We start from the raw sequence: 115,343 nt of genomic DNA, 5'->3' as shown, positions 1-115,343 counted from the left end.
ATACAGGTTTGTCCGTTATTTTGTAATCTACCCAAAGTAGCAAGATCAGTCGCTTCCTCTAAATTGGCATCTTCTAAAACAATATAAGCATCACTCCCACCTAATTCCATTACGGTCTTTTTTAAATTTTGACCTGCAATCGATGCAACGGAGCGCCCTGCAGGATCACTTCCTGTTAAAGTCACAGCAACGATATCCTTGTTCTCGATTACTTCCTTGACTTGTTTCGAGTCGATATTTAGGTTGCTAAAAGCCCCTTTTGGGAAACCTGCTTTTAAAAAGGCTTCTTCAAGAGCCAGTGCGCAACCTTGCACATTAGAGGCATGTTTTAGAACACCAGTATTACCGGCCATAAGGGCTGGAACGGCAAACCGAATCACTTGGTAAAACGGAAAATTCCATGGCATAACAGCTAATACCACACCAATTGGCTGGAAAGTAACATAACTTTTAGTGGCCTCCGTAGGAATGATTTCATCGGCGAGTAAAGCAGCGGTATTATCGGCATAATACCTACAAATCCAAGCACATTTCTCTATTTCTTTGCGAGACTGCCCAATTACTTTACCCATTTCGCGAGTGGCAAGCTGTGCATATTCTTCTTTATTTTGTTCCAAAACAGCAGCGAGTTGGTGCATTAAAACGGCTCTTTCTTGATACGTTTTTTGTTTCCATTGCAAATAAGCTTCTTTCGAAATCGTTATTTTTTCTTCAACTTCAGCTGCTGTCAATCTTTTGTATTTTGCTACTTCTTCGCCCGTAGCGGGGTTAATTATGATCGAATAATCCATTTTTTTCTTTTTTAATACGAGGTTTAAAGTTAAATAATTATCAACCAACTCAAGAAAATGCAATACTAATTAATTGCTAATTTTTTGAAGTTTTACTTTCTTTAAAAAACGACTTTTAAAAAAGAAATTGAGCACTGATTTGTTTCTTTTTTCGAAGCAATCGACTCGTTTTGCAGCTGAACTCCTCTCCTGCTGTTCGTTCTATCTTTGCTATCCGCTACGGCGGACCGCAAAGGATGCCACTGCCATCAGGGCTAAAATAGAAAAGTATTTTTTAAATCACTAATTCCAATTTGGATCATAAAAAAAGCGATTTAGAAATTAATCTTAATCGCTTTTTGAAAACTTATTTCTTTATCTCGCATAAGCACCTGAAGAGTACGTTAATTCGTAACTGTGTGTATAAATTTCGAATACAATTCCAAAAGGATCTTGTACATAACACATCTTATAAGGCTTATCATTTGGATAATATTCTCTGATAGGCATTCTTTGCTTTCCTCCGTAGGCTACTATTTTTTCAATTAGTTCTTCGATATTGGGATCTAGCACACAAAAATGGAACAAACCCGTATTGAATGGATTAAATTCTGGTGCTTCTTTCACTCCATTTGGAAAAGAGAATAATTCAATTCCTACACCGTCCGAGGTAGATAAGTGAGCAATTTCGAATTCTTCCCAATCCTCTCCAAATACGTCAATACACATTTGTCCTATTGCAGTTTCGCTTTCTTTTTTCACTTTCGAAGGCTCCATAATCACGTACCAACCCATCACTTCTGAATAGAATCGAACGGCGTCATGGATTTTAGGAACTGTGATGCCAATATGTGAAAATGATTTTGGGTAATTTGTAGTTGTTGTCATGTTTTTATTTTTTGTTACGCAAAGATATTTTATATTTGCCTAAACAGCAATAACTTACCTAAAAGTAGCATAGTTACTAAAAAGGGTATTATGCACATTATAAGCTATTTAAAAATAAAAATGACTAAAGAAAATTTTTGTCCACTGCAATACACTATGAATTTAATTGGAACTAAGTGGAAACCATTAGTATTATTCCATTTATTAGACGGACCGCTACGCTCTGGAATTCTGCAAAAACACATTGCTGATATTTCTAATAAAATGTTTACACAAACAGTGCGCGAATTAGAGCAAGACGGACTCATTTTGAGAAAAATTTATCCCGTTGTTCCTCCAAAGGTAGAATATGAACTAACCGCTAAAGGAATGTCACTTGAAAACATTTTGAGAAGTTTAGATCAATGGGGAACAGTGGTTTCGAATGAAGAAAATCGATTGTAAATTCTTTTCTGTATGGCATTGTAGTAAAGCTTTAAGTTAAGTGTATGAAACTACACTGTTAAAAAGCAATTACTTAGATACTAAACCAAATAAAAAAGCAGCATCTCAAATTCATTAGATGCTGCTTTAATTCTACTTACTATAATTTACTATTTAAGCGATTTCATATCAATTACAAAACGGTATTTTACATCATTACTTGTAACACGATCATATGCTTTGTTAATATCTTGCATATCAATCAATTCAATATCACTAGTGATGTTATGTTTTCCGCAGAAGTCTAACATCTCTTGCGTTTCTTTGATTCCACCAATAAGCGATCCTGCAATACGCTTACGTCCCATGATTAAGTTTCCTCCATGGAAAGGTGCTAAAGGCTCCACCGCTCCAACTAAAACCATTGTTGCATCGATTTTAAGTAATCCTAAATAAGGATCCATTTCGTGACCAACTGGAATAGTGTTCAATATAAAGTCAAAACTATTTTGGTGCTTTTTCATTTCCTCTGCATCCTTAGAAACAAGAACTTCGTGTGCTCCTAAACGTTTTGCATCTTTCCCTTTCTCTGGCGAAGTCGTAATCATCACAACATGTGCTCCTAAAGCATTTGCAAATTTCACTCCCATATGACCTAAACCTCCTAGACCAACAACTCCAACTTTATCTCCTGCTTTTACTTTCCAGTGACTCAAAGGTGACCAAGTTGTAACTCCTGCACATAATAAAGGTGCTGCACCTGCTTGATCTAAATTTTCAGGAATACGCAATACAAATTTCTCATCAACTACTACTGAAGTTGAGTATCCTCCATAAGTTTCTTTACCTTCGATGTGTTTATCAGGGCTATTGTAAGTAAAAGTTGCTCCTTCTTCACAAAATTGCTCTAAATCTGCTTGACAAGAAGAACAAGTTTGACAAGAATCTACTAAACAACCTACACCTACTACATCACCAACTTTATAAGAACTAACGCCTTCTCCAACTTCTACTACACGACCAACGATTTCATGCCCTGGAACCACTGGATAAGTTGATCCATGCCATTCGTTTCTTGCTGTGTGGATATCGCTGTGACATACACCGCAGTAAGTGATATCTATTTTTACATCGTCTTTTCCTACTGCTCTTCTCTCAATGTTTAAGGGTTTTAAATCTTCGGTTGGAGCTGTTGAACCATACGCTTTTACTGTTGTTGTAGCCATTGTATCTATTTTAAATATTAATTATTTTTTACGTTTTACTTTTTTATCCTTATGTGATTGAATACCAAAGTATTCGTTCCTAAATATAAGATAAAAAAGTGTTGTTTTAGTATTTTCGGAGAGTTAATTAAATCGAAGCTGGTTCATAATCAGTGTATCCTTTAGCACCTGGTACATAAAAGGTATCTTGATCCCAAGCCGCAAGCTCTAAATTATTTTCAAAACGCTCTACTAAATCAGGATTAGAAATATAAGGCTTACCGTAAGCAACTAGGTCAGCGTAACCATCAGCTATTACTTTGTTTCCTTTTTCTTGATCAAAATTGGAGTTAATCATTAATGTTCCATTGTACAATGGTCGGAAATGTTTAGCAATTTCTTGAACAGCAAAAGGAACATTTGATACATCAGTAAAAGGCTCTGATAAGTGAACGTAAGCTAAATTATAGTCATTTAACTTTTTAATTATGTATTCAAACGTAGGGATTGTCTCTTGATCCATTTTCATACCAAAGGCACCATGTAATGATGGGTTAAAACGAGCACCTACTTTTTCTTGTGGCATCACTTCTAAAATAGCGTCTAACACTTCAAAGAAAAAACGACTTCTGTTTTCTATGCTTCCACCATACTCATCCGTTCTGAGATTTGACGTAGCATTAAAGAATTGATGAAACAAATAACCGTTAGAAGAATGAATTTCAACTCCATCAAATCCAGCTTTCATTGCATTAGCAGCAGCATTTTTAAAATCTTGTACTGTAGTTTTAATTTCCTCAATAGTCATTGCTTTTGGACTAACTGTATCTTTAAATCCTTGTGGAGTATATGATTTTTCATTAGGATTCACAGCTGATGCGGATAATGGCAAAGCTCCATTGTGAAAATCAGGATGTGACATAGCGCCTACATGCCATAACTGAATAAAAATCTTTCCGTCCTTATCATGTACTCTTTGAGTTACTTTTTTCCATCCTTCAGTTTGTGCCTCTGTGTAAATACCTGGCGTATTGATGTAACCTACGGCTGCAGGTGATACTTGAGAACCTTCGGTAATAAGTAATCCAGCCGAAGCGCGTTGTTCATAATACAAACCATGTAATTCATCAGTTGGTACATTGCCCTCGTTATCCGCTCTACTGCGTGTCATGGGAGCCATTACCACTCTGTTTTTTAAGTCTAGATTCTTGCTATATGGTGTTAAAAGTTCTTGCTTTTTCATTTTTTTTGGTTGCTTTTAATTATTAAGCACAAAATTACGCTACCTCTTTAACAATGTTATTGACATAGATCAATTAGGACTATTTTAACTACAATTATTTTTTAGGAATGAATATAAAAAAAGACAATAAATTGGTTTTGTTTTACCGCTACGTTACATTAACTGACATATTTTCAGTTATAAACAAAAGGAAGCTTTATTACTGTACAGATACCTACAGAGCCATAATGCTATTCATTTGGGATAAATAATCCTTTTTTTAAATGCATTTTAGGTGTGTAACCATTCAAAGTCACTTTTGGAATAGTTATGGCAGTGTTGTTATTAAATAATTTCAAACAGAAACTTTCACATTATATAAAGGAAGGTTTTAAAATTAAAAAATATGACTCAAGTTAAAGAGAATGCCACGGTAAAAGTACATTACACAGGTAAATTAGCAGATGGACAAATTTTTGATTCTTCAGAAGGACAGGAGCCAATTGCTTTTACACTAGGACAAGGTAGCCTAATTCCGGGGTTTGAGAAAGGCCTTATTGATATGAAGCTTAATGAAAAAAAAACAATTAATATTGGTAAAGATGATGCTTATGGTGATCCTCGTCCCGATTTAATTATCGAAGTACCAAAATCAGAGCTGCCTCAAGAGATGGAGCCAGAGGTTGGAATGGGATTAGTATCCCGCACACCAGATGGTCAAGAAATAAATTTAATGGTGGTTGAAGTAAAAGAAGAAACTGTAATTTTAGATGGTAACCATCCTCTTGCAGGTAAAGATCTAATTTTTGATCTTGAGGTGGTAGAAATTTCGTAATCACACTTACTTGTTTATAAAAACTAATCGGAATGTTTTATGGTAATCCAATAGAACGTTCCGGTTTTTTTGTTTTTGGATGAAGATAACTATTTATCAAGATGCACTTTGACCTAGTCCTGATAAAAGTGAAAAGCCTTGACGGGATGAAAACTACATTTTAACAAGGTAGTTGAGCGACCAGCGGAAGCTCCTGCTAGCTTGTATAAAATGAGTTTGAAACCGTAAAGCTTGCAGCGATTAGCAGGAAAAAGCTCCTCGCTATACTAATCAAACTGTAAGTTTAAAACAATTATAAGGTTTGTAAATGCTTACATTTGCAAAAAAAACAAAGTTTTTCATGACTAAAAGCCACTATTTAAAATTAATTTTGATCCTTGGGTCACTTACGGCTCTCGGTCCGTTTTCTATTGATATGTATTTGCCCGGTTTTGCACAAATTGCAACTGACTTAAACACAACGGTGGCTAATGTGGCGATGACTTTGTCTAGTTATTTTATAGGTATCTCAGCAGGGCAATTATTATACGGTCCATTATTAGACCGCTACGGAAGAAAGAAGCCGCTGTTTATAGGTATGTTAGTTTATATTGCGGCCTCATTAGGATGTGTATTTGTTAAAGATATTGATACTTTTATTGGGTTGCGTTTTATACAAGCCGTTGGTAGCTGCGCTGCTACAGTAGCATCAGTATCCATGGTTCGCGACCTGTTTCCGGTCAAAGATATTCCAAAAGTTTTCTCGCTTTTGATGTTAGTGGTTGGCTTATCTCCTATGCTGGCTCCTACTGTTGGTGGGTATGTAACCGACTGGTACGGTTGGCATATGGTCTTTTTAATTTTGATGTGTATTGGGATAGTAATTTTAATTGCTGCACAGTTTGGGCTTCCAGATACCTACAAACCAGATCCATCAATCTCACTTAAACCAAAACCAATAATTAGCAATTTTGTTAAGGTAGCTAAGGAACCACAATTTTATACGTATGCCTTTACGGGAGCAATTGCTTTTTCGGGACTGTTTACCTATGTCGCAGCTTCGCCTATTATTTTCATGGATATCTATAAAGTAGATCCTAAAATGTATGGTTGGATTTTCGCCTTTATGTCTTTGAGTTTTATTTTAGCAAGTCAACTAAATTCGGTCTTACTAAAATGGTACTCAAGCGAACAATTGATCTTTGGAGCACTTTTAACGCAAACGGTTATAGTTATTTTGTTCTTGATTTTAGCCCTATATAACGTTTTAGAGTTGTATACGACCATTGCTATGTTATTTGTTTTTTTAGCGTGCTTGGGGATTTCAAATCCAAATACGGCAGGATTAACACTAGCTCCATTTAGTAAAAATGCAGGAAGTGCATCGTCATTGATGGGTGCCATTCAGCTAGGACTTGGTGCTCTTGCCTCCTTTGCAGTTGGGTTATTTGTAAAAGACTCCTTGTTGCCTATGGTAATCATCATGGCAGCCTCAACCAGTGTAGCTTTGGTTGTATTAGTGATAGGAAAACGAACGATTGTTACCAAATTTTAGAAAGAAACATCGTTATTCACTTGCAGTTTTTACTGGTTTCACCTTTTTGTCGGGTCTAATAATCATTCGCAAAGACTGATCTTTGGCAAAGTAAGCAATCATCCAATTGAAAAAAGTTTTAACACGGTTCCTGTACGTTAGTAGTGATACTAAGTGAATAAATAACCAAATTGCCCAAGCAAAAAAACCTTTAAAATGCATTTTAGGTTTTGGTAAATCAACAACCGCTTTATTTTTACCAATAATTGCCATTGACCCTTTGTCATTGTATATAAAAGGAGTCAAGGGTTTGTTGCGGAGCATCGATTTGAAGTTGGCTGCTAAATTGATACCGTGTTGTATTGCCACTTGAGCGACCTGTGGATGCCCATCAGGAAAGGCGGGATCTGAATTTTGAATAGCAGTATCTCCTATTGCATAGATATTTTTTGTTCCCTGTACTTTATTATAAGCATCTGTAATCATTCTTTTTCCGCGTCCATAACTTTCAGATGTAATCCCTTTAAAAGTCATTGCTGAAACTCCAGCAGCCCAAATTAGGTTTTCCGATTGAATGGTTTCGCCATTAGAAAGGTATACAATACCCTCTTTATAATCAACGACTTGAATATTTAGTTTAACGATTACACCAAGATCTGTTAATGCTTTATGAGTGTCTTCTTGTGACGCTTTGCTCATGGGTGCTAATAACGCAGGACCTCCATCTATCAAATAAATGTTACTCGCTGCAGTTGCAAGCTCCGGATATTCCTTTAAAAATATATTGTTTTTCAGCTCGGCAAACATACCAGAAACTTCAACACCGGTTGGTCCTCCTCCAGCGACAACAATGGTTAGAAGTGCTCTTCTTTCTCGAGTGTCTTTACAAATAGCTGCTTTTTCTAGATTTTTCAAAATAGTATTACGCATGTCAATAGCATCGTTCAATGTTTTCATTGGGATGGCATTTTTCTTGACATTTTCTAAACCAAAATAGCTTGTTTCAGCACCAGTGGCAAAAACCAAATGGTCGTACCGTATTTCACCATTATGAAGAATTACTTTATTTTCATCAGGTACTACTTCTTGTAGTTTACCTAATCTAAACTGTAAGTTTTTCTTGCCTGCAAAAAACTTACGGAACGGATAACTAATACTCGATGGCTCAAGAAAAGCTGTTGCAACCTGATAAATAAGGGGCGGAAAGAAATTATAATTATTCTTATCGACTAATGTGACATGAGCATCTTTTTGATTTAGTAGTTCTTTCGCAAGATTTAAACCTGCAAATCCTCCTCCAATGATAACAATTTCCATAGATAAACTAATTTTATATTCTATAAGTCTAAAGATACGGTTTTTAAAATACAACTTGCCACAACAACAAGAAAAAATGTAGGAATTAAGTTTAATAAATAAATGGATCAGCGAAAGTTAAAATAGGAAGTTGCACTAGTACGGTGCAGCATATCGTATTAGATGTTTAGCCTTAAATCAACATATAGCAATTAGCGAGAACTGAACCTATTTTCAAACGTGTTTTAGGTCTTTAAAAAATTAATGGAAGAAAAATAAAAATTGATAAAATTCTCTATATTTTTTGTAAATTAACCGCTATAAATATTTCATAATGTTTGCATTAAAATGGAAAAGCTTAATTGGAACTGAAGATGAATTTTCGTTAGAACAACGAATATTTCATGGATTTTGTTTGATTACAGCTTTAGTGCTCTTGATTTGTTTTCCTTCAAATTTTTTTCTAGGACTTGATATTCTTGGTTATTTGTTAGTAGTGGTTTTATGTTTTTTATTAACGCTCTACTACTTTTCCCGTTTCAAAAGAAAATCTAAGCTGCTACTACCTATTTATATTTGTTTTACCTATATTATCCTCGTGATTGGTTACTCCTTGAATTGTGGAATAGATGGGCCAATGATTTTAGTTTTTGGAATTACATTTTTAATTTTAGCAGCAATAATTGAAGAAAAAAACTTAGTCTTTTGGATGTTATTTCATCTTTTTGTTGCTTTTACTTTACTTTATTTAGAATATAATTATCCCGACTTAATTTATGTAATCTACGATAAAAAGTCTTTCCGCTTTTTTGATATCGCTTTGACTTTAAGTATTTTATTGTTGACCATCTTATTTACTATCAAATACTTGAAGAGTAATTATAATAAACAACTACTAGTATCCAATAAAAAAAATGAAGAGTTGCTTCAAGCTAATGCAACTAAAGACAAATTGTTTTCGATTATTTCGCATGATTTAAGATCCCCTTTTAATGCTTTAATTGGATTGAGTCAACTGCTAAAAGAAAGTAGCGCCGATTTAACAGATTCAGAAAAAGAAAAATTTGTGGATGGTATTTACGAGACTTCCAAAAAAACCTATTCGTTGCTTCAAAATTTACTAGAATGGTCATTATCACAAACAAATGAAATACAATTTTTACCTGAAAGCATCAATTTAAAAACCTTTTTAACTGACGCTTTGTTAATGTCGTTTCAAGTTGCTAAAAGCAAAGAGATCAGCATTCAAATTGCTATTCCAGATGATCAGTACATTACTGCTGATAAAAATATGTTTGAAACTGTTTTGCGAAATATTATCGCTAATGCCACAAAGTTTACTGCTGCTAAAGGTGAAATTTCTATTTCCTCTAGCTCTGACGATGCTGGTGTTACGCTAGCCATTGCTGATAATGGAATTGGAATGAGTGAAGCTACTGTAGCATCCTTGTTTTCACAAAGCAACTTAACAACCCAACAAGAGCTAGTTCATGAGAGAGGATTGGGTTTAGGCCTACTATTATGTAAAGACTTTATAGAACGTCATGATGGGAAAATATGGGCGGAAAGTCGTAAAGGAATTGGTTCTACCTTTTTTATATTTATTAAAAAATAAGAGTAGTATTATTTTTTAACTATTTAGCCAACTTGTAAATAACACCTCCTATTTACTAAAAATGACTTGAAGTTCTTCCTTATGAATTGGTTTATGAACAAAGCCCTTCAAGAAATTATATTTTTTAGCTTTAATTAAATCACTTTCATCAGTTGATGAAGAGACTATGTAAATCGAAAGAGCATTAATATTATAAAATTTATTTTGGATTATTAGCTCTAGAAAATCCCAACCGTTTACTAAAGGCATATTAATATCCAAAAGAACGATTATTGGCTTATCAGTAGTACTTAGTTCTTTTAGAACGTCCAAGCCACATTGTCCATTTTCACAATGTTCAATTTGCATTTCAATGTCGATCCGTTCTATAGTCTTTGAAACGATCATTCTATATATTGGATCGTCATCAATAATTAAAATTTGCTTACTCATTTTCTAATTGATTCGATTCGCTCACGATTTTTTTGACAATATCATCCATTTCCATGGTTGATATTTTTAATTGTTTCATCCAAAAAACAATTTCTTCTTCGTTGTATACCTGACCTTCCATTAAGTTGATAATTCCTAAAATTCTAGAAATGGGAGCGCGCACCATATGCGATTGTGTCCAGGCTATGTTTTTTAACTTTGTGTTTTGTATTTCAATGGTATTGATATGATTTAAAGTTTCTGTTACATCATTCGATTGCACAATAATAGAGTTATTGGCATCATTTGATATTTTTTTAAAATATACATCGGCTTTAATGGTACTTCCATCTTTTATGATGTGGGTAAAATGCTCTTTAATAGCTTCTTCTTGGTCGGATATTAAATTATTCCTAATCATTTGTTGCTCTTCTACAGGATGAAGTTGAGCAAAAGTCATTTGTCTAAATTCATTTAAGGAATAACCATATTTAAACTGTGCAGCAATATTGGCATTTATTATTTCTAGAGAGTTTGCATCTAGCAACCAAGTAGGTTGTGGATTGAAGTTAAATAAGTTCTCGTAATTTTGTTTCTCCGTTTCAATCTCTTTGATAAAGCTGCTTCTATTAATGGCAAACGTTATTGTCTTGCGCAGAATTACAGGATTTATTTCGTCTTTAACTAGATAGTCATAAATACCTATTTGCAGACTTTTTTTTGCCATATCTAAATCAGAGTACCCTGTCAATATAATGACTGGTATTTCATAATTACATTTTAAGATTCTGTTTATTAACTCCATACCGCGAATTTCGGGTAGGTTTAAATCTAATAATATTACTGAAACTTCATCTTTAGTCGTATTTAAATAAGTAGTAGCACTTTCGTAATCAGGATAATGATTAATGTCTATATTGCTAAATTTTTCTAATAAATAGTCTTCTACCAACACATAATCGCCAAGATTATCCTCAATAACCAGAACTGTCAATTTATCAGTGTAACTATTAGTTTTTGTTTTCATTATAATCCGCCAAGGTCGTTAATTGGAGCCAAAACTGCTCTATTTTTAAAATTGCACTTAAAAACTCATTAATGTTTAACGGTTTTTCAACATAACTATTACAATAGTTCTCATAAGCTTTATTAATATCCTTATTATTGGACGATGTTGTCAACATGATAACCGGAATTGTTTTCAAATTAGGATCATTTTTTATCTTTTCTAGCACTTCGTGACCACTATAAATAGGAATATTAATATCCAGTAATATTAAATCAGGTTTCTGAACTTCGGTAAATATCCCTTTTTTATAAAGAAAATCCAAAGCTTGCTGACCATTTTTAGCAACACTTATCTTTGTCTTAACTTGACATTCTTCAAATGCCTCTTTTGTAAGTACAATATCGCCTTCGTTATCCTCTACTAGTAAAATATGTACTGGTTTTGTATGATAGTTTTTCATTTTATTTAGTTTTTGGAATTTTAAAATAAAAAGTAGAACCTTTCCCTATGTTTGATACCACCCAAATTTGACCACCTAAAAATTCAATATGCCTTTTAGCTATAGAGAGGCCAATACCGGTTCCACTGTATTGATTGTTATTATGTAAACGCTGAAAAATCACAAAAATCTTTTCATAAAATTGAGGCTCAATTCCAATTCCGTTATCCGTAATCGAAAATAACCATTCGCTTGCGTCTTTTGTAATAGCAATATTTATCTCTGGTGGCCTGTTTTCGTACGAATATTTAATTGCATTGTCTAAGATACAATGAAATATCTGACTTATCGCAGCTTTATATGTTTTTATTACAGGTAAATCATTAGCTATTATAATTGCATTGGCATCTTTTATTAGCTTGTGGCGCAATTTTTTATATTCAAAAATTACCAGATTCATATCTACTTGTTCACTATCCTCAGTGGTTTTATTTGCTTTTGAATAATCTAGTAAGTCTAGAATGATTTGTTTCATTCTTTTGGCTCCATCAGTAGCAAAATAAATGTATTGCAAGCCTTTTTCATCTAATAGTGCACTGTATTTGCGTTCAAGCAAATCCATAAAACTAGTGATCATTCGCAATGGCTCTTGCAAATCATGCGAGGCTACAAATGCAAATTGTTCTAATTCTTCATTTGTTCGCTTTAACTCTATCATTCTTTCACGCAACTCTCTGTTTAAATCAGTAAGTTGAACTGTCAATTCCTTGAGCTCTGTGATATCAGTCATTGCTCCTACCATTCTGGTCGCTTTTCCGTTCTTATCTCTTATGATAAGTCCTTTATCCAGAACGTAAATTATTTTAGAATCTTCATTATAAATTTTATACTCCATTTCCCATCGCATACAAGTAGGATCTTCAATTGCTACGGAAATACTTTGCTTAATATTTTCGAGATCGTCCGCATGAAATCGATCAGTCCAAAATTTTTTGGTATGAAGCGTTTTAACTGTATTGTTACCAAAAAAACGTTCTACAGCTTTAGATCGGTAAAAAGTGTCATTAGCAATATCCCAATCCCAAATAGCATCTTTAGTTGCTTCAGTAACCTTTTCAAATCGTTCATTAGCCAATTCTAACTTCTTATCAGCAATTTTTCGACTTGTAATATTTTTAAAATAAACCGATAATCCTTTATCAGTGGGATAGGCTGAAACCTCTAACCAAAGTTCTACTTTTTTATAATAGATTTCAAAGTAAGATGGTTTCTTTAAGGCTACAACTTTGTTAAATTGCTTGTATATTTTAGTGTTTACTAAATCAGGAAACTCTTCCCACAGCTGCTTCCCAATAATTAACTCTTTGTTTTTATCAAATATTTTGGTGGCCTGCTCATTCCAATACTTTACTTGCCAATCTTTATCGATTGAAATAAATGCATCGTCAATACTTTCTAAAATATTATTTTTTTCTTTGTAAAGTTTTTTTAGTTCTTTCTCAGCTATTTTTGATTCGTTGACATCTTGTAAACTACCATAAATCTTGGTACGGATGTTATTTACGACTTCGCATTTCCCTATACATCTAACCCATTTTTTTTTTCCTTTGGCAGAAATTGTTTTTAAATTCACATCAAAATCAATTCCTTCTGTAATTAACTTGTCGAAAGCATTTTCTATTTTTTGCTTACTTTTAGGAGTGCAAAAAAGGATTCCATTTGCGATTGATTGGTAATAATCAGTATCGATGTCAAGAATTTTTCTAACCATGGGTGACCAATACATTTCTTGCTCTTCTTGGTTCAGCAAGCTCATTTCCCAACTTCCAATTTGCGCTAATTCACTTGCATGATTAAGCAGTTCTTCTATTTTAGTCTCTTCTGTTACATCTAGTATTATGGAATTATATAAAATAGTTCCATCGGCAAGGTAAGTAGGTGTGCCTGTACCAAAATGTGTTCGTAATTCACCATTAAGCATCACGTATCGATACCTACAGTTCCATCTGGTTTTATTTCTTATTGATTCATCTATAGATGATCTTACTAGTGCATAATCACCTGCTTTATTTATTTGCTCCCAAACAATGTTCAAGTTCTCCGATACTCTATTGGGTTTTACTCCCCACAACTGTTGTATACCTCCTAAAACGTTTCCAACTGTTTCTATGCCGTCCGGACTAATCCTATATTGATAGACCACACCAGGTAAATTATTAGATAATGAAAAAATTCTATCCTCAGTATCTTTCAGCTTATTGATATCTTGAAAACTACCATATACACGTTTACAAACACCATTAGTATATTCGCCCTTACCTATTACTCGTACCCAAATTTCTCTCTTATTGGTGGTAACTAATACTGCTTCAAAATCAAAAGGTTTCCCTTCAATAATACATCGGTTAATGGTTTGTTCTACTAATTCTCTAAAATCCTCTCTATAAAAAGAAATTCCTTTAGCAAACGTTGGGTTATACGATAGCTCGTGGGCTTCATGTAATTGAAATACTTCATCAGACCAGTAAACTGATTGATTTATTACATCTATTTCCCAACTTCCTATTTTTGCCAATTGATTGGCTTGTTCATTCAGTTCTCCTAGTTTTTTTTGCTCAGATATATTAATAGCAGTAGCATAAATAAGTTGTTCTTCAATAACGGGGTTGCAATACCAACTTAACCAAACAATATCACCTTTTTTAGTAAGGTATCGATTTTCAAATTGATAGCTTTTACCTCCTTTTTCTACTTTCTTAGCTTCGTAGATTGAGGACTCTTTATCGTCAGGATGGAGGAAGTCTTCAAAGTTGTGAAACAAAAGTTCCGACTCTTCGTATCCTAAAAGTGTACACCCTGCCGTATTAATTTGAAGAAACTTGCCTTCTAAGTCGGTAACTGCTAATAAATGAGGAATCGCATCTAACAAATATCCTTTAGTATCGTACTTACTTTCGACAGTAGTTACATTACTGCTAGGGAACTTTTTCTCAGTATGCTTGATAAGCGGACTTGCATTATTTATATTGGTTTCCTTTACTACATTTGCATCAATGACTTTAAAATCATTGCATTGTATTAAAACACAATCTTTGTCATTAACAGAAACCGAGAATCCATATAATACAGTAGAAAAAGTGTTATCGCTGCTGCCAATGCAAATTTTGAAGAGGCCAAAATCTACGAGGTCTTGATTTAGTTTTAGATTCTGATGAGCTACTTTGTAATTGTTTGCTTGATCTTTACTTATTATTGAAGTAGCTAAGGTGTTCAAAAACAAATTTTTATCAATACCAAAAGATGCTAAAGCAGCCTTATTTACATCCACAACTACGTAAGTATTTCTTTCATATATCCACGAAGGCTGCGGATTATTATAAAATAGACTGCTTAGATTAGTAGTAGATGTTTCCATATTAAATAAATTTCTCAATTGAGTGCCACTTTTGGGTCGTTTAACTCCAAAATTAATCGCAAGCTTTACCTAAAAAAGCAAAAACTAAGAACGACGTCAAAGCGCTCGCTTCTATTATTTAGATACAAAGAATCATAGTCCAAGCTAAAATAGTAAAATTCTTTAAGAAATTAAATTTTTATAACACTATCCTTTGGTAAATGTTATAATTATATACAAAAAAACCATCAAAAACACAGTGTGATTATTTGATGGTTAATTCGAAAAAGAGTAACTACTCTTATTTTTTCATTTTTTGCCTTTTTACTGGCTTTTCAATTGGCTCATTTTTATTTTGTAGTAAATAATTGGCCAATAGTTTTTCTATTAATTCGTCTTTGGTAAGATGATGAAAAACGGTTTTTATTTTTGTTTTTAATTCGGAATCCACATCGTGATTCGGTTTAGTTTTAAAGATTTGCTTTGCCCAAAGTAACGTATTGTTTTGCTCGATACTTAAAGTAGAAGGCTTACTGAATTTGCTAAATTTAATTCCGAGTTCCTTTTCGAAATCTGCAATTTCTTTTTCTTCTTCTGGTTGTAAAACAGTTAAGGATAACCCCTTTGCTCCTGCTCTAGCGGTACGACCAGATCGGTGTACGTAAGCTTCATATGCATCAGGTAAATGATAGTTCACTACATAGGAAATCTCTTTTACATCGATTCCTCTTGCAGCCAAATCAGTTGCCACTAAAATATTGATATGTCCTTCACGAAATTGTTCCATGATACGATCTCTAATTCCTTGCGACAAACTTCCATGTAAAGCACCTGAAGAAAAGCGATTGATTGCCAAATTTTTAGCGAGCTTATTTACAGCGGCTTTGGTTTTACAAAAAATAATTCCGCGTTCTCCTTCTTTAGAACTTAAAAAGTGCATCAAAACATCTAGTTTCTCGATAGGATCCACCACAATGTATTCGTGATCGATACCTTGATTACCCACGGTTTCCATATTAGCACTTACTTGAACTACATTTTTGTTCAAGTAATTTTGAACCAGTTGCTTGATTGTACCGGGTAAAGTTGCTGAGAACAAAATGGTTTTATGCTCTTTAGGTAATTCAGCTACTATTTCGTCTAAACTTTCTTTTAAGATACTCACCATTTCATCGGCTTCATCTAAAACTAAAAAGTTGGCTTCCTTTAGGTTAATCGCTTTCCGCTGAATCAAATCGATTAAACGCCCTGGTGTCGCAACGACAATATGAGTTGGACTTGTTAATCGCTCAATTTGAGGTTTGATTGGGATTCCACCGCAGGTTGCTGCAATTGAAACAGCAGGTAAAAACTGCGCAAAAGCCTCTAAATTAGTAAAAATTTGATGTCCTAATTCTCTCGTTGGAACAAGGATAACTGCCTGAACATTGGTTTTGGTAGTATCAATTAATTGTAAAAGTGGCAATCCAAAAGCAGCCGTTTTTCCCGTTCCTGTTTTTGCCAATCCTACTAGATCTGTTTTGTTAGCTAGTAATAATGGAATTGCTTTTTGCTGAATTTCGGTTGGCGTTACAATTTTCAATTCGGCTAGCGCTTTGCAAATTGGTGCCGAAATTCCAAGGTCTGAGAATTGTTTTGACATGTTTGTGGATGTGTTATTTTAAAAAAAATGTGATTGGTATGCAACTTTCTAGCCCTGATGGAAACGATATCCTGTTGTGGTGGTGTTCACCACAACAGATAAAGTGTACAGCAGGAAAAAGCTCCTTATATTATTCCTCGTCATCAGGCTCGTTCATGATTTTTTCACGATACTTTTTACCCAATAACAACGTTAATTTCAATTTGTAATCATCGACTAGCCATTCACGGTAGTTTTTGCTGCACTGGCTCAAACACTTAGAATAGCGCTTGATGCGGCAGTCGATATCGTCATCTAGCTCCTTCGCTAATGCTTTGGCTTCCTGCAACGTCTCCGTATTGTAAACGCACATAGTGCTGTGTTGCTCTAATGATTTTTCTAGTACAACCTTTGAACGCAAATTTTGCTTGATGGCCAGCTTGTGCTCTTCATCAACATCAAAAGTAACGTCTTCTGTCTTACTGAATTTAGCACGTAATTCTGGTGGCATCGAGTACTTAAAGTACAATTCTATTTCAGTATCATCCCGTAAATTCTCTAAATAAAACTCCGGTGATTTAAATATATGTTGCCAGTTAACCGGCTCGCTCCATAGACCAAAACGGGCGGCATTATTACCTAAGTCGATTACTGTAAACTCATCTTTGTTAGGTAATTTACGAGATCCACGACCAATCATCTGGTAGTATAAGGTTAGCGACTTGGTAGCTCTATTTAATATAATGGTCTCCACCGTAGGTTCATCAAAACCTGTGGTAAGAATTCCTACCGAGGTTAAAATAGCATCTGGTGTGTGTTTGAACCAATGTAGTATATCCTTTCGTTCCTCAGTACTACTTGTGTTGTCTAAGTGGCGAATAGGATAACCGGCTTCTCTAAAAGTTTCATAAACATAGAGAGATGTATTGATTCCGTTATTGAAAATCAAGGTCTTTTTACCTAGCGATTTTTCAGCGTACGCATGCAATAATTTTTCTTGCATGTGCATATTCGTATACAAATCATCTGATGATTTAACGGTATAATCCCCATTGATTCCTACTTTTAACGAAGTTAGGCCCACATCATAACTGTATGTTGTTGCTCTTGCTAAGAATCCGTTACTAATCAGTGAACTAATAGTGTCTCCAACGATTAACTCATCGTAGCTTTCGTGCATGGGTAACTTAATATTCGAGCTCAACGGCGTTGCTGTTACTCCTAATATAAATGCATTCGTGAAGGAGCTTAATAATTTTCGAAAAGAGTTGTAATGTGCCTCATCAATAATTACTAATCCTACGTTGTCAAGGTGCAATTTTTCGTCGTAAATACGGTTTTTAAGCGTTTCCACCATGGCAACAAAGCATGAAAAATCGTTTTGATCCGGTAGTTCTTTTACTTTACTGTTAATGATTTTGTTTTTTACTCCAAAGCCTTTTAACATCTTGGATGTTTGCTTACAAAGCTCGATACGGTGTGTTAAAACAACGACTTTTAAATCGTGCTTAGAGAGGTAACGACGAACAATTTCAGAGAAAATAACTGTTTTACCTCCACCGGTTGGGAGCTGATAAAGCAGGTGATGTTGTTTAGGTCCGTTATCGATGCGTTCAAATATGGCATCGATATCGCCTTGTTGGTATGCGTAAAGTTCTTTTTTGTCTTCTTTTTCTATTTCTATAGTATTTTCAAACATTGTTTTTTCTTGGGTTTTTGCAAAAATACGTCTAAAAAACAGTTTATCGGTTATATTTAATTTAAAATATCCCGATGACCTTAAATAATTTTGAATTATGGTAGGCGCTTAATCCTCTATTTTTTCTAGGATTATACTGAATTCTTGCTTGTTTTGCCAGCGTTGCTTCATTGCTTCTTGACTTATCGTAAGTAATCGCTGTTTAAAATCAAATGTTATGCCATTAGCAATAACAAATCGAACCAATTGCTCAAACGAGCTGAGCATACTTTTAAAAAACAGTTCTTGTTTTACAAAATGATCAGCGGAGTAGGCTTGTGCTATTTCGATATGGTAACACATGGCGTCAGCAATGATATAGGGATCTACGCCAAGTACTGTGAAATGCTTTATCATTTTTTGAGCAACGGAACGACGCATTTTAGCGCGCCGTTTTGTTTTTCCTTTTTGTACAGGAAAATATTCGTGAGAAACTTTAATCTTAAAGTCGTGCAGCAGCGCATTTTCGTTAGGATTGAAAACAAAATTATAGTACACTTTTACAGGAATGAATTTCTCGTACAGTGCAACCATTTGTTCTTCGAGTTGCTCTTTGGTCAACTCTTTTAAGTACTTTTTTAATTCTCGCTTGCTCATTATCAAAGTTTAGGACTACAAAAGTAAATTAGTTTCGGTTGCCATGCCCAAAAAATGAATGATAATACTTAATTTTGGCATAAATCAATTAAAAAAGTACCATGTTAAAGGTTTTCAAGATCACAGCTATTCTCGAAGGAATCTCTTATTTAGTTTTAATTGCCAATATGCTTATACTAAAAAACATGAACCCTGATTTGTATCATGTAATTCTTAGACCTTTTGGTATGGCCCATGGTTTTCTTTTTATTGCCTACATCATTTTAGCAATCTTGTTGAAAAAACCACAAAATTGGAGTTGGAACACGCTTGCCATTATATTGGCTGCCTCACTAATACCATTTGGCACCTTTTATATAGAAAAAAAATACTGTAAACATGTTTAAAGCGGCCACCAAGATATTTACTTACCTCTATCCTTTTTTTAGAAAAATAGGGATGAGTTATACTGTGGCGTCCTATGTAAGTTTGTTTTTTAATATTATCATGCTGTGCTTTTTAGCCTACTCAATCTATATTATCTTTAGATTGCTGCTGGTAACGGTAATGGTTTTTATAGCTAAAAAAACAAAAACACGTTTTGACGATTTATTAGTAACCAACAAAACAGCCAAATACATTGCGCATTTAATTCCGTTATTGTTCATCTACAAATCGGTTCCAGTAATTTTAGAAAAATACGAATATTGGGAAGGTGTTTTTGGAAAGCTCGTTGGGATTTATATTGTAATTCTAGTATTGTGGATCATCAGAACCATTTTTAACGCTTTACGAGACTATTTAAAATTGAAGCCTCGCTACAGTGATAAACCTATCGATAGTTTCATACAGGTTATTATGATTGTCCTATGGATAGTAGGTATTACTATTATTATTTCCCGTTTATTTGACATAGGGCATACGGAGCTGTTGACTACTTTTGGAGCTGTTTCTGCTTTGATTATCTTAATTTTCAGAGACATTATATTAGGTTTTGTGGCTAGTGTACAAGTATCGGTTAATGATATGATTCGGATTGGAGATTGGATCACCATGGAAAAATTTGGCGCTGATGGAGATGTAATCGAAATTAACCTTACCACGGTTAAGGTGCGCAATTTTGATAACACTACTACTACGATTCCTACCTACAGCTTGAGTTCAGATTCTTTTCAAAACTGGAGAGGTATGCTTAACTCTGATGGTCGCCGAATCAAAAGGCATATCTTGATTAAGACCAGTAGTATTCGGTTTTTGAATGAATCCGAATTGGAGAACCTGAAAAAAATTGAGCTTGTAACCGCTTACATTGATAGCCGTACAGCCGAAATAAATAAATTTAATACAGATCGTGGTATCGATAAATCAATTGCAATCAATGGTAGAAATATGACTAATATGGGATTGTTTCGAAAATACATCATGCAATATTTATCAACGCATCCTGCAATTAACCAAGAAATGCTACTCATGTGTCGCCAACTACAGTCGACTGTAAACGGTGTTCCGTTAGAGATCTATGCTTTTACGAGTGATAAACGATGGGAAAGCTATGAATATGTAATGTCCGATGTTTTTGATCATATCATTGCTTCCGTTCCTTACTTCGGATTAGAGGTATTTGAACTGCCTTCTAAGGTCGCAATAACCAATACATAAAGAAGTATGCCAATACTCAATTTAGTTGCAAACCGAATTCAGCTGCGTCTTGCGGTTTCATCAGATATGGAAGCGATACACGATTTACTTGCTAAGCCTGAAACGGATAGGTTCAACGCATTAGGAATTCCTGAAAATTTGGAAGCTACCCAAACGATTATGTCGGCTCAGATTGAGGAAAATCAACAAGAAAATCCGGCAAATTATACCTTTGTAATCGAAGCGGTACATACGAATACTTTTATTGGTTTACTAGGATTTAAGTTAGGATCACCAAAATACAAAACTGCCGAAATTTGGTATAAACTGAATCAAGAATATTGGAACAAAGGCTTTGAGACTGAAGCTGTAGTTCGAATACTAGAATTTGGTTTCCACAACCTAAAATTACACCGCATTAGTGCTGGTTGCGCTACGGCAAATGTGGGATCCTATAAAGTTTTAGAAAAAGCTGGAATGCTCCGCGAAGGACTTTCGAGGCAACTTATTCCTTTAAAAACAGGATGGTCTGACTGCTACGAATATGCAATTTTAGCGGATGATTTTCAGCTTAAAAAGTCTATTTAAATGAACACAACAGATTGGATTGGCTTTATTGGAGTAACTATTTTATTAATTGCTTACCTTTTAAATCTTGGTAAAATAATTAAGCAGGATAGCGCCATTTATCTTTTTTTGAATGTTTTGGGTGCTGGAATTGCTTGCTTTGCTTCCATCCTACTGGATTATTTGCCTTTTATTATTTTAGAAGGCTGTTGGACCGTAGTTTCTGCTTTTGGACTTGTATCCTTTTGGATAAAGAAAAAGTAAGTGATTTACTGATTCACTCTATTTTTGATAAATTCAATTTCTGTTTTGCCATGCGCCTTCGGTTTCCCATCTTCTCCTAAACTTACCATCGTGGTGCTGTCAATGGAGATAATCGTTTCTCTAGTCATCATGTTTCTTGCTTCGCATTTTAAATTGATAGAAGTGGTACCAAACTTTACTACATCAATCCCAATTTCGATAATATCCCCTTGCTTTGCTGAGCTTCTAAAATTGATTTCCGACATGTATTTGGTTACAATTCTGGGATTCTCAAGTTGTACAATTGTGTACAAAGCCAGCTCTTCGTCAAGCCATGCTAATAATTTACCACCAAATAAAGTACCATTAGGATTTAAATCTTCGGGCTTAACCCATTTTCTTGTATGAAAGCGCATATCTTCTATTTAATAACGCTAAAGTAACACATCTAAAGAAAATTTTCTGTAATTTTAAGAAAAAAACATGATCGACAGAGATTCATTTTTACAAGATTTTCGTGGAGAGACCATTGGCTCCATAGGTACAAATTCCTCTTCAGAAGAAACTTTTCAAAACAAGGTGCTCCGCCCTATTTTAAAACTTCAAAACGACTTATTATTGGCCGCTTTTGCAAATTATATTTCCAAATACAAAGGAGATTTTTACAATCTAAAACTCGACAAACGGCTAGCAGTCATTGAAAATGCGGTTCAAAAAGATGTAAAATTTAGAAATACACTTAAAGGTATGGTCGTAGGATTATTCACAAAGGAGGAATACCTTTTGTATGCCGCCAATTCATCGAACTTGAATAAACGAATGATGACTATGCTCCTCGAACGCCTTAAAAGTCAAATACAGCTGTTTGACCAGCCAACTACACTTTAGTTTATATTGTAGCTCAGTGCCAATTTTATCGAATTCGCAAAAATACTTCTTAACCTAAATACATTATTAACGATTTATAATATATTGATGTTCTGCAAGCTAAGATATGTAAAAAGTAATTTTACTTTAAGTCTAGCTCCCAGATACTGACATTTTTTCCTTATTATTGTTTAAAACAAAATTATGAAAGAGGAATATTTCAAATGGTATTCTCCAAACCTAAATAGAGAGATTGAAATGTTAGTTTTTGGACATTCAGGCTATCCTGTGATTTTGTTTCCAACTTCAATGGGGAGTTATCATGAAAACAAGGACATGGGTCTGATCGAATCAGCAAGATGGTATATCGAGCAAGGATTAATTCAAATTTATTGCCCTAATAGCATCGATAAAGATAGTTTTTACAATAAAAACATCCACCCTATTCATCGCATAGAAAATCATGTGTGCTACGATAAAATGCTGTGCCATGAAATTGTAGAAAAAGTAAAAAACAATACGCCCTCGGGCAAGGTTGCAATGGCGGGATGTAGTTTTGGAGGATTTCATGCTGCTAATTTTGCCTTTAGGCATCCAGGCTACGTCAGTCATTTATTTTCAATGGGCGGTGCCTTCGATATTAAAAATTTTATGGATGGATTCCATAACGACGATGTGTTTTATAATAGTCCGCTTGATTTTTTATATGGATTGGAGGACCATGAGTTATGGAATATGGATATTGTTTTAGGAACTTCTAACTGGGATATTTGCTATGATGCGAATTTAAAGTTGCATAAAGTGCTCAATGATCGTACTGTGCCGCATTGGTTTGATGTTAGGCCTGACCGCAAGCATGATTGGCCGGTTTGGAAGGAAATGTTTCCTCACTATTTATCCCGAATCAAGTTTTTATAAAAATCAAACACTATTAAATTAAAAAATAGAATAATGAAAAAAATTGGAATATTATTTGGGATGGAAGATACCTTCCCGCAGGCATTTATCGATAGAGTCAATTCAAAAAACGAGAAAGATATAGTAGCGGAAGCGGTTAGCATCGATATGGTCGTCCAAAACAAAGGAGGCGATTATGCCGTTATTATCGATCGTATATCACAAGATGTACCCTTTTATAGAGCTTATCTAAAAAATGCCGCACTTACAGGAACGAATGTGATCAATAATCCGTTTTGGTGGAGTGCTGATGATAAATTTTTTAATAATGCCTTGGCGGATACTTTAGGCGTTCCTTTGCCTAATACGGTTATACTGCCATCAGCAGAGCATCCTACTGACACGACTGGAAAATCTTTTCGCAACTTAAAATACCCAATGAATTGGGATGCCATTTTTGACTATATCAAATTTCCTGCTTACATGAAGCCTTATTCAGGTGGAGGATGGAAAAATGTATACCGATTAGAAAACAAAGAAGAGTTCTGGCAAAAACATCAAGAGACAGGGCAATTGGTAATGCTATTACAGGAAGAAATTGTCTTTACTGAATACTTTAGAGTGTATTGCTTGGGTTGTAAAGCGGTAAAAATAATGCAGTACGAACCCCGCAACGAGCCACACCTACGCTATGTTTTAGATGGACCGCCGGTAGATAAAAAGTTGCTAGCAACTATTAAAGACTATACTTTACGCCTGTGCAAAGGGTTAGGCTACGATTTTAATACAGTAGAATTTGCTGTCCGTGATGGTATTCCTTATGCTATTGATTTTGGAAATCCAGCACCTGACGCGGATGTAAACTCAGTAGGAGCTGAAAACTTCGAATGGGTAGTTGAAGAATCCGCTAAAATGGCTATTGCTGCCGCAAAAAAACAAAAACCAGGAAAAGTCAACTTGACTTGGGGAACTTTTATGAAAGATGCTGTAGGATCTAAATAGTTTTTTGTAAACCTAATGCCTAGCCCTGATAGAAGAGAAAATCCTAGTACGCCTCCCGGTATTTATCGGGAAGGCGAACTAGATTGCAACGGATAGCAGGAAACAGCTTCAAAAAAAATAAAGATGAAAAAATTACCCGTTTTTACTCTTGGTGTAGAGGAAGAGTATCAAATTATTGATCCCGAAACTAGAGATTTGCGCTCGCATTTATCCAAAATAGTCGATGGAGCTAAAATCATTTTGAATGAGCAAGTAAAATCCGAAATGCACCAATCGGTGGTAGAAGTGGGAACGAATATTTGCAAAAATGTTCATGAAGCCGAAAAAGAAATTAAGTTTTTGCGTTCTAAAATAGTGGAACTAGCTGACAAGCAAGATTTAATTGTGGGTGGCGCAGGAACACATCCTTTTTCGAAATGGCAAGACCAACCTATTACGGATGATCCTCGGTATCACATGATTGTGAATGAAATGCAAGATGCCGCACGTTCTAATTTAATTTTTGGAATGCACTGTCATGTTGGAATTGAAAATCGAGAAATTGGTTTGCAATTAATGAATCAGGCGTGCTACTTTTTACCCCATATTTTTGCACTATCAACCAATTCTCCTTTTTGGGAAGGGCGACAAACAGGTTATAAATCATTTCGAACAAAAGTTTTTGATAAATTTCCACGAACCGGCTTACCTGAATATTTTGATTCGGTTTCCTCCTACGATAATTTCTTAGAAACATTGGTTAAAACCAAATGTATCGATAATCCAAAAAAAATATGGTGGGACTTACGATTGCATCCATTTTATGACACCATTGAATTTCGTATTTGTGATATGAGTTTAACGGTTAAAGAGACGATGTGTATTGTATCTGTAATTCAGGCCGTTGTTGCCAAGTTATACAAACTCAATATGCACAACATGAGTTTTAATGTATATCGACCTGCCTTAATCAAGGAAAATAAATTTAGAGCGGCGCGCTACGGAATCGAAGGTTCCATGATTGATTTTGGTCTTCAAAAAGAAGTGGAAACACGAATTTTACTGATCGAATTACTCGAGTTTGTTGATGATGTTGTTGATGAATTGGGCAGTAGAGATCACATTAATTATGTGCATCAAATATTAAAAAACGGAACAGGTGCTGCCAAACAATTAGCCGTTTTTGAACAAACGAATGACTTGACAAAAGTCGTTGACTTTATAACAGGGGAATTTACAAAGGGTTTATAAATATATAGGTTATCTTTGCGCTTTGAAAATTAAGCATGAAAAATGAATACTAAAAAAATTACTATTGCTCTTTTAGACATGTACAATGGCGTTCCTAACCAAGGAATGCGTTGTATAATTGATATTATAAGCAGATTCGAACCAATTGTAGATTTCAAAATATTTGACGTTCGAGGAAAATGTGAATTACCAGATATAAAAAAATACGATATTTATATTTCGACTGGTGGACCTGGAAATCCGCTTGAAGGTGATGGAACTTGGGATGTTAACTACTATGCATTTATTGATAGTTTGACTAAATGGAATACGGAGAACGAGGTTAAAAAACACGTTTTATTCATTTGTCATTCTTTTCAAATGGCCTGTAAACATTTTGGCTTAGCCGAAATAACTAAAAGAAATGATACCTCTTTTGGTGTAATGACCATGCATAAAACCAAAGACGGAATGAACGATCCTTTATTTCAAGGATTAGCAGATCCATTTTATGCAATTGATTCGAGAGATTATCAAGTGGTTCAGCCTAATTTGAATGTGTTCAAGAAAAAAGGCGCTACGATTATTTCCTTAGAAAAAATTAGAGACCATGTGCAGTATGAACGCGCTATCATGGCTGTGCGTTTTACCGATTATTTCGTGGGAACGCAATTCCACCCTGAAGCAGATCCAATTAGTTTTATCGCACACCTTCGAAACAAAGAAGCCAAAGATAAAATTAGAGCCATGAAAGGAAAACGAAAGTTCCGAAACATGCTGGAAGAACTTCTAGACGATGATAAAATTTACAAAACAAATGAAACGTTGATTCCAAATTTTTTACGAACGGCAATCAATGACTTGATCAAAACAAAGAAAACAATGTCTAATTAACCGCTGTACCATACATGATTAGTAGCTATCGAAATCTTTTCAATTCACAATTCACTGCTGAAAAATATCAAGAATTCAAAAATGATATTGCATCAGATTTCGATTATTTGCCTACTTTTCGAATAGCTGAAACGCCTTTCTTTATCTCTAAAGAACTGAAAAAGCAACTTGTAGAAGGTTCAGAACAAGTTATAGCTTTTATTCAGTCAGAGCGATTTAAAGAGCTTACAAACAAATCATTAGAATTAAATCACAGCGTTCCTAATGAAGATGAGCACACTACTTTTCTAGCTATTGATTTTGGAATTTGTGAAGAAGACGGAGCAATACTCCCTAAATTAATTGAAGTGCAAGGGTTTCCTTCACTTTACAACTATCAGCAAAATTTATATACTAAATTTAAAAAGCAGTATTCGTTTCTTGAAGCATTTACTCCCTTTTTTAATGACAGAACTGAAACCGAATATTTACATCATCTGGAAGAAGTTATTTGCAATAAACATCCAAAAGAAAACGTAATTCTTCTTGAAATTGAGCCTGAAAAACAAAATACCAAAATTGATTTTTATTACTGCAAACGAGATATCGGTATCCCCGTTGTATGTGTAACTGAAATTATTAAAAAAGGAAAACAACTTTTTTACACTAATGAAGACGGAAAGGAAGTCTTGGTGAAACGAATATACAATCGGGTTATTTTTGATGAATTGGATTTACGAACCGATCTAAAACTGAATTTTCATTTCACAGATGAGTTAGAGGTAGAATGGGCCGGTCATCCGAATTGGTTTTTCAGAATTAGTAAGTTTATATTACCCTTTTTAAAAGGGAACTATTTTATCGAATCTACTTTGTTAAGTGAACTCGAGTCTATTCCTGAAGATTTAGAAAATTATGTTTTAAAGCCACTATTTTCATTCTCAGGTTCCGGTGTTATTTTCCATGTTAAAAAAGAAGATATTGAAGCTGTGGTAGAGAAAGAGCTTTATATTTTACAGAAAAAAGTACACTACAGCCCGATTGTTCAATCACCTGAAGGAAAAGTTAAAGCCGAGGTTCGGGTTTTATGTACTTGGAAAAAAGGAGATGCAGCGCCTACGCTACTGTGCAATCTTGTGCGACTAAGCCGCGGCGAAATGATAGGGGTAAAATTCAACAAGGACAAAGACTGGGTTGGAGGAACTATTGGTCTATTCGAAAGAGAATAACGCTATTTCCACAATTTATCATACAATTGCGGACATACTTTTTTCATACTTTGTGGTTCGTCTACGTTCCAAGTAAAATTAAGTAGCGGATAGTTTTCGTCATTAGTTACAAAAGCATCATAATCGATATAAGAGTACAACTCTTTATCAGTAGCATTTTTAAAAGCGTTTACAGCAACATACCAAAAACCTTCAAACTCATAGATTCCTTGCTCCTCTTTTACTAAATCAATTAAGGAATCAGGATTTGCTTTAGCTTTATAAAAAGTATCTTTCCCTCGGGAAATTAGCCAACACCTAAAGTATTCAAAACCGTCATCGCTACAACCACCGTCCATAATATAAGCGGCGCACCACAAATCAGAGGTATAGGAATCAAATAGCAATTTATCCGTTCGCAATCTAAAGCCAATCATTTCTTTAGGTGACAGTTTCTCGATTTCATTAACAAGGTAAATTTCTTGATCTTCGGGATTGGTACTTTCTTTAAGTGAATGCTCTATAATTCCCCAATAGACTTCTTCGTCAAGCATTTCGCTTGAGACTGCAATCGAAAGTGAGTCTTTGATCGTGCTTTCAGGCTCAACCTTTTGAGAACTGCTGTTTTGCGCAAAAGTAAGTGTAGTTATTAATAAAAAAGAACACAATAAAGAGGTTGTATTTTTCATAATCGTTTTGCTTCTTACCAGTTGGACATTAATTTTCCGAGGTTAAAATTAGTATATTTTATTCGGTAATATCAAAGCTTGCTACATAAAAATTTTTATTAACGTTTAATTTTAACTCGTCTTGGTCAATCGCTATTGATTTCCATTCTGTTGTAGGAGCTAACCATTGTTCTTGCCCGTTAACTTGAACTTTTACTCGCATAGTAAACCCCGCGACACAATTGGTCCATCGATAGCCTACTGTTTTATCTTTTAGAAAATATTCAAGTGTCGGAATCCTAGTATCTCTCAAGTACTGATTAAAGAAGGTTGATAAATCAATGCCTGCTTCTGCAGATAAATAATCCTCAATTTGTTTCGTTGTGACTGTTTGATGATAAAAAGTACTATTTAAACCTCTTAAAATGGTACGCCACTTGGCATCATCATTCACAATTTGACGTAAGGTATGCAGCATATTTGCTCCCTTGTAATACATATCGCTGGATCCTTCATTATTGACATTATACTGACCAATAATGGGTTTGTCATTTTGAATGTTTTTTCTAATCCCTCTTACGTACGTATAACCAGCCTCTTTTCCGTAAAAATATTCCAAAAATAAACTTTCAGAATAGTTAGTGAAACTCTCATGAATCCACATATCAGCAATATCCTTGTAAGTAATATTATTGGCAAACCACTCATGCCCTGATTCATGAATGATAATAAAATCAAATTTTAGTCCCCAGCCAGTACCGCTTAAATCTCTTCCGCGATAACCATTTTTAAAGCCATTACCGTAAGTAACTGAACTTTGGTGTTCCATGCCTAAATAAGGAGCTTCTACTAATTTATAGCTATCTTCATAAAAAGGGTAAGGTCCAAACCAATGTTCAAAAGCTTGCAACATGCGAGGTACATCTTTAAATTGCACTTTGGCTTTAGCCAAATTATCCCTTAAAACATAATAAGTACAGTCTAAAGCTCCTTTTTCTCCTTTGTATTTTTCTGAAAACGAAACATAATCACCAATATTGATATTTACGCCATAATTATTGATAGGATTAGCCACGTACCAATTGTACGTTTTCGTTCCATCTTTTAATTTTTGTACGCTTTGCAAACGGCCATTAGAAACATCAATCAAATCCCCAGGAACGTTCACACTAATGAGCATATTTTCAACTTCGTCATACATATGGTCTTTATTGGGCCACCAAACACTTGCTCCCAAACCTTGGCACGAAGAAGCAATAAATAATTTACCGTTAGTATCTTTTTTCCAAGTAATTCCGCCATCCCAAGGTGGATTGACAGCTACCTTAGGTTTTCCACCGTAAAACACAACAACTTCATTCGTCGCACCTACTTTTTGCGGATATACCATCGAAATAAAATAGGCATTACCTTCTCGACTGAATTTTAAATCAACTCCATTTTGAACCACTCTACTAATAGCCATTGGTTGTTGCAAGTCAATTTGCATCGTTTGATAAGACTCTAAAACCGTATATTTGATTGTGTTAGACCCTGTAATTGTACTGTCCTTAGGATTGACTTTTACATCCAAATGATAGTACTTTAAATCCCACCAAGCCCGTTCCTTAGTAATACATCCTCTTAGTGAGTCTTGCCTACTGAAGTGAATTTCTGATTTAGACAGAAGTCCCTGCGCTTTGGTGCTTTGTGTTAAACAAAAGAGAACAACAAGCGATATAATATATTTTTTCATGAACTATTTAATAGAATATAATTTTTAAAAAGTGCCGACTACTAATGTAATTTTGTTACTTTTTCTTGTGCCACCACTGCTGAGAAATCACGAGTTAATCGATCCGTATAAGAGTTTAATAGCTCTAAAACGCGACCGCTGTCTTTAGATTGGACAATCAAGCCTGCATGATAGTCAAGTGGAACAGTAAAGCAAACTTCCGGATCAGAGAAAGACGATAAATCTGGTTTTTGATCTTTAGATAGAGTCAAGACAATTCCCGCGTATTCTTTTTTGATTTTTGGCAATTTGTATTTTTTTTCTTTGACCAAAGCATCTTCGATTGCAGCCCATTCCTTCCATAAATTGATATTGGATGCCGCATCGACCATTTCGGCTAGATGCGCACCACCTACTCTTGAGGAAGTTTCTAAAAAGTAGATTTTGCCATCTTCATCGCACTTTATAAACTCCGTATGAGCCGTACCATGTTTTAAGCCAAATCCCTTTAAAACTTCTTCATTTATTTTTTTAATTGCTTTGTCATCCTCCGATCCATAAGGAATGTTGGAACTTCTAAAAACACCTCCACCCTGCGATATTTCCATTGGAGTCGCTAAATATTTTGAGCTCAGACTAAAAATTACTTTTTTATCTAAAATCAAACTGTCACAGTGGTATACGGCACCTGGTTTAAATTGCTCTAACAAGTATTTGAATCGGTTATTGCCCATCTCGTTAATAGTAATCCATAGGGTTTCCTTGTCCTGTATTTTGATAATTCCTGAAGCAGAAGCTTCCGATCTTGGTTTTAAAACCCAAGGAGCGGGTACCGTATCTGCAAACGTATTAATATCATGATCGTTGAACAAAGAGCAAAAAGCGGGATTAGAAATGCCATAACTTTTAGCTCGCATTCGCATCGCTAATTTATCTCTAAAATAACGACCAGTAGTCTGCCCCATTCCATCGATACGTAAATTTTCTCTTAGATAAGTAGCTTTTTCAACATCATAATCATCTAATGCTATGATTGCGTCAATTTTGTTTGCTGTCATAAGATTGCCAACACCTAGTAATAAATGCTCTAAATTCCAGTCAATATCTTGACCTTGCATATAAAATATTTCCTCAATGGCGTCATGTGGCCACGGTTTATCCTTTAACTTTTCGCTAGTTATGAGGTATACCTTGTTTCCTAAACTTTTTAGGTGCGTCAAAAAATCGGCTCCTTTGAAATAATTTGAAATACAGATGAAGGTTTTAGCGTTTTCCATAAGGTCTATAAATTTTCAATGAATTTAGTTAATAAATGAACGCCATACGCAGTAGCATGCTTACTTTTTGCAAATTCATCATCGCCAAAAGCGACTCCTGCAATATCTAAATGTGCCCAAGCAGTATGTTTCTCGGTAAAAAATTCTAAAAACTTAGCTGCACTAATTGCACCAGCTACTGGTTTTCCGCTGTAATTTTTTACATCGGCAATATCGCTTTCTATATCTTGGGTGTAGCTATCCCATAATGGTAATGGCCATAATCGTTCGCCAATTGCATCTCCAGCTTCTTGTAATTGTTTTGAAACGGTTTCATTATTGGTAAACAGGGCACCACATTCGTAACCAAAAGTTCCGACACTACTACCGGTCAGCGTAGCAATATCCACCATATAATCGGGCTTGTAATTCTTTAGCATATATGCTATTCCGTCTGCCAATATTAATCTCCCTTCGGCATCAGTATCAATGATTTCAATCGAATGACCACTGTAACTTTTAATTACATCACTTGGCAAAAAAGCTTTAGCACTTACTGAATTTTCCGTACAAGGAACAATTGCTGTCACTTTAATAGGTAATTGTAAATCAGCGATTAACTGCATAGCTCCAAAAACAGCCGCACCTCCCGCCATATCACACTTCATGTGCAACATACCAGCAGTTTTAATATTAAGTCCTCCTGTATCAAAAGTAACACCTTTACCTACCAATCCTACATGTTTAACCACTGCAGTACTGTCTTTAGGACTGTAATTCATGATGACAAACTGGGGTTCATTTTCACTACCTTGACCAACAGCTAAAAAAGCACCCAATCCCTCAATTTTTGCTGCTTCTCGACCAAGAATTTGAACCTCAAAACCATGTTGATCTCCTTTTTCTTTTGCCCAAATTCCAAGGTACTTGGGTGTTACCGTATTAGGTGGAAGATCCACGAGCGAAAGGACCTCTAACTGTGCATTAGCTATTTTTATCGCCTTTGCTACAACCAAATCATAATTGGTAGTTGACAATATTTTTAAATCAAATTCTGCATTCAAAAACGGGTGTCCTTCCTTTTTCTTAAAATGTCCTAAGCTATAGGTTCCTAAAAACAAACCTGAAACTACTGCCTCTACTTGATCATCAATGAAATCGTCAGGAAAGTGAAGCACCACCTGATGCGTCAAAAGCTCTTGCAGTTTTTGAGATATGCTACGAAAAGTAGTTTTTAAGGATTTATAAGTGTTTTTTTTACCTAACCCGACAAACAAATAAACCACATTATTTTTTTCTATTAGGTAATGGCTGTTTGATTTACCAAAAAATACCTTCGAAGAAATTTCTATTCCCTCAAATGAGATAGGAACGATATTTTTAGAACTGGTTTCAAAAACGGGAACGATGACCGTTCCTGTAAAATTTTCTAAATTCTCAATTGCTTTTATTTTCATTTAATTTTCTTTAGTGCTAAAAAAAAGCCACTCGATTGCTTTTGGAAACTCATCGCTCCAATAGGTCTCAGAATGCTTTCCTTCAGAATTAATACTCAAATTAATTTTCATTTTATCTTTAACAAACTGACTTGCCACAATGCGGTTTTTAAACTCTTTTACATGTGAAATCATTGTTTCGCTCTCGTCTCCACCAGCATACAAATAGATTTTGGTATCGGTATTTCTATCATCTTCTACTTTGATTTTCATATCGGGTTTTACCCATAAAGAAGGTGAAAAAATCATCAAACGTCCAAAAATTTCAGGATAGCGCAAGCCACTAAAAATACTTATTAATCCTCCCATAGAGCTGCCGCCGATTCCGGTATGGTCTCTGTCTTTTTTTGTTCGGAAGGTAACATCCACAAATGGCTTTAGTGTTTCAGTTAAGAACTTAATATATTTTTTCCCTTGACCCTTACCTAAAATAGTTGTACCAACATTGTATTCTTTTATGCGATCTTCTTCTGCATGTTCAATAGCTATAATGATAATTTTACCGATTTTATATTCACTCATTACAGCGAGTTTCTTATCGATCTCCCAGTTGCCATACTCTGCCTCTTCATTAAATAAGTTTTGTGCATCTTGCAAGTACATTACAGGATAGCTCTCCGTTGAACTATCGTAGTCGTGCGGTAATAGCGCCCATATTTTTCTAGTTTTACTTAATTGCGGAATTTCAAATTCATCAGATATCAATACTATTTTTGGTAAAAAATTGGGTTTAAACGGTAACCAATTTCTTCTCCATTTACTTACATGTTCTTTTTGCAGTCCAACATGCTTCGTTGTGGCTCTATTACCTGTAATATTTTCATTCTCATCAATTTCGACCTCACTCCAATCTCCTTTTGTAAATTTATACAACAAGGTTTCGGGATATTCAAAATTCTCAGGAAATGCAAAGTGATACGTCCCACTTCCTATTTTTTCCATCAAAAAAGCGCTGTCCTGTGTATGCCAACTATTAAAATTACCCGCAAGATAAACGGGACGATCATCATCTTGATCAGTGGTTAGAACAATATGTAAGCTCGTTTCGATAGTAGAATTGTTATAATTGGTACTAATTGTTAATTGATCAGTAGTCATAATAAAAAATGTGGTATTTTAAATATTGTATGAGTAAATATAGTGGATTGAAACCTTAAATGAAAGAAAAAACAAAACCCATTAACGAATTACTTCATTAATGGGTAGTGACTTTATTTATAGTCTATTCAATAATTTATTTTTGACGGCTTTTTAAAACTTTAACCACATCTTCTAATTCAAATCCTTTTGCTTGAAGCAAAATTAAATAGTGAAATAACAAGTCGGCACTTTCGCTCAAGAATAGATCATCTTTGTTATCAAGTGCTTCTATTACTACTTCTACCGCTTCCTCTCCTACTTTTTGAGCAATTTTATTCATTCCTAACTTAAACAAGGAAGCCACATAACTTTTCTCAGAGTCTGCATTTTCTCTTCTTGTTTTAATGGTTTCCTCAAGAGTAGAAATAAATCCATAATCCCCTTTGTTGGCTGTTTGCCAGCACGTATCGGCTCCTGTATGACAGGTAGGACCTACGGGTTTTGCTTGGATCAATAACGTATCGCCATCACAATCGTTTTTAATATCTACTAAGTTCAAAAAGTTACCACTTTCCTCGCCTTTGGTCCAAAGTCTTTGCTTGGAGCGACTAAAAAAAGTTACTTTTTGAGTATCAATTGTTTTTTGGTACGCCTCTGCATTCATGTAACCCAACATTAAAACTGCTTTAGTTTCACTGTCTTGTATAATTACCGGAATTAAGCCGTCTGTATTTTTTGAAAAATCTATGTTCATTTTTACGAGTCTAAAGTTATAAAGTCAAATGTCTAAATTAAAGTTTAGAGTCTAACTGCTATTTTATTGTTTTTAAGTTCTTCTTTCAACGTTTTAATTTCAATCTCTTTAAAGTGAAATACACTTGCGGCTAAAGCGGCATCTGCTTTTCCTTCGGTGAAACTATCTACAAAATGTTGCATGTTTCCAGCACCACCTGAAGCGATTATCGGAATATTAATCAAAGTTGATAATTTAGCCAAAGCTTCATTAGCAAAACCATTTTTTGTTCCGTCGTTATCCATCGAGGTAAACAAGATTTCACCTGCTCCTCTCGCGGCTACTTCAACTGCCCAGTCAAATAAATTCAGTTCTGTGGGTACTTTTCCACCCATTAAATGCACGATCCATTGTCCGTCGATTTGTTTCGCATCAATGGCAACAACCACGCATTGGCTTCCAAATTTACTAGCCAAATCATTAATCAACTGCGGATTTTTTATTGCTGATGAGTTAATCGAAACTTTATCTGCTCCGTTTTGCAACAACACTTCCACATCGGCTACAGAGGAGATTCCACCACCCACAGTAAACGGAATATTAATTGTAGCTGCCACTTCACGAACCAAATTCACTAAGGTTTTTCGGCGTTCTTCCGTTGCTGATATGTCCAAAAAAACCAATTCATCAGCTCCTTCATTCGAATAGATCTTCGCTAATTCTACCGGATCACCAGCATCACGCAAATCTACAAAATTTACGCCTTTAACGGTACGTCCATTCTTTATATCTAAACAGGGTATTATTCTTTTCGTAAGCATTTCGTTCTTTGTTACACAGAGATTCGCAGAGTTTACACAGAGTCCCACAAAATTCTTAGCGAATCTTGGTGTTACCTTTGCGTGTCTTTGCGCAATAATCTATTTATTTAATATGTAGTTTTCTAGTTGTTTCATCGAAATCCTTCCTTCGTAAATCGCTTTACCAATAATGGTTCCCTCACAACCTAATTCCGCTAACTTAGGTAATTCATCAAAGGTCGAAATTCCACCTGAAGCGATTAATTTAATCTCGCCTCTCGACTCCGCTCGAGCTGACAAGCTCGAAGTGACATTACAAGACTTCAATATTTTAGCATATAAATCAAAACTAGGTCCTTCGAGCATTCCGTCTTTGGCAATATCAGTACAAATAACATACTGAATTCCTTTTTCTTGATACCCTTGAATAAAAGGAACCAACTCCTGATCTGATTCTTCTAACCATCCTGAAACAGCTACTTTTTCGTTATTCGCATCTGCTCCAAGGATAATTTTATCAGCACCATATTCAGCGATCCATTTTTCGAAAATCGCTCTATTTTTTACAGCAATACTTCCACCTGTGATTTGGTTCGCACCACTTTCAAAAGCAATTTTTAAATCGGCATCCGACTTTAAGCCACCACCAAAATCGATTTTCAAACTCGTTTGACTCGCAATTTGCTCCAGAATTTTATAGTTGACGATTTTGCTCGATTTCGCTCCGTCAAGATCTACTAAGTGCAAATATTCAATTCCGTGCGCTTCAAATTCCTTGGCTACTTCTAGCGGGTTTTCATTGTATATAATTTTGGTGTTGTAATCGCCTTTTGATAAGCGAACACATTTTCCGTCGATGATATCTATTGCTGGTATAATACGCATGATTTCTTTTTAGTTTCAGGTTTAAAGTTTAAAGTTGCAGAAAATTCCCAAGAATTTTCTCCCCTACATCACCACTTTTTTCTGGGTGAAATTGGGTTCCGTAGAAATTGTTTTTTTGCAGGGCCGAAGCATATTCTAGTTCGTAATTGGTCGTGGCAATCGATTCAGCGCAATTAGGAGCATAGAAACTGTGTACTAGATACATGTACTCGTTTTCTGAAATGTCTTTAAACAAATCTGATTTCAAATTGTAAATCGTATTCCAACCCATTTGCGGCACTTTTACTTTCGATGAAAATTTAAGCACATCAACGTCAAAAATTCCCAATCCTTTCGTATTTCCTTCTTCGGTTTTGTTACACATCAACTGCATTCCAAGGCAAATTCCTAATACAGGCTGCGTCAATGTTGGAATCAACGCATCCAAACCACTCGCCAATAGCATTTTCATCGCTGAACTCGCTTCACCCACACCCGGAAAAATTACTTTATCCGCTGCCTTAATCTCGGCTGGATCATTACTCAAAACCGCTTTGTATCCCAATCTTTCAATGGCAAACATAATGCTTTGAATATTTCCTGCTCCGTAATTTATAATTACTAATTTCATTTATTTAGGCTTTCAGCTTTGAGCTTTCGGCTTTGAGCAGATTGCCCATGGCCGATAGCCCATAGCTATTACAACATCCCTTTCGTACTAGGTAAAATCATTTTCTCAGTATCGCGTTTTACGGCAACTTTTATCGCTTTAGCGAAAGCCTTAAAAATCGCCTCAATTTTGTGGTGCTCGTTGTCTCCTTCGGCTTTGATATTGATGTTTGCTTTTGCTCCATCAGAGAATGATTTAAAGAAATGCAAGAACATCTCTGTTGGCATTTTCCCTACCATCTCACGTTTGAATTCCGTTTCCCAAACCAACCAGTTTCTACCTCCAAAGTCAATCGCCACTTGCGCTAAGCAGTCGTCCATTGGTAAACAAAAACCATAACGCTCAATCCCTAGCTTGTTTCCTAAAGCTTTTGCAAAAACTTCTCCTAAGGCAATTGCTGTGTCTTCAATCGTGTGATGCTCGTCTACTTCTAGGTCTCCTTTTACATTGATTTCTAAGTCCATTTGCCCGTGACGTGCGATTTGGTCTAGCATGTGATCAAAAAAAGCAATTCCGGTTTCGATTTTGCTTTTCCCAGTCCCATCAAGGTTCAAGTTAATGTAGATATCCGTCTCGTTTGTTTTTCTCGAAATCGTAGCCGATCGTGCTTCTAGTTTCAAAAACTCGTAAATCACTTTCCAATCTGTAGATTGTAAACTAATCACATCATCTAATTCCTCACGTTTAGAAGCGATTTCAGAGCTTCCTGCACCTTCAGATTCATTCATAAAAATTGCTTTGGCTCCAAGATTTTTAGCCAATTCCACATCTGTCAATCGGTCTCCTAACACAAACGAGTTAGCCAAATCATAAGCAGGATTATCGATGTATTTAGTCAACATCCCCGTTCTCGGCTTGCGTGTAGGTGCATTATCTTCAGGAAACGAACGGTCTACAAAAATATCATCAAATAAAACGCCTTCATTTTCGAAAGCTCTCAAAATGAAATTCTGCGTTGGCCAAAACGTATCTTCCGGAAAACTGTCTGTTCCCAGACCGTCTTGGTTGGTCACCATCACCAATTCGTATTCTAATTCGGTTGCAATTTTAGCCAAATACTGAAATGCTTTTGGATAAAATTCTAATTTATTTAAACTATCTAATTGGTATCCTTCTGGTTCCAAAACGATCGTTCCATCACGATCGATAAAAAGTACTTTTTTCATTTATATGAATGCTTTTAGCTACTAGCTTTTACCCTTTAGCCTAGTTATTTTTTATAATATGTATTCTTTTTTGGGCGTATCCCTACGGGTCGGGCTATTCGTTCCCGCTTTTTTAGGCCTTCGTTCCTCCGTCCTAAAAAGAGCTCCACTACTATCCCTCACGCAAAACGTTTTGCGATAAAATTGTGAATTTAATTCTATTCCTAATTAGCCAATTGCTTTTAAGGCTTCCATTAAAATCTTATTTTCATCCGCAGTACCTATCGTTAAACGCAAGGTGTTTTCGCATAACGGTTGCGTTGTTCGGTTCCGAATCACGATACCTTTTTGAATTAATTCATTGTATCTTTTATTAGCATCATCCACTTTTATTAAAACAAAATTTGCTTCAGTAGGATAAATTTTCGATACAAATTTTACTTCACTTAAAACTTTAAGTAAATCGTCTCTTTGTATTACAATAGAGTCGATTTCTAATTGTATTTTTTCTTTATCAGCCAGTCTTTCTAATGCTCTTTGTTGTGTCAACTCATTCACATTGTAAGGTGGCTTTATTTTGTTTAAAACCGTAATAATCGCTGCAGAAGCGTAACAAATTCCCAAACGAATTCCAGCCAAACCATACGCTTTTGACAACGTTTGTGTAATCACTAAATTTGGATATTCATCTAATTCGTTCAACCAACTTGGCTTTTTTGAGAAATCAATATACGCTTCATCAATAACGACTAATCCTTTGAAATTCTTTAGCAAGGTTACTATGCTTTCATCATCAAATGAATTTCCTGTTGGGTTATTTGGTGAACATAAAAATAGCATTTTTGTATTTGCATCAACCGCAGCCAGGATCTTATCGATCTCAGGCTGAAAATCTTGAGATAGTAAAACTTCTCTATTTTCTACGGCATTAATGTTAGCCAAAACACCATACATTCCGTATGTTGGCGGTAAAGTAATTACGTTATCAACTTTAGGTTCGCAAAAAGCTCTAAATAGTAAATCCAATACTTCATCGCTTCCGTTTCCTAACAAAACTTGATTCGCTTTAAGATTTCTTTGCTTCGCTAAAACAGCTTTAACACTGCTTTGCTGCGGATCAGGATAACGGTTTACGCCATTTTCGTATGGATTTTCATTGGCATCCAAAAAAATCATTTGAGCCACATCAAAATCCTTAAACTCATCACGAGCTGATGAATACGGTTTCATAGTCTTGACGTTCTCGCGAACTATATCATTTATATCGAAATTTTCCATTTTCTTATGTTTTTAGAGGTGAAAATCAGATTCAAGAGTCAAGAGAAAAGACTTTTATATTGTGTCTACTTCTCTAATATCTTGTTTCTCGCATCTTGTTTCTTGCTTCTTGCCTCTTATTTCTTGCCTCTTGTTTCTTGTTTCTTGTCTCTTGCCTCTTTTCTCTTCTGACTTATTCTAAACTCTTTAATCTTAATGTTACTGCATTTTTGTGTGCTTGCAAGCCTTCTGCTTCAGCCATAACTTCAATCGCTTTTCCAATATTTTGAATTCCTTTTTCAGAAATTTTTTGGAATGTCATTGATTTAGTGAAACTATCTAGATTGACACCGCTATAGTTCTTCGCATAACCATTTGTTGGTAACGTATGATTAGTCCCAGAGGCATAATCACCTGCGCTCTCAGGAGTATAATTCCCAATAAAAACCGAACCTGCATTTTCTATTCCGTTGATGTAAAATTCATCGTTAGCGGTACAAACAATAAAGTGTTCTGGTCCGTATTCATTGATTAAATCTAAGGCGATTGTATCGTTTTCGACAAAAATCAATTTAGAGTTGGCTATCGCTTTCTCTGCAATTGCTTTACGAGGCAATTGCTCTAATTGAACTTGAATTTCCTCTTCAACGGCATCGATTAATTTTTTAGAGGTAGAAACCAAAATCACTTGGCTATCTGCTCCATGTTCTGCTTGCGACAATAAATCTGAAGCTACAAATGCAGGAACAGCAGCATCATCAGCAACAACTAACAATTCTGAAGGTCCAGCTGGCATGTCAATTGCTACACCAAACTGTGTTGCCAATTGTTTTGCGACAGTCACAAATTGATTTCCTGGTCCAAAAATCTTGTATACTTTAGGAATTGTTTCTGTACCAAAAGTCATTGCTGCAATTGCTTGTATCCCTCCTACTTTCAATATTTTAGTAACGCCACATAAATTGGCAGCATATAAAATTGCTGGATTTATATTTCCGTTTTTGTCTGGTGGCGAACACAACACTATTTCTTTGCAACCTGCAATATTTGCAGGAACAGCCAACATTAAAACGGTTGAAAACAAAGGAGCTGTTCCGCCAGGAATATATAAACCCACTTTTTGAATCGGTCTTTTTTCTTGCCAGCAAGCAACACCTTCTACTGTTTCAACAGCTACTTTAGCTGTCTTCTGAGCCAAGTGAAACTTATCAATATTACCTTTCGCTAACTGAATAGCTTCCTTTAACTCAGTTGGAATAGTAGCAATCGCTTCCTCGATTTCAATTGCCGAAACCGCAATTTCCTTTGGAGCACCACCATCGAACAAGGCAGTATATTTTGAGACAGCAGCATCTCCTTTCTTTTGAACTTCCTTAAAAATCTCTTTTACAGTTTGTTCTATATCGTCAACCGTTTTTGTAGGTCGCTCTAAAATAGCGGACCAAGTTTCTGGTTTTGGGTTGTATATTTTGTTCATGATTTTTAGTTTAAAGTTTCAGGTTTAAAGTTTAGCACTGTTTGACGAACTGCAATTAACTTAAAACTTATGAATTACTACTTACTACTTAACTACAGTACCATTTTCTCAATTGGGCAAATTAAAATCCCTTCGGCACCAGCATCTTTTAACTGATCTATCACATCCCAGAAAGTATCTTTATCGATAACAGAGTGTACGCTGCTCCATCCTTCTTGCGCTAATGGCAATACGGTTAAACTACGTAATACAGGAAGAATTTTACCCACTTCTTCAATTTTGTCATTAGGTACGTTCATCAAGATGTATTTTGATCTACGTGCTCTTAAAACAGATTCGATTCTGAATTTTAAAGTGTCAATTAATTTTTGAACATCTGGAGTTACTTTTGGCGAAACCGCAAGTACTGCTTCACTTTTGTAGATAATCTCAACTTCTTTTAGATTGTTTTTAAACAACGTACTTCCGCTAGAAACGATATCTACAATTGCATCGGCAAGACCAATATTTGGAGCGATTTCTACCGAACCTGAAATTTGGTGAATGTCAACATTTACTCCAAATGAGTTGAAATATTCGATAACTGTGTTTGGGTAAGAAGTAGCGATACGCATTCCTTCTAGGTCTTGGATTGAATTGTATTCGAATGTTTTAGGAACAGCAACCGATACTTTGCATTTAGAAAAACCTAGTTTTTGAACTACTTGGATTCCTTTTCCTTTTTCGACTAGTAAATTATCACCAACTATAGCGATATCTACTACTCCATCGATTAAGTATTGCGGTATATCTGAATTTCTAAGGTATAAAACTTCAAGAGGAAAGTTAGACGCTTCGGCTTTTAATTGATCGATACCGTTGTTGATAGAGATTCCGCAGTCTTTTAGTATTTGGATACTATCTTCGTTTAAACGTCCTGATTTTTGAATTGCAATTTTTAATGTACTCATTGTAATAATTTTTAGAATAGTTAGGTCTGAGTACAGGTAGGTTCAATAAAAAACCCGTTTGATGTACTCAAACGGGTTTTTAAATATGATGATTTACATGCATACCATTAACACATCGCTTGAGAGCAATCATGAAAATGATGATGATGTAATTTGTTTGTAAACATGACTTATTTTATTTATCGATTGCAAATATAGATACTTTTTTTATTATAAAACAATTTTTACTTTAACTTAAAGTTAGATTTTTGTTAAATAAAGTCAATCTGCTTTTAAGATTTACTTTTCTTCCTTTTTGAAATCGCTATCAGCTGTAGTTTGCAAGATATTTGCTCGTATTTCAGTATGACGTATTTCACCCCCTGAAGTCCCTACGAAAGATCCTAAAACAGCTGCTCCTATTGCTAAAATTAAAGTGATATAGGATACTAGTTTTGCAAACTTATGATTTTTTAAAGCCGTGTAAAATGAGACTACACTAAAAAACGCCAACGCATATAATGCTATTGCTAGTTTCTCAGCAAGCTCTTCGTGTTCATGAATTACATGATGTCCTATATTTGGCATATCCTCAACCATTTCTTCTGCGCCTTCTCCCGTGTACATGCTCGCAAACGCAAAAGCAGCTGCCACTATAAACAAGACATATGCCGTATTTTTAATTGCATTATTTTTTAAAACCAAGCCTGCAATTAAAATTCCTACTCCAAAAATTGTCCCTATAATAGGGAAATGGTTAACTACTAAGTGCCAATGCGCGTCGTTCATAATTACTATTTTAAAATTGTTTGTTTATACTTTTACACCAAATAAATAACCTACCCATGCTGAAAGCCCCATGGCAATTGTGCCCCAAATTGTAATTCTCAAAATTGCTTTGGAGATGCTTGATCCGCCTGTTTTTGCCGACATAGCACCTAACAAAATAAGAAACAAAATCGTTGATCCATACAGCCAATATTCCATACCTTTTACTGGTGCAAAAAGCACTACCAATAGCGGTAAAACACCACCAATAGTAAAGGATGCTCCTGAGGCTAATGCTGCTTGAATTGGATTTGCTTGACTGATTTCATTAATACCTAACTCGTCTCTTATATGTGCGGCTAATGCATCTTTTTCTGTAAGTTCAATCGCCACTTGCATTGCCGTTTCTTTTGTAAGTCCTCTTCTCTCATAGATCTGAGCTAATATGCTTAACTCTTCCTCAGGCATTTCTCTAAGTTCTACTTTTTCTCGATCAATGTCTGCCTTTTCCGTATCGGTTTGTGAACTGACTGACACATACTCCCCAGCGGCCATGGATAAAGCGCCGGCTACAAGTCCAGCAACGGTTGCCAACATGATTGGCTCTCTGCTAGCACTTGCGGCAGCTACCCCAATAGCCAAACTCGAAATAGAAATGATACCGTCATTTGCTCCAAGTACTGCTGCTCTAAGCCAATTGCTACGATGAATGTAATGACTGTCTAAATAATTATCAATTGTTAGCGTTGGTTTGCTTTTGTCGTCTGTCATATCATTCGATTTACTTTAGGGTCTTTTTGAAATCTTTTTTTAAATCTGGATTTCGGTTTCTGCCTTTTAAATTTAGCTAAATTACATTCTAATTAATTTGCTACATCAAAAACACCTTTAACGAGTATCTTAGACTTACTATTAATTTGATCGTTTGCTGTAATTGCTACATACTTCTCTGATTGTTCGCCAGTGCTCACTGCTACTTTTTTGAAGTAGTACGTATTGTCTTTGTTTTCTTTTAATAAAAGTACGTACTTTTTAGCATTTTCAGTAATTAAAGCTTCAATTGGTACAGCCAGACTTTTTTGGGAATCAACTATAATATTGGCTTCAACAAACATTCCAGTGATTAATTTTTGAGTCATTTTTTCTTCTAAATGAGCATGTACATTAATTGTTCTATCATTTCCTTCAATTGATTTTCCAACCAAATGCACTTCGGCATCAAAAGTTTCTTTTGATGCTTCAGGAACGATAAATTTAACTACTTGTCCTTCTTTCACTTTCAAAATATCTTTTTCAAAGACATTTAATTCCAAGTGTAAATGAGAGGTTTGAATGATATCCAAGATCACATCCGATGGAGCAACATGCATACCTACATTAGCATTCATAACCACAATATCTCCCGATATTGGTGCATAAATAGTAATAACCGAGGTTAATTTTCCTTTTTCAACGTTGGAAGGACTAATATTAAGCATAACCAACTTTGCACGTAAACTTTGATACATTCCTTTGGCTCTGCGGTAATCACTCTCTGCTTTTAAATAATTTTTTTGTGAAGTTATTTTTTCATCAAATAACGTTTTCTGACGCTCATATTCGGACTTTAGATACTTAATTTGTTCTGCAACATCCAAATATTCTTTTTGAATATCTAAAAATTCTGTGTTTTCTAAAGTTAACAAAGCTTGCCCTTTAGTTACTTTGTCACCAACCAATAGCGATGTTGATTTCACATAGCCGCCAATAAAAGAGGTGATTTGCGCTCTGTTTTGAGGTGGAACATCTACTTTTCCAGAAGTTTTAACCGAATCATCAAAATCTTGTTCCATAGGCTCGGCGATTGCCATTGCACCAGATTTAAATTGTGCTGCTGTAACCGTTATAAAATCGGTGTTTTTAGTTGACACTTCTTCCTTTTTTTCTTCTTTGCAAGAAATAAAAAGCATGGAAAGAGTGAATATGTATAGTATTTTTTTCATTTTTGACGTTTTAGTAATTTAAGTATTGAATGTCTAATTGTGTTTTATTGAATTGTAGCACATTATCTAAATAGTCTACGTGTATGATGGTTGCGTTTTCTAAACTTTGGATGTATTGAAAAAAGTCTATCTCGCCCTGCTTATAACTCATGCTTCCAACTTTAATTATTTCGTCAGACAGCTTTTTGCCATATTGATTATAGTAGTTTATCGCTTCCTGATATTTGGCTAACTCTTCCTTTTTCTGATTCAAGTAACTTTCTATTTTTTGATTTTCGTTCTGCTTCTGATGCTCCCAACTTTGCAATTCAAGTTGCGCCACTTTAGCTTTAGAAACCGTAGCGGTATACAAAATAGGAACTGCTATACCCACTTGAAAACCATTTAAAGATTGTGAAATTCCTTTATTCGAACCTCTAAAAACATCAAAGTGTAAATCAGGTAACCAATTTTGTTTTTGTAATTTAATTTGGCTTTCGTAAGTTTTACTAATCGTTTCTAAATAAGTAGTATAGACTTTTCTACTTGCATCATTACTTAAAAATTGTAATGGTACAACTTTGTTACTACTGATTACTATTTTATCATCTGTTTGAACTAAATTCTGCAGCGCGCTGTATTCCAATTGCTTCTCATTCCCTATTTGCGTCAGCTTCGTTTTTATTTGCCTGAATTTAGATTCTGCTGTGATTTTTTCTAGGTAATTGGTCTCCCCTAATTCAAAACGTCTGTCACTTGCTTTAGAGAAAGTATAGTACAAACTATCCAAGTACGTGTATAATTTTTCCTGATGTTGCAGGTACACTATTTGGTGGTATCCTTTTGCAATAGCTAATGAAAGTTTGTTTTTCTGAATCTCAAAACTAGCTTTTTCCTTTTCGAATTCGGTTGTATTTACTTTCTTTCGAGCACCATAAACCGTAGGGAATTCAAAGCGTTGTTGTACACCAAATACCTTTAAGGGTTCGTTATTGTACGCTACATTATTTTGATCATAATTGTAATAAATATTTGTTTTATCGAAAGAAAATGCACTGTTAATATTGGCATTGGACTTCTCCACTTGCAATTGATGAGCCTTTAATCCTTTGTTATTGCTAATCCCCTTTACAATGAGACTATCAAGTTCTGACTGATTGTTTTGTGCGAAAGCAAAAGAAGTTGACAAAAACAACAAAATAATATAAGTGGCGCTAGTGCGTTTTTTAAATTTCGGTTTCTTAAATTCCTTTTGATCAAATAACTTGAATAAAATAGGCAATACAATCATCGTTAAAATAGTAGCAGTAAACAAACCTCCAATTACCACAGTCGCTAGCGGACGTTGCACCTCTGCCCCTGCCGATGACGAAATAGCCATAGGTAGAAAACCTAATGCTGCAGCTGCCGCGGTTAATAATACCGGACGCAATCTATCAGTGGTTCCTTTTAAAATTAGTTCGTCAATATTTTTCATTCCTTGGTGTTTCAATTCTTTAAAATGTTCAATTAATACAATTCCGTTTAGCACCGCGATTCCAAAAAGGGCAATAAAACCAACTCCTGCAGAAATACTAAAAGGCAATCCTCTAATCCATAAAAACAGTACTCCACCAACTGCAGATAATGGAATGGCGGAATACACCATCAAAGCTTCTTTTACGGAACCAAACGCAAAATACAATAAGATAAATATTAAAAATAATGCAATAGGTACGGCAACCATCAATCTGGCTTTTGCGCTTTGTAAGTTTTCAAACTGACCACCATATTGCACATAATAGCCCGTAGGCAATTTGATTTGAGTAGCTACAATTTCCTGAATATCAGTAACTACGCTTTGTAAATCACGATTCCGAACATTAATACCTACCACAATTCTGCGATTAGTATTGTCTCTAGAAATTTTAGCAGGACCTTCAGTATAATCAATATTTGCTAATTCTTGCAAGGGTATTTGCTCTCCTGATAGTGCTGTGATATAAAGGTCTTTTAAGTCATTGATACTTTTCCTGTTGGCTTGATCTAAACGAATCACCATATCAAAACGTTTCTCGCCTTCAAAGACATTCCCGACTGTTTTACCAGCAAAACCGAGCGCTATCATGTCATTAAGATCTGAAATATTTAAGCCATACCTCGCTATTTTAGAACGATCATATCTCACAGTCATTTGCGGTAAGCCTTCGGTTTTTTCAATTATAATATCCGAAGCTCCTTCTACTTTGGCAATCGCTACCTTGATTTCGTTGGCTTTTCGAGCCAAAATATTTAGATCTTCACCAAAAATCTTCACTGCTACATCAGAGCGCGTACCAGATATTAATTCGTTAAAACGCATCTCAATCGGTTGTGTAAATTCAATTTCCATGTTCGGAATTTGCTTTTCTATTGCTGCTTTAATTTTGTCGGCTAGTTCATCCTTTGTAGCTGCAGAAACCCATTCTGATTTTGGTTTTAGTTTAACAATGACGTCACTTTCCTCCATACTCATAGGATCTGTAGGTACTTCGGCAGCACCAATACGGCTTACTACTTGTTGCACTTCTGGAAAATTCTTAAGTACTATTTTCTCAATTTTTGTTGTTGTAGCAATTGTTTTTGTCAAAGTTGTTCCTGTTTTAAGAACGGGTTGAATAACAAAATCGCCTTCGTCAAGTGTGGGGATAAACTCTCCTCCCATGGTTATAAATAGGGTAATTGCTATTAGAAGTAAAGCACCCGCACCGTACAACACTTTTTTAGTATTGATTAACGCCCAAGTAATAATAGGCAAATACCATGAATTTAACTTGCGGATCAATCGGCTAGAGATAGATTTTGGGTTTTCGATTGTTGGTTTCAAAAATAATGAAGAAACGACCGGGACATAGGTAAAGCAAAAAATCATTGCTCCTACTAAAGCAAAACTAAAAGTCATTGCCATAGGTTTAAACATTTTGCCTTCGATACCAGTCAATGAAAGAATCGGGATAAAAACAATGAGTATAATCAATTGTCCAAAAATAGCGGAGTTCATCATTTTTGAAGCACTCTTGTATGTAATTTGGTCGATCTCGAGTTGTCTATCTTCTTTCGAAAGTGGTCCTAATTGTGCTGATTTACTGGCTATTTGGAAAGCGATAAATTCGACTATAATCACCGCACCGTCAATTATAATTCCGAAATCAATCGCGCCTAAACTCATCAAATTGGCATCAATTCCAAAAATATTCATCAAGGAAATAGCAAATAGTAAACACAAGGGAATTACAGAAGCAACTACCAATCCAGAGCGCCAATTTCCTAACAATAAAACCACTACAAAAATCACAATCAAGCAACCTAAAATTAGATTTTCGGCAACAGTTGCAGTTGTTTTTCCAACCAATTCACTACGTTCTAGGAATCCATTGATGTACACACCTTCTGGCAATGTTTTCTCAATTAAAGCGATTCTAGCTTTCACATCGTTGATTACTTGTTTAGAATTGGCTCCTTTCAGCATCATTACTTGCCCCAATACCTTTTCGCCTTCTCCATTACCGGTGATGGCACCAAAGCGATTAGCACTTCCAAAACGGACTTCGGCAACATCTTTTATGTAAATAGGAAAACCATTATTACTTGCAACAACTATTTTCTCGATGTCTTCTAAGTTGTTCACTTTACCCTCGGCACGAATAAAATAACTTTGATTTACTTTTTCGATATACGCACCACCAGCGATACTGTTGTTTTTTTCTAAGGCAGTAAAAACATCTGTTGTAGCAATATTCATGGCCTTTAATTGAGACGGATTGATGGCTATTTCGTATTGCTTTAAATAACCACCCCAGGTATTGATCTCAACCACCCCTTTGATTCCTGATAACTGTCTCTTTACCACCCAATCTTGGATAGTTCTTAAATCGGTAACCGAATAATTGTTTTTAAATTCGGGTTTTACTTCTAAAGTATATTGGTAAATCTCTCCAAGTCCAGTAGTAATAGGTCCCATGGTAGGAGTACCAAAACCAGCAGGAATTTTCTCGGAAGCCGATTTGATTTTTTCGGCAATTAATTGTCTTGGTAAATAGGTTCCCAAATCATCCTCAAAAACAATCGTAACAACAGACAATCCAAATTTTGAAATAGAACGAATTTCTTTCACTCCAGGCAAATTGGCCATTTCAATTTCGACAGGATAAGTAATGTATTGTTCGATATCTTGAGTAGAAAGGTTCCCAGAAGTCGTAATTACCTGTACTTGATTATTTGTAACGTCAGGTACTGCGCCAATGGAAATTTGAAAAATAGAGTAAACTCCGAAACCAAATATTCCTAAGGTAAACAGCAATACGATGAGTTTGTTTTTAAGGCTAAAAGCAATAATTTTTTCTAACATAAACGTTGTTTTTTGATATTCAAAAGTAAATCATTTGCATGCCTGTTATCTTAAGAACGCCTTAAGGTATGATTAAAGAAAGCTTAGGATAACCTTTGTCCCTGCTCCTTCTTGGCTTTCTATGTTTACTTTAATCTGAAGAATTTCAGACAATCTATTAACGATAGACAATCCTAAACCTGTTCCTTTAATTTCAGGATGTTCTGATGATTTGGAACGATAAAATTGATTGAATATCAGTTTTAGATCTTCTGCAGGAATTCCAATACCGGTATCCGAAATATGACACTCTACCACTGATTCCTTTTCGATTAATGAAATAGTTATAGCGGAGTTTGGATTAGAATATTTGATTGCATTTGACAAGATATTAGAGAGAATAATCGAAAGTAAATAATGATCGCTCTTGCAATAATATTCTTTTTCGAATGAAGTGATTACAGAGATGTGCTTTGAATCAATTGCATTTGAAAACCGACTTAGCCCCTCAGCAATAACCGAGTTCAAGCTTATATTTTCGATCACTACTGACTGATTTTGGTTTTCAAATCGTGCTAAAAGTAACAATTGATCTACGAGTTGATTCAATCGATCCACTTCGGTAACGCAATAGTGAATCTTTTCTTGGTACTCATCGGTCGTGCGTGGCTTTCTCAAGAGCACTTCTAAAGTTCCTTTTATAACGGTTAATGGAGTTCGCAACTCGTGTGAGGCATCAGAAGTGAATTTTTTTTCTCTTTCAACAGCCGTTTCTATTCGGTCTAATAAACTATTTATTGTTTGTGAAAGCACATACAGTTCATCTCTTTTTTGTGGCAACGGAATTCGAGAGCTAAGATTGTCCTTAGTAATTCTGTTTGAAGTTGCAATAATAGTACTTATGGGAATTATACTTCTACCAGCGATAAAACGCGCAATTAAAAATAGAATTAATAATATCAAAGGATAGGCGACAATTAATACCTCTAATAAATTTTGCAAAACCATGGTCTCATCCTCTAAAGACATAGCAATCATTAAATAACCGATCGTATGCTTATTGGAAATAATAGGAACTTGAATTTGTCTAATTTTATTGAAAGACAAGCTGGTATCAAATAAACTATTGTTTTCGACCTCAGGATGGAATGCCAACACTTCATTTTTTAGATTAGGCGATTTTTCCAATAATCGGTTCTTATCCCCTAAAAACTGGACAAATACTGGGTTTACATCAACGGTATTGTGTTCTCGCTCCTTCCACTCTTCCATATGAATCAAAAAAAAGGCATCTCCTTTAATTTCAATTTCATTTAAGTGATTTTTTACTTCTTTACCAATATCGTTATTTACATGATTGTAAACACTAAAACGGACAATAGAATAAATAGCAAAAAAGACCACAAAGATCAACAATGCCGTGGTGACGATGTAATGAAACGCTATTCTGTTTTTAAATGAAAATTGTTGCATCTTTATTTTTAATCATTAGCAATATAGCCTACTCCTCTAATTGTCTTAATATAATCTTGATCAATTTTGAGGTTTAATTTTTTCCGAATGGCATTGATAAAAACATCAATTACCCCCGTATCGTATTCAAAATGAATATCCCAAACCTGTTCGATAATCATGTTTCGGGTACATACTTTCCCTTTGTTTTTTACTAAATAAGTTAAAAGTTCCAATTCGCGATGCGTAAGCGAAACGGGATTTTCATTTGCTAAAACAAGATGTTGATCTAAATCAATTACAATATGACCTAAAGAAAGTACTTGAGAACCAGTTGTTTTTCTAAAATGTATTTTTATACGTTCCAGCAATTCCTCAAAACTGAAAGGCTTTTTAATGTAATCATTAGCGCCTGCTTTTAATCCTTCAACGGTTTCCTGTACTGTATCTTTGGCAGTTAAAAACAATATTGGGGTATTGGTATCACTATTTCTAATTGCCTTGCACAATTCTAAACCTGTCATCTTGGGTAGCATCCAATCTAATAAAATCAAATCATAGGTATTGCTTTTAAACAATTCAAAACCTTGTAGTCCATCAACTGCAGTGCTCACCCGATAGCCTTCTTCCTCCAGACCTTGTTTTAGGAATTGGATAATTCCAAGTTCGTCTTCTACGATTAAAATATGCATAGTATTCTAAATTTTGTGTGCTTCTTATGTAAAACCAAAAGGATGCAATTGAGCAATAATCCAGTTCACTAACGGCTCTGATTCCAATATCAACTTAATGATATTAATTCATAGCCAAAAGTTCTTAAAAAAGACTAAAATTGGTTCTACCGTCAAGCCTCAAAAATTATTGATTAGCTTTAAACAGTTCGTATCCTTTCAAAAAATAAAACACTTCCAATACTTTTTTTTTAGCAACCGCAAGTACAATCGATCTGACTTAATTAATCGTATTGTAAGCCATTTTCTTCCAAAGATAACATCTTTATAAAACTCACAGCAGTACCAAATTTACATTTTAAGTAAAACTTAAGAAAGCAATATTCACACCTTTCGGCTGATGCTGTACTATTTTGAGTACTTTTGCCGAAAAAATAAATAAATGTCGTTTCTTAAAAAATTTGCTCCTTTTTACAATCTTGCTGCATTTTATATCGCGGTTAGTGTAGTACTCCGAATTGTTTTGCTTTATCATCCTATAACTCAGTCCACATTTACTGCCGTAGATACTTTAAAAATATTCGTTTTAGGACTAGCATCTGACTTCTTTGTTTTTGCTTTAGCGAGTGGTTTTTTATGGTTATACCTTATTTTTATTTCCAATAAAAAATATCATAAACCCTACGGATACATCATTTTAGGGTTAATGATTAGTCTTTTTATCTATATTGCTTCGGGGCAATCGATACTGTCGGAATATGGAGGAGCATTACCTGAAATTGGTTTGGCTTTTGTTGGTCTAAAAACAATTCTGTTTGGCTTATTGCTTTTTTTACCCAAACAACGTGCTAAAATCCGATTTTGGCTATTCAGCTTTGTACTGTTCTTATATGTTGTTTTAATATTGCAAAATGCCATCAGTGAATACTTTTTCTGGAATGAATTTGGAGTAAAATATAATTTTATTGCTGTTAATTATTTGGTTTATACTAACGAAGTTATTGGCAATATTATGGAGTCCTATCCCGTAATTCCATTATTTAGCGGCCTGTTTTTTATTGCAGGTTGCGTCACCCTACTGCTTTTAAAAATCTCGAAAGACTATATCGTTTCTATTCCCACAGTATCAGAAAAAATCAAACTCACATTGATTTATTTTGCTCTGCTTGCTATTTCCTTTTTTGCTATTCCATCTTTAGCTCGCGCAGAGAACTCTCAAAATAAATTTACAAATGAGCTACAAGCAAACGGTATGTATCGCTTTTACCTAGCCTTTGTAAATAGTGAGTTGGACTACTTTAAATTTTACAAAACACTTCCTACCAATGAAGCGTACGCTATATTAGCGACTCAAATTCCAGGTATACAAGATCACTCTAGCTCAAGACTTATTGAAGATCTAGCTGCTGAAAATCATAAGAATGTTGTGCTCATAACTATTGAGAGTTACAGTGCTGATTTTATGAAAGCCTATGGAAATGACCAAAACATAACTCCGTTTTTAGATCAATTAGCAAAAGAAAGTTTACTGTTTACTAATTGTTACGCATCAGGAAACAGAACCGTTCGAGGGCTTGAAGCGGTAACTTTATCCTTACCTCCTACTGCTGGAGAGAGCGTGGTGAAAAGAAAAGACAACAAAAACAAATTCTCAACAGGAAGCGTTTTTGCTCAAAAAGGATATGCTGTTAATTATTTATACGGTGGTGATTCCTTCTTCGACAACATGGAAGATTTTTTTACCGGAAATGGATATAACATTATCGATAAGAAATCTTTTAAACCTAATGAAATCACTTTTTCGAATGTATGGGGTGTTTGCGATGAAGACATGGCTGACAAAGCCATAAAGGTTATGAATGAGCAAGCCTTAGCAGCTAAACCTTTTTTCAATCATTGGATGACTGTTAGTAACCACAGACCTTTTACATATCCTAATGACAAAATTGATATTTCTGGGGATGCCAAGTCAAGAGAAGGTGGAGTAAAATATACCGATTATGCCTTAAATAAGTTTTTTACAATGGCCAAAAAACAGCCATGGTTTAAAAATACTGTTTTTGTAATTATTGCTGACCATTGCGCTTCAAGTGCGGGAAAAACTGACTTACCAATCGATAAATACCGAATTCCTGCTATGATCTATAGTCCGGGTTATGTGACGGCAGGTCGATATACAAATTTAGTCTCTCAAATTGATATTATGCCAACCCTTTTTGGACTGCTTCACTTCCAGTACCAATCGAAATTTTTTGGTCAAGATGTAATGAAGGAGGATTACAAACCAAGAGCCTTTATTGCCACTTATCAAGATCTTGGTATGATTAAGGACAATGTTTTAACGATCCTATCACCAAAACAGCAAGTAAAACAATTTGAACTAACCTTAAAACCAAAAGAAGGAATCGAGGCTGATTTTCAAGCGTATTACGATCAAAAACAATTGCAATCACCAAGACCTGATTTGATTAAAGAAACAATAGCTTATTATCAAACAGCCTCGGATGTGTTGAAGCAAAAAAAATACCAAAAGAAGTAAAAACAAAAAGCCTGTGAAATCAATCACAGGCTTGTTTATTTTAAATGAAAAACTAGAACTTATTCAGCGTCTTTATCATCAGCTACTCCAAAAATATCACCTTTTTGAAATAATCTAGCATCCTTTTTCAACAGTTTAGCATTACGTACTGTAAGCGCTTTTGCATCCAAACTACTTAGGTCTGGTTTTCCCGCATTTACCCAAGCTGTATACCAAAAACTAGCGGTAGCCGTCACTGCCTTTTTCATTTGGCTTTCTACCATTCCGTCAAGTGCGGTGTGTAATTTGGTGGCGTACTCGTCATTGTATCGTGCACTGTTGTATTTATTTTTAATTACATTTCCTTCTGCATCAGTAACATAAATTTGTGCAGGTTGTAAACTAGTTCTTAAACCTTTGTCCGCTGCTAATAAAGTAGGTACTAGACTGTGTGTATCATGAATCATATCCCATATTGCTTGATCCACATCTTTGTAATAAGTAGCGGGAGCAACATTAAACTTATAATTCTTTACAAACAATTCTGGCAATCTACTTTCCCATAAACTGTGGATACCTTTTTGATCTGATAATTGTCCGTCGTGATTGTCAGATGTATGCAATGGCATGTGCGCATCTGCAATATAATGTCCTAAATCAGCTGCAATAAATAAAATTTCGTTTTTGCGTTTTTCCTTGAATGCAGTAGTTAACTTCTCCATCATTTCTTGGATGTACCATGGTAAAGTCCCGCTTTTCGACAAGAACTTTTCATCGTATTTCTTTTTAGCTTCTGTCATGTTTTTAGGAAAACTAGCAACATCACCAAAGTTTTCCATATCGAAATAATGCCTTGGAGCTTCGTTTTTATCTGCTATCACGTATTTACGTAAATCAGGCACCGTTGATTCTTGTGTGATAAAATCAATATGGTTGTAAAAAAATACTAACAAAGGCTTAGGTAATGCCATCACAGCCGCTTTGTTGATGCGTTCATGACCAACAATACCCCATGATAATGTTAGGAATCCTATTGCCATAGCAACAGTCATGATTCCTAGAGATTTAATTTTTTTGGTTTTCATTCGTTTCTGTTTTTTGAGATACAAATGTATTTTTTTTAAATACATTTCAAAGAAAATAAATTTAAGATTGTGTTAATTTAACAATTATCAATCTAAGTCAACAGTAAGCTACTTTAAAAGAACCTACAACAAGCCATTGTATTTACGAACAAACCATTCCGTTGCTAAAAAAATAGATATTAATACTAATAACCAATACCAATCTATAATCGGAGATCGTGTTGTGTTACTTTTTTGAACCGCTTTGTAATTTTGATCTTGTACCAAGGATTCAATCAGTTGATCTATTTGATTCGGAAAATATAGTTTCCCCTTCGTAAACGTAGCTAATTGGTTGAGCTTGTCCTTATCTGGATTCACGAACTGTTGTTCAATATCAAAGTCTAAAATTTCAAACGAACTAGCGTAAGTAGTCTTGCTATTTAATTCAGTCACTTTAAAACTATAATTTCCTGCTTCTAAACCATCTAAATTAACCTTGTAACTGTTACTCCCTTTTAGTAAATCATAGGTGGTAACTTTCTTTGTTTTTGAATTGACAACTGCAATTGTTAAACGTGCTTTTTCATCAAATTCATAATTCTTATTAAAGTACTGCGCCGTAATCTCGATCGCTTCGCCACTATTGTAAAAACTTTCATGGTTGACTACTAGCGACTTTTTGGATCCGTTGGAAGCTAAATATTGAATGATCTTGTCTATAAAAATATCGTATTTATCATATGACTGTTCATCTATGTGACTCTGCAAACGCCATTTCCAACTATTTTCACCAAACAAGTAAGCTGTCCGTTTTCCTTGAACATCGCTAAAACTCAATAAGGGAGCTCCGGTATCCAAATTCCTGATTTTAGAAGAAAGTAAGACACTCACCGTATTGTTAGCCTTAATTTTACCATAGGCATTTTGCAACGGCGGAAAATTTTCGAAACCTATATTCTCTGCAGCAAATAAATTAAACTGATCCTCAAATTTGGGCAAATAATCTTCTTTTTGAGAACTCATTTTTAAAACAAAACTAGCTTGAATCTGATTTAAAAAATCAAAATCAGTATGCGTTCCTGTTATGATAAAAGTATTTAATCCTGCTCCTTTATTTAAATCTAAAACCGACTTGAAGGCTACGGTGGGTTGATATAAAATCAAGATTCCGTAATCTTGTAATGACCTTACCTCTTGTGGCTTAAGTATACTTACTTTACGCTGCGCATTAGACTCAATTGAACGTTTGATTGCACCAATATCAGGATGATTAATAGCGGATACAATGGCCACATTCGTCTTTTGGTCGATGACTTCAACGGCAAAGTTTTTAGAGTTATTGTAGGTGTTTTTTTCTTTTACCGTCGAGCTTATGCTCGCCTTGTAAACTAGTGAACCTATTTTATCAGCAGGTAAAAGAAGCTTTAATACTGCTGTATTTTTAGCTTTCGAAAAAGAAACATTTTCTTTTGCAACAACCGTTTTACCTTGGTTAATTTGAAAATTAGCCTCTATACTCTTCCCGCCGGAATATTGCAAAAACACTTCTACAGGAAACTTATTCTTGAAAAAAGCATATTTGTTCACATTCAATTGATTGATTTTTAAATCCAAAACCTGCGTGGTATCTCCCATGATAACGGGAAACACAGCATTGTTAGGATCAAAACTATAAACATAATCAGAGCCTGTGGTTTGGTTTCCATCAGTAATTAAAATGGTAGGAAAAATGACGTTTTTATTGATAACCTTTAAATCCTTTGCTATCGCATCTAAGTTGGTTTGCTTTCCTTTAAAACTCAATGTATCAAGTGGCTTCGCTTCACTATCAAACTGATAGGTTTGCACCGCATACTTTTCTTGGATGGCTGGATTCTCTTGTAGTTTTTTAAGCAGTAAGCTTGCGGTAGTGTCTGACTTTAGGTTTGCGATAGAACTTGAGTTGTCTACTGCTATCGCTAGCGGAGGCTTTATAATTTCTAAGGTAGAGCTTGAAATTATTGGATTAATTAATAAAAGTAGCACTCCAAAAATGGATAAAAAACGCAAAAAAGCCAAAAACAAGTTTACTTTGGACTTGTTTTTGGCTTTATATAAGTATTGAAAATAGGATAAACCAGCAGCTATTAATATTGAAACAAATAGTAATAGCAAGGTAGGTGTTGTCATAATTCAATAGTATTCAGTGTTCAGTAGTAGTCATCAGTAAATCCGATGACTTTCCCGAATTTTATTTCTTAAGTAAGCATTCCTCCGTCAACATTCATCACTTGACCTGTTACATACGCACTCATATCTGAGGCAAAAAACAAACAAGCATTTGCTACATCTTCAGTCGTTCCGCCACGTTTCAACGGAATTCCGTCTCTCCATCCTTGAACAACATCATCGTTCAATTTAGCAGTCATTTCCGTTTCAATAAAACCAGGAGCAATCGCATTACAACGAATGTTACGAGATCCTAATTCTAGTGCAACCGACTTAGTAAAACCAATTACTCCTGCTTTTGAGGCAGCATAATTCGTTTGTCCCGCGTTTCCTTTCACTCCCACCACACTACTCATGTTGATGATAGATCCTGAGCGTTGTTTCAAGAAAGTGCGCTGAATCGCTTTAGTCATGTTAAAAACCGACTTTAAATTCACATCAATCACTTTGTCAAAATCTTCTTCTGACATACGCATCAACAAGTTGTCCTTAGTAATACCAGCGTTATTAATTAAAATATCAACAGTACCAAACTCAGCAATTACGGCATCCACCATCGCTTGTGCTTCGTTAAAATCCGCTGCGTTAGATTGGTATCCTTTTGCTTTAATCCCTAAAGCATTCAATTCATTTTCTAAAGCAAGCGCTGATTCCACAGATGAACTGTAGGTAAAAGCCACATTTGCGCCGTGTTTTGCAAAAACTTCAGCAATTCCTTTTCCTATTCCACGACTTGCGCCCGTTATAATGGCAACCTTTCCTTCTAGTAATTTCATATTCAAAAATTAGTTTATTTTTTATTTGAAGCTATTCCTGCTATCCGTTGCAATCTTTTTAATCCGCTACCGCGTATAAAAAAGGATTTCCACTTCTATCAGGGCTAAAAACGACTCGTCAAATATATACTATTTCCTTTTTTAAAAAAAATTTCAATCTGAATTACCTTCAAAAAACAGGAAGTTTATAGTTTAAAATAACGATGCACTAACTTATCCCAAAAACCAGCATAAATAGCCACCACAGTAAACAACAATAAAAACAAATGATAAAAAGCATTCCCAATTAAATCAAAAAAATCTAATTTGCCATCGGCAAAGCTCAAAATCAAAAGAACTTGCGCTCCATACGGTAAAATCCCCTGAATTACGCACGAAAATATATCCAATATCGCTGCGGTTTTCTTAGGATTCAAATCGTATTCGTCATTAATTTCCTTGGCAATTGTCCCTGTTATTACAATCGAAACCGTATTATTAGCAATAGCAAGATTGGTTAATCCAACCAAAGTTCCAATTCCCATTTGTGCTGATTTCTTGCTTTTGATTCGTCTTTTTATTTGATGCAGAATATAATCAATTCCACCTGCTTTATCCACCATCGCCGCTAAACCACCTGACAACATCGACAATAAAAAAATCTCAGTCATACTCGTAAATCCTTCATAGATTTTTTGAGTAAATTCCATTACCGTAAAATGATTTCCATACAAACCTATTAATCCCGCTGCTATAGTACCAATTACCAAAGTCGTAAAAACATTTACCCCAACTAGAGCAAGCACAATCACTAAAACATAAGGAACAATGGCAATCCATTCAAAGTCGGTTTTAGCAATAGGCACTGCGGTAATATCTGAATTCAGTCCTAAATAAAAGAAAAGCAATATGGTAATAATAGCGGCCGGAAAAGCAATAAATAAATTGATTTTAAATTTATCTTTCAAGTCGGTGCCTAATGATTGTGTGGCAGCAATAGTCGTATCTGATATCATTGATAAATTATCACCTAGCATCGAGCCACCTAATAAAGCTCCTGCAATTAGTGGTAACGAAGCTCCACTAGAAGTTGCTAAACTCACTGCAATAGGACCAATCGCTACAATCGCACCTACTGATGTTCCCGTTGCAGTTGACAAAAAAGCAGCAATTAAAAATATCCCTAACGGAAAATAAGCCACATCAATATTATTGATTCCAAGACTTACTACTGCATCAACACCGCCCATTGCTTTACTGACCACTGCAAAGGCACCGGCTAGCAAATAAATCAAACACATGGTCATGATTTTGCTTTCGCCACAGCCCGCAATAAGCGTTTCTACTTTAGTATCGGTACTGGATTTGTAAAGTAGAAAGGCAGCTATAATTCCAAGAACCACGGCTACTGGCGACGGAAAAGCGTAAAAATCGTTAAGCCAAATTCCGGCTCCTAAAAAAGTAAAAATAAAAATGAATAACGGAATTAATGCCCAGGCATTTCCTTTTGTTCTAGAATGATTTGTCATAAAAATGTGTACTAAATGAAACAATTAGAACGACAAGTAAAATCCGATAGTGTTTGTGTGAAAACAACATTTTTTCCAAAGGATTTGGCTTATCGTTTTAGCACCTTGCTCGTTGTTGCAGGTTGCTATCTCATAATGAGATTCGTGATAACGGCTGCAAAAGTAGCCATTAATCTTTGAATAATAAAAAATTCAAACTAGTAAAAAATCAAGCCAATAACAAAAAGACGAACAATTGGAAAAAAGGATATTTTAAAAAGAAATAAAATTTGTTAAAAAATAAAATGTTTAGCAGCATTAAACCTTTTACAGCAAAAATAGTCAAAACATTAAGGCTACATTTCCCAATAATTAGCAAAACAGTCACTCCTTAAATTATTTTATGAAAAACTACTTAATTGTAATTACGTTAAGCATTCTTTTAACCGCTTGTGGTAATTCTACTGATTCTTCTGATTACGCTAGTGTTAATTCCTATCCCAATGTGACCGCGACCTTTTCTGGCAAGATCGATTTAAACAATTTACTTAATTATGCCAGTCAATCCATTCCTTCCTATATTAGACTTGATAATACCGCAGGAAATACTATTACTAACAAAGGAGCTACTTTAGGTCGCATTTTATTTTATGACAAAAATCTTTCTTCTAATAACACCATTTCTTGTTCTTCGTGTCATATTCAATCTAATGCGTTCGGAGATGGCGCTGTAGCTAGTAAAGGGGTGAATGGCACTACAACAAGGCATTCGATGCGTTTAATAAATACACGCTTTTCAGCAGAAAGTAAATTCTTTTGGGATGAGCGCGCGGTAAATCTAGAAAACCAAACAACACAGCCCATTCAAAATCACATCGAGATGGGATTCAGTGGTACCTTAGGTGATGGAAATTTAAACAGTTTAATAGCAAAACTTCAAAACATAGGATACTATAAAGAATTATTTAAATACACTTATGGCTCAGAAGACATAACAGAAAACAAAATTCAGCTTGCCTTATCACAGTTCGTTAGAAGTATACAGTCCTTCGATTCAAAATATGATTTAGGGAGAGCGTTAGTAGCAAACGATACTCAAAATTTCCCAAACTTTTCGGCACAAGAAAATCAGGGTAAAACACTCTTTCTATCTGCCGCTATTTTCGATGCTGATGGTAACAGGACAAGCGGTGGATTAGGTTGCGCATCTTGTCATGTAGCGCCAGAGTTTACTATTGATCCCAACAGCAAGAATAATGGAATAATCGGCATATTAAATAGTCCCGGAATTGATATTACGAATACCAAAGCACCTTCTTTACGAGATATTTTAAAACCGGATGGTACTACTAATGGTCCGTTTATGCATACCGGAAATCTAGAGACCATCCAAACCGTTATTGGCCATTATGGAACGATAACCTTAGCAGCTGGCAATACTAACTTAGATCCTAGATTAAGACCAAACGGCTTCGGTCAAAAATTACACTTAACCGCGACCGAGGTAAATTCAGTTATTGCTTTCTTAAAAACACTTACTGGAACTGCTGTCTATACTGATCCAAAATGGTCTTCGCCTTTTAATTAAAAAAAAAGACCCCAAGTCTACTAGTAGAATTGGGGTCTTTCTTATTTATTAGTTGCTATTAAAATGCAACATTCCATCTTGGTAATCTACCATTTTCATCTAAGAAGTTCTGTAGTACCTGTCCTTCTACTGCTGTAGGGATTGCTTTTGATTTATCATTAAAAGTTTCGTACCAAACCACTTCAATAAGACTAATTTCTTCTTTAATCATTTGTGCTGGCCAAGAGTATTTTCTTCCTGTTTTTGCAAATTGGTGTCCTTCAACAATCTTGTCATTTAAACCACCATTTTTTATTTTCAAGCTACCATCATTTTGGACCGTTCCAGTAGAACCTACCATGATTAGTTCTTTTTCTTCCGCTACAGCGTACACTAAAAACACACCACTTCCTTCAGATGCGTTGCAAACTTCTTCTAAGCTGTCCGTTGTTGAAAATGAAAATTGATTAGTTACCTTGAATTTTTTTAATTCCTTATACATATTTTATTATTTATTTTATTTGGCTTTCACAAAAAAACACCCCACAAGAAGTGAGGATTACTACAACCATATGTTTCATTTATTAAAATAACAGACGAATAGTCCCCTATTTTTAATAAAGTGCAAAGGTATTCCTTTAATTCAATTTATAACAAGAAAGCCCCACAAAAATGTGAGGCTTACTTTATTTATTGGTCAGATAGTGACTATCCTAAAACTTCTTTTACTTTTTTACCAATCTCAGCTGGAGAATCCACTACGTGAATTCCACATTCTCTCATGATTTGTTTTTTAGCCTCAGCTGTATCATCTGATCCACCTACGATTGCACCTGCATGTCCCATTGTACGTCCTGCTGGAGCTGTAACTCCTGCAATGAAACCTACAACTGGCTTACGGTTACCATCTGCTTTGATCCAGTGTGCTGCATCTGCTTCTAGTTGACCACCAATTTCACCAATCATTACGATACATTCTGTTTCTGGATCGTTCATCAACAATTCAACTGCTTCTTTAGTAGTAGTTCCAATAATTGGATCTCCACCAATACCAATCGCTGTAGTAATTCCTAAACCTTGTTTTACAACTTGGTCAGCCGCTTCATAAGTTAATGTACCTGATTTAGATACAATACCTACAGTTCCTTTTTTGAATACAAAACCTGGCATGATACCTACTTTAGCTTCACCTGGAGTAATAATACCAGGACAGTTAGGTCCAATTAATCTAGCGTTTCTTTCTTTAACGTAAGCGTTCGCTTTGATCATATCAGCAACAGGAATTCCTTCCGTAATAGCAATAATAACTTTAATCCCTGCATCAGCAGCTTCCATAATAGCATCAGCTGCGAAAGCTGGTGGTACGAAAATGATAGTTGTATCTGCTCCAGCGATTTCAACTGCATCTTTAACAGTATTAAATACTGGAAGGTCTAAATGAGTAGATCCTCCTTTTCCTGGAGTTACACCACCAACAACGTTAGTACCGTACTCAATCATTTGAGAAGCATGGAAAGTTCCTTCGCTTCCTGTAAATCCTTGAACAATTATTTTGGAATCTTTATTAACTAAAACACTCATGATATCTATTTTATGTGATTTTTATATTTGTCTTGCAAAAGTAAGGTTTTGAAAATTATTTTGAGCCTTTTTACTACCAAAATAAATTAAGATAATTGACTCATTTGGTACCCACGATATAATTTATCGTCTTTTATTTCCCAAATGGTCATAAAATGCGCTAGTAACATCTCTTCTCTTGGGTTTTCAACGGTCTTAACAAAATGAGCATAGCGAACGCTAATTAAATTATCTTCGGCAACAATGTGGCTAATTCTAATTTTAGAACGAACATAGGCTTGACCCAATTCATCAGCCAATTTCAATAAAGAGGAAGCATCGTGCTGAATAAATCCGGTACTGCTATTCCAGTCCAGCTTGACATCGCCATGCAAAAAATCCTTCATAACGGTGCTATCAATCAAAGCATCTGATTTATAAAATTTTTGAACAAACTCTTTTGCTGTCATAATTATTTTAATTTACTTATAATTTCTGGTATTTTCTTGATATTAGCTAATTGCTTCAATTTCTCTCTTGATTCTTCAATTGGAGTTCCAAAATAGGTTTTTCCGCCTTCAACTGATTTTGTAACGCCAGTTTGACCCAAAATAACCGCTTTCTCACCAATAGTTACTCCACTAGTGGTACCAACTTGTCCCCAAATAGTAACTTCATCTTTGATTATTACACAACCAGCAATCCCTGTTTGTGAAGCAATTAAACATTTTTTTCCAATAACAGTATCATGACCTACATGAACTTGGTTGTCTAATTTCGTTCCTTCTCCAATAATCGTATCTCCAGTAACTCCTTTATCTATAGTACAAAGCGCTCCAATTCCAACATTATTTTGAATAACGACTCTACCTCCTGATATTAATTGGTCAAATCCATCTTCTCTCTTTTTGTAATAAAAAGCATCGGCACCAAGAATAGAGCCGGAGTGAATGATTACATTGTCTCCAATTACGGTGTGATCGTATAAAACCACATTAGGATGAATCAAGCAATTTTTACCTATAACAACCTGGTTCCCTATAAATACATTAGGTTGAATTATGGTACCTTCCCCAATACTAGCCGAAGAAGCGATTGCTGCCGTAGCTACAGTAAAAGGTTTGAAATGCTTTGTAAGGGTATTGAAATCTCTAAAAGGATCATCAGAAATCAGTAAGGCTTTCCCCGCTGGACAATCCACTTTTTTATTGATTAAAACAATGGTTGCTGCTGAGTTTAATGCTTTATCATAGTATTTAGGATGATCTACAAAAACGATATCACCTTCTTCTACAACGTGAATTTCATTCATACCTGAAACCGGAAAACTAGCTTCACCCACGAATTCGCATTTGATAAGTGTCGCAATTTCATCTAAAGAATACTTTCTAGAAAATTTCATAAATTATTTTAAAAAAGGATAAAAATCAGAAAATGTGACCTAGTACCTAGTATCACATTTTCTAAAAAAGGTATAAATTATTCTTTAACGCGTTCCATGTAAGAACCCGAAGCAGTATCAATCTTGATTTTATCACCTTCATTAATGAATAAAGGCACATTTACTGTAGCACCCGTTTCAACAGTTGCTGATTTAGTTGCATTAGTAGCTGTGTTTCCTTTAATTCCAGGCTCTGCGTAAGTAACTTCTAGTATAACTGAAGCTGGCATATCTACTGAAAGTGGTAAATCTGTTTCTGTATTAATACTTACCATTACACTCTCCCCTTCTTTCAATAAATCAGGTGAGTCTAAAATATTTTTGTTCAAAGAAATTTGCTCAAAAGATTCTGTATTCATAAAATGAAATTCATCTCCTTCAGGATATAAAAACTGAAATTTATGATTTTCAACTCGTACTTCTTCAATTTTATGTCCAGCCGAAAAAGTATTATCCAATACTTTACCGTTGCTTAAGCTTCTTAATTTAGTTCTAACGAATGCAGGTCCTTTTCCTGGTTTAACATGAAGGAATTCAATGATTTTGTAAATATCATTGTTGTACTTAATACACAATCCGTTTTTAATATCTGATGTAGATGCCATTTTATTTGCGTTAAGCCACTAGCAATTAGCCGGTAGCGATTTATATTTAATTTTGAAAACTAATAATTACCCGTGTACCCTTTCATAACACCTCTTGAAGAGTTTCTGATGAAATCAATAATTTCATCTCGTTCCGGAGTTGCTTCCATCTCGGCTTCAATTATTCCTAAAGCTTGGGTCGTATTATAGTTTTTTTGATATAAGATGCGATAAATATCTTGAATCTCTCTTATTTTTTCTGGTGAAAATCCTCTGCGTCTTAAACCAACTGAGTTAATTCCGACATAGGATAAAGGCTCTTTTGCTGCCTTTGTAAAAGGGGGAACATCTTTTCTTAACAAAGAACCTCCTGATATCATGGCATGATCACCTATATTAATAAATTGATGAACAGCTGATAATCCGCCAATAATGGCGTATTTTCCCACTGTAACGTGACCTCCAAGCAATACACCATTTACGATGATTGCATTGTTACCTACATGACAATCGTGAGCGATGTGCGCACTCGCCATAATAAGGCAATTGTCTCCAATAACCGTTTGACCTGATGCGATTGTTCCTCTGTTGATAGTCACACATTCTCTTATAGTACAGTTATCACCAATGATTGCTAATGACTCTTCACCTCCAAATTTTAAATCCTGTGGTACGGCAGAGATTACTGCTCCTGGAAATATATTACAATTTTTTCCAATTCTTGCGCCTTCCATAATCGTTACATTGGACCCAATCCAAGTACCATCACCAATAACAACATTATTGTGAATGGTAGTGAAAGGCTCGATGACAACATTTTTGGCGATTTTTGCGCCAGGATGAACATATGCTAAAGGTTGATTCATAATCTTTATTTAATCGTTTAACTGTTTACTGGATTAACCGACTGAACGATCAACCAAATCAACAAAAAAATTACTGTTTTTTGGCAATTTGAGCCATTAATTCGGCCTCAGCAACTAATTTCCCATTAGCATACGCATTCGCTTGCATGTGACAAATTCCGCGTCGGATTGGAGTAATTAAATCGCATTTAAAAATTAATGTGTCTCCAGGTAACACCTTATGTTTGAACTTAACATTATCAATTTTCATGAAATAAGTTAAATAGTTCTCTGGATCAGGAACGGTACTTAAAACTAAAATACCACCCGTTTGTGCCATCGCTTCAACAATTAAAACTCCTGGCATCACTGGTGCTTCTGGAAAGTGACCTACGAAAAAGTTCTCGTTCATCGTCACATTTTTCATCCCTACCACATGACTTTCTGACATCTCAATAATACGATCAATCAATAAAAATGGTGGTCTGTGAGGCAATACAGACATGATTTTATGGATATCCATTAACGGCTCCAAATTCAAATCGTAAACAGGAACATAGTTGCGTTGTTCGATTTTGATAATTTTTGCCATTTTTTTAGCAAACTGTGTGTTTACAAAGTGACCTGGTTTATTGGCAATTATTTTACCTTGAATTTTGGTTCCAATTAAAGCTAAATCACCTACTACATCAAGTAATTTATGGCGTGCAGCTTCATTAGGATAATGCAGGGTAAGGTTGTCTAAAATACCGTTTGGTTTTACATTGATCGTTTCTTTACCAAAAGCTTTTTTCAGATTCTCCATTGTAGCATCCGAAATTTCTTTGTCTACATAAACAATTGCATTGTTCAAATCTCCACCTTTAATTAAACCATTGTCTAATAAAGTTTCTAATTCGTGCAAAAAGCTAAAAGTTCTTGAAGAAGCAATCTCTGTTTTAAAATCGTTGATACTTTTAAGATTGGCATTTTGAGTACCTAATATTTTAGTGCCAAAATCTACCATTGTAGTAATCGAATAATGATCACTTGGCATTACTAATATTTCGCTTCCTGTAGCCTCATCTGTAAAAGAAATTACTTCTTTTACAACATAAACGTTACGCTTTGCATTTTGCTCTTCAATTCCTGCTTTTTCAAGTGCTTCTACAAAATATTTAGAAGAACCATCCATTATTGGGAGTTCAGAAGCATTTAATTCGATAATCACATTGTCTAAGTCACAACCTACTAAAGCAGCTAAAACGTGCTCAGGTGTTTGAATTTTAACTCCTAATTTCTCTAAATTAGTTCCTCTTTGTGTGTTAACAACGTAGTTTGCATCTGCTTCCACTACGGGTTGCCCTTCTAGATCTACTCGTACAAAAGTGAAACCATTGTTTACTGGAGCAGGCTTGAAAGTCATCTTCACTTCTTTACCTGTGTGTAACCCCACCCCTGTTAAGGAGACTTCTGTATTGATGGTCTTCTGTTTAACCATTATTTCCATTTTTTTGGTTTAATATTTGTTTCTTTAATTCTTCTATTTCAGCAACCAACTTTGGGAGGTTTTTAAAATGAACATAGGATTTACTGTAATCACTATATCCAAAGGAAGGACTTCCTTGCAAAATTTCATTATCCTTAATATTTCTTCCTACTCCTGCTTGAGCTTGTATGCGCACATTATCACCTATCGTAAGATGTCCTGCTATACCTACTTGCCCACCAATCATACAGTTTTTACCAATTTTACTTGAACCTGCAATTCCGGTTTGTGCCGCAATAACGGTGTTTTCTCCAATTTCAACATTGTGTGCCACTTGAATTTGATTATCCAATTTGACTCCCTTTCTAATAATTGTTGAACCCATTGTAGCACGATCTATGGTTGTACAAGATCCTACATCTACATTATCTTCTATGATTACATTTCCGATTTGTGGAATTTTCTTGAACGTCCCATCCGCACTTGGAGCAAAACCAAATCCATCCGCACCAATGATAGCGCCAGAATGAATTACACTGTTGTGTCCAATTACTGTATCCGAATAAATTTTCGTACCCGCAAAAATAGTGACATTATCTTTAATGACAACGTTATCACCTATAAAACAGTTGGGATATATTTTTACGTTATCGCCAATGCTAGTATTGGCACCAATATAACTAAAGCTTCCTAAATATAAGTTAGCACCATAACGCACCGTTTCTGAAATGACAGAGGGTTGCTCGATACCGCTTTTATTGCCCTTAGCTTGATCGTAAAATTCTAATAATTTAGAGAAAGCCAAATAAGCATCTTCTACTTTAATTAAAGTAGTTGCTATTTCGGCCTCGGCAACAAAGCTTTTATTTACAATCGTAATTGTTGCTTTAGTGGTATAAATGTAATTTTGGTATTTTGGGTTGGATAAAAAGGTTAAAGAGCCTTCTTTACCTTCTTCTATTTTAGATAACTCGTGTACTTCAGACTTAGGGTTACCTACTACCTCTCCCTCTAAGATGCCTGCTATTTGTTCTGCTGTAAATTTCATCTTAGTTGGTTATGATTTGTATTGGCACAAGAATAAAGGTCCCCGAAAATTGGATACCCGTATTCACAAAAAATGTTCTGTTTTTTTTCATTGCCACAAAAATATAAAAAAATAGATGTTAAATGTTTATTTAAATCAGTTGTTTTGGGAAACAAACATAATATTTCGTAACCGCTTTAGATAATGATTTTAAATTTAGCTGGTCAGATGACTCGATAACATCCTCAACTGTACGGTCTTTTTTCAAAATCCGAATCGGTTCTGCTTCCTTACTATAGGCTTGATTTTTTATTTTTCCTTTAAAAATAAAATAATTAGTATCGGCTATGCTGATATGGTTTTCGGCTGCAAATCGTTCTCTCATCTCACTTAAATCATCGACAGCTACTTTTTCACTGGTTAATTTAATTTTAAGTAAATCTCTATTGATAATCATTCCGCTTAAAGTAGAAAGTATAAAATCATCGTTTCGCTGCCACCCTTTCAACGCACTTATGATATCAAAATCATCGAGCTGCGAAAACAAATCAAGTATGTTAGCATCAAACGCTTCCAAAGTTATTTTATTTTGAAGAAAAAACTGCAAAGGTAAACTGCACGGTAAAACAACTCCTTTTAAAGTCAACTCTTTGGCTCTCTTTAGTATTTTGGTCAAAATCAATTCAGCTACTAAACTCGTCTTGTGTAAATAGGCTTGCCAGTACATCAACCTGCGTGACATTAAGAATTTTTCAACAGAATAAATTCCTTTTTCTTCAATAACCAAAACATCGTCAACGACATTCATCATTTGGATTAAACGCTCCGAGTTCACATTTCCCTCGGCCACACCGGAGTAAAAACTATCTCGTTTTAAATAATCCATTCGGTCCATATCCAGCTGACTAGAAATCAACTGTAACATGAATTTCCGATGGTAATCGCCTTCAAACACTTGAATCGCTAAATCCAATTGTCCGCCAAATTCTTTGTTGAGTTGGTGCATGAACAACAAGGATATTTCCTCATGATGCACATCCTCAACTATACTGCGCTCCATAGCGTGCGAAAACGGACCATGACCTATATCGTGTAATAAAATAGCAATATAAAGTGCATTCTCCTCTTCGGGGCTTACCACTACTCCTTTAAAACGCAATACATCGACCGCTTTTTGCATCAGATGCATACAGCCTAAGGCATGATGAAAACGAGTGTGATTTGCACCTGGATAAACCAAATAAGACAAGCCCATTTGAGAAATGCGACGCAAGCGCTGAAAATAAGGATGCTGAATTAAATCGTAAATTAAAGCATTGGGTATGGTAATAAATCCGTAGATAGGATCATTGAAGATTTTAAGTTTGTTGCTTGTGCTCACACGAAGTTGATTTATTGAGGAACAAATATAAGGAAATTAGATTTCATAATGCAGGAATCTGATAAGCCTATCTTTTGTACTACTACACTTGTAAACACAAATTATTTTATTGTTAAAGATTGCTATAAAAACCTTCAACAAAATTAACAAAAAATTAAGTTCGATTAGTTCAGTGTTTTACGAACCTAGCTTAACTTTGCAAAAAAAATATAACGATGGATGTTCAAAAGGAAAAAAATGAACTGAGAGAATTATTTGGTGTTCATTTTGAAAAGTTATACAATATACCACCATTAGCAGCGCGGATAATGGGGCTTTTAATCATCGATGGATGCAAATCAGGCTTAACCTTTGACACTTTAGTAGAAACAATTGGTGCTAGTAAAAGTTCTATTTCCACTAATTTGAATTTACTTCTTAAAATGGAAAAGGTCACTTATTTTACCATTTGCGGTGATCGTAAAAAGTATTTTAAAGCTGCGGATCTTAGTAAAAGATTAGAAAATTATATGCAAATCATAGACTCTGAGATGACGATTTTAAATAAAATGATCACCTACAGAGAACACACTGCCTCTTGCCAAGAAGAACAACGCAATCTCGAAAACGTAAGGGCCTATAAAGTTCACGTCAACGAAGTGCAAAAGCTGTTCTCTACTACGATCAAGAAATTTCAAGAAATAGAAGCAAACAATAAAATTAAATAATAAATTCTTTACCAATAATAAGTCTACAATGAAAAATAGATACCTACTAAGTGCACTAGCTTTATCCATAAGCTTTATATCCTGTAAAAAAGAAGCTACAGCTACAGCACCTCCAGTTATGCCGTATAAGGTGGTCACAATCGAACAATCAAATACTACATTATTAGCAGAATATCCTGCTAGTCTTGAAGGAATAACTGATATTGACATTCGCGCCAAGGTAGATGGATATATTGAGAAAATATATGTTCAAGAAGGTCAAGAAGTCAAAAAAGGGCAATTACTTTTTAAATTAGAAACACAAACAGCTACTCAAGAAGCGGCTGCAGCCAAAGCAAAAATCACCGCAGCTCAAGTTGAAGTAGACCGATTGCGTCCGCTTGTAGAACGCAATATTATAAGCGACGTACAACTTGCGACGGCCAAAGCAAATTTAGCTGGCGTAAAAAGCACGTACCAAAGTATCGTAGCTCGTATCAACTATGCTACAATTAAAAGCCCTGTAAACGGGATTGTTGGCACTTTACCGCTACGAATAGGAAGTTATGTCAGCAGCCAAACGGTCGAACCGTTAACGAGAATTTCAGATGTGAGTACGATCTACGCTTATTTCTCAGTAAATGAGAAGCAGCAATTGGATATTATGATGAACTCTGAAGGAAAGACGTTTCAGGATAAAGTAAATAATATGCCTCCCGTAAATTTAGTTTTAAGTAATGGTAGCGTATTTGAACAAAAAGGAAAAATTCAAACTTTTAGTGGTCAAGCCAATGAGCAAACGGGCTCTTTTAATGTAAGATCTAGTTTTCCTAACGCAAACAGATTATTACGCTCTGGTGAAAGCGGGATTGTCCAAATTCCAACCCAACTTAAGGATGTGATTATTATTCCGCAAAATGCAACTTTAGAAATGCAAGACAAGCGAATTGTACTTATTGTAGATAAAGAAAATAAGGTAAAGGCAGTGCCTATTACCGTTCGCCCCGTTCCAGGTGGTCGCTTTTTTGTTGTTGACAGCGGACTTTCTGTTAATGATAAAATGCTAATTGAAGGCGTGGGTATCATTACGGAAGGAACTCCTATTAAGCCAGAAGTAGTTCCTTACAAGACCATTCTTAATCCCGATTTTGCAAAAAAATAATAGATCCAATTAATTGAATAAATAGCAACTTATGTTTTCAAAATTCATAGACAGACCAGTATTGTCGACGGTAATATCTATTATTATCTTAATACTTGGGGCGATTGGGCTTGTATCTCTTCCCGTCTCACAATACCCCGAAATAGCTCCACCAACTGTAACCGTTACCGCTAACTACCAAGGAGCAAGTGCTGATGTAGTAATGAGTTCAGTAGTAATTCCGTTAGAAGAACAAATCAATGGTGTTGAGGACATGACTTACATGACATCGACCTCTAACAACGACGGTTCAGCTTCGATTAGTATCTATTTTAAATTAGGTACCAATCCTGACTTAGCTGCGGTAAATGTTCAAAACAGAGTTTCGCGTGCTACACCTTTACTACCGCAAGAGGTTACTAAAGCGGGAGTTACCACCTCTAAAAGACAAAGTGACAACATATTGATTTTCTCTCTTTACAGCGAGAATCCCGATTATGATATGACCTTTTTACAAAACTATGCCAATATAAACATCTTGCCCAAAATTAAAAGGGTAGCTGGTGTGGGAGAAGCAGTTATTTTTGGTCAGAAAGATTATTCAATGCGTATTTGGCTTAAGCCGGATGTGATGGGCGCTTACGGTTTAATTCCGTCAGACATTACAGCTTTATTGGCTGAACAAAATATTGAAGCAGCACCAGGACAATTGGGAGAAAACAGCAATCAATCGTTTCAGTACACTTTAAAATACAAAGGTCGTTTACAGAATACTAAAGATTTTGAGAACATCGTAGTTCGTGCGACCAGCAACGGCGAAGTCTTAAAATTAGGAGATGTTGCCAGAGTTCAGCTAGGAGCGGTAAATTATGCAAGTAATACACTTACCAACGGAAATCAATCGGTGGCGATTGCGATCGCACAAACTGCAGGATCTAACGCACAAGAAGTTATTGAAGGTGCCTTGAAGGTTTTGGATGAATCCAAAGTAAATTTCCCAAAAGGAGTTGATTATACCACTTTGATTAACGCCAATGATTTTCTTGAGGAATCGATTACAAAAGTAATCCACACCTTAATTGAAGCCTTTATATTGGTTTTTATTGTTGTTTTCATCTTTCTACAAGACTGGAGATCTACTTTAATACCAGCAATATCAGTACCCGTAGCTATTTTAGGAACTTTCTTTTTCTTGAGCGTCTTTGGGTTTACAATCAACTTATTAACTCTTTTCGCCTTAGTTCTTGCAGTAGGAATTGTGGTCGATGATGCCATTGTCGTCGTCGAGGCAGTCCATGCAAAAATGGAAGCCGGAGAACACGACCCTAAAAAAGCAGCGCATAGTGCCATGGGTGATATTAGTAGCGCAATTATTTCGATTACGTTAGTTATGTCAGCTGTATTTATTCCCGTTGCCTTTATTAGCGGATCAGCAGGAGTATTTTACAAGCAATTTGGTTTAACCTTAGCTGTTTCAATTGTTTTATCTGCTATTAACGCTTTGACTTTGTCGCCGGCGTTGTGTGCTCTATTTTTGAAACCGCATGATGGAGCTAAAAAAACAGGTTTCTTAGAGCGTTTTTATACTGCCTTTAATGTCGGTTTTGATGCAACAACCAAGAAATACAAGAGATCCGTTGAGTTTTTCATCAAACGTAAATGGTTAGCATTTGGTGGTATCGCCCTTTTTGCAGCGCTATTTGTATTATTGTTGAATATTACTCCAAAGGCTTTTGTGCCTGGTGAAGATACCGGTGCTATCATTTCAGATGTATCATTACCGCCTGGAACTTCGTTAGAAAACACGGAGAAAGTTTTACTAGAAATTGAAAACAAGGTTAAGGATATCCCTGAAATCAAAGCAATTTTACGTATTTCCGGTCGAAGCTTAATCAGTGGAACAGGTAGTAATTACGGAATGGTTATCGTTAAACTAAAAACTTGGGCGGAAAGAAAAGATGCCAACCAAGAAATTTCGATGATTGTCGCCGAATTATTTAAAAGATCATCAGCGGTAAAAGATGCTAAGGTGCTTTTTTTTGCAAGACCTACCTTGGTTGGTTTTGGTTTCACCAATGGTTTTGAGTTACAGTTACAAGATCAAAAAGGGGGAACTATTCAAGAACTAAGTGATGTGAACAACAAATTTTTGGCTGCCTTAAATAGTCGTCCAGAAATCAAGTATGCTGCAACCTCATTTTCTCCTAACTATCCGCAATACCGTATTGATTTAAATGTGGCTGCGATTAAAAAATCAGGCTTAACCGTTACTGATGTTTTAGGAACGATGCAAGGGTATTATGGTGGGGTTTATGCTTCTAACTTTAATAAATTTGGGAAACAATATCGTGTTGTCTACCAATCAGAACCGCAATTTAGAAGTGATCCTGAGTCATTAAATAAAGTTTTAGTTCGAAATAATAATGGCCAAATGGCTCCTATTTCACAATTTGTGACCTTGGTAAAAGTTTTTGGACCACAAGCTATCGATCGTTTTAACTTATTCACCTCTGTAAAAATTACTGGAGCACCTAATGAAGGATTCAGCTCTGGAGATGCCATTAAAGCAGTTGAGGAAGTAGCTAGTCAAAGTCTGCCTATTGGGTATGGCTACGAGTACTCCGGTATGACGCGTGAGGAAATTAGTGCAGGAGGACAAACCTTGTATATTTTTATGCTGTGTCTGGTATTTGTTTACTTTTTACTTGCGGCTCAATACGAGAGTTATATGCTTCCATTTGCAGTATTAATTTCATTACCAATAGGTTTAGCTGGTGCGTATATATTCGCTTTCTTATTTAATGTAAGTAACAATATTTACCTGCAAATTACCTTGATTATGCTTATTGGGTTGCTGGCCAAAAATGCCATTTTGATCGTCGAATTCTCAGTCGATTCTCGTAAAAAGGGGCTTAGTATCACCCAAGCAGCAGTGCAAGGAGCTGTCGCCCGTTTACGACCTATTTTGATGACCTCTTTTGCTTTTATCTTTGGTTTATTGCCATTGATGTTAGCGCAAGGTGCTGGTGCGGTTGGAAATAAATCTATTGGAACAGGAGCGATTGGCGGGATGTTAATAGGTACTTTACTGGGAGTTTTCGTTATTCCTGTACTTTTTATCGTTTTCCAAACCTTACAAGAAAAAATTAGTAGCAAGCCAATTCCGGTAACGATTCAAGATTCAGATGTTCCACTTTTAGAAGAAGAAAATGAAAAATAAAATATATAAAATTGCCTTATTAGTAGTAACAGCAACACTAATACAGTCTTGTTTTGTTGCCAAAGAGTACGGGCGATCAGAACTTAAAACAGCGAACTTGTACCGTAATGCAGTAGTAACATCTGATACTGCTTCTTTGGCCACTATTTCTTGGGACAAGGTGTTTACGGATCCGCTTTTGCAAAAGTACATCAGCAAAGGTTTGGAGAATAATTTGGATATCCGCATTGCCATGCAAAATCTAGTTGCAGCTGAAGCGACTATGAAGCAAGGAAAAGCAGGCTACTTCCCTACTCTAACCGCGACTTCGGATTGGACACACCAAACCATTTCTAAAAACAGCCAATCAGGTACTTTTTTAAGAAATTTAAATGTGGACCAATACCAATTATCAGGAAATTTATCTTGGGAGGCCGACATATGGGGGAAAATTCGATCGAATAAAAGAGCGGCTAATGCAGCCTTCTTGCAAACTACAGCTGCTAATCAAGCTATAAAAACTGAATTGATTGCTAGTATCGCGACGATATATTACCAATTACTATCGGTTGATGCTCAAATTAAGATAGCCGAGGAAACATTAATTAATCGAAACAAAAGTGTCGAAACCATTCTTGCTCTTAAAAAAGCGGGAAATGTAACGGAAGTAGGTGTGAAACAAACGGAAGCACAAAAATACGCTACGGAACTAATTATTGCTGATCTCAAAAACAGCACTATTATTCTCGAAAACACCTTAAGCACCTTACTAAATGACCCCACAGCTGTAATCGAACGCGCTACATTTGAATCTCAAAAATTACAGCCAGAAATTACCTTAGGAGTACCTGCTAGTTTATTGCGAAACAGACCGGATGTAATCGCTGCCGAATACAATTTAATCACCAACTTTGAAATGACCAATGTAGCCAAAAGTGGTTTTTACCCTAGCTTTAGAGTTACGGCCTCAGGCGGATTTCAAAGTATTGATTTGAAGGAATGGTTTAGTGCCAACTCTCTTTTTGCAAGTGTGATTACCGGTTTAACGCAACCCATATTTAACCAAAGACAACTGAAAACTAAATATGAAATAGCGCAAGCCAATCAAGAAAAAGCGTATTTGCAATTTGAAAAATCCTTGATTGTTGCGGGTAAAGAAGTATCCGATGCTTTGGCACAATACAATAATGAGACGTATAAAATTACGGTAAGACAAAAACAAGCCGAAGCTTTAAGTAAAGCTAGTCAATTCTCTGATGAATTACTGAACTACGGTTTAGCCAACTACTTAGAGGTTTTAACGGCAAAAGATGCCGCTTTGAATGCCGAACTAAGTTTAGCAGATAACAAATTTCAACAATACAAAGCCATTGTACAATTGTACAAAGCCCTTGGTGGCGGATGGCAATAGCTTAATTTTGTACCCAGAATTATTTAGTTAATTGTAAGTGAAAGAAGCCATTAAACAGCAATGTTTAGTGGCTTTTTTTGATAGTATCAAGCACAAAGACTTTTGGACAGAGTACCAAAAGATAATTGATAGTCACTAGATCAAACTGAGCAAATAGCCAAGACCTACTCCTCCCAAAACGATGAAAGCCGAATTCAATTTTTTAAAGTAAAAAACCACTAGCATACTGATTACAGCAATCAAAATAGTGCGCCAATCCGTTATCGTACTTGCACCCATTTGGATACAAACCGATACAATTATCGCAACCGAAGCCACATTTACCGCATCTAAAAAAGTGCTGAACGTAACCGAATTACGTATTTTTTTAACCAAAGGATTCAATAAAGCCACAAAAAAGAAAGATGGTAAAAAGATCGCTAAAGTGGACACAAGTGCGCCCGAAAGTCCGTTTATTTGATACCCAATAAAAGTAACCGATGAAAAAACAGGTCCAGGAGTAAACTGTCCCACCGCTATCGCATCGATCAGTTGTGTTCTCGTAAGTAAGCCTCGGGTGACTAATTCTGCATCTAGGAAAGCAAATAATACATAACCACTTCCATATAAAATGGCGCCTATTTTGATGAAAATCAAAAATAAATTAAAGTTGGTGATACTAACCGCTGTGGTTTTAGAAACTGAAAAAAGGGATAGTGAAAGCCAATTATTTTTTAGAAACGATTGGTCTTTATTTTGAATCGAATACAACAGCAACGCTACTAAACCTGCGCCAAAAAGCAAAATAATTTCGTTTACATTCAAAAGCGACAATAACAAAACAACTCCCGCTATAATTCCTAACAGTACAGATTTTAATGATTTTTTGGCCAAAGGATAAATTGCACCAATAATCACTGCAATAATAGCAGGCTTAATCCCATATAAAAAAGGTTGTAAACTGGGTAATTGACCGTATTCCTTATAACCGTAGGCAAAAATACCAGTAAGCAAAACCGCAGGAACAATAAAGCAAAGTCCAGCAACGATTAATCCTTTCCAACCCGCTCGCTCCTGTCCAATGTGAATTGCCATTTCGGTGCTGTTGGGTCCCGGAATCAAGTTGGTAGCGCCTAATAAATCTAGGAATTGTTGCTCATCGAGCCACTTTTTCTTAACCACCACTTCTTCTTGCATCATAGCAATATGAGCGGCTGGTCCTCCAAAACCTATTACACCCAACTTTAAAAAAAGTAAAGCCAATTCCTTTAAACGCTCTTTTTCAGTCATGCTGCTATTTCTGTTTCGAGACGCTAAAATACCTATTTTTTTAATTTAATCGGAATCCAAACCGTTTCTTCAGATGTGGGATCAGATCGCTTGTACTTCTCCCCTAGAATCTCAAAATGCGGTCGATCATCTAAGTCGTAAATAGAATTCGGTAGCCAATGTGCGTAGATTTGCTCAAAAAAAGCAGGTGCCTTACTTTCATCACCTATGAAAGTAAAAACGGCAAACAGTCCAGCGGGTATGAGCAAGGTTTCCATGTCATGCGGAATCACATCGGTATTCGCTACTGCAACTCCAACCCATTTATCAAAAGAAACCGTAGGGTCGAATTGCTCCCAATAGTCCGCACCAAATACCTGGATGGAAAACAAATCGTTTCCAATACTGTTATTGATCTCTTTGCGTCTCGGCATAAATCGTTGCCATACCGCAGCTGCATTGTACGTAGCATAGGACATTTGGGATCGCATTCCTAGGATTTGAATCGCTGGGTGAGTAACTATTTCTGGTGTCAAATTATTATATTTTTGAGGGTTGTATATTGCTTTGGTTGTATCAAAATGCAGCAACTTAATTTTACTTAGCTACAGCTTCGCGACTGGTTGCCACTAGCTGAACCTGAAAATCTAATAAATCCTTTTTCACGACAAAATAACCTCTTGAAAGCATATAACGATAGTTTGTGATAGCTTCATAAAAGATTTCCAACTCTGAATCGATGTATTTATCCGTGCTAAAATACAAATAATCTTCTTTTAGATACCCTTCAAAACTAGCTCTTATCTCCGCTGTCAGAACTTTAGCGTACGATCTACTTTCCAGCATCTCCTTTATTTCTTTTTTAACGGCTTTCTCCAGTTCATACATTTTCAAAAGCTTGGGTTTGATTTGCTCAATTGGCGTCACCACCTGCATGAATTGTGTTGCGTCCATCAGCTTATTGTGATGCTCAAAACTAATATCGAAAGATTGGTCAAAAGCAAAAAAGTTCCGGTATTTTCCAATCAAAATGGCTTCTTGATGATCCTGCTTGGCCAATAGCCTGAAATAATTAAAGATGGTAAAATCATTTTTGGCAATGCGCTCCTCTAAGGCTTCTTTTTCCTTTTTTAGCTTAGGCAAAAGAGTACTCGCTTCACTGGATTTGAATTTATGACCGTCATAATCAAAGGATTTTAGCTTAAGTAGACCGTCTGCAATGTTCTGAATAGTTTGTTCGTCATTTGAAATCGCGATGCAATCGTATACTAAATCTACTTTTTCTTTGTCAAATAACGATTCTAAAAGCGGCAGTGTATCGGTTGTTGTCACCTTTTCGGTATCAAAATAAGTGCTGTTTTTGTTATCATAATAGCCGTTATACATCGCATGAAACGATTGTTCTTGCTGCTTCTGTACAAACTCTTGTTTAAAATCAGTAATCGCAAAAGATTCAAAAGTTTGGTCATTGTCTACATGGCTAAACAATTGATTGGTAATTTTTTCTTGTATTTTTTCAAAATCTTGAAAAATGTACTTGGCTAAAGCATTATTTTCAACCTCCTTATGTATCCCCACACGATCGAGATTGGCACAACGATCCTCGACAGAAGGATGCGATGCCCACTGGTTTTCGATAACCAACTTCGATTTATTGAATTTACTCATATCTAAATAAGTCACCAGCGGTAAGTTGTTTTTGAATTGCAACTGCCCCTCTTTGGCTAAATAATCCAATACAAAAACCTGTTCCTCATAGATATTTTTACTTTTGAAGTTGTTTCCAATCTTCTCTCCATAAAACTGCAACACTTTGTTGTAAGAGGCATCAACCAAGTCCATACGCAACAGCGATTCCTGCAAGGGCGTTATTCCCGCCACATTGGCCGCTACTTCATCAGCGTGGAATTCCATTTCACGGGAAAGCGCTAAATACGCCACGTTGATGAACTCGTACATTTTTTTCAAAATCCATTGAATGCCGCTAATAATCTTAACCGAAATCATCAGAAAAATCGAAAAATAATTGCTGATGTTCGCCCATTTTTGAATCATTTTATCGAACGAATCGTTGTCGTACAACATATTGAATATGACCTGATTCACATAATACACATAACTCCCTACTTTCATGCTGCGTTGTGAGAAATGACCAAATTCATGCGCCAAAATCGCTTTGAATTCCTGCTCACTGATTCCGTTTACCAATCCCAACCCTATTTGCAGGTTTTTTTTGACTGGAAAAAACATACTCCAAAAACTAGAATCATAAAAAACACTGGCATTCACATCAGCCGATACGTATATCTTTTTCGGAAAATCAGTACCTACCTCTTGTACGATGGTTTCGATGAATCGGAATAGTTTAGGTTCGGTTTCAGCTGTAATTTCAGTTAAATGCGAGCGGTCAATTTTGTGTTTTTTAAACAAAAACTTAAAAAGAAAAGCCAATATAAAAAAGCCTAAACTTCCCAAACCTACGCCCAATGCAAGAGTAATAAAGGATGGCCGAATAGTAATCACGTAAAAAGCACCTATCAAACAAAGAATAGTAATTCCTACTGACAGCAGCAGTAACAGCACATAAACGACTAGGAAAAGGACAATTGAAAAAATGGCTTTGGTAGTCATTTTTTTAAAACTAGCAGAAACTTCGATATTCATATGCTAATGGTATAATAGGTTTTGGTTTACTTACGTATTTCTAAATCTTATCTAGTACATAAGTGAGGTTTTTAATGGGTAAAGCATTGCAAATTAATGCTTATTGCTGGATTCTCTTTTCCTTATTTCTCGCGTTTAAATACCCATAGAAAAACAGACCTACGAAAAGGAGTTTTACGAACCGATAGACCCAAATATTAGCTTCCATCCAAAACAGGCGATGGCTTGCACCGTCGTAAATCGAATTAAAGACTAATTCCGTAGCAGATAAAATGGCTAGAACCAAAAAAAAGTTTTTATTAATTTTCATGAGTAAAAAACAAAGTTAAGATACTGTTTTAACTGCCTTCGGGATAACAAACCCAACAATATTCAGCACGACACCAACAAAAGTTAGCATTCCAGCAATTAATCCCTTTCTGCCCGATTCCGGAAATTCAATTAATAAGTAGACTGCAATAAAAAGTAAAATCAAACTGAGAATGTAAATAGCGTTTTTCATTGTGGTTGGTTGTATTTGTTTTAGCTTTGGTTTTCTATTATTGGTTCAATAAAATCGTCTTCGATCTTAAAATCAGTAAATTTATAACTGTTGTCTTTTTTACCCATTGATTCTATCGACTGGAAATCGACTCCTTGAGCAGTTATGCGGTCATTGTAACTATCTACCACTCCATCATAATCGTGTAGCGCTAAATTGCCTACCTACTGTTTTACTACTTGTAAATCTAGTTCCGTTTCATCAAGATGAAAAATTATTTTGTCATTGACTTCAGTTATGATTATTTTCATGATGTTGTAGTTATCGGATTCACTTCCAACTTCGACAACAAAACTATTCTCTTTTAGTCTCCACTTCGATTTGTTAATCATAGCTGTAATCATAGAAAATAGCTTTGAATTATCAGTAGTAGTAAGATTTATTGCTGAACTTTCATTGAAATCGAAGGTTGAAGCTTTAAAACCTCGAACAATATCTTTTAAATTAGGGTTGTCAATTTTAGACAATACAGCAACTACTTTCCACTTTCCAACGATGCTTTTTTGCGTAATTGCTTGTGAAAAGGCATTTATTGAAAATAGAAGAATAGAAAGAATTAGGAAACGTTTTTTCATTAGTTTATCGAAAGATATTCTTTAAAGTTCATAATTATTGAGATTTGCTTACTATTTTATGCCTTTTTATTGTACGTAATTATTTTAAGAATCACTTCCTTAAAATCTAAAATTAAATTCTCAAAAGTGGAATCTCTTTTATTTGCATTATATTACAGCACTTAATGAAAATAATTACTTGAAATTTGAAAAATCAAGTAATTTTCTTAATATATTTAAGTCCATACATTATAATGCATCAAGCTATAATTTATATCTTTTTTTTTTTTGATATTCTCTACTAAACATTATTTTCCTTGCAAAACATTGTCAATACGGTACCTAACTAAGTTTGTATGATCAGAAACAGTGTAGATACCTATAAATTCATTTTTCAAATTAATTAGTATCTTAACAAAATCAACGGTACTTTTATGATGGTCGTTACAGGATTCACAAGATACAGAATAAAGTGTAGATTCATTATCTACCTTCTTAACTTCATTGATTATATAAATAATTACTACATTACCTCTTTTCTCACTTATACGTGAGAGACTTTTATCAATTTCAAAAAATGTTTTATCTACTCCATTACGGAAATAAAAATCATATTCTTTTTTTTCATTATCCCAATTTCCAATTTCAAAATAATTTGAGGATAATCTAGTTTGAGAATACAGATTGTTAAATATTAGAAGTAAAATAATAATTAAGTAATTGATTTTCATTCCCTGTTTAATATTGGATGTTAAAATTGTTTTTTGGCATTATATATTTTTTTTCTTAAAATTAGTTAACCAATGCGAATGATCATTAATATAATTACTAACAAAATGATATCATTTTTTTTTGTTAAAGCTTATGATATTTCATATTATAAAAGGATCAAATATGGTCGGAATAATACTCATTCTAATTTTTTATAAAATTATTTTATAGATTAAATTTTTTATATGGTAAACAAATGATCCTTATTATCGTTTTGCTTTTTATGTGACAAGTAAAATTTTAATCTCTAAATAATATAATGGTTAACAGACACATTAATTTTTTATTAAATTTCACTATTACCTTTTCAAAATTCATAGGTAGAGCTCAATAATTTTTTTACTATTCAATCATGTCTCAAAAGCTATTTTATACTTTTTTATCATTCATCATAAAATCTTTTTACTTCATAAACTGGTACACCAAAGCTAAATCCTTGACTGTCGTTTAATTTTGCAAAATTAACACCAACTAAATTACCCCATTGGTCAATAATAGGACTGCCACTAGATCCTTCAAGAGTTGGAATAGTATATAAAATTCTCTCACCGTCACTTTCTTGACTTATCTTACCACTTGTAAATTGCGACTTAATTCCTTGTTTAGTTTTAGCCAAAGAAAATCCCCTATTAAAACCTATCATAAAAACATCTGCATTCACTTTAACTGGATTTTTAATATTTCTTTCTTTATTATCCCTTGGGTTTTCTATAATGTTTGGGTTATTATCTTCAAAATTAAAAATATCCGTTGGCATAATATTGAATAATTTATTTTTAGTTTGGACTAAAGCTAAATCAACATTTTCATCCTTAGACTCTTTTATTACAACACACTCTTGCAAATCTTCCCAATTTTCGACAAACGTATTATCATATGCAATACCAATATTAACTGATACTAATTGTATTCTTGCATCGTTGTAATTGAAACTTTCTAGATATTCTGTGAATTCTGAAATTACTGCTTGTGAAGAAGTTAATTCATTATATTTTTCCTTCAAATTTTCTTTTTCATAGTCTTCCAAATAACTAGAGTTTTCTACATAATAACTTTTAAGAGATTCTAATGAGTCATTGTAAATATTTTTTTTCTCTAATAAAATTGTTACCTTATCATTAATAAATGTATACAATTCGACTTTATAATTATCATCTTTAGGATTGATAACATGCCTATTTGTTATTATTTCTCCATCAAGAGAAACTATAAATCCAGTTCCAGTTGAAACAGTTAAGTTTTTAAGTACTTCATCTTCTGAGGTAAAAATTTTCCCTTCAGAAGATGGAGAATAATAGAAAGTATTATTTTCAGATTGAATTCTATAGTAATATTGATGTGCTATTAAAACTACTGCTGATTTATGCTTTTCAAAAAGATTTTCTGGCGATATTGGATCTATTTTCCTCACACAACCACTTAAAACTAAAATTGTGACACAAAGTAATATTCTTTTCATTCTGACTTTTTTAATTAAACTAGTATAATTCTAGAAGTAATTTTATATCCATAACCACAAGAGGTGTTAATTAATACGATGAACTTGAATTGGTTAAAATTAATCAAAACCCAAAACTTCTTTAGTTTTACTAAAAAGTACTTAAGAAAATTCATTTTAATACTCAACTGTTAAAGCATTATATAAAATACTGAACTTTTTTTTCCAAATAGTAACTTATTTTATTTCTTACTTTTTGAATATGCCCATATTAATATAATAATCCAACCTATAAAAGTCCATCCAAAAAATATATTAAAAAGTAAGATCATAAAAAAATCTTTATGTTTCCTTACTAAAAATGCTGGCAAAAAATACAATATACCTATCACAACTAAAATCAAACCCTCCATTAGACCAATGCTTCCCATTTCAAAAATTTATTTATTATTTATATTTGACACATTACTATACAATTCATTTTAATGATAGAAGGGATTATCAGCGTCTAAATCCCTTAAGCTTTCAACGGGTTTCCAACTAAAATAAAATTTCTTGTGAAACGTAAACATGAATTAGCCTCAAAATTTGCTATCTCAAAGATATTATAAGAAATATGAATATTTTCCATCAACATCAGCAATAAAATATGAACCGTCAGACAGGAATTTAAGCCTAAAAACGTTTAATTTAGTTTCATTTAATTTTTCTTTTAAATTTGATGGAACTTCTCCTAAAAACTTATATCCTTTTGCATAAACTGCAACAAGTCCAGTATTGGTCAAATGAGCCGCCCATATTTCTCCATAAATTTTTTCTCCTAATTTCAACCACTCCATTAATTTTTGACTTGATGCAGTATATTTATCTTTACTTATCATAATCCAGTCGCCATTATCATTAAATGTAATAGAGTGTATCACTTCACCTTCATTATTCCATTTCCCAATTTTATTGTCTAATGAAGTTGTTAAACCATATGAACTAATTCCATTATTTCCCCAAAGTATCAGCCAACTTCCTTTTTCAGTCAAGACTATATCATCAATTAATTTGTTACCACTATTTAATTGCGATAATTTATCAGTTAAAGAAATAGGAGAGCCTGCAGATGCCCAAGCATTTTTCCCTTTTAATGCAATGTCACCACCAGTCAAGGTCATAGCAACATTTTTACACTGACCCCATTCTCTAATCTTGTCTTTTAGAAATTTTCGTCCTTGTCCAAACGTTGTTAATGATGTAGTTAATACAAAAATTAGAAAAATTTTTTTCATTGTCGTATTTTTTTAAATTTATTTATAACTCCTTGAAGTCATCAAGTCTCTAATACGTTTCCCCACCAAAAACAAAAATCCACAACAAGATAAGAGCATCTGCTTCTATTGTTATGGATTAATTTGTTTTTTTTGTGGTTGTCAAATATAAGATTTATTTGATTAAAGCCTAAATTAGTTGTTTCTTTTTCAAAGATAATTCCTTACAGCAGGATTGCCTTACGGTTTCCCGTAATGGTAGTCTTTTTTTTGGTCAAGGGAAATTATTGCATCTTGATGAACTACTAATTGTCATTGGAATTTTGGGTCTCGCGTGAGGGACGGAAACGGAAAGCCCACAGTGACGCTTTTAGGGCGGAGCGAAAGCAGTTGTAAAAACTGTCCACTACGAGAACAATGCTGCGGTAAAGTCACAAAATACAAAAAGATAGATGACAGCATCCATAAAGAGCATTACGACCGAATGCACCAAAAGCTCAATCAAAACCCAGCATACACCATAAAGATGGTCAGAGTGCGCAGCAAAACCGTAGACCCTGTCATAGGAACACTAATCAACTTTACCAACATGAAGCGCGTCAATACCCGAGGAATAAAAAATGCAAACAAACACGTTTTAATGGCATCATTGACCTATAATTTGAAGAAATACTTACGCTTTGTTGTCAAAAAACCAACACTTGAACTCCAGAGAATGAAACTAAAAGTAAGCAAAGCAGCAATCTTATGTAAAACCTATTTATATGAACCAATAACAAGGTTTTTAGACTGTCTTATTTTTATAAATAATTATAAAACCAAAAAAAATAACCTTCTTTAAATCGCTTTAAAAAAGGTTGTTTTCTTATGATTGCTGTGGGAACTCATTTTTTGTAGCCGTTGTGCAACGGCTACGGCTGTTAGCTGTAGGTTTTTTATTTTCTGTTTATTTTCATTGCAAGTTGAAAGATGAGTTTGTCAAATTCAACAGAAGAAGCTTCTATTTTTGAAATCTTCTCAAGGCGCAATATTGCTATTCCATCTTTGGTAGCTTGATTTGTCTTTGGATTAGCATTTCTAGGTGTATCGGTAAATAATTCCCAGATATCAGAAATTTTTTGTTTAATTTTAATTGAAGTTTCGTCTTTAACCTCAATTAAATTACTTTCTTCAGCAATAGTTAAAATTGAATTTATTTTTGTTCTTAAAGTTTTAAAACAAGAATTTGTTATTGGTGTTTCAAAGTCAGGACTTTCAATTAGTTTATCTATTTTACCAATAAATTCAGTTTGAAATTCCTTGAGGTAATTTATTAAAAGTTCTTTTTCAGTTTTCTCTAAATCATTTTGTTTGGCTAAATTTTTTGTTATGTAAATTGCCAAAAAAATATTGATAAGTATTGAGAAAATTTCTAAAGGGTTAATTTCAAAACTAACATCGCTTTCGATGTGTAATATTGAATATTTTTTGATAATAATGTTTAGACAAACCCCTATTAATATACCTGTAATAACAGATAATATTAATTTATAATTTTTCAGCATCTTTTATATATTGTATAATATCTTCAATTAAATAATCTTCTTCTTCTGAAATAAATTGTAGTTTTTCTAACACTATTTTTTTTCCATAAGTTCTTGTTAAACCTCCAAATACTTCTTCCAACCAAGAAGTACCATATCCAATTGTTCCATCAAGATTGACAATTAAATGATTTTCTGAATCAATTATTTCCTTAAATACAGGTTCTAAAAAACATTCTCTAAATTCTTCACCTGAATGTGCTTTTTTACCTTCGTCCTTATATCTAGAGCCTGGGGTAATTGAAAAGTCTTTTATGTAAATTATTCGATTATCCATTTTGTATTTATATTATTATAATTCAGTTCCCAAGAAACAAATGTACCACTAAATTCAGAGTTAAGTTTATAGTATTGATTATCTGATACATTTGCAAATATGTTATTGCTTACTATTTGTAAATTACTAATTTGATTTCTTCCTAACACTTCTTTTATTCCAGGTAAACCTTTACCTCTAAAATGTTGCCCCGTTACTGTTAAATGCATTTGACCATCAAGTAATAATTTAAATATTTCATCATTTCCTCCGTGAATAAGATTATTTTTAATTTTTTCCATCCAACCAAACCATTTGTTCGTTGATGGCTTATTTTTCAAACTTTCAAAAATACCGATGCCATAATCAATAAATATGAATGACACTTTCTTGTTAATTTTATCGTGATTTACAGAAAGCCACCAATGCTTTTCGCCTTTCTTATTTACGTCAGCGTGATTGTTAGTGTTTTGCATTAATTCTAGTAATGTTCTTTGGAGTCCTTTGCAAGTTCTATTCTCTCCCCAAATAGTTCTTGTAGCTTCTTGCATTACAACCAATCCTAATTCAGAATTAACTTCTTTATTTGCTCGCGTAAATATTTGATTCTCCTTTCCTATGGCATATTCAATTTTATCTCCAATAGGTTTATGTAAATATTCAAAAAAATCCGAGTTTATTAATAATTGGGCTAAACCTCTATTTTTTGGAAAATTACCGTTAAACTTTATATTTCTTGCTTTAAATGAAAACATTACAGATACGAGGATTGTAATTGCAGAATAATCAATGTATGTAATGTCTTTTATATTAATGAAAACATTTTGCTTGTTTAGATATAATTTTTCAAGTTTATTTATGAATTTTATTGCTTCTTCTGGTTTCTCTATAAAAGAAAAATATTTTGGTGCAGTAACTTTACTATAATTACTAATAATTCTTTCTTCTTCTAATTGAAGCTTATTTTTATTCAATTCGCTAATTCTTTTTTTTCTCTTTTTATTTTTAAAGAGTAGATTTCTGCGAAGTCTATTATCTGCTCTTTTTTTATTTTGTTTCTTAAAAAGTTGTGTTGTATATATTTTTTTCAATTTATTATTTTGGTTGTTGAATTCTTCTTATTTTTTTTTGAACTTACCGCTAACTTGCAAATTACATCAACAAGCCTAGCATTTTCTTCATCTCCCCACCAAAAACAAAAATCCACAACAAGATAAAAGCTTATGCTCCTATTGTTATGGATTAATTTGTTTTTTGTGGTTGTCAAATATAAGATTTATTTGATTAAAGCCTAAATTAGTTGTTTCTTTTTCAAAGATAATTACCTACAATAGGATTGCCTTACGGTTTCCCGTAATAGTCGCCTTTTTTTGGTCAATAGAATGTATTGCGTCTTGATGATCTACTACTCGTGATTGGAATTTTGGGCCTCGCGTGAGGGACGGAAACGGAAAGCCCACAGTGACGCTTTTAGGGCGGAGCGAGGACTTGCAGTGGACTGCCCGACCGTAGCTCAAGCGGAGGGCACGCCCAAAGAACGATTTGGAGGATGCTTCGGCTTTGGATTCCTGCCCTACTTACCCTTTAATTCTATAAAATTTTATAAAAATATTAATACGGCAACGTTCTAAAAAAATGTACTTTGGCACAATAAATAAATACTTTTGAACGCTTTTTACCGATACATATGGACAAAATAAAAATACTTTGGGTTGATGATGAAATTGATTACCTAAAACCGCACATTATTTTTCTGGAGAAAAAAAATTATAGTGTAACGACTTGCAATAACGGGCGCGATGCCGTGGACTTATTTGAGAATGAAAACTTTGATGTGGTATTCTTAGATGAGAATATGCCGGGTATGAGCGGACTGGAAACGCTGCAGGAAATGAAGGAGAAAAAGAGTGCGATTCCTATGATTATGATCACCAAAAGTGAGGAAGAGTACATTATGGAGGAAGCGATTGGTTCTAAAATTGCCGATTACTTGATTAAGCCCGTGAATCCAAACCAGATTTTGTTGAGCTTGAAAAAGAACTTGGATCACTCGCGACTGATTTCGGAAAAAACAACGCTCGACTACCAAAAGGAGTTCCGTAAAATTGCCATGGAAATGGGTATGGTGAACAGCTACGAGGACTGGGTGGAATTGTACAAGAAATTGATTTTTTGGGAATTGCAGCTGGAGAATATCACCGATCAAGCGATGATCGAGATCTTGGAATCGCAAAAAGTAGAAGCCAACTCACAGTTCGGGAAATTCATTGAACGCAATTATGAGGACTGGTTTGAGCCTAAGGCCGATAAACCGGTGCTTTCGCATAACTTATTCAAAGAATTAGTTTTGCCTGAAATAAAGAAAAATGACAAACCTATTTTGTTTGTCGTGATTGATAACCTGCGTTACGACCAATGGAAAGTTTTTGAAAGTGTTGTAAATGATTATTACAAACTAGAGCGAGAGTTATCCTATTACTCTATCCTACCAACGGCGACACAGTATGCTAGAAATGCGATTTTCTCGGGTTTATTGCCTGTGGAGATGGAAAAGCAGTTTCCGCAATATTGGAAAAATGATCCTGAGGAAGGTGGTAAAAACTTGTATGAAGCCGAATTTTTGACGGCACAACTGAAGCGTTTGGGTCTGAACCTGAAGGAAGATTACTTTAAGATTACCAATATGGAATCCGGTAAAAAGCTGGCCGAAAACTTTAAGGGTTTAAAAGGCAATGATTTGGTTACGATCGTGTACAACTTTGTTGATATGCTTTCGCACGCCAAAACAGAGATGGATGTAGTAAAAGAATTAGCTGCCGATGATAAGGCGTATCGTTCCTTGACGCTCAGCTGGTTTAAGAATTCGCCTTTGTTAGAAATTATTCAGCAAGCCCAAAAACTAGGGTTCAAATTGATTTTAACTACGGATCACGGAACGATCAATGTTAAAAATCCGTCGAAGGTGGTGGGTGATAAAAACACAAGTTTGAACTTGCGTTACAAAACCGGCCGTAGCCTTACCTATGAGTATAAAGATGTGTATGCGGTGAAAGATCCAAAAAAAATAGGGTTGCCTAGTATAAATATGAGTAGTTCTTATATTTTTGCAAAAAATGATTTGTTTTTGGCCTACGTGAACAACTACAATCATTATGTGAGTTATTACAAAAATACCTATCAGCATGGCGGAATTTCGTTAGAAGAAATGATTATTCCGGCTTTGGTATTCAATCCAAAATAGTATCGAACGCTGGTTGCTTGCTATTGTAAGGAACTAGCGTTGTATTAAAATTAATGAAGAAAAATGAGCATGGAAATTATTTATGAATTAGAAGATATCGCATCAGTAGCGGAAATTGTGGTGGCTCAAAATCCTAGAAAAGTGATTCTTTTTTACGGCGAAATGGGTGCTGGAAAAACTACTTTTATCAAACAATTGTGTAAAACATTAGGCGTTACCGAAGCGACTAGTAGCCCAACCTTTTCTTTAGTTAATGAATACCAAACAACTGCAAATGAAATCGTTTACCATTTTGATTTTTATAGATTAAAAGCCGAAACTGAAGCACTCGATATGGGAGTCGATGATTATTTATACTCTGGAAATTGGTGCTTTATCGAATGGGCAGAACAGATTCCGAATTTGATTCCCGAGGAACATTCGGTTATCCGAATCAAGGAGCAAGCCGATGGAAAACGAGTTTTAGAATTAAGTTAAGAAGATGAAAAACACGATTGAAGCGGTACAAATCATTCCGTTTAGTACGGAATTAAAGGACTATATCAAGATTTTAAACGTGGAGTGGTTACAAAAGTATTTTCGTATTGAAGATCGAGACGAAATTGTACTTTCCAATCCGCAAGAAGAAATCATCGATAAAGGCGGTTTGATTTTTTACGCTACGTACAAAGACGAAATAGTAGGAACGGTTTCTTTATTAAAAGTCAGCGACATGGTTTATGAAATTAGTAAAATGGCAGTCACATCTCCTGTTCAGGGTTTAGGAATTGGTAAAATCCTTCTAGAGCATTGCTTTATTGTGGCCAAAGAAATAAATGCGAGTTCCCTTATTTTATATTCTAACAGAAGCCTAAAATCAGCCATTCATTTGTATCACAAGTACGGTTTTGTCGAAATACCTTTAGAAGCTGGCGTTTATGAACGCGCCGACATCAAAATGGAGAAAGTTTTACAGTAGCTCCTTTTTCGTTCTTTTTAAGGAAGTACTCTCACGGTATTTTGATCTTTTTTATGTAATTTTACCTCTTAAATAGCACAATAGCAATGTCAATGTCATTTACACCGTTTACAAAACAGCAACTGATGCCTCAAGAAGAAAAACTAGAGGTAGGAAAACATAGAAGCGAGCTTTTTATTGGTTTACCCAAAGAGACGAGCCATCAAGAACGCCGAATTTGTTTAACGCCTGATGCTGTGAACTCTTTAACCTGTCACGGACACCGCGTGATGATCGAAAGCGGTGCTGGTGAAAGCTCAAGCTATTCGGATAAAGAATACAGTGATGCTGGTGCAGAAGTGACCAAAGACACCAAAAAAGTATTCGGCTGTCCGATGATTCTAAAAGTAGAGCCACCAACGCTCGAAGAAATTGAGATGATGAACAGCCAGTCGATTCTGATTTCGGCTATTCAACTTAAAACCAAACAGAAAAGCTATTTTGAAGCCTTAACCAAGAAAAAAATTACGGCTTTAGCATTTGAATATATAAAAGACGAAGGCGGAACCTATCCTGCTGTAAAATCGTTGAGCGAAATCGCAGGAACAGCCTCGATATTAATCGCTGCCGAATTAATGATTACAACCGAATTTGGAAAAGGATTGCTTTTTGGGAACATTACAGGCGTTCCTCCTACCGAAGTGGTGATTTTAGGTGCGGGAACTGTAGGAGAATTTGCAGCCAAAACCGCAATAGGATTGGGTGCCAATGTAAAAGTATTTGACAACTCAATCACCAAACTTCGAAGATTACAGAATAATTTAAACCAACGCATTTTTACGTCTACCATTCAGCCGAAAACATTGTTAAAGGCGCTGCGACGTTGTGATGTAGCCATTGGCGCCATGCGTGGTAAGGAACGTACACCTGTTGTGGTTACAGAAACCATGGTCGAGCACATGAAAAAAGGTGCCGTAATCGTTGATGTAAGTATTGATACTGGCGGTTGTTTTGAAACTTCGGAAGTGACTTCGCACGAGAAACCAACTTTTATCAAAAGTAACGTTTTGCATTACTGCGTTCCCAATATTCCGTCTCGCTATTCTAAGACTGCCTCGTTGTCGATTAGTAATATCATAACCCCATATTTAATTCAAATTGCTGATGATGGAGGTATCGAAAGTGCGATTCGCTGTGACAAAGGACTTAAATGTGGCGTTTACTTGTACCACGGAATCCTAACTAATAAGGCCATTGGAGACTGGTTTGATTTACCCAATAACGACATCAATTTAATTGTGTTTTAAATAATCTTTCCGCTACCTTTGCAAAAAAAATAGTCATGAAGTTTGTACATCGTTTTGCCTACTACCTAGTGGGTTTAGTTATAGGTTGTTTTTTTGTAGCACTTGTTTTTAGCGGGAAAGATACGCGTTGCAGTTACTTTCCTAATTCACGCGTTTTGAATGACCTTCGCAATAAACCTTTTGAATATTCTAAAAAAGCAACGGCAGTGTTGGCCGAGCCTTGGATAGACCAAACCGATATTAAAAACTCTTTGACATTTGGTGATGTGGATTTTGATAAAAGTGACACCGAATTTGGGAAAAACGCCAAATTATACATTATTGAAGGCAAGACAGCTAAAAATGTAGACATCATTCTAACGGTCGAAAACCGACCAAGCAAAGCTATTCTAGTAGATATTACTCGAAAATAATTTCACTTTATTGCTGAAATCGAAAAACCACTTTTGTTAGTAAAACGAAAGTGGTTTTTTTTATCAATTCGTGGTAGCTTCTACCCCTATTATTAAATCCTCAAATATTATATCGGACTGCTTCACCTTTGACGATTACTTCAAAGATTGATGCTTGGTGCAGTTTTAAAAATAGTACCATTTTAAATTCACCTAATACAAAGACCAATCAATAGGTTTTTTGTTGATGGATTCCAAATACGCATTTGCCTTACTAAAATGCTTATTCCCAAACCATTTTCCTTGATTAGCGCTCAGTGGCGACGGATGTCCTGATTCTAAAACGAAATGCTTGGTTCTATCAATTTTGCTTCCTTTTTTATGTGCAAAAGCGCCCCATAACATAAAAACAATGCCTTCTTTTTGAGTCGAAATTTCTTGAATGACCGCATCGGTGAAGATATTCCATTTTAAATGTTTGTGACTATTCGCTTGGTCTTTTCGAACAGTTAACCCTGCATTTAAAAGTAATACGCCTTGTTTAGCCCATTTTTCTAAATTGCCCGATGTTGGCATAAATAATTGCTCCAAATCATCATTTAGTTCTCTAAAAATGTTTCGTAACGAAGGTGGGATTTTCACACCGTCGTTTACTGAGAATGCTAAACCATTCGCTTCACCCTCGCCATGATAAGGATCTTGCCCTATAATGACCAATTTTAAATCAGCAAGCTGACAATAGTCAAAAGCAGCCAAGATTAAATCCTTAGGCGGAAAGCATTTTGTGTTTTGGTATTCCGCTTTCAATTGAACTTTTAATTCTTGAAAATAGGGTTTTTCCAGTTCCTTAGAAAGTAGTGCTTCCCATTGCGGTGGTAGTTGTAATTGCATTATTTTTTAGGCTTAAGAACACAAAGATACACAGAGATTTTAATCTGGATTTAGAATCATAGATTTTTTCTATTGCGGTGCCAATAAACATTAGTTAAACTTGCTACTAATATATAAAAGAGTCTACACTATTAACTATTTTTGTAGCAAAGAAGCAACTCATCCTAATGATATCTATAACAGAAAAAACTTTACAAGATTTACAATTCCCAACGGTTCTTGAAACGATTTCAAGTATTTGTAATACCGAAATTGGTAAAGAGAAAGCCCTTAATATTACTCCCTTTAAAGACAAAGAAAGTTTGATGCAAGCCTTGATGCAAACATCAGAGTACGTTTCGTCTTTTCAAAATAACAATGCTATTCCGAATCACGGATTTGACGCTATCAACCATGAAATTAAGTTTCTTGCCATTGAGGACAGTTTTCTTGAAGTTGGAAGTTTTAGAAAAATAGCCACTCTGGCCTCTACCGTTAACTTTTTGTTGAATTTCTTGCGCAAATTTGATGATTATTATCCCAATATCAATGCTCGTGCCGCTCGAGTAGAATTGACCAAAGATATCGTTCACATGATTGATGATGTGGTCGATAAATATGGCGAAATAAAGGATAACGCTTCTCCAGTGCTTTTGGACACGAGACGCAGTATGAATAGCGTTCGAGGTAAGGTGAATCAAAGTTTTGGTGTCGCTATGTCACATTACAATGGCTTAGGGTACTTAGATGACATTAAAGAAAGTTTTGTTCAAAACCGCCGTGTACTTGCTGTTTTAGCGATGTACCGCCGTAAAGTAAAGGGAAGTATTTTAGGAAGTTCCAAAACAGGCAGTATCGCTTATGTAGAACCCGAAATGACCTTGCAATACTCAAGAGAATTGAGTAATTTAGAATACGAAGAAAAAGAGGAAATCACGCGCATCTTAAAACAGTTGTCGAATTCTATTCGGCCATATTTACCATTGCTGATTGAATACCAAGAATTCCTCAGTGATATTGATGTCGTTGCGGCTAAAGCCAAATATGCGAACAAAATCAACGGGATCTTACCGACGATCACTGATCAGCGTCGCATGTATTTTAGAGATGCCTACCACCCTATTTTGTTTTTAAACAATAAACAGAAGAACGAAATCACGCATCCGCAAACAATCGAATTAGGACAGGAAAACCGCATTATTGTAATCTCTGGACCCAATGCCGGTGGTAAAACCATCTCGTTGAAAACAGTTGGATTACTCCAATTAATGCTACAATCCGGTATGTTGATTCCGGTACACGAACGTTCAGAGACCTTTTTATTTGACAGAATACTTACAGATATTGGTGACAACCAATCTATTGAAAATCATTTAAGTACCTACAGTTACCGCTTAAAGAACATGAACTACTTCTTGAAGAAATGCAATAGTAAAACTATGTTCTTAATTGATGAATTTGGTACAGGTTCCGATCCCGAATTAGGAGGTGCTTTAGCCGAAATTTTCTTGGAAGAGTTTTACCATCGAGAAGCTTTTGGAATAATCACCACACACTACTCCAACTTAAAGATTTTAGCAAATGAATTGCCTTTTGCGACCAATGCCAATATGATGTTCGATGAGAAATCATTAGAACCGATGTACAAACTAGCATTAGGACAAGCCGGAAGTTCATTTACCTTTGAAGTAGCGCTTAAAAACGGAATTCCGTTTAGTCTTATCAATCGTGCTAAGAAAAAGATTGAAGTGGGGAAAGTTCGTTTTGACAAGACTATTGCTACGCTTCAAAAAGAACGTTCTAAGCTTGAAAAAACATCTCAAACTCTTAAAGAAGAAGAGACGAAAGCACGTGAAGAAGGTAAAAAAATGGAAACCATCAATGTCAAGATAAAGCAAAAGCTAGAAAGTTACCAAGAGCTTTATGATAGTAATCAAAAGACGATTTACATCGGTCAAAAAATCGAAGATATTGCGGAGAAATATTTCAATAATAAAAACAAAAAAGAGCTCCTAGGTGAATTTTTGAAAATTATCGAAATCGAGAATTCGAAACGTAAAAAAGCTACAGCAAAAGAGACCAAGGCAATCGCTATAAAAAAGAAGGAAGTTATCGAAGAAGCAACTCTTGTTGTAGAAGAAATTCGCAAGGAAAAGAAAGAGAAAAAATTAAAGGTCGTAGTTGAAAAACCCAAACCTATTTTAAAAGTCGGTGACCGCGTACGCATGTTTGACGGCCGCGCCGTAGGAACAATTGATGTAATTGAAAAGAATAAAGCAACTGTAAATTATGGTGTATTTACCTCAAAAGTAAGCTTAGAAGCTTTGGAATTTGTAGAGGCGGGTAAGAAGTAGTTAAAGTCATTTCAAGAAACAAATCGACGTTATTAAAATCATTGCGAGGTACGACGCAATCCTATTAAGTTGTTCCGTATTGATGTTTGTGTTACTACTAAGGTATGTTGCTCGTGTTAGTGCGATAGCTTTATTACTCAAAATTATTGTTAGTGTTAATTTGATTATTTCAATGCTTAAAGTTGTTGCTCGTGTTATTGTGATTGCTTCAATGCTCAAATTTGTTGCTTGTGTTAGTGCGATTGCTTCGTTCCTCGCAATGACTCGTGAAACAAAAAAACAAACACAACTAAAGTCATTGCGAGGTACGACGCAATCCTACTTAGTTGCTCAGTATTGGTGCTTGTGGAAATGCGTAATTAAGTTGCTCGTGTTGATGTGATTATTTCAATGCCCAAATGAATTGCTCCTGTTCGTGCGATTGCTTCGTTCCTCGCAATGACTCGCGAAACAAAAAAACAAACAAAACTAAAGTCATTGCGAGGTACGACGTAATCCTACATAGTTGCTCAGAATTCGTGCTTGTGGAAATGCGTAAATATTTTGCTCGTGTTGGTGTGATTATTTCAATGCCCAAATGAATTGCTCGTGTTAGTGCGATTGCTTCGTTCCTCAATATTATTGGTAGTATCCGTCCCATAGCTTTAATACTCTAATTTGTTGCTCGTGTTCGTACGATTGCTTCGTTCCTCGCAATGACCTACGAAGAAAAAAACAAACACAGCTAAAGTCATTGCGAGGTACGACGCAATCCTACTTAGTTGCTTAGTATTGGTGCTTGTGTTACTACTAAATTATGTTGCTCGTGCTAGTGGGATTCCTTCAATGTGCAAATACATTACTCGTGTTAATGCGATTGCTTCAATGTGCAAATACATTACTCGTGTTAGTGCGATTGCTTCGTTCCTCGCAATGACCAGTGAAACAAAGAAACAAACACAACTAAAGTCATTGCGAGGTACGACGCAATCCTATAATGTTGCTCAAAATTCGTGCTTGTGGTAATGCTAAATTATGTTGCTCGTGTTGGTGTGATTATTTCAATGCCCAAATGAATTGCTCCTGTTCGTGCGATTGCTTCAATGCTCAAATGAATTGCTCGTGTTCGTACGATTGCTTCGTTCCTCGCAATGACCTACGAGGAAAAAAACAAACACAGCTAAAGTCATTGCGAGGTACGACGCAATCCTACTTAGTTGCTTAGTATTGGTGCTTGTGTTACTACTAAATTATGTTGCTCGTGCTAGTGGGATTCCTTCAATGTGCAAATACATTACTCGTGTTAATGCGATTGCTTCGTTCCTCGCAATGACCTGCGAAACAAAAAAAATCATAACTTTAGACAATTGTTTCTATAACATAAGACTCAAAGTATGAAGCCAGGATTCATTTACATCATTACAAATAAGTATCAAACGGTAGTTTACACTGGAGTGACTTCAAATCTTTCTCGTAGAATTTTAGAACACAAAGAAAAAAGAAATCCAAATTCGTTCTCTGCTCGATACAGTTTGAATATTCTAGTTTATTATGAGCAGTTTCAATGGATTGGTGATGCTATCGCAAGAGAAAAACAAATTAAAGCCGGTTCAAGAGAGGCTAAAAATAATTTAATACGCTCGATAAACCCTAGTTGGAATGATTTGTATGATGATATTAAAGATATCATGACTGTTTAAAAGTCATTGCGAGGTACGACGCAATCCTATTATATTGCTCAGAATTCTTGCTTGTGTTACTACTAAATTATGTTGCTCGAGTTCGTGCGATTCTTTCATAGCTCAATATTACTGCTCGTGTTAGTGCGATTGCTTCAATACCCAAAATGTATTGCTCGTACTAGTGAGATTGCTTCAAGGATCAATTTTACTGCTCGTGTTAGTGCGATTGCTTCAAGGATCAATTTTACTGCTCGTGTTAGTGGGATTGCTTTAAGGATCAATTTTGCTGCTCGTGTTAGTGCGATTGCTTCGTACCTCGCAATGACTCGTGAAACAAAAAAACAAACACAACTAAAGTCATTGCGAGGCACGACGCAATCCTACTTAGTTGCTTAGTATTGGTGCTTGTGTTACTACTAAATTATGTTGCTCGTGCTAGTGGGATTCCTTCAATGTGCAAATACATTACTCGTGTTAGTGCGATTGCTTCAATGCAAAAAATAATTGCTCGTGTTCGTGTGATTGCTTCGTTCCTCGCAATGACATGCTAAACAAAACAAACAGCACAACTAAAGTCATTGCGAGGTACGACGCAATCCTATTATGTTGCTCAGTATTGGTGCTTGTGCTACTATTTAATTTAGTTGCTCGTGTTAGTGCGATTGCTTCTTTCATCAATATTGTAGCTCGTGTTCGTGCGATTGCTTCGTTCCTCGCAATGATATGGTAAACAAAAAAACAAACACAACTAAAGTTATTGCTAGGTACGACGCAATCCTACTAGGTTGCTCAGTATTGGTTTTGTGGTAATACTTAATTTGGTTGCTTGTGTTAGTGCTAGTGCTTTAAGGCTCAAAGTTATTACTCATGTTAGTCAGATTACCTCATTACCCAAACGAATTGCTCGTGTTGATGCGATTGCTTCGTTCCTCGCAATGACCTGTTAAACTAAAAAATAAACACAATTAAACTCATTGCGGGGTACGACGCAATCCTACTAGGTTGCTCAGCATTACTGCTTGTGCTAAAAGATATTTACTTATTTTTGTTGCTTGTACTTCTGCTATTGCTTCATTGCTCATAATGACAAAGTAACTCTATGAATGACAAACTAAAATGAAATAAAAAGAAGACCAAAACTAAATTAACATGCTAAACCTTCCTCCAAATAAAAAAATAATACTCTTTGATGGTGTTTGTAACTTATGCAATCAAGCCGTACAGTTTATTATTGAAAGAGATAAAAAAGATGTTTTTAGGTTTGTAGCTTTGCAATCCGACTTGGGTGTGGAAATTTGTAACTACATCGGTGTTGATCCTACCAAAATGGATAGTATTATTTTATATGAGCCTGGGAAAGCGTATTATTACAAATCAGAAGCTGCTTTGAGAATAGCTTCAGATTTAGGGTTTATGTATTCCTTAGCAGCTGTTTTCCGAATTTTTCCTGAAACGCTACGTAATACTATCTATGATTACATTGCTAAGAACAGGTACCGTTGGTTTGGAAAGAAAGAAAACTGTATGATTCCTACACCTGATTTAAAAGCCAAATTTCTTGAAAATTAAAGTTATTCGTTTTTTGCCCCTGATTGCAACGGCAGCCACGGTAAAGGAAAGGTGTTTTTTACGGGATTTGTAGAGCGACCAGCGGAAGCTCCTGCAAAGACCTAGTAAAAAAAGCTTTGTGAGCCGCGGGTATAGTGGAAAGCAGGATTGGGCACAACTAAAAATTAAACTGGCTCCAAACACCTTTATTAAAAAATAGACTCATTTTTTGTCAGGATTGTAAAGTATTACCGACTGTTCTTATATAATTTAAAAACAGTAGTCTATGAAAGTTATCAAACTTGCCGCCGCCTTTATAATTTTAGTAACATTTGGTTCTTGTGTAAGTGAGGACATTGTTGATGATGAAATTGTAGAAATTATTAGAATAAACAATTCTTTTTCAAATTTTAATGTTGGTCAAACCCTTCTTCTTGACGCCGCTTTTTTTGATAATCAAGGTGTAAAACAAAATGTGGAATTCAATTTAAGTTCTCAAAACCCTACTATTTTAGCGGTAAACAACAGCACTAAGGAAATAACTGCCGTAGCTAAAGGAGCTACTACTCTACTTGTTTCTACAACTTATGGAGGAAAGACAATTGAAAATTCGGTTGCAATTACAATAAATGAAATAGGAACCGCTCCTACCACGGCTATTGTCAAAATAGGATCTATAGTTAAGACGAGTTCGTATGTATCTGCTGGAGATTTTGAAATCACGGAAATAGTTGGAGGAATACGAATAAAATTTGCTAGTAATTACCGCGCAGACCGGTCTTTGCCTGGCTTTGCAATGTATTTGACAAATAATCCTAATGTAATTACTAATGCTTTAAAAATTGATAGTCAAGGCGATAAAGATGGCGTTGTTTATAGTGGCGCTTTTAGCATTGACGTTATGGGCGTTGGGATTAACGATTTTGGCTATTTAACACATTGGTGTGAGCCATTTAGAATTAAAGTAGGAGTTGCAGAAATTAAAAACAAATAAGACATGACTTATAAAATTATAAAACTATCATTCGTATTACTATTAGTAACTAGCTTATCTCAGGCGCAATGGAATAAAGGAAAGGGGAATGGATATTATAAACTGGCAGCAAGCTCATTAGTGGCCGATGAACATTTTACGAGTTCAAAGGAAAAAGATCCAAATATAACACGCGGAAATTTTGTAGTAAGTGCGTATGCAGAGTTTGGCTTGACTGAAAAAATTGATGCAATTGCTTATGTTCCTTTACTAGCAAGGGTTTACCAAAATAAACAAGTTTCAAGAACTACAGGAAATGTTATTAATGACGGTGAAAGCGTGAATAGTATAGGAGATATTGATTTAGGGATTCGATATGGTGTTTTGAAAAATGATTTCTTAGCTATATCAGCAACAGTAAAATTTGGACTGCCCACAGGTAAAGAATCGGGAGGGAATGACGGAAGTTTACAAACTGGAGATGGTGAATTCAATCAACTTGTTCAATTTGATTTAGGAATACCGTTTAAATTAGGTAATCAAAATGTATATGGGAAAATCTATTCGGGTTTTAACAATAGAACAAAAGGATTTTCAGACGAGTTTCATTTTGGTGGTGAAATAGGTACTAAATTCAACAATACCATCTTTTTAGCAATTAAGTCCGCTAATATTCGTTCGTTTAACAATGGCGATGCTACGGGAACTGGTCAGGGTGTATTTGCAAACAATGTTGAATTCACCAATTTAGCAGGAGAAATAGGGTATTACATTTCTAGCAAATTTGGGGTAACTTTTAATTACACTACTGTACTATCTGGAAAAATTACCTATGCTGCGCCTACCTATAGCGGTGGATTATTTTTAGATATCCAATAAGGTACAAATACCACAATTTTATATTTAAAAAGCTCATTGATTGTTTAGGCAACTTTGAGCTTTTTTCTTTTTTGATAAACTGACTATTATCATATTTTATGATTGCTTATCATAGTATTTTTGGATTATAAAATGTAAGCTATGAAAAAAGGAATACTTGTAAATTGGGATAATGGTTCGATTATAATTGTATTTGTATTTGGTTTGGTTATCGTAGGTCTAGTTACTGCAATACTACTACTTATGAAAAATGACAAAAAAAAGAAATAAAAAAGGATGTCGTGCTATAGCAGCAGACATCCTTTTAGTATAATTTGAGAAAGATAATTATCTAATTAATTTTCTGTATTTCAAACGTTTCGGTGTTAAATCTCCACCAAGGCGTTTTTTCTTGTTTTCTTCGTATTCAGAGAAACCACCTTCAAAATAATACACTTCTGAATCTCCTTCAAAAGCCAAAATATGCGTACAGATTCTGTCCAAGAACCATCTGTCGTGCGAAATCACTACGGCACAACCAGCGAAGTTTTCTAAACCTTCCTCTAATGCACGAAGTGTATTGACATCTAAATCATTGGTAGGCTCATCCAGTAACAATACATTCCCTTCTTCTTTTAAGGTCATTGCTAGGTGCAAACGGTTACGTTCTCCTCCGGAAAGGGCTGAAACTTTTTTGTTTTGCTCTCCACCACCAAAATTAAAACGAGACAAATACGCTCTTGAGTTTACTTGCTTACCGCCCATCATGATTAATTCTTGACCATCAGCAAAGTTTTCCCAAATTGACTTGTTCGGGTCAATGTTAGAGTGGGATTGATCTACGTAGGCAATTTTTACCGTCTCACCCACAGAGAATTCACCACTATCCGTTTCTTGTTCTCCCATTATCATTCTGAAAATAGTTGACTTACCAGCACCATTGGGTCCGATAATTCCAACGATTCCTGCTTGTGGCAAGGTAAAGTTTAAGTTATCGTATAATAATTTGTCTCCAAAAGCTTTGGCAACATTTTTCGCTTCGATAACATTAGTTCCTAAACGTGGTCCGTTAGGAATATAGATTTCTAGATTTTCATCTAATTGTTTTTGGTCTTCGTTCAACAACTTATCGTAGTTCTGTAAACGTGCTTTTTGTTTCGTTTGACGTCCTTTAGCCCCTTGACGAACCCAGTCCAACTCTCTTTCTAAGTTTTTACGACGTTTAGAAGCTACTTTTTCTTCTAAGGCCATACGGCTTGATTTTTGGTCCAACCAAGAAGAATAGTTTCCTTTCCATGGAATCCCCTCTCCTCTATCTAACTCTAAAATCCATCCAGCTACATTATCTAGGAAATACCTATCGTGGGTTACTGCAATTACAGTTCCTGAATATTGTGCTAAATGCTGCTCTAACCACAACACCGATTCTGCATCCAAGTGGTTGGTAGGCTCATCTAAAAGCAATACATCTGGTTGTTGCAACAATAAACGACATAAAGCGACACGACGACGCTCTCCACCAGAAAGATTTTTGATTGGTGTATCACCATCAGGAGTACGTAAGGCATCCATTGCTATCTCCAGTTTGGTGTCGATTTCCCAAGCACCTAACGCATCAATTTTATCTTGCAAAGCCGCTTGACGATCCATTAACTTGTCCATTTTGTCTGGATCAGAATAATTTTCTTCTAAACCAAACAAATCGTTAATGCTATTGTATTCCGCAAGTACTGCCATAGTCTCAGCAGCACCTTCTTGAACAATTTCTAAAACGGTTTTAGAATCATCTAAGATTGGCTCTTGCTCTAAGTAACCAACTGTGTAACCCGGTTGAAAAACAACATCTCCTTGGTAATTTTTATCTACACCAGCAATAATTTTAAGTAGTGAAGATTTACCTGATCCATTCAAACCTAAAATACCAATTTTTGCTCCGTAAAAGAAACTTAAATAAATATTTTTAAGAACCGGTTTATCCGCTCCCGTATAGGTTTTACTCAATTTTTGCATTGAGAAAATTACTTTTTTATCGTCTGACATTATATTTAATTTTAATTTTTATATTCTTTTACAATCTCCCTTTTAGTGAGCTAAAAACCCAAGCATTGGCCAAAAAGCCAACTCCTACAGCTACAAATCCCCAACCTGAAACTTCACTGTATCTAAAAGCTCCTAGACCTATTAATAACAATCCCATTAAGATCATTATAAAGGTAGCCCATCCTAAGACCGTATTTTTATTCATTCCCATGATTGTGGTATATTATTTATGTGTTGCAAATATCGTGATTTAACCGCTAATTAAAAATATGATACAGCATTTCTCGCAATAAATCCGAATTTGACATCGCATTTGCACCGACGCCTTTACTTTTTACATCAATATCTCGTAAGGAAGCTACCACCTGACTTACTTTTCGCATCGGATAATTTTTAAGGGCAAGGTCGTACTCTTTTAAAAAATAAGGATTTACTCCAATCATTGCAGCTACGTTTTTTGGGTTTTTATCCTTTAAACCGTGGTATTTTAATAATTGTACAAAGAAACCAAAAACCAAACTGGTCGTTACCACCATAGGATTGTCTTTGGGATTATTTGCGAAATTCTCAGCGATTGTATACGCTTTGAGTTGATTGCGTTCCCCTATCGCTTTACGCAATTCAAAAACATTAAAATCTTTACTAAAACCTATATTCTCCTCAATGTCTTTGGCAGAAATAGTGGCGCCTTTCGGTAATATGATTTGGAGTTTTTCAAGTTCATTATTGATTTTGCTTAAATCCGTACCTAGGAATTCAACTAACATCGCTGAAGCTTTGGGCTCAATAGCATACTTTTTACCAGATAAAACTCTTTTTATCCACTCACCCACTTGATTCTCGTATAGTTTTTTACTCTCGAAAACTAGTCCATTTTTAGCTAGTACCTTAGTTACTTTTTTACGTTTATCTAATGTTTTGTATTTGTAACAGATTACCAGAACAGTTGTAGGCATCGGATTGTCAGCATACGATTCCAACTTTTCGATGGTTCGACTTAATTCTTGCGCTTCTTTTACAATAATGACTTGTCTTTCGGCCATCATAGGATATCGTTTTGCTGATGAAACAATATCTTCGACTGTTACGTCTCTCCCGTACAAAACGGTTTGATTAAAACCTTTTTCCTCTTCAGACAGGACATTTTGCTCAATATAATCGGATAATTTATCAATATAGTACGGTTCTTCACCCATTAAAAAATAAATGGGTTTAATATTTCCGTTCTTAATATCGTTTACAATTTTGATTACTTCGTCCATTTATATCGTGTTTCAAGTTTAAAGTTGGAGGTTTCAGACTAAAGGTTCTGAAAAATTCAACTAAATACCTATTTTTGCGCTATGCAAAAGCTTAATTTTCCTTCTTATAGTTTCCGATTCAAAAATAGTGAAAATAAAGTGTCTATTTTTGATGAAATCAGGAAAAAATTCATCGTTCTTACACCAGAAGAATGGGTCAGACAACATGTAGTTTGCTTTTTAATGGACGAGAAAAAGTATCCGAAATCGTTGATAAACGTAGAAAAGGTATTGAAAGTAAACGGATTAAGTAAGCGTTATGATGCTGTAGTTTTTAATCCTGATGGTAGTATTAAAGTATTGGTAGAATGTAAAGCTCCCGAAGTAAAAATTACACAAGCCACTTTTGACCAAATTGCACGCTACAATATGACCCTTAAAGCGCAGTTTTTAATGGTAACTAATGGATTGAATCATTATTTTTGCCAAATGGACTTTGAAAATGAAGCATACGTTTTTTTGCCACAACTTCCCGATTATCAACTTTAGAATTGATTATAAATAATTTGTACATTTAAATTTCACTAGTATCTTGAAAAAAACAGCAGTAGTTATCCTAAACTGGAACGGTACAAAGTTATTGGAACAGTTTTTACCCTCAGTAGTACAATTTTCTCCCGAAGCGACTATTTATGTAGCTGACAATGCTTCTACAGACGATTCTGTTGCCTTTGTAAAAGCAAATTTTCCAACAGTTCAAATAGTTCAAAATAGCAGTAACTTTGGTTTTGCTCAAGGCTACAATGAAGCCTTACAGCATATTGAGGCCGATATTTATGCACTAGTAAATTCCGATATTGAAGTTACTGAAAATTGGTTACAGCCTATTTTACAAACTTTTGAAGCCGAGCCTAAAACAGCCATAATTCAGCCGAAATTATTAGACTTTAAAAACAAGACCTACTTTGAATATGCGGGTGCAGCTGGTGGTTTTATCGATAAATATGGTTATCCCTATTGTCGCGGTCGCGTTTTTGATACTGTTGAACAAGATTTAGGACAATATGATAACAATTGCGCTATCTCTTGGGCTTCTGGAGCCTGTTTTTTTATTCGATCATCGGTTTACCATGAATTAGGTGGTTTTGATGCAGACTTTTTTGCACATCAAGAGGAAATAGACCTTTGCTGGCGTGCTTTAAATAAAGGCTATCAAATCAAATATCAGTACAATTCTACAGTCTACCACGTGGGTGGTGCCACGCTACAACAAGGCAATCCAAAGAAAACCTTTCTGAATTTCAGGAATTCACTGTTAATGTTATCTAAGAATTTACCCAAAAACAAGTTAATCTTAGTCCTTTTTACTCGTATGCTATTGGATGGACTAGCAGGAATTCAATTTATTTTTAAAGGAAAATTTGCGCATTTAATGGCAATTTTAAAGGCGCATTACTCCTTTTATAGCTTATTATCAAGTACTTACAAAAAAAGAGGAAATTTTCAGTCGGAAACATACTATTCAACAAAAAGTATCGTTTATCAATATTATGTTAATTCTGGCAAGATATTTGTTATATGATTTTAACAGTAAATAATTATTGTATTCAACCTTTAAAAACTAACTTTGTAATTCAACTAAACATTATTTTTATGAAAAAAATCGTAATCACCTTATCACTTTTCGCACTTCTAACCTCATGTGTTAGTAAAAAGAAATATGCTGATCTAGAATCAAGAAACAAAGAAACTCAAGATCTATTAAATTCGGCTACAGTAAAATTAAATGCTTGTCTTGAAGAGAAAGCAGGACTTACGGCAAGAGTTCAAGGTTTAAAAGAGCACAATGAGACGTTGATTAACACGTCTAAAGATATGACGATTTTAACGACTAAAGGTGCTGAAAACATTGAAAAAGCATTAGAATCTATCAAAGAGAAAGATTTAAAAATTAGTAGAATGCAGGATGCCTTAACTAAAAAGGATAGTGTTACTCTAGCAGTTGTTACTAGTTTAAAAAGTGCAGTTGGTTTAAATGATCCAGACATTGAAATCAATGTTGAAAAAGGAGTGGTATTTATCTCTATTGCAGATAAATTATTATTCAAAAGCGGAAGCTACAATGTAACTGATAAAGCAAAAGGTGTTTTAGCTAAGGTTGCAAAAGTAGTTAATGACAAGCCAGACTTTGAGTGTATGGTTGAAGGTCATACAGATAGCGTTCCATACATTGGTAACAACATTTTACTTGACAACTGGGATTTAAGTGTTAAACGTTCTACGTCTATCATCCGTGTTCTTACAGATGAGCTAGGAGTAAAACCAAGTCAATTAATTGCTGCTGGTAGAAGTTCATACGTACCATTAGTATCTAATGACAACGCTGACAACAGAGCTCGTAACAGAAGAACTCGTATTGTAGTACTTCCTAAAATTGACCAATTCTACGAAATGGTTGAGAAAGAAATGAAAAAACAAGCTAAATAATTAAATTATTCTATAGCTGTAAAGCGCCTCTTAACGGAGGCGCTTTTTTTATGTATTAATTTTAGCTGGAGATAGGTAGTAAAAGAAAAAGCAGGTCTTTCGACCTGCCTTAATGTATCCTTAACTTTTCTCTAATAACCAATCAAATATAATTAAGAATAACATGCTTATATTGTAATTTGAAACATCTTATGAAATCAAAGATAAACATTTTATTATAAAAACATAATCATTAAAAAATACTAGATAATATCAATATCTCCTTTACCTTCTCTGATAATTTCAGGTTCTGCTCCTGATAAATCAATAATGGTAGAACCTACGTTATCTCCATATCCTCCATCAATAACTAAATCGACAAGATTTTGCCATTTCTCAAAAATCAACTCTGGATCGGTAGTATATTCGATTACGTCATCCTCATCACGAATGGAAGTTGAAACAATAGGATTGCCTAACTGTCTTACAATTTCTAAAACAATCTCATTATTGGGTACACGGATACCAACAGTAGTTTTCTTTTTGAATTCTTTTGGTAAATTATTGTTACCTGGTAATATAAAAGTATACGGTCCTGGTAAAGCTCTTTTTAAAATTTTAAAAGTAGCGGTGTCAATTTGCCTCACATAGTCAGACAGATTACTCAAATCATGACAAATGAATGAAAAATTAGCTTTCTCTAATTTCACGCCTTTAATCTTTGCAATACGTTCTAGTGCTTTTGAATTAGTAATATCGCAACCCAACCCATATACTGTATCGGTAGGATAAATTACCAGTCCGCCATCCTTCAAAATCTTAACGACTTTAGCAATAGCAGCTTCGTTAGGTTTGTCTTCGTATATTTTTAAAAACTGTGCCATCGTATAACGTTTTATGTTTTTTTAGTTTACTATTCCAAGTTGATTTCTTCTTCTCGAAACTGCAAACATTTTTTTTAACCTATGATATCAAGTTTAGCAAATCGCAATAATAATTTTTTGATTCCCCCAACTTCAAATTTAATTTCTGCTTTTTTGTCTGCCCCTACACCTTCTAGGTTTACAACTTGACCACGACCAAAGCGTTCATGCATTACAACATTTCCTGCTGTCAATTTATTATCAAATAAATTAGCCGTTCCTGATGCAGTAGGATTTCCACCAATAGGTTTTAATTTTCGCACGTTTAAATCGGGCTTAGGCATATTAGTTGCAGCTGGAATTGGAGGCGTCCCACTTGTTGGTTTGGCCAATCTAAGTTTGGATTTGTCCACATCACCAAAAATATCTTTATCAATCATCGGCTTAAAGCGATACGAAGACTCTGCTGGTGTTAGGTATTCTAAATACTGCGCATCTATTTCTTCTATAAATCGGGAAGGTTCACTATCCGTCAATTTTCCCCAGCGGTAGCGCGATTGCGCATAGGTCAAATACGCTTGATGCTCAGCTCTAGTCAAAGCTACATAAAACAAACGACGTTCTTCCTCCAATTCTGACCGAGTGCTCATACTCATAGCGGACGGAAATAAATCTTCTTCCATACCTACTACAAAAACATGCGGAAATTCTAATCCTTTGGCTAAATGTATCGTCATAAGCGCTACTCGATCTTCATCGCTGGTGTCCTTATCTAAATCCGTAGCAAGAGCTACATCTTCCATAAATTCGCCCAAAGCGCCTCTTGCACCGTCGATCTCTTTTTGCCCTTCGGTAAAATCTTTGATACCATTAAGCAACTCTTCAATATTTTGAATTTTAGCCATTCCCTCTGGCGTAGCATCCTTTTTTAATTCTTGTACTAATCCCGTTTTTTTAGAAACATGATCCGTGATATAAAAAGCATCTTGATTTTCATTGATGACCTGAAAACTTTGAATCATGGTAACAAAATCTTGAATTTTCTGTTTGGTACCGGAGTTCAGTTTCAAATCTATTTTATCAATATTGAGCATCACCTCAAACATGGATCTTTTATAGTGATTGGCCGCCACGACTATTTTTTCGATGGTCGTGTTACCGATTCCTCTTGCAGGGTAATTAATCACTCGCATCAAGGCTTCTTCGTCTTTCGGATTTAAAACTAAACGCAAATAGCACAATACATCCTTGATCTCTTTTCGTTGGTAAAATGAAAGTCCTCCATAAATACGATACGGAATATCTCTTTTGCGTAAAGCATCCTCCATCGAACGGGATTGCGCATTGGTACGATACAAAATAGCAAATTGACCATTAGTCATTTGGTTTTGCATTTTTTGCTCAAATATGGTACTTGCCACAAAACGTCCTTCCTCAGCATCAGTCATCGAACGATGAATTTTTATCTTAGGTCCAAATTCATTCGCTGTCCAAACTATTTTATCTAATTTGACTTTATTTTTATCGATGATCGTATTCGCTGCTTCAACAATATTTCGAGTAGAACGGTAATTCTGTTCCAATCTAAAGGTCTTTACTCCTTCATAATCTTTTTGGAAATTCAAGATGTTATTGATATTGGCTCCTCTAAATGCATAAATACTTTGCGCATCATCACCAACTACACATATATTTTGAAATTTATCTGATAAGGCACGAACAATTAAATACTGGGAATGATTCGTATCCTGGTACTCATCCACGAGTATGTATCTGAATCGGTTTTGATATTTGGCCAAAACATCAGGAAAACGCGTCAATAATTCGTTGGTTTTTAGTAACAAATCATCAAAATCCATCGCTCCTGATTTGAAGCAGCGATCTACATAATTCTGATAGATTTCACCCATTCTTGGCTTCTTAGCCATGGCATCCGTTTCCATTAAATCAGGATCGTTAAAATAGGCTTTAACAGTAATCAAACTATTTTTGAAGGAAGAGATGCGACTTAAAATTTGCTTTGGCTTATAAATATCGCGGTCTAATTGCATTTCTTTTATAATTCCCGAAATAGCCCTCAAAGAATCCTGTGAGTCATAAATCGTAAAATTCGAAGGATATCCTAATTTATCGGCTTCTGACCTAAGTATTCGAGCAAAAACAGAGTGAAATGTTCCCATCCATAAGTTTTTGGCTTCGCTAGACCCTACAATATCTGAGATACGGTTTTTCATTTCACGAGCCGCTTTATTCGTAAATGTAAGCGATAGGATATTGAATGCATCGATACCTTGGTGCATTAAATAGGCAATTCTTATGGTTAACACACGTGTTTTACCCGAGCCTGCACCAGCAATGATGATCATAGGTCCATCTTTTTGTAGAACGGGTTCGCGTTGCGCTTCGTTGAGTTGGGAAATGTATTGTTGCATGAAAATTTTCTATTTATGCAAAAATAAGAATTTAAGAGTTAATAAAGAGCCGTCTGGCAAATTTTTAAAGTGCATTTGCTACCAATTTTCAAGAGTTATAAAGAAATGTATTTAGGACCAAAAGCAGCAAATCTCCACGCTTTTTTATTTGTAAAAAACATCATAAGCAAAACGGATTAAAGTACCCACCACGACTACTAAAAAGAAAATTCTAATAAAGCCGTTTCCTTTGCTAATAGCTAATTTAGCACCTAACCATCCGCCACAAGCATTACTTGCTGCCATAGGTAATGCGATAGCCCAAAGGATTTTCCCTTTTAAAGCAAACAGGCAGATCGAACCAAAATTTGTCGCTAGATTTACCATTTTAGCATTTGCGGAAGCGTGCAAAAAGTCAAATCCCATTAAAGCAATAAAGGCTACGACAAAAAAACTACCCGTCCCAGGACCAATAAATCCGTCATAAAATCCAACTATAATACTAATCAACACTGCGTTTAATAGTAATCGCGTGGTAGATATTTCTTTTTCGACTTGCTGTCCAAAATTTTTCTTTGCATAGGTATAAATAGCTAATAGAGAGAGGATAAAAAGCAAGAGTGGTTTCATGAAATCATTACTCATATACGTTAATAAAGTAGATCCTAAAAAAGCTGACGGCATCGCCAACGCCATCATAAGAAATAACAATTTCCAATTCATTTTCACTTTTTTCATGTATTGATAAGCTGCAAACGAGGTTCCGCTAAAAGCAGGAATTTTCAAACTTCCGATAACGGTAGAAACGGGTAAATTAGGTAGTAAAATTAGACCTGTTGGTGTTTGTATTAAACCGCCACCACCTACGATGGCATCAATAAAACCTGCAGCAAAAGCAGCTACACAAAGCAAAACAATTATATATGTTTCCATTTTAAAGTAAAATAATTTCAAGAAATTTGGCAGAATCGTGAATTTTCAACATTCCGCACTACTTCGGTAAAAATACTATTCTATTTATTTATTCAATCAAAATTAGGCTTGAAATAAAAGCAAAAAGTATATTTTTGTTTTTCAAAATTTATAAAGATGAACACTACACTTTTTGTTGAAATTCTTGCCTACACTTTACCAGCCGTAATTACAGGTTTAATTGCTTATTCCCTTTTTAACTCGTATTTTAAAGACCAACAAAACATGCGTCGCTGGTTGATCCAAAAAGACAATCAAAAAACGGCACTTCCGCTTCGATTACAGGCCTACGAACGCTTAACTCTGTTGATGGAGCGTATTAATCCTTCGCAATTAGTAAGCCGTGTTAATCCAGTATCGAATGACAAATATGATTATCAAAATTTTATAATTGCTCAAATTGAACAGGAGATGGAGCATAACCTCACTCAGCAAATTTATGTTACTGAGCAATGCTGGGCCATTGTTTTAACTGCTAAAAATGCAACAATTCAAATGATTCGCTTGGCTGCAAAAAATGAGAAGGTTACTGATGCCAATAGTTTACGAGAACTTATCATTACCGATTTATTGGATAAAACAGCTCCAAGTAGTGCTGCACTTTCTTTTATTAAAAATGAAGTAAGCGAATTATTCTAAACTATTATTCAGCTAATAATCGTTTTAACTGCACTTGTTCTAAATCAGATAATTGTGGTAATAGTCGTTCGAATGTTGCGCGCATTTCCTCTTTTTTTAATAAGCGCCTGATCGTGTCTCTACCAAATTTAGAAAATTGCCACATATGATGTGTAGTTGCTTTAACGAGATTGACGAGTACCTCATCACTTAACAATTGAAAGTTAACTAATTTCTCTAAAGCATTTTGCCTGGTTATCGCTTCAAAATTAGGAGAGGAATAATGCGTAAGCTCTTTTATGAGTGCACTTTTGTCGACCGAATAACTTTTAGTTGACAATGCTAAAGACAACCAAAGAGTCCTTAAATTATTATCATTAAAACCAATCCAATTTTTGGTTTGCTCTAAATAGGCAACTCGATGTTCTGGGAAGTTGTTCCATAAATTAAATAATGCTATTTCCTGTGTTTCATAGGATTGATCCAGTAGTAAACTTTCATAATAAGGTCGAAAGTCTGTCGGTATTTTAGGCAGGGATGCAGCCACGGCCATTCGCACCTCAACATCATTAGTTGCTAGGGCTAATTGCAAAAGTTCTTTTTTATTCTCGAAATTTTCAGTCCGTAGCTGGTTAACCACAGCTACTTTTACATAAGTAGCGGCATCCGACTGTAATAACTTTGCAAAAAATTGACTTTTCTCGCTAATCAAGACTTTTTTCATTTTATCTACTTCAAACAGCAGCTGCATACTTTTATTTTTAAGCAGCAAACCATTAGCCTGTTCAGTGTTAAAAATTGGGGACTCCAACCATATTTTACTAAAATTAGTAGTATCGAAATTAGAAACTTTATGGATTTCATTGAAAAAATCTTGCGTATTAACATTCTTAAAAGCATACATTTTGAGGTAATTCTTGACTGCTTTCTTAAAAATTTTATCTCCTAAAGCTTCGTGAAGCACAAATAAAGCCCAAGATCCTTTTTGATAGAAGCTCAATGAACTCGCTTTTTCGTTCAAAATAGGAATACTATCCGTTCTTGAAGCATATTTTAATTGTTGTGCCGTTTCGTGCAGCTTAGCATAAAAATAATCATCCCCTTTTATTTCCCTTTCTGCGAGTAAAGCGTAGTAGGTTGCAAATCCTTCTTGGAGCCAATGGTGTTTTCCGCTTTTAGCAGTAATTAAATCACCAAACCATTGATGCGCTAATTCGTGCGCATCAACATTAGTATACGAACGATCTTGAAAACCTATAGTGTCAACAATATAGCGCCTTGAGAAAATTGTGGCCGATGTATTTTCCATGCCTGCATATAAAAAGTCTCGAACAGGTACTTGTTTATACACCTTCCAAGGGTATTTAAATCCGATTTCTTTCTCTAAAAAATCAAAAATTTTAACCGAATTACGGTAGCTCGAATTAAAATTTCTCTCGTCATTTTGCTCAATGTATAATTCCAAAGGAATGCCCGACTTGGATTCTAGATTATGTCTATTGTATTTCCCTACAGCTACCATTAGTAAATACGAACTCATAGGACGTTTCATTTTAAATGCCCATGTTGTAGTTGCTCCTTGTACTTGCTTACTGCTGAGCTCTCCGTTAGCGATGACTTGGTAATTAGAATCAAAAGAAATTGACAAATTAAAAACCATTTTTTCATTGACGTCATCAAAACTTGGAAACCAATTACTAGTATATCTGCCTTGCCCTTGAGTCCAAATTTGCAAATCATTGGTTTCCTCTGATCCAACAAAATAAAGTGCTTGTTTGGGTTGTGTAGTATATTCCAACTCTATTGTATTTTTTCCTTTACCAAATGGAGAAACAAGCTTGATTTGCTTGCCAGTATTGATATAATTTGCAGCCAATCCGTTTAATTTAACTGCTGAAAAGTTCATTTTTTGAGCATCAATAACAATAGTATCAATGGGTTTCAAAACCTTCAAAAAGTATTTGGCTTGGCCTTTAACCGATTTCTCCTTCGCATTTAATTCAATTTGAGCAGTAACTGATGTAAAATCAACAAACTTAGTTTGTTGCGCAAACGCAAAAGTACAGAGGAAGAAAAAAAGGTATTTCATATAAAAAGATTAAAAATCAAAAGTACGCCCTTTCTAATTCAAATAGAAGATATTTTGTAAGTTTACCCAACAATCAATATAAAAACTAGGTTTGAAAACAAAAGCATTATTTAACTGGAGTAGCGGCAAAGATTCAGCCCTAGCACTTTATAAGGTTCTACAAGACCCAAATTTCGAAATAAGTTGTTTGTTGACCAGCGTAAACACGCAGCACCAACGCGTATCCATGCACGGCCTAAGAGTTGATTTACTACAAGCACAAGCTGCAAGCATTAGAATCCCGCTCGAGATCATGTACCTTCCCGAAATGCCCACAATGGAAGCGTATGAAAACGTAATGAAGGATACTTTAACCAAGCTGAAAGATCAAGGAAACACAATCTCTATTTTTGGCGATATTTTTTTAGAGGATTTACGAAAGTACCGAGAAGAAAAACTAGAAATAATGGGCTTTAAAGGTCTGTTTCCCTTATGGAAGATACCAACAATGAGCTTAATCCAGGAATTTATAGCTTTAGGATTCAAAACTATTGTAGTTTGCGTTAATGAGCGCTACCTCGATAAAAGTTTCGTGGGTAGAATTATAGATCAAAACTTTATTGATGACTTACCGGAGGATGTAGATGTTTGCGGAGAAAATGGAGAATTTCACACCTTTACATTTGACGGTCCAATATTCGCTGAACCAATTCTTTTTGAAAAAGGGGAGATCGTTTATCGTAAATATGAAAAGCCTGAAACTACAGCAACTAACACTGCATGTGATACTGACTCAAGCGATACTTATGATTTTGGTTTTTATTATTGTGATTTGCTACCTCTTTAAAGAAAGAAGAAAATGTTCAACCTAAACACGATCTAAAGTAAAGGTAAAAGACGCACCTTTACCAATCTCTGATTGAACTGTTATGGTACCTCCCAATGCTTCCACAATTTTTTTAACTGTTGCTAAACCAATTCCCGTTCCCTTAGACCCGAAGCGATCTACAGTGGTCACAACTTCAAATAAATCAAAAATAATTTCTTGATTTTCTAGTAAAATTCCAGGTCCATTATCTGAGACAGTAATGCTATAATGGCCTGCTACTTCCGTAATCTCAACTTCAATTGCTATTGTCTCTTTGTCATTGTATTTCACAGCATTCGAAATCAAATTGATAAGTATTTGTTCTAGTGCTGATTTATTTGTCACTAGACTTTCTACTGTAGAACGGAATGTGATGCTACAATTATCTTGAAAAGCAAAAACACCAATGATTTCTGTTTTTAAGGCATTAATCGTAATTATGCTGTTTTTTTCTCTATCTATTCTGTTGGTCTTGCTATATTCTAACAAGCTATCAATCATTTCTTTTAATTTTGCAGAAGAACTTTGAATCAAGTTCAAAATATATTTTCCTTCACTATCAATAGACTCGCCGTAGCTACTTTTGAAAAGATCCGTTAATCCTGCTATGTTAGCTAATGGCGATTTAAGGTCATGCGCCGCAAGATAAGCAAATCGTTCAAGAGCTAAATTCTTTTCTTCTAGTTCAAGCAAAGTTTTCTCTAGTTTCACTTTATGAGCTCTTAACTCTAACAATTTCATCGTTTGCGCTGAAAGGGCTTCTAATGCATTAATTTGTTCCTCAGATAAAATTCTCGGTTTGTGATCAATTACACAAATAGTCCCTAAGGGAAAGCCATTATCATTTCTCAAAGGCACTCCAGCGTAAAACACAATACTAGATTCCCCCGTTACTAAAGGATTATCATGGAAGCGGACATCAGTTCTAGCATCAGGAATTATAAAAATATTCTTTGAGTCATTTATAGCGTGACCACAAAATGATTGTGTTCTTGGGGTTTCTGAAAATTCTAATCCCTTATGCGACTTAAACCATTGCCTTTTTTCGTCCAGAAATGTAATTAACGCAATTGGTGTGTTACACAATTGAGATGCAATTAAAGTTAGATTTTCATAATCAGTTTCAGGTAAAGTGTCAAGAATAGCGTAAGAATCTAAAGCTTTTAACCGTTCCTCTTCTCTACTATGTTTTTCTGGCTTAATCATATTATTTTTTGGATTTTAACTTTATACTGATTTTGCATGCTTGATGTGGTTACAGTAAAACAACAGATCATAATGCTGTTACAGTAAAGCTACCATTAAATAGTACGGAATGCTAAATTATAGCCTTATTTTAAAAAAAAATTATGATTGCTTACCCAATTTATAAAAAAGTTAGTGTAACGGATCTTCCTTATTGTTTAAGCTTTACTGGACTTCTACCACATTTAAAATACAAGGAATCAGAGTTACACTATTTTTCCAAATTGGGAACTGTAAAAGTAGAAAAAACACTTTGCTCTTTCATTAATTCTTCAATATCCTGCCATTTTCTCGGTACTTCAGCGGAAAGGTTTATAGGACCTTTGGCAGTTATTAGAATATCGTCTTCAATTCGTACTCCAATTCCCCACCATTTTTGATCACAATCACTTCCCTCCGGAATATAAATCCCAGGTTCAATGGTGATAACCATGTTACTTTCTAGATTGTTATACATACCGGGATCGTGAACGTCTAAGCCAATGTGATGACCCAAACCATGCGGGAAATATTTATTAGCAAGCTCCTCTGATTTTGCAACTCCAAGTTTGACCAATCCTTGATTAATTATTTTGCGAGCAATAACATCTAATGATCTAAAGCTAGCGCCCACTTTTGAAGCCGCAATCCCTGCTTCCTGCGCTTGGTAGACCAACTCATAAATTTGCTTTTGTTCCTTCGAAAAACTACCATTTGCCGGAATTGTTCGCGTTACATCAGCAGTATAACCATGGTATTCAGCACCTAAATCCATTAAAACCAATTCATTTCCAACCTTAGTTTTACTGTTCTCTATGTAATGTAAAACACAACCATTTTGACCAGCGCCTACAATGGAAGGATAGCCTTCGAACTCGCTACCATATTTTTTATAAATGAACTCGTGAATCCCTTGAATTTCAGTTTCGGACATACCTGTATGCATCGCTTTCATTACCTCCCTTTGCGCCATAGCTGAAATGCGTACGGCTTTAGTCAATAATTTCAA

Annotated in this window: 105 protein-coding genes, 1 pseudogene and 1 riboswitch (2 of these 107 cut by a window edge); of the genes and pseudogenes, 37 read left to right on the top strand and 69 right to left on the bottom strand. The window is 35.1% G+C overall.

From position 1 onward, the window contains the following. Positions 1-791, bottom strand: partial view of an NAD-dependent succinate-semialdehyde dehydrogenase gene (locus tag ACZ2G0_RS11100; RefSeq protein ID WP_470307705.1) — the 5' portion only. It extends 577 nt beyond the left edge of the window; 791 of the gene's 1,368 nt are visible here — the first part of the coding sequence; it begins with the start codon at positions 789-791; its stop codon lies off the left edge, out of view. 354 nt (positions 792-1,145) lie between these two features. Further along, on the bottom strand, positions 1,146-1,658 hold the full coding sequence (locus ACZ2G0_RS11095; protein ID WP_470307704.1) for a VOC family protein: 513 nt from the start codon (positions 1,656-1,658) through the stop codon (positions 1,146-1,148). A 120-nt stretch (positions 1,659-1,778) separates the two neighbouring features. Here ACZ2G0_RS11095 and ACZ2G0_RS11090 point away from each other — a divergent pair, with 120 nt between their 5' ends. Continuing rightward, positions 1,779-2,102 carry a winged helix-turn-helix transcriptional regulator gene (locus ACZ2G0_RS11090; RefSeq protein ID WP_470309844.1) on the top strand — a complete coding sequence of 108 codons (324 nt, stop codon included), beginning with the start codon at positions 1,779-1,781 and terminating at the stop codon, positions 2,100-2,102. Positions 2,103-2,251: 149 nt separating this feature from the next. On the opposite strand, the gene ACZ2G0_RS11085 is transcribed toward ACZ2G0_RS11090, so the two are convergent. Together ACZ2G0_RS11085 and ACZ2G0_RS11080 are read right to left on the bottom strand one after the other, a co-directional pair. After that, on the bottom strand, positions 2,252-3,307 hold the full coding sequence (locus ACZ2G0_RS11085; RefSeq protein WP_470307703.1) for an NAD(P)-dependent alcohol dehydrogenase: 1,056 nt from the start codon (positions 3,305-3,307) through the stop codon (positions 2,252-2,254). 127 nt (positions 3,308-3,434) lie between these two features. Next, positions 3,435-4,529, bottom strand: coding sequence for an alkene reductase (locus ACZ2G0_RS11080; protein ID WP_470307702.1), 1,095 nt, complete (start codon positions 4,527-4,529; stop codon positions 3,435-3,437). A 385-nt stretch (positions 4,530-4,914) separates the two neighbouring features. On the opposite strand from ACZ2G0_RS11080, the gene ACZ2G0_RS11075 reads away from it, so the two are divergent. Further along, on the top strand, positions 4,915-5,343 hold the full coding sequence (locus ACZ2G0_RS11075; protein WP_470307701.1) for an FKBP-type peptidyl-prolyl cis-trans isomerase: 429 nt from the start codon (positions 4,915-4,917) through the stop codon (positions 5,341-5,343). Positions 5,344-5,683: 340 nt separating this feature from the next. Further along, positions 5,684-6,877, top strand: coding sequence for a multidrug effflux MFS transporter (locus ACZ2G0_RS11070; RefSeq protein WP_470307700.1), 1,194 nt, complete (start codon positions 5,684-5,686; stop codon positions 6,875-6,877). A gap of 12 nt (positions 6,878-6,889) precedes the next feature. Here ACZ2G0_RS11070 and ACZ2G0_RS11065 read toward each other — a convergent pair whose 3' ends face one another. Then, positions 6,890-8,173 carry an NAD(P)/FAD-dependent oxidoreductase gene (locus tag ACZ2G0_RS11065; RefSeq protein ID WP_470307699.1) on the bottom strand — a complete coding sequence of 428 codons (1,284 nt, stop codon included), beginning with the start codon at positions 8,171-8,173 and terminating at the stop codon, positions 6,890-6,892. Between the two features lie 313 nt (positions 8,174-8,486). Here ACZ2G0_RS11065 and ACZ2G0_RS11060 point away from each other — a divergent pair, with 313 nt between their 5' ends. Further along, positions 8,487-9,767, top strand: coding sequence for a sensor histidine kinase (locus ACZ2G0_RS11060; protein WP_470307698.1), 1,281 nt, complete (start codon positions 8,487-8,489; stop codon positions 9,765-9,767). 48 nt (positions 9,768-9,815) lie between these two features. Here the strand turns inward: ACZ2G0_RS11060 and ACZ2G0_RS11055 are convergent, their stop codons facing one another. The 7 genes from ACZ2G0_RS11055 to ACZ2G0_RS11025 form a co-directional block, all read right to left on the bottom strand. Next, a complete protein-coding gene (locus ACZ2G0_RS11055; protein WP_470307697.1) occupies positions 9,816-10,199 on the bottom strand; it encodes a response regulator in 384 nt (127 codons plus the stop codon). Continuing rightward, positions 10,192-11,205 (bottom strand): response regulator, encoded by a 1,014-nt coding sequence (locus ACZ2G0_RS11050; protein ID WP_470307696.1) that lies wholly within the window; start codon positions 11,203-11,205, stop codon positions 10,192-10,194. Before ACZ2G0_RS11050 ends, ACZ2G0_RS11055 begins: the two co-directional genes overlap by 8 nt. Then, complete coding sequence (locus ACZ2G0_RS11045) at positions 11,189-11,647, bottom strand: response regulator (RefSeq protein ID WP_470307695.1); 459 nt, start codon at positions 11,645-11,647, stop codon at positions 11,189-11,191. The genes ACZ2G0_RS11050 and ACZ2G0_RS11045 overlap by 17 nt, the downstream gene beginning before the upstream one ends. A 1-nt stretch (position 11,648) precedes the next feature. Continuing rightward, positions 11,649-15,041 (bottom strand): PAS domain-containing protein, encoded by a 3,393-nt coding sequence (locus tag ACZ2G0_RS11040; RefSeq protein ID WP_470307694.1) that lies wholly within the window; start codon positions 15,039-15,041, stop codon positions 11,649-11,651. A gap of 280 nt (positions 15,042-15,321) precedes the next feature. Next, positions 15,322-16,662, bottom strand: a complete 1,341-nt coding sequence (locus ACZ2G0_RS11035) for a DEAD/DEAH box helicase (protein ID WP_470307693.1) — start codon at positions 16,660-16,662, stop codon at positions 15,322-15,324. A gap of 130 nt (positions 16,663-16,792) precedes the next feature. Continuing rightward, entirely contained in the window at positions 16,793-18,340 is a 1,548-nt protein-coding gene (locus ACZ2G0_RS11030; protein WP_470307692.1) for a DEAD/DEAH box helicase, read from the bottom strand. 108 nt (positions 18,341-18,448) lie between these two features. Next, entirely contained in the window at positions 18,449-18,976 is a 528-nt protein-coding gene (locus tag ACZ2G0_RS11025) for a DUF6155 family protein (protein ID WP_470307691.1), read from the bottom strand. 101 nt (positions 18,977-19,077) lie between these two features. On the opposite strand from ACZ2G0_RS11025, the gene ACZ2G0_RS11020 reads away from it, so the two are divergent. The 4 genes from ACZ2G0_RS11020 to ACZ2G0_RS11005 are packed head-to-tail and all read left to right on the top strand — an operon-like array spanning position 19,078 to position 21,424. Then, positions 19,078-19,362, top strand: coding sequence for a DUF3817 domain-containing protein (locus ACZ2G0_RS11020; RefSeq protein WP_300287961.1), 285 nt, complete (start codon positions 19,078-19,080; stop codon positions 19,360-19,362). Beyond that, a complete protein-coding gene (locus ACZ2G0_RS11015) occupies positions 19,355-20,614 on the top strand; it encodes a mechanosensitive ion channel family protein (RefSeq protein WP_470307690.1) in 1,260 nt (419 codons plus the stop codon). Before ACZ2G0_RS11020 ends, ACZ2G0_RS11015 begins: the two co-directional genes overlap by 8 nt. Positions 20,615-20,620: 6 nt before the next feature. Continuing rightward, positions 20,621-21,181 (top strand): GNAT family N-acetyltransferase, encoded by a 561-nt coding sequence (locus ACZ2G0_RS11010; protein ID WP_470307689.1) that lies wholly within the window; start codon positions 20,621-20,623, stop codon positions 21,179-21,181. Next, the gene (locus ACZ2G0_RS11005; RefSeq protein WP_470307688.1) at positions 21,182-21,424 is read left to right on the top strand and encodes a CBU_0592 family membrane protein; all 243 of its coding nucleotides are present in this window, start codon (positions 21,182-21,184) and stop codon (positions 21,422-21,424) included. Positions 21,425-21,429: 5 nt separating this feature from the next. Here ACZ2G0_RS11005 and ACZ2G0_RS11000 read toward each other — a convergent pair whose 3' ends face one another. After that, a complete protein-coding gene (locus ACZ2G0_RS11000; protein WP_470307687.1) occupies positions 21,430-21,819 on the bottom strand; it encodes an acyl-CoA thioesterase in 390 nt (129 codons plus the stop codon). A 67-nt stretch (positions 21,820-21,886) separates the two neighbouring features. On the opposite strand from ACZ2G0_RS11000, the gene ACZ2G0_RS10995 reads away from it, so the two are divergent. The 6 genes from ACZ2G0_RS10995 to ACZ2G0_RS10970 all read left to right on the top strand — a co-directional run bounded on the left by ACZ2G0_RS10995 (position 21,887) and on the right by ACZ2G0_RS10970 (position 27,480). After that, on the top strand, positions 21,887-22,291 hold the full coding sequence (locus ACZ2G0_RS10995) for a glyoxalase (protein WP_300289063.1): 405 nt from the start codon (positions 21,887-21,889) through the stop codon (positions 22,289-22,291). Positions 22,292-22,474: 183 nt separating this feature from the next. Next, positions 22,475-23,188, top strand: coding sequence for an esterase family protein (locus ACZ2G0_RS10990; protein WP_470307686.1), 714 nt, complete (start codon positions 22,475-22,477; stop codon positions 23,186-23,188). A 33-nt stretch (positions 23,189-23,221) separates the two neighbouring features. Next, positions 23,222-24,169, top strand: coding sequence for an ATP-grasp domain-containing protein (locus ACZ2G0_RS10985; protein WP_470307685.1), 948 nt, complete (start codon positions 23,222-23,224; stop codon positions 24,167-24,169). Between the two features lie 123 nt (positions 24,170-24,292). Next, positions 24,293-25,399 (top strand): carboxylate-amine ligase, encoded by a 1,107-nt coding sequence (locus ACZ2G0_RS10980; RefSeq protein WP_470307684.1) that lies wholly within the window; start codon positions 24,293-24,295, stop codon positions 25,397-25,399. Between the two features lie 42 nt (positions 25,400-25,441). Continuing rightward, positions 25,442-26,272, top strand: coding sequence for a type 1 glutamine amidotransferase (locus tag ACZ2G0_RS10975; RefSeq protein ID WP_470307683.1), 831 nt, complete (start codon positions 25,442-25,444; stop codon positions 26,270-26,272). Positions 26,273-26,286: 14 nt separating this feature from the next. After that, positions 26,287-27,480: a hypothetical protein gene (locus tag ACZ2G0_RS10970; protein WP_470307682.1), complete on the top strand. Its 1,194-nt coding sequence runs from the start codon at positions 26,287-26,289 to the stop codon at positions 27,478-27,480. Between the two features lie 2 nt (positions 27,481-27,482). On the opposite strand, the gene ACZ2G0_RS10965 is transcribed toward ACZ2G0_RS10970, so the two are convergent. The 19 genes from ACZ2G0_RS10965 to ACZ2G0_RS10875 form a co-directional block, all read right to left on the bottom strand. After that, a complete protein-coding gene (locus ACZ2G0_RS10965; RefSeq protein WP_470307681.1) occupies positions 27,483-28,148 on the bottom strand; it encodes a DUF4240 domain-containing protein in 666 nt (221 codons plus the stop codon). Between the two features lie 58 nt (positions 28,149-28,206). Continuing rightward, on the bottom strand, positions 28,207-29,862 hold the full coding sequence (locus ACZ2G0_RS10960) for a M1 family metallopeptidase (RefSeq protein ID WP_470307680.1): 1,656 nt from the start codon (positions 29,860-29,862) through the stop codon (positions 28,207-28,209). A 41-nt stretch (positions 29,863-29,903) separates the two neighbouring features. After that, the gene (locus tag ACZ2G0_RS10955; protein WP_470307679.1) at positions 29,904-31,118 is read right to left on the bottom strand and encodes an ATP-grasp domain-containing protein; all 1,215 of its coding nucleotides are present in this window, start codon (positions 31,116-31,118) and stop codon (positions 29,904-29,906) included. Between the two features lie 5 nt (positions 31,119-31,123). Next, positions 31,124-32,554, bottom strand: coding sequence for a leucyl aminopeptidase family protein (locus tag ACZ2G0_RS10950; RefSeq protein ID WP_470307678.1), 1,431 nt, complete (start codon positions 32,552-32,554; stop codon positions 31,124-31,126). Then, a complete protein-coding gene (locus ACZ2G0_RS10945) occupies positions 32,555-33,691 on the bottom strand; it encodes an alpha/beta hydrolase (RefSeq protein WP_470307677.1) in 1,137 nt (378 codons plus the stop codon). 136 nt (positions 33,692-33,827) lie between these two features. Continuing rightward, on the bottom strand, positions 33,828-34,427 hold the full coding sequence (gene hisIE, locus ACZ2G0_RS10940) for a bifunctional phosphoribosyl-AMP cyclohydrolase/phosphoribosyl-ATP diphosphatase HisIE (RefSeq protein WP_470307676.1): 600 nt from the start codon (positions 34,425-34,427) through the stop codon (positions 33,828-33,830). Between the two features lie 44 nt (positions 34,428-34,471). Then, positions 34,472-35,227, bottom strand: coding sequence for an imidazole glycerol phosphate synthase subunit HisF (gene hisF, locus ACZ2G0_RS10935; protein WP_470307675.1), 756 nt, complete (start codon positions 35,225-35,227; stop codon positions 34,472-34,474). 99 nt (positions 35,228-35,326) lie between these two features. Then, complete coding sequence (gene hisA, locus ACZ2G0_RS10930; RefSeq protein ID WP_470307674.1) at positions 35,327-36,091, bottom strand: 1-(5-phosphoribosyl)-5-[(5-phosphoribosylamino)methylideneamino]imidazole-4-carboxamide isomerase; 765 nt, start codon at positions 36,089-36,091, stop codon at positions 35,327-35,329. A gap of 28 nt (positions 36,092-36,119) precedes the next feature. Then, a complete protein-coding gene (hisH, locus tag ACZ2G0_RS10925; protein WP_470307673.1) occupies positions 36,120-36,701 on the bottom strand; it encodes an imidazole glycerol phosphate synthase subunit HisH in 582 nt (193 codons plus the stop codon). Positions 36,702-36,769: 68 nt separating this feature from the next. Next, complete coding sequence (hisB, locus tag ACZ2G0_RS10920) at positions 36,770-37,906, bottom strand: bifunctional histidinol-phosphatase/imidazoleglycerol-phosphate dehydratase HisB (RefSeq protein WP_173836361.1); 1,137 nt, start codon at positions 37,904-37,906, stop codon at positions 36,770-36,772. Positions 37,907-38,113: 207 nt separating this feature from the next. After that, positions 38,114-39,163 carry a histidinol-phosphate transaminase gene (gene hisC / locus ACZ2G0_RS10915; protein WP_470307672.1) on the bottom strand — a complete coding sequence of 350 codons (1,050 nt, stop codon included), beginning with the start codon at positions 39,161-39,163 and terminating at the stop codon, positions 38,114-38,116. 172 nt (positions 39,164-39,335) lie between these two features. Then, on the bottom strand, positions 39,336-40,619 hold the full coding sequence (gene hisD / locus ACZ2G0_RS10910) for a histidinol dehydrogenase (RefSeq protein WP_470307671.1): 1,284 nt from the start codon (positions 40,617-40,619) through the stop codon (positions 39,336-39,338). 92 nt (positions 40,620-40,711) lie between these two features. Further along, the gene (gene hisG, locus ACZ2G0_RS10905; protein WP_470307670.1) at positions 40,712-41,569 is read right to left on the bottom strand and encodes an ATP phosphoribosyltransferase; all 858 of its coding nucleotides are present in this window, start codon (positions 41,567-41,569) and stop codon (positions 40,712-40,714) included. Between the two features lie 279 nt (positions 41,570-41,848). Continuing rightward, on the bottom strand, positions 41,849-42,337 hold the full coding sequence (locus ACZ2G0_RS10900) for a hypothetical protein (protein ID WP_470307669.1): 489 nt from the start codon (positions 42,335-42,337) through the stop codon (positions 41,849-41,851). 24 nt (positions 42,338-42,361) lie between these two features. Next, on the bottom strand, positions 42,362-43,087 hold the full coding sequence (locus ACZ2G0_RS10895; protein WP_470307668.1) for a VIT1/CCC1 transporter family protein: 726 nt from the start codon (positions 43,085-43,087) through the stop codon (positions 42,362-42,364). A gap of 92 nt (positions 43,088-43,179) precedes the next feature. Then, positions 43,180-44,298 (bottom strand): efflux RND transporter periplasmic adaptor subunit, encoded by a 1,119-nt coding sequence (locus ACZ2G0_RS10890; protein WP_470307667.1) that lies wholly within the window; start codon positions 44,296-44,298, stop codon positions 43,180-43,182. Between the two features lie 10 nt (positions 44,299-44,308). Then, positions 44,309-48,643: a CusA/CzcA family heavy metal efflux RND transporter gene (locus ACZ2G0_RS10885; protein ID WP_470307666.1), complete on the bottom strand. Its 4,335-nt coding sequence runs from the start codon at positions 48,641-48,643 to the stop codon at positions 44,309-44,311. A 72-nt stretch (positions 48,644-48,715) separates the two neighbouring features. Further along, positions 48,716-50,095 carry a sensor histidine kinase gene (locus ACZ2G0_RS10880; RefSeq protein WP_470307665.1) on the bottom strand — a complete coding sequence of 460 codons (1,380 nt, stop codon included), beginning with the start codon at positions 50,093-50,095 and terminating at the stop codon, positions 48,716-48,718. 8 nt (positions 50,096-50,103) lie between these two features. After that, positions 50,104-50,766, bottom strand: coding sequence for a response regulator transcription factor (locus tag ACZ2G0_RS10875; RefSeq protein ID WP_470307664.1), 663 nt, complete (start codon positions 50,764-50,766; stop codon positions 50,104-50,106). A 421-nt stretch (positions 50,767-51,187) separates the two neighbouring features. Between ACZ2G0_RS10875 and ACZ2G0_RS10870 the strand changes: the two genes are divergently transcribed. Then, the gene (locus ACZ2G0_RS10870) at positions 51,188-53,284 is read left to right on the top strand and encodes an LTA synthase family protein (protein ID WP_470307663.1); all 2,097 of its coding nucleotides are present in this window, start codon (positions 51,188-51,190) and stop codon (positions 53,282-53,284) included. Positions 53,285-53,343: 59 nt separating this feature from the next. Here the strand turns inward: ACZ2G0_RS10870 and ACZ2G0_RS10865 are convergent, their stop codons facing one another. From ACZ2G0_RS10865 to ACZ2G0_RS10850, 4 genes are all read right to left on the bottom strand, one after another. Beyond that, positions 53,344-54,348 (bottom strand): zinc dependent phospholipase C family protein, encoded by a 1,005-nt coding sequence (locus tag ACZ2G0_RS10865; RefSeq protein WP_470307662.1) that lies wholly within the window; start codon positions 54,346-54,348, stop codon positions 53,344-53,346. Positions 54,349-54,471: 123 nt separating this feature from the next. Next, positions 54,472-56,499, bottom strand: coding sequence for a hypothetical protein (locus ACZ2G0_RS10860; RefSeq protein ID WP_470307661.1), 2,028 nt, complete (start codon positions 56,497-56,499; stop codon positions 54,472-54,474). A gap of 68 nt (positions 56,500-56,567) precedes the next feature. After that, on the bottom strand, positions 56,568-57,314 hold the full coding sequence (fabG, locus tag ACZ2G0_RS10855) for a 3-oxoacyl-[acyl-carrier-protein] reductase (protein ID WP_470307660.1): 747 nt from the start codon (positions 57,312-57,314) through the stop codon (positions 56,568-56,570). A gap of 185 nt (positions 57,315-57,499) precedes the next feature. Then, positions 57,500-58,822 carry a Na+/H+ antiporter NhaC family protein gene (locus ACZ2G0_RS10850; protein ID WP_470307659.1) on the bottom strand — a complete coding sequence of 441 codons (1,323 nt, stop codon included), beginning with the start codon at positions 58,820-58,822 and terminating at the stop codon, positions 57,500-57,502. Positions 58,823-58,881: 59 nt separating this feature from the next. Beyond that, positions 58,882-58,978, bottom strand: a riboswitch (SAM-I-IV-variant riboswitch). A gap of 226 nt (positions 58,979-59,204) precedes the next feature. Here ACZ2G0_RS10850 and ACZ2G0_RS10845 point away from each other — a divergent pair. Then, positions 59,205-60,389, top strand: a complete 1,185-nt coding sequence (locus tag ACZ2G0_RS10845; RefSeq protein ID WP_470307658.1) for a cytochrome-c peroxidase — start codon at positions 59,205-59,207, stop codon at positions 60,387-60,389. Positions 60,390-60,447: 58 nt separating this feature from the next. On the opposite strand, the gene ACZ2G0_RS10840 is transcribed toward ACZ2G0_RS10845, so the two are convergent. The 9 genes from ACZ2G0_RS10840 to ACZ2G0_RS10800 all read right to left on the bottom strand — a co-directional run bounded on the left by ACZ2G0_RS10840 (position 60,448) and on the right by ACZ2G0_RS10800 (position 68,674). Beyond that, positions 60,448-60,870: a hypothetical protein gene (locus ACZ2G0_RS10840; protein WP_470307657.1), complete on the bottom strand. Its 423-nt coding sequence runs from the start codon at positions 60,868-60,870 to the stop codon at positions 60,448-60,450. A 206-nt stretch (positions 60,871-61,076) separates the two neighbouring features. Next, complete coding sequence (gene sucD / locus ACZ2G0_RS10835) at positions 61,077-61,949, bottom strand: succinate--CoA ligase subunit alpha (RefSeq protein ID WP_470307656.1); 873 nt, start codon at positions 61,947-61,949, stop codon at positions 61,077-61,079. Between the two features lie 86 nt (positions 61,950-62,035). Beyond that, entirely contained in the window at positions 62,036-62,398 is a 363-nt protein-coding gene (locus ACZ2G0_RS10830) for a nuclear transport factor 2 family protein (protein ID WP_470307655.1), read from the bottom strand. Positions 62,399-62,400: 2 nt separating this feature from the next. Then, positions 62,401-63,330, bottom strand: a complete 930-nt coding sequence (locus tag ACZ2G0_RS10825; protein ID WP_470307654.1) for a UDP-3-O-(3-hydroxymyristoyl)glucosamine N-acyltransferase — start codon at positions 63,328-63,330, stop codon at positions 62,401-62,403. 77 nt (positions 63,331-63,407) lie between these two features. Further along, entirely contained in the window at positions 63,408-63,974 is a 567-nt protein-coding gene (gene efp / locus ACZ2G0_RS10820; RefSeq protein WP_300286099.1) for an elongation factor P, read from the bottom strand. A 59-nt stretch (positions 63,975-64,033) separates the two neighbouring features. Continuing rightward, positions 64,034-64,819 carry an acyl-ACP--UDP-N-acetylglucosamine O-acyltransferase gene (lpxA, locus tag ACZ2G0_RS10815; RefSeq protein WP_300286097.1) on the bottom strand — a complete coding sequence of 262 codons (786 nt, stop codon included), beginning with the start codon at positions 64,817-64,819 and terminating at the stop codon, positions 64,034-64,036. A gap of 70 nt (positions 64,820-64,889) precedes the next feature. After that, positions 64,890-66,278, bottom strand: a complete 1,389-nt coding sequence (locus tag ACZ2G0_RS10810; protein ID WP_470307653.1) for a bifunctional UDP-3-O-[3-hydroxymyristoyl] N-acetylglucosamine deacetylase/3-hydroxyacyl-ACP dehydratase — start codon at positions 66,276-66,278, stop codon at positions 64,890-64,892. Next, complete coding sequence (gene lpxD / locus ACZ2G0_RS10805) at positions 66,271-67,314, bottom strand: UDP-3-O-(3-hydroxymyristoyl)glucosamine N-acyltransferase (RefSeq protein ID WP_470307652.1); 1,044 nt, start codon at positions 67,312-67,314, stop codon at positions 66,271-66,273. The genes ACZ2G0_RS10810 and lpxD overlap by 8 nt, the downstream gene beginning before the upstream one ends. A gap of 130 nt (positions 67,315-67,444) precedes the next feature. After that, positions 67,445-68,674: an HD domain-containing protein gene (locus ACZ2G0_RS10800; protein ID WP_470307651.1), complete on the bottom strand. Its 1,230-nt coding sequence runs from the start codon at positions 68,672-68,674 to the stop codon at positions 67,445-67,447. Between the two features lie 215 nt (positions 68,675-68,889). Here ACZ2G0_RS10800 and ACZ2G0_RS10795 point away from each other — a divergent pair, with 215 nt between their 5' ends. The 4 genes from ACZ2G0_RS10795 to ACZ2G0_RS10780 are packed head-to-tail and all read left to right on the top strand — an operon-like array spanning position 68,890 to position 75,111. Continuing rightward, on the top strand, positions 68,890-69,381 hold the full coding sequence (locus tag ACZ2G0_RS10795; RefSeq protein WP_470307650.1) for a GbsR/MarR family transcriptional regulator: 492 nt from the start codon (positions 68,890-68,892) through the stop codon (positions 69,379-69,381). A gap of 28 nt (positions 69,382-69,409) precedes the next feature. Continuing rightward, positions 69,410-70,522, top strand: a complete 1,113-nt coding sequence (locus ACZ2G0_RS10790; protein WP_470307649.1) for an efflux RND transporter periplasmic adaptor subunit — start codon at positions 69,410-69,412, stop codon at positions 70,520-70,522. A gap of 31 nt (positions 70,523-70,553) precedes the next feature. Further along, positions 70,554-73,721, top strand: a complete 3,168-nt coding sequence (locus ACZ2G0_RS10785; protein WP_470307648.1) for an efflux RND transporter permease subunit — start codon at positions 70,554-70,556, stop codon at positions 73,719-73,721. Continuing rightward, a complete protein-coding gene (locus tag ACZ2G0_RS10780) occupies positions 73,711-75,111 on the top strand; it encodes an efflux transporter outer membrane subunit (RefSeq protein ID WP_470307647.1) in 1,401 nt (466 codons plus the stop codon). Before ACZ2G0_RS10785 ends, ACZ2G0_RS10780 begins: the two co-directional genes overlap by 11 nt. 135 nt (positions 75,112-75,246) lie before the next feature. On the opposite strand, the gene chrA is transcribed toward ACZ2G0_RS10780, so the two are convergent. From chrA to ACZ2G0_RS10730, 10 genes are all read right to left on the bottom strand, one after another. Further along, positions 75,247-76,380: a chromate efflux transporter gene (chrA, locus tag ACZ2G0_RS10775; RefSeq protein ID WP_470307646.1), complete on the bottom strand. Its 1,134-nt coding sequence runs from the start codon at positions 76,378-76,380 to the stop codon at positions 75,247-75,249. 32 nt (positions 76,381-76,412) lie between these two features. Beyond that, positions 76,413-76,895, bottom strand: coding sequence for a GyrI-like domain-containing protein (locus ACZ2G0_RS10770; protein WP_470307645.1), 483 nt, complete (start codon positions 76,893-76,895; stop codon positions 76,413-76,415). 61 nt (positions 76,896-76,956) lie between these two features. Continuing rightward, positions 76,957-79,023 (bottom strand): M48 family metallopeptidase, encoded by a 2,067-nt coding sequence (locus tag ACZ2G0_RS10765; RefSeq protein WP_470307644.1) that lies wholly within the window; start codon positions 79,021-79,023, stop codon positions 76,957-76,959. A gap of 325 nt (positions 79,024-79,348) precedes the next feature. Beyond that, a complete protein-coding gene (locus ACZ2G0_RS10760; RefSeq protein ID WP_300287739.1) occupies positions 79,349-79,525 on the bottom strand; it encodes a hypothetical protein in 177 nt (58 codons plus the stop codon). A gap of 20 nt (positions 79,526-79,545) precedes the next feature. Continuing rightward, the gene (locus ACZ2G0_RS10755; RefSeq protein ID WP_470307643.1) at positions 79,546-79,695 is read right to left on the bottom strand and encodes a hypothetical protein; all 150 of its coding nucleotides are present in this window, start codon (positions 79,693-79,695) and stop codon (positions 79,546-79,548) included. A 33-nt stretch (positions 79,696-79,728) separates the two neighbouring features. Further along, positions 79,729-80,139 carry a hypothetical protein gene (locus ACZ2G0_RS10750; protein WP_470307642.1) on the bottom strand — a complete coding sequence of 137 codons (411 nt, stop codon included), beginning with the start codon at positions 80,137-80,139 and terminating at the stop codon, positions 79,729-79,731. A gap of 287 nt (positions 80,140-80,426) precedes the next feature. Beyond that, complete coding sequence (locus ACZ2G0_RS10745) at positions 80,427-80,849, bottom strand: hypothetical protein (RefSeq protein WP_470307641.1); 423 nt, start codon at positions 80,847-80,849, stop codon at positions 80,427-80,429. Positions 80,850-81,271: 422 nt separating this feature from the next. Then, complete coding sequence (locus tag ACZ2G0_RS10740; RefSeq protein ID WP_470307640.1) at positions 81,272-82,348, bottom strand: S1 family peptidase; 1,077 nt, start codon at positions 82,346-82,348, stop codon at positions 81,272-81,274. 221 nt (positions 82,349-82,569) lie between these two features. After that, entirely contained in the window at positions 82,570-82,659 is a 90-nt protein-coding gene (locus ACZ2G0_RS10735) for a superinfection immunity protein (RefSeq protein WP_470309843.1), read from the bottom strand. Between the two features lie 273 nt (positions 82,660-82,932). Then, positions 82,933-83,604 carry a hypothetical protein gene (locus tag ACZ2G0_RS10730; protein WP_470307639.1) on the bottom strand — a complete coding sequence of 224 codons (672 nt, stop codon included), beginning with the start codon at positions 83,602-83,604 and terminating at the stop codon, positions 82,933-82,935. Between the two features lie 358 nt (positions 83,605-83,962). On the opposite strand from ACZ2G0_RS10730, the pseudogene ACZ2G0_RS10725 reads away from it, so the two are divergent. Continuing rightward, positions 83,963-84,424 (top strand): annotated as a pseudogene (locus tag ACZ2G0_RS10725) (transposase); the annotation flags it as partial. Positions 84,425-84,518: 94 nt separating this feature from the next. On the opposite strand, the gene ACZ2G0_RS10720 reads toward ACZ2G0_RS10725, so the two are convergent. The 3 genes from ACZ2G0_RS10720 to ACZ2G0_RS10710 are packed head-to-tail and all read right to left on the bottom strand — an operon-like array spanning position 84,519 to position 86,513. Further along, complete coding sequence (locus tag ACZ2G0_RS10720; RefSeq protein WP_470307638.1) at positions 84,519-85,127, bottom strand: hypothetical protein; 609 nt, start codon at positions 85,125-85,127, stop codon at positions 84,519-84,521. Further along, positions 85,111-85,443, bottom strand: coding sequence for an STAS-like domain-containing protein (locus ACZ2G0_RS10715; protein ID WP_470307637.1), 333 nt, complete (start codon positions 85,441-85,443; stop codon positions 85,111-85,113). Before ACZ2G0_RS10715 ends, ACZ2G0_RS10720 begins: the two co-directional genes overlap by 17 nt. Further along, complete coding sequence (locus ACZ2G0_RS10710) at positions 85,428-86,513, bottom strand: hypothetical protein (protein WP_470307636.1); 1,086 nt, start codon at positions 86,511-86,513, stop codon at positions 85,428-85,430. The genes ACZ2G0_RS10715 and ACZ2G0_RS10710 overlap by 16 nt, the downstream gene beginning before the upstream one ends. 596 nt (positions 86,514-87,109) lie before the next feature. Here ACZ2G0_RS10710 and porX point away from each other — a divergent pair. From porX to ACZ2G0_RS10685, 5 genes are all read left to right on the top strand, one after another. After that, positions 87,110-88,663, top strand: coding sequence for a T9SS response regulator signal transducer PorX (gene porX / locus ACZ2G0_RS10705; protein ID WP_300287744.1), 1,554 nt, complete (start codon positions 87,110-87,112; stop codon positions 88,661-88,663). Positions 88,664-88,732: 69 nt separating this feature from the next. After that, a complete protein-coding gene (gene tsaE / locus ACZ2G0_RS10700; RefSeq protein ID WP_470309842.1) occupies positions 88,733-89,140 on the top strand; it encodes a tRNA (adenosine(37)-N6)-threonylcarbamoyltransferase complex ATPase subunit type 1 TsaE in 408 nt (135 codons plus the stop codon). A gap of 4 nt (positions 89,141-89,144) precedes the next feature. Then, the gene (locus ACZ2G0_RS10695) at positions 89,145-89,621 is read left to right on the top strand and encodes a GNAT family N-acetyltransferase (RefSeq protein WP_470307635.1); all 477 of its coding nucleotides are present in this window, start codon (positions 89,145-89,147) and stop codon (positions 89,619-89,621) included. An 86-nt stretch (positions 89,622-89,707) separates the two neighbouring features. After that, positions 89,708-90,907 (top strand): alanine dehydrogenase, encoded by a 1,200-nt coding sequence (locus ACZ2G0_RS10690; RefSeq protein WP_470307634.1) that lies wholly within the window; start codon positions 89,708-89,710, stop codon positions 90,905-90,907. Between the two features lie 35 nt (positions 90,908-90,942). After that, the gene (locus tag ACZ2G0_RS10685) at positions 90,943-91,320 is read left to right on the top strand and encodes a DUF4258 domain-containing protein (RefSeq protein ID WP_470307633.1); all 378 of its coding nucleotides are present in this window, start codon (positions 90,943-90,945) and stop codon (positions 91,318-91,320) included. Positions 91,321-91,512: 192 nt separating this feature from the next. Here ACZ2G0_RS10685 and ung read toward each other — a convergent pair whose 3' ends face one another. Continuing rightward, positions 91,513-92,190: a uracil-DNA glycosylase gene (ung, locus tag ACZ2G0_RS10680; RefSeq protein WP_470307632.1), complete on the bottom strand. Its 678-nt coding sequence runs from the start codon at positions 92,188-92,190 to the stop codon at positions 91,513-91,515. Between the two features lie 167 nt (positions 92,191-92,357). Here ung and ACZ2G0_RS10675 point away from each other — a divergent pair, with 167 nt between their 5' ends. Next, positions 92,358-94,523, top strand: a complete 2,166-nt coding sequence (locus tag ACZ2G0_RS10675; protein WP_470307631.1) for an endonuclease MutS2 — start codon at positions 92,358-92,360, stop codon at positions 94,521-94,523. Positions 94,524-95,896: 1,373 nt separating this feature from the next. Then, positions 95,897-96,202 carry a GIY-YIG nuclease family protein gene (locus ACZ2G0_RS10670; RefSeq protein WP_470307630.1) on the top strand — a complete coding sequence of 102 codons (306 nt, stop codon included), beginning with the start codon at positions 95,897-95,899 and terminating at the stop codon, positions 96,200-96,202. A 456-nt stretch (positions 96,203-96,658) separates the two neighbouring features. On the opposite strand, the gene ACZ2G0_RS10665 is transcribed toward ACZ2G0_RS10670, so the two are convergent. Next, positions 96,659-96,859 carry a hypothetical protein gene (locus tag ACZ2G0_RS10665; protein WP_470307629.1) on the bottom strand — a complete coding sequence of 67 codons (201 nt, stop codon included), beginning with the start codon at positions 96,857-96,859 and terminating at the stop codon, positions 96,659-96,661. 474 nt (positions 96,860-97,333) lie between these two features. On the opposite strand from ACZ2G0_RS10665, the gene ACZ2G0_RS10660 reads away from it, so the two are divergent. The 4 genes from ACZ2G0_RS10660 to ACZ2G0_RS10645 all read left to right on the top strand — a co-directional run bounded on the left by ACZ2G0_RS10660 (position 97,334) and on the right by ACZ2G0_RS10645 (position 99,854). Next, complete coding sequence (locus ACZ2G0_RS10660; RefSeq protein WP_470307628.1) at positions 97,334-97,753, top strand: thiol-disulfide oxidoreductase DCC family protein; 420 nt, start codon at positions 97,334-97,336, stop codon at positions 97,751-97,753. A 265-nt stretch (positions 97,754-98,018) separates the two neighbouring features. After that, the gene (locus ACZ2G0_RS10655) at positions 98,019-98,726 is read left to right on the top strand and encodes a hypothetical protein (protein ID WP_470307627.1); all 708 of its coding nucleotides are present in this window, start codon (positions 98,019-98,021) and stop codon (positions 98,724-98,726) included. 3 nt (positions 98,727-98,729) lie between these two features. Continuing rightward, positions 98,730-99,584 (top strand): hypothetical protein, encoded by an 855-nt coding sequence (locus ACZ2G0_RS10650; protein WP_470307626.1) that lies wholly within the window; start codon positions 98,730-98,732, stop codon positions 99,582-99,584. A gap of 141 nt (positions 99,585-99,725) precedes the next feature. Beyond that, positions 99,726-99,854 carry a hypothetical protein gene (locus ACZ2G0_RS10645; RefSeq protein WP_470307625.1) on the top strand — a complete coding sequence of 43 codons (129 nt, stop codon included), beginning with the start codon at positions 99,726-99,728 and terminating at the stop codon, positions 99,852-99,854. 57 nt (positions 99,855-99,911) lie between these two features. Here the strand turns inward: ACZ2G0_RS10645 and ettA are convergent, their stop codons facing one another. From ettA to holA, 3 genes are read right to left on the bottom strand one after another with little or no spacing between them, the layout of a single operon-like run. After that, a complete protein-coding gene (gene ettA, locus ACZ2G0_RS10640) occupies positions 99,912-101,603 on the bottom strand; it encodes an energy-dependent translational throttle protein EttA (RefSeq protein WP_300288719.1) in 1,692 nt (563 codons plus the stop codon). A 28-nt stretch (positions 101,604-101,631) separates the two neighbouring features. After that, a complete protein-coding gene (locus ACZ2G0_RS10635; RefSeq protein WP_222616921.1) occupies positions 101,632-101,808 on the bottom strand; it encodes a CAL67264 family membrane protein in 177 nt (58 codons plus the stop codon). A gap of 52 nt (positions 101,809-101,860) precedes the next feature. Then, the gene (gene holA / locus ACZ2G0_RS10630) at positions 101,861-102,865 is read right to left on the bottom strand and encodes a DNA polymerase III subunit delta (RefSeq protein ID WP_470307624.1); all 1,005 of its coding nucleotides are present in this window, start codon (positions 102,863-102,865) and stop codon (positions 101,861-101,863) included. 81 nt (positions 102,866-102,946) lie between these two features. Between holA and ACZ2G0_RS10625 the strand changes: the two genes are divergently transcribed. The 3 genes from ACZ2G0_RS10625 to ACZ2G0_RS10615 all read left to right on the top strand — a co-directional run bounded on the left by ACZ2G0_RS10625 (position 102,947) and on the right by ACZ2G0_RS10615 (position 105,331). Beyond that, positions 102,947-103,393, top strand: a complete 447-nt coding sequence (locus ACZ2G0_RS10625; RefSeq protein WP_470307623.1) for a type I restriction enzyme HsdR N-terminal domain-containing protein — start codon at positions 102,947-102,949, stop codon at positions 103,391-103,393. Positions 103,394-103,436: 43 nt separating this feature from the next. Next, on the top strand, positions 103,437-104,426 hold the full coding sequence (locus ACZ2G0_RS10620; protein ID WP_470307622.1) for a glycosyltransferase family 2 protein: 990 nt from the start codon (positions 103,437-103,439) through the stop codon (positions 104,424-104,426). A 71-nt stretch (positions 104,427-104,497) separates the two neighbouring features. After that, positions 104,498-105,331 carry an OmpA/MotB family protein gene (locus tag ACZ2G0_RS10615; protein ID WP_470307621.1) on the top strand — a complete coding sequence of 278 codons (834 nt, stop codon included), beginning with the start codon at positions 104,498-104,500 and terminating at the stop codon, positions 105,329-105,331. Between the two features lie 242 nt (positions 105,332-105,573). Here ACZ2G0_RS10615 and ACZ2G0_RS10610 read toward each other — a convergent pair whose 3' ends face one another. The 3 genes from ACZ2G0_RS10610 to ACZ2G0_RS10600 all read right to left on the bottom strand — a co-directional run bounded on the left by ACZ2G0_RS10610 (position 105,574) and on the right by ACZ2G0_RS10600 (position 109,517). Next, a complete protein-coding gene (locus tag ACZ2G0_RS10610) occupies positions 105,574-106,194 on the bottom strand; it encodes an L-threonylcarbamoyladenylate synthase (protein WP_300288725.1) in 621 nt (206 codons plus the stop codon). A gap of 74 nt (positions 106,195-106,268) precedes the next feature. Then, complete coding sequence (locus tag ACZ2G0_RS10605) at positions 106,269-108,605, bottom strand: ATP-dependent helicase (RefSeq protein WP_470307620.1); 2,337 nt, start codon at positions 108,603-108,605, stop codon at positions 106,269-106,271. 144 nt (positions 108,606-108,749) lie between these two features. Continuing rightward, positions 108,750-109,517, bottom strand: coding sequence for a sulfite exporter TauE/SafE family protein (locus ACZ2G0_RS10600; RefSeq protein ID WP_470307619.1), 768 nt, complete (start codon positions 109,515-109,517; stop codon positions 108,750-108,752). Positions 109,518-109,673: 156 nt separating this feature from the next. Here ACZ2G0_RS10600 and ACZ2G0_RS10595 point away from each other — a divergent pair, with 156 nt between their 5' ends. Next, positions 109,674-110,195, top strand: a complete 522-nt coding sequence (locus tag ACZ2G0_RS10595) for a DUF7935 family protein (protein WP_470307618.1) — start codon at positions 109,674-109,676, stop codon at positions 110,193-110,195. 4 nt (positions 110,196-110,199) lie between these two features. Here ACZ2G0_RS10595 and ACZ2G0_RS10590 read toward each other — a convergent pair whose 3' ends face one another. Next, positions 110,200-112,263, bottom strand: a complete 2,064-nt coding sequence (locus tag ACZ2G0_RS10590; RefSeq protein ID WP_470307617.1) for a M1 family metallopeptidase — start codon at positions 112,261-112,263, stop codon at positions 110,200-110,202. A gap of 91 nt (positions 112,264-112,354) precedes the next feature. Here ACZ2G0_RS10590 and ACZ2G0_RS10585 point away from each other — a divergent pair, with 91 nt between their 5' ends. Next, a complete protein-coding gene (locus ACZ2G0_RS10585) occupies positions 112,355-113,089 on the top strand; it encodes a Dph6-related ATP pyrophosphatase (RefSeq protein WP_470307616.1) in 735 nt (244 codons plus the stop codon). A gap of 21 nt (positions 113,090-113,110) precedes the next feature. Here ACZ2G0_RS10585 and ACZ2G0_RS10580 read toward each other — a convergent pair whose 3' ends face one another. Together ACZ2G0_RS10580 and ACZ2G0_RS10575 are read right to left on the bottom strand one after the other, a co-directional pair. Continuing rightward, positions 113,111-114,316, bottom strand: a complete 1,206-nt coding sequence (locus tag ACZ2G0_RS10580; RefSeq protein ID WP_470307615.1) for a sensor histidine kinase — start codon at positions 114,314-114,316, stop codon at positions 113,111-113,113. Between the two features lie 250 nt (positions 114,317-114,566). After that, positions 114,567-115,343, bottom strand: partial view of an aminopeptidase P N-terminal domain-containing protein gene (locus ACZ2G0_RS10575; RefSeq protein ID WP_470307614.1) — the 3' portion only. Its footprint extends 666 nt past the window's final position; 777 of the gene's 1,443 nt are visible here — the last part of the coding sequence; the start codon falls outside the window, past its right edge; it ends in the stop codon at positions 114,567-114,569.

The sequence above is a fragment of the Flavobacterium sp. KKT103 genome (genome assembly GCF_055640565.1).
Note: the sequence above shows the minus strand (reverse complement) of the source record. Positions and strands in the feature narration are given on the sequence as shown.

Coding starts and splice junctions, on each gene's coding strand:
- ACZ2G0_RS10870 (WP_470307663.1), top strand. CDS start 51,188: ATGTCGTTTCTTAAAAAATTTGCTCCTTTTTACAATCTTGCTGCATTT.
- ACZ2G0_RS10890 (WP_470307667.1), bottom strand. CDS start 44,298: ATGAAAAAAATACTATACATATTCACTCTTTCCATGCTTTTTATTTCT.
- tsaE (WP_470309842.1), top strand. CDS start 88,733: ATGGAAATTATTTATGAATTAGAAGATATCGCATCAGTAGCGGAAATT.
- sucD (WP_470307656.1), bottom strand. CDS start 61,949: ATGAGTGTTTTAGTTAATAAAGATTCCAAAATAATTGTTCAAGGATTT.
- ACZ2G0_RS10595 (WP_470307618.1), top strand. CDS start 109,674: ATGAACACTACACTTTTTGTTGAAATTCTTGCCTACACTTTACCAGCC.
- ACZ2G0_RS10685 (WP_470307633.1), top strand. CDS start 90,943: ATGAAGTTTGTACATCGTTTTGCCTACTACCTAGTGGGTTTAGTTATA.
- ACZ2G0_RS10865 (WP_470307662.1), bottom strand. CDS start 54,348: ATGAAAACCAAAAAAATTAAATCTCTAGGAATCATGACTGTTGCTATG.
- ACZ2G0_RS11085 (WP_470307703.1), bottom strand. CDS start 3,307: ATGGCTACAACAACAGTAAAAGCGTATGGTTCAACAGCTCCAACCGAA.
- ACZ2G0_RS10975 (WP_470307683.1), top strand. CDS start 25,442: ATGAATACTAAAAAAATTACTATTGCTCTTTTAGACATGTACAATGGC.
- ACZ2G0_RS10635 (WP_222616921.1), bottom strand. CDS start 101,808: ATGAATAAAAATACGGTCTTAGGATGGGCTACCTTTATAATGATCTTA.
- ACZ2G0_RS10900 (WP_470307669.1), bottom strand. CDS start 42,337: ATGAACGACGCGCATTGGCACTTAGTAGTTAACCATTTCCCTATTATA.
- ACZ2G0_RS11095 (WP_470307704.1), bottom strand. CDS start 1,658: ATGACAACAACTACAAATTACCCAAAATCATTTTCACATATTGGCATC.
- ACZ2G0_RS10895 (WP_470307668.1), bottom strand. CDS start 43,087: ATGACAGACGACAAAAGCAAACCAACGCTAACAATTGATAATTATTTA.
- hisA (WP_470307674.1), bottom strand. CDS start 36,091: ATGCGTATTATACCAGCAATAGATATCATCGACGGAAAATGTGTTCGC.
- ACZ2G0_RS10690 (WP_470307634.1), top strand. CDS start 89,708: ATGTCAATGTCATTTACACCGTTTACAAAACAGCAACTGATGCCTCAA.
- ACZ2G0_RS11040 (WP_470307694.1), bottom strand. CDS start 15,041: ATGGAAACATCTACTACTAATCTAAGCAGTCTATTTTATAATAATCCG.
- ACZ2G0_RS10735 (WP_470309843.1), bottom strand. CDS start 82,659: ATGATCTTACTTTTTAATATATTTTTTGGATGGACTTTTATAGGTTGG.
- ACZ2G0_RS10765 (WP_470307644.1), bottom strand. CDS start 79,023: ATGAATATCGAAGTTTCTGCTAGTTTTAAAAAAATGACTACCAAAGCC.
- ACZ2G0_RS10670 (WP_470307630.1), top strand. CDS start 95,897: ATGAAGCCAGGATTCATTTACATCATTACAAATAAGTATCAAACGGTA.
- ACZ2G0_RS11045 (WP_470307695.1), bottom strand. CDS start 11,647: ATGAAAAACTATCATACAAAACCAGTACATATTTTACTAGTAGAGGAT.
- ACZ2G0_RS10860 (WP_470307661.1), bottom strand. CDS start 56,499: ATGACAACACCTACCTTGCTATTACTATTTGTTTCAATATTAATAGCT.
- ettA (WP_300288719.1), bottom strand. CDS start 101,603: ATGTCAGACGATAAAAAAGTAATTTTCTCAATGCAAAAATTGAGTAAA.
- ACZ2G0_RS10750 (WP_470307642.1), bottom strand. CDS start 80,139: ATGAAAAAACGTTTCCTAATTCTTTCTATTCTTCTATTTTCAATAAAT.
- ACZ2G0_RS10790 (WP_470307649.1), top strand. CDS start 69,410: ATGAAAAATAGATACCTACTAAGTGCACTAGCTTTATCCATAAGCTTT.
- ACZ2G0_RS10840 (WP_470307657.1), bottom strand. CDS start 60,870: ATGTATAAGGAATTAAAAAAATTCAAGGTAACTAATCAATTTTCATTT.
- ACZ2G0_RS10600 (WP_470307619.1), bottom strand. CDS start 109,517: ATGGAAACATATATAATTGTTTTGCTTTGTGTAGCTGCTTTTGCTGCA.
- ACZ2G0_RS11010 (WP_470307689.1), top strand. CDS start 20,621: ATGCCAATACTCAATTTAGTTGCAAACCGAATTCAGCTGCGTCTTGCG.
- ACZ2G0_RS10625 (WP_470307623.1), top strand. CDS start 102,947: ATGCAAAAGCTTAATTTTCCTTCTTATAGTTTCCGATTCAAAAATAGT.
- ACZ2G0_RS10740 (WP_470307640.1), bottom strand. CDS start 82,348: ATGAAAAGAATATTACTTTGTGTCACAATTTTAGTTTTAAGTGGTTGT.
- ACZ2G0_RS10780 (WP_470307647.1), top strand. CDS start 73,711: ATGAAAAATAAAATATATAAAATTGCCTTATTAGTAGTAACAGCAACA.
- ACZ2G0_RS10720 (WP_470307638.1), bottom strand. CDS start 85,127: ATGCTGAAAAATTATAAATTAATATTATCTGTTATTACAGGTATATTA.
- ACZ2G0_RS10785 (WP_470307648.1), top strand. CDS start 70,554: ATGTTTTCAAAATTCATAGACAGACCAGTATTGTCGACGGTAATATCT.
- ACZ2G0_RS10650 (WP_470307626.1), top strand. CDS start 98,730: ATGACTTATAAAATTATAAAACTATCATTCGTATTACTATTAGTAACT.
- ACZ2G0_RS10580 (WP_470307615.1), bottom strand. CDS start 114,316: ATGATTAAGCCAGAAAAACATAGTAGAGAAGAGGAACGGTTAAAAGCT.
- ACZ2G0_RS10885 (WP_470307666.1), bottom strand. CDS start 48,643: ATGTTAGAAAAAATTATTGCTTTTAGCCTTAAAAACAAACTCATCGTA.
- ACZ2G0_RS10745 (WP_470307641.1), bottom strand. CDS start 80,849: ATGAAAATCAATTACTTAATTATTATTTTACTTCTAATATTTAACAAT.
- ACZ2G0_RS10615 (WP_470307621.1), top strand. CDS start 104,498: ATGAAAAAAATCGTAATCACCTTATCACTTTTCGCACTTCTAACCTCA.
- ACZ2G0_RS10970 (WP_470307682.1), top strand. CDS start 26,287: ATGATTAGTAGCTATCGAAATCTTTTCAATTCACAATTCACTGCTGAA.
- ACZ2G0_RS11070 (WP_470307700.1), top strand. CDS start 5,684: ATGACTAAAAGCCACTATTTAAAATTAATTTTGATCCTTGGGTCACTT.
- ACZ2G0_RS10590 (WP_470307617.1), bottom strand. CDS start 112,263: ATGAAATACCTTTTTTTCTTCCTCTGTACTTTTGCGTTTGCGCAACAA.
- ACZ2G0_RS10655 (WP_470307627.1), top strand. CDS start 98,019: ATGAAAGTTATCAAACTTGCCGCCGCCTTTATAATTTTAGTAACATTT.
- ACZ2G0_RS11035 (WP_470307693.1), bottom strand. CDS start 16,662: ATGTCAAAACAATTCTCAGACCTTGGAATTTCGGCACCAATTTGCAAA.
- ACZ2G0_RS10950 (WP_470307678.1), bottom strand. CDS start 32,554: ATGAAAATAAAAGCAATTGAGAATTTAGAAAATTTTACAGGAACGGTC.
- fabG (WP_470307660.1), bottom strand. CDS start 57,314: ATGAAATTACTAGAAGGAAAGGTTGCCATTATAACGGGCGCAAGTCGT.
- ACZ2G0_RS10965 (WP_470307681.1), bottom strand. CDS start 28,148: ATGAAAAATACAACCTCTTTATTGTGTTCTTTTTTATTAATAACTACA.
- ACZ2G0_RS11075 (WP_470307701.1), top strand. CDS start 4,915: ATGACTCAAGTTAAAGAGAATGCCACGGTAAAAGTACATTACACAGGT.
- porX (WP_300287744.1), top strand. CDS start 87,110: ATGGACAAAATAAAAATACTTTGGGTTGATGATGAAATTGATTACCTA.
- ACZ2G0_RS11050 (WP_470307696.1), bottom strand. CDS start 11,205: ATGAAAACAAAAACTAATAGTTACACTGATAAATTGACAGTTCTGGTT.
- ACZ2G0_RS10605 (WP_470307620.1), bottom strand. CDS start 108,605: ATGCAACAATACATTTCCCAACTCAACGAAGCGCAACGCGAACCCGTT.
- ACZ2G0_RS10845 (WP_470307658.1), top strand. CDS start 59,205: ATGAAAAACTACTTAATTGTAATTACGTTAAGCATTCTTTTAACCGCT.
- hisC (WP_470307672.1), bottom strand. CDS start 39,163: ATGGAAAATTTCGATATAAATGATATAGTTCGCGAGAACGTCAAGACT.
- ACZ2G0_RS11065 (WP_470307699.1), bottom strand. CDS start 8,173: ATGGAAATTGTTATCATTGGAGGAGGATTTGCAGGTTTAAATCTTGCG.
- ACZ2G0_RS11000 (WP_470307687.1), bottom strand. CDS start 21,819: ATGCGCTTTCATACAAGAAAATGGGTTAAGCCCGAAGATTTAAATCCT.
- ACZ2G0_RS10760 (WP_300287739.1), bottom strand. CDS start 79,525: ATGAAAAACGCTATTTACATTCTCAGTTTGATTTTACTTTTTATTGCA.
- ACZ2G0_RS10645 (WP_470307625.1), top strand. CDS start 99,726: ATGAAAAAAGGAATACTTGTAAATTGGGATAATGGTTCGATTATAATT.
- ACZ2G0_RS10880 (WP_470307665.1), bottom strand. CDS start 50,095: ATGCAACAATTTTCATTTAAAAACAGAATAGCGTTTCATTACATCGTC.
- ACZ2G0_RS10980 (WP_470307684.1), top strand. CDS start 24,293: ATGAAAAAATTACCCGTTTTTACTCTTGGTGTAGAGGAAGAGTATCAA.
- ACZ2G0_RS11030 (WP_470307692.1), bottom strand. CDS start 18,340: ATGTTTGAAAATACTATAGAAATAGAAAAAGAAGACAAAAAAGAACTT.
- ACZ2G0_RS10810 (WP_470307653.1), bottom strand. CDS start 66,278: ATGGTTAAACAGAAGACCATCAATACAGAAGTCTCCTTAACAGGGGTG.
- hisD (WP_470307671.1), bottom strand. CDS start 40,619: ATGAACAAAATATACAACCCAAAACCAGAAACTTGGTCCGCTATTTTA.
- ACZ2G0_RS10675 (WP_470307631.1), top strand. CDS start 92,358: ATGATATCTATAACAGAAAAAACTTTACAAGATTTACAATTCCCAACG.
- ACZ2G0_RS11020 (WP_300287961.1), top strand. CDS start 19,078: ATGTTAAAGGTTTTCAAGATCACAGCTATTCTCGAAGGAATCTCTTAT.
- ACZ2G0_RS10875 (WP_470307664.1), bottom strand. CDS start 50,766: ATGCATATTTTAATCGTAGAAGACGAACTTGGAATTATCCAATTCCTA.
- ACZ2G0_RS11080 (WP_470307702.1), bottom strand. CDS start 4,529: ATGAAAAAGCAAGAACTTTTAACACCATATAGCAAGAATCTAGACTTA.
- ACZ2G0_RS10960 (WP_470307680.1), bottom strand. CDS start 29,862: ATGAAAAAATATATTATATCGCTTGTTGTTCTCTTTTGTTTAACACAA.
- ACZ2G0_RS11090 (WP_470309844.1), top strand. CDS start 1,779: ATGACTAAAGAAAATTTTTGTCCACTGCAATACACTATGAATTTAATT.
- hisIE (WP_470307676.1), bottom strand. CDS start 34,427: ATGAACATAGATTTTTCAAAAAATACAGACGGCTTAATTCCGGTAATT.
- ung (WP_470307632.1), bottom strand. CDS start 92,190: ATGCAATTACAACTACCACCGCAATGGGAAGCACTACTTTCTAAGGAA.
- lpxD (WP_470307652.1), bottom strand. CDS start 67,314: ATGAAATTTACAGCAGAACAAATAGCAGGCATCTTAGAGGGAGAGGTA.
- hisB (WP_173836361.1), bottom strand. CDS start 37,906: ATGAAAAAAGTACTTTTTATCGATCGTGATGGAACGATCGTTTTGGAA.
- ACZ2G0_RS10795 (WP_470307650.1), top strand. CDS start 68,890: ATGGATGTTCAAAAGGAAAAAAATGAACTGAGAGAATTATTTGGTGTT.
- ACZ2G0_RS10730 (WP_470307639.1), bottom strand. CDS start 83,604: ATGAAAAAAATTTTTCTAATTTTTGTATTAACTACATCATTAACAACG.
- ACZ2G0_RS10945 (WP_470307677.1), bottom strand. CDS start 33,691: ATGACTACTGATCAATTAACAATTAGTACCAATTATAACAATTCTACT.
- ACZ2G0_RS10695 (WP_470307635.1), top strand. CDS start 89,145: ATGAAAAACACGATTGAAGCGGTACAAATCATTCCGTTTAGTACGGAA.
- lpxA (WP_300286097.1), bottom strand. CDS start 64,819: ATGAATCAACCTTTAGCATATGTTCATCCTGGCGCAAAAATCGCCAAA.
- ACZ2G0_RS10825 (WP_470307654.1), bottom strand. CDS start 63,330: ATGAAATTTTCTAGAAAGTATTCTTTAGATGAAATTGCGACACTTATC.
- ACZ2G0_RS10665 (WP_470307629.1), bottom strand. CDS start 96,859: ATGAAAGAAGCAATCGCACTAACACGAGCAACTAAATTAAATAGTAGC.
- ACZ2G0_RS11005 (WP_470307688.1), top strand. CDS start 21,182: ATGAACACAACAGATTGGATTGGCTTTATTGGAGTAACTATTTTATTA.
- ACZ2G0_RS10995 (WP_300289063.1), top strand. CDS start 21,887: ATGATCGACAGAGATTCATTTTTACAAGATTTTCGTGGAGAGACCATT.
- hisH (WP_470307673.1), bottom strand. CDS start 36,701: ATGAAATTAGTAATTATAAATTACGGAGCAGGAAATATTCAAAGCATT.
- ACZ2G0_RS10985 (WP_470307685.1), top strand. CDS start 23,222: ATGAAAAAAATTGGAATATTATTTGGGATGGAAGATACCTTCCCGCAG.
- ACZ2G0_RS10990 (WP_470307686.1), top strand. CDS start 22,475: ATGAAAGAGGAATATTTCAAATGGTATTCTCCAAACCTAAATAGAGAG.
- ACZ2G0_RS10955 (WP_470307679.1), bottom strand. CDS start 31,118: ATGGAAAACGCTAAAACCTTCATCTGTATTTCAAATTATTTCAAAGGA.
- ACZ2G0_RS11025 (WP_470307691.1), bottom strand. CDS start 18,976: ATGAGCAAGCGAGAATTAAAAAAGTACTTAAAAGAGTTGACCAAAGAG.
- ACZ2G0_RS10660 (WP_470307628.1), top strand. CDS start 97,334: ATGCTAAACCTTCCTCCAAATAAAAAAATAATACTCTTTGATGGTGTT.
- efp (WP_300286099.1), bottom strand. CDS start 63,974: ATGGCATCTACATCAGATATTAAAAACGGATTGTGTATTAAGTACAAC.
- ACZ2G0_RS11015 (WP_470307690.1), top strand. CDS start 19,355: ATGTTTAAAGCGGCCACCAAGATATTTACTTACCTCTATCCTTTTTTT.
- hisF (WP_470307675.1), bottom strand. CDS start 35,227: ATGCTTACGAAAAGAATAATACCCTGTTTAGATATAAAGAATGGACGT.
- ACZ2G0_RS10830 (WP_470307655.1), bottom strand. CDS start 62,398: ATGACAGCAAAAGAGTTTGTTCAAAAATTTTATAAATCAGATGCTTTG.
- ACZ2G0_RS10610 (WP_300288725.1), bottom strand. CDS start 106,194: ATGGCACAGTTTTTAAAAATATACGAAGACAAACCTAACGAAGCTGCT.
- ACZ2G0_RS10715 (WP_470307637.1), bottom strand. CDS start 85,443: ATGGATAATCGAATAATTTACATAAAAGACTTTTCAATTACCCCAGGC.
- holA (WP_470307624.1), bottom strand. CDS start 102,865: ATGGACGAAGTAATCAAAATTGTAAACGATATTAAGAACGGAAATATT.
- ACZ2G0_RS11055 (WP_470307697.1), bottom strand. CDS start 10,199: ATGAGTAAGCAAATTTTAATTATTGATGACGATCCAATATATAGAATG.
- hisG (WP_470307670.1), bottom strand. CDS start 41,569: ATGAGTACATTAAAAATTGCAATTCAAAAATCAGGACGTTTAAACGAA.
- ACZ2G0_RS11060 (WP_470307698.1), top strand. CDS start 8,487: ATGTTTGCATTAAAATGGAAAAGCTTAATTGGAACTGAAGATGAATTT.
- chrA (WP_470307646.1), bottom strand. CDS start 76,380: ATGACTGAAAAAGAGCGTTTAAAGGAATTGGCTTTACTTTTTTTAAAG.
- ACZ2G0_RS10850 (WP_470307659.1), bottom strand. CDS start 58,822: ATGACAAATCATTCTAGAACAAAAGGAAATGCCTGGGCATTAATTCCG.